The sequence below is a fragment of the Exiguobacterium sp. KRL4 genome (genome assembly GCF_001870785.1).
Lineage (GTDB): Bacteria > Bacillota > Bacilli > Exiguobacteriales > Exiguobacteriaceae > Exiguobacterium_A.
In genome coordinates, this window is the sequence record NZ_MOLV01000019.1 from 1 (window position 1) to 115,343 (window position 115,343).

Genomic DNA, 115,343 nt, shown 5'->3' on the forward strand with positions numbered 1-115,343 from the left:
TTCAGTTTTCAAAGTTCGTCGTGTCGTTTTCAGCGACTTTAATAAGATATCACGAAATAACTTGTGCGTCAATCGTTTTTTCATATTGTTTTTCATCGCGTCCTCGGCATGCGCCTGTCGACATGTATTAATATACTATCTCGAGATAACAACGTCAACTATTTTTCTAAAAAAGAATGAGAAATTTTTTTTCTTCTATATATAGGTTTCCTAATCTTTTCTTTTTTCATTCTGAACAAGTGAAAACCGGTCGATTAGACGACCGGTTCATACGTTACAAGTTCAACGCCTAATCCCTTTGTTCGCTGATAAGAAATTCGAACTAATCCTTTACGGATAAAGAAATCAATCAGACTACCTAAGTCGACTTTTAATTCCTCCAGGCGTTGTTCCTCCATCAATTCATACATCGTCCAAGGACGATCACGTTCTCGCATGACCTCAAATAAGTACTTACCACCTGACAACACTTTCGATTGTAACAAATGCTCTAAACCAATCAACGCAAGATGAATCCGTTGTTCTAACGTCTCTTCACTTAATAATAACTGTTCGTACAACTTATAGACATCCGGATCATCCAAACGTGCCTGTTCCCAGACGACGACTTCCGGATGTGCCCCTTTTTCCAAGACAGATAACCGGGCTAAATGATGTAGGGCATGGTGGACGTGTGTATAGGCATCGTAATAACTTCCACGGCTGAACAAGTTTCTTCCATCTTGAAAACGGCGCAACAATTTCGCGAATGATAACGACATCTGTAAACACCGTTCGGTTTCCGGAAAATTTAATAACTGTTTTTTCAAGTTCGTCAAATAGTCATTTCGTTCAAAGATGATCGAACCTTCTGATATCCAATGGACGGCCCTTCGGTTTGCATTTAAAACCATCCAACGAGACAACACGTCTTCGTGTACGAGTTGTAATGAAACTCGCAATGTATCCAGACGATAATGTTTGACTGTCCATTCAATGGACGGGTCTCGCGTAATCACTAAAAGTAAGACATCAAATTGATCGGTCAACGAGTCCCGCGGCTGTCTTTTTTCAACAGAAATGATTCCTTGTGTGTCCGGATAAGCGGCATATTCTGAATAAATCGTTCGTGTTGCTTGCTCCATTTCCTTCTCACCCTTCTCTACTCCATACTCGACCTGCTGATTTTTGATCGTTCGTCCGTTACCATTTTCGACAAAAAATCAACCGTTCCTGCTTCAGACTCGCTCCAACAATATGCTAGACTGACTACAGGGGGAATTCATGTGAAAAAACAACGCAAAAACAAAATAAATCGCGCCCGTAACTTAGCGATGTTCTTAGTGTTTGGCGGAATGCTCGTCATGTACGGTGGTCTTTTGTTAAAACAATTTGAAATCATCATGGTCATTTTAATGCTCGTCGGATTCGTCATGGTCCTAGCGAGTACAGCTCTCTATTTCTTGATTGGTTTAACTTCGACAAAAGCAGCTGTCGTCACGTGTCCGAACTGCGGGAAAGAAACAAAAGTTCTCGGTCGGGTCGATTTATGTATGCACTGCGACGAACCATTGACGATGGATCGAAATCTTGAAGGAAAAGAATTTGATGAAAAATACAATAAACACAGTAAACGAGCTCCCCGCTAAAGGAAGCTCGTTTTTTAGTGCACGTTCGATTGGCAATCGGGACAAGTCCCGTAGACTTCGAGGCGGTGACGATCTACTTTAAATCCTGTCAAGTGCGCAGCAACTGTCTCCACATCATCTAATACCGGATAATTAAAGTCGACGATTTTTCCACAACCTTCGCAAATCATATGATAATGACGTGTCGTCACAAAATCAAAGCGACTCGAAGCATCTCCATAATTCATTTCTTCTACGATTCCTTTTTCTCGGAAGACCCGTAAGTTATTATAAACTGTCGCCACACTCATATTTGGAAAACGATGTTCGAGCGCACGATAAATTTCATCTGCTGTCGGATGTGTATGTCCCGTCGTTAAATATTCCAAAATCGCATGACGTTGTGGTGTCATCCGAACGCCTGATTCACGTAAAGAGCGTACTGCGTCATCTAGCATTTCGTTCGCCACGTCATCCCCTCATTTCTATCTTTCATTGATTATTAGATTGTAATCTTTATAATTAGTCTACCTACATTCTTTCTTTCCGTCAACGGCTCTGCTCCTCATTTGACAGACATGATACAATCGTATCGTGATATTTTTCACGTATCAACGATTGGAGGAATCCTCATGTCAATTCAAACAAGTCGCAAAACTTCTGAAGCGTTATATGAAGTCGCACAAAAATGTATCGTCGGCGGTGTGAACAGCCCATCCCGTTCTTATAAAGCAGTCGGTGGTGGTGCTCCTGTTTATATGGAACGTGGTGAAGGGGCGTACTTCTTCGATGTCGACGGAAATCGGTACATCGATTACTTAGCAGCTTATGGACCAATCATCACTGGTCACGGTCATCCACATATCACGGAAGCAATCACAAACGCGTCACGAAACGGTTTATTATATGGAACCCCCCATCGTTTAGAAATCGATTTCGCTCACAAGCTCCAGCAAGCAATCCCTTCTTTAGAAAAGGTTCGTTTCACAAACTCCGGAACAGAGGCGGTCATGACGACGATTCGTGTCGCTCGTGCCTACACCGGACGTGAACTGGTCATCAAATTCAGCGGTTGTTACCATGGTCACTCCGACTTGATGCTGATTGCAGCGGGAAGTGGACCGGCGACACTCGGTTCGCCTGACTCGGCGGGTGTCACAAAAGCGACAGCCAAAGAAGTCATTACGACACCGTTCAACGATATTGAGTCGTACCGCCAAATCATGTCAGAGTGGGGCGATCAAGTCGCCTGTGTCCTCGTCGAACCAATCGTCGGGAACTTCGGAATCGTTGAACCGCAACCTGGTTTCCTTCAGGCCATCAACGACATTACGCATGAACATGGTGCCCTCGTCATCTATGATGAAGTCATCACTGCGTTCCGTTTCATGTATGGAAGTGCACAGGAACTGTTAAACATCCGTCCCGATATGACGGCACTCGGAAAAATCATCGGCGGAGGTCTACCGATTGGTGCGTATGGCGGACGTCAAGAGATCATGGAACACGTCGCCCCACTTGGTCCCGCCTATCAAGCAGGAACGATGGCCGGAAATCCGGCTTCGATGGCAGCCGGAATCGCCTGCCTCGAATTACTCAAACAACCCGGAGTTTACGAAGAATTCGACCGACTGGGTGCGAAACTTGAACAAGGGATTCTTGAAGCCGCCAAAACGCATGCTGTCACGATTACGATCAACCGTCTCAAAGGAGCCTTGACAGTCTACTTCACCGATGAGACCGTCGTCGATTATTTAGGAGCTGAGCGTGCTGACAGTGAAATGTTCGGTCGTTTCTTTAAATTAATGCTCGAACAAGGCATCAATCTTGCCCCTTCTAAATATGAAGCGTGGTTCTTGACGACGGCTCATACAGAAGCGGATATCGATGAGACGATTGTTGCCGTGAATCATGCCTTTTCTCAACTATAATCCGATACAAAAAGGCTATTCCGTTTTTTCGGAATAGCCTTTTTTTCATTCGACGAGCTCTAAGTTCTGAATCGCATACAGTTCGAAGTAAGCGCCACGTTTACGCATCAATTCTTCATGGCGTCCCATTTCCGTGATCTGTCCATTTTCGATGACGACGATTTTATCGGCATCGGTGATTGTCGAAAGACGATGAGCCACGGTAAACGTCGTTCGTCCTTTGGCAAGACGTGCCAATGAATCTTGGATCATGGATTCGCTTTCGAGATCAAGCGCACTCGTTGCTTCGTCTAAAATCAAAATCGGTGGATTCTTGAGGAACACGCGAGCAATCGCGAGACGTTGTTTTTGTCCGCCCGATAACTTGACACCACGTTCGCCGACCGGTGTTTTATAGCCATCTTGCAAACGTTCGATGAACTCATGGGCATTGGCGGCTTTGGCTGCAGCAATGACTTGTTCATCTGTCGCCTCCGGATTCCCCATCTTGATATTCATTTCAACCGATTCACTAAACAGAATCGATTCTTGCATGACCATTCCGATTTGGTCGCGGAGACCACGAAGCTTCAAATCTCGAATATCGACACCATCCAACGTAATCCGTCCGGATGAGACATCATAAAAACGGGGAATCAGACTGACGAGTGTCGATTTCCCGCCTCCTGACATGCCGACGAACGCAATCCGTTCACCTGCTTGGACGTCGAGCGTCAGCCGGTTGATCGCCAGTTCGCCCCCTTCTTCATACGAAAAGCTGATATCTTCAAATTGGACGTTTCCTTTGACGGCACCCGGATTTTTAGCTGTCGCTTTTTCTGTAATGTCATACGGTTCATCCAAAAACTCAAACATCCGGTCCATCGAGGCAATCGATTGCGTCAATGTCGTCGATGAGTTGACGAGTCGGCCGAGTGGTGCGTACAGACGATCAATATAGGCGATGAAGGCGACCATCGTCCCAAGGGACTCTTGACCATTCAAGACAAGGAAGGCAGCTGCTCCGAAAATCAAAATCGGTGCAAAGTCGGTAATCGTCGAAACGACGACGTACGTCCGGGCATTCCAGTTCGTTTGCCGTAAAGCGGCATTTAAAAAACCATCATTTTGTTTTTTGAACGCCCGGTTTTCATGTGGTTCGAGGGCAAAACTCCGAATGACGGCCATTCCGTTGACGCGTTCTGTCAAATGTCCTTGCAACTCGGCCAGTGCCGCGGAACGATCACGTGTCAGACTACGAAGCCGCCCATAAAAGAATTTAACGGCAAGTGCGTAAAATGGTAAGGGAATGATGGCAACGAGTGTCAGTTTGGGATCAATCGTCCACATGATGGCGATCGCAATCAAGATCGTGATCATATCGAGCCAGAGGTTCATCAAACCGGTCACGACAAAATCTTTTGTCTGTTCGACGTCATTAATGATCCGCGAGATGACTTCCCCCGTTTTTGAATTTGAATAAAATCGTAAGGATAACTTCTGGACATGATCAAACAATCGATTTCGGACATCAAATAGAATTTTTGACGCGGACCACTGAGCAAGGTATTGACGAATGTATTCCAGTGGTGGTTTGACGACAAGGAAGACGAAGAATCCGGCCCCGATCAAATAGGCCAATTCCTTACTGCGTTCTGCCAATGGAACCGTCGTCGTTTCGTCCAAAAGATTATCGATGATGTATTTATAGAGCAACGGCAACCCTAATGGAATCGAAAACTTGATGATCCCGACAAACACCGTTAAAAGGATTTGTTTTTTATAGGGTTTGACGAATTCCATGTACCGTCGGATCGAACCTTTTTCTTTTGGGTGGACTTGTTTTTTTCTACTCATGTGTTTCCCTTCTTTCAACTAAAAAAAGACGATGGCGAACCATCATCTCCGATATCTTGTTTCGTATTCACGATACCACGTTTCAACGAATGCTGGATTAAACGGACCCTTGCGACTCCGAATCCATTGAATCAAAATCTGGACGTTGTCCTTGAGAATACGATCGATCGCTTTCGGATAATTCATGTCCCGGCGATGTTTCTCATACTCATCCTCATCCAAAATCATGTAAGACATGTCTGGATAAACTTTGATGTCTAAATCATAATCAATGTACTTGACTGCTCGATCCTTTTCATCAAACGTCGAAGGTGACCCTAAGTTACAGTAATAGTAGATTCCGTCTTCGCGAATCATACAAATTACGTTGAACCAAAGTTCTGTCGAAAAATAACAAATCGCGGGTTCTCGTGTCCGCCACTGACGACCATCCGATTCACTGACCATGATCCGGTCATTGAATCCAATCAATTCTTCTTCCGTCGATTTAAGCACGAGCGTTTCTTCCCAAACTCTGTGTAAGCTGCCGTTATGTTTGAAACTTTGAATCTCAATCTTGCTACTTTCTTTTGGGAATCGACTCATGTGCTACTCCTTTCTGAAGCTTTTTATTCAGTTTTTTCTATACTCTCGTGCTTATTATACCCATTTTCAGAACACATGAAAAACGAAAGGCTACTTTTTCAAGAAAATGACTGGTATTTATTTTGAAAAATGATGTAAAATCGCTTGCTTCCGTTGGCGAAACATCGGTCGCAGGATGAGCAGATCGACGAACCATTTCGGCAAATACGATTTATAAATCAAATCATCCACCATATAGACACCGTCCGCCCGCTCCTCGACACGGTGCGTATGGCACCAGGCCGAAAACGGAAACGGAACCTTGACTCCGACGTCGACAAAGACATCTGCCCCGACCATCGGAATGATCGAATCCCACTTTACATAGATCGGCGGAACACCGACTTTCAGCTGAATCGTATTTCCGGCATACGTCCTCGTATCGCCGCTCGTTTGTACTTTCGGGAAAGTCGTCATACCGGTCAATGCTTTCGCATCACTTAAAAATAACCAGGCTTGTTCCTTTGTCGTCGGAACACGGGTCTCCGTCAAAAAATGCTTCATCTTCATTCTCCCTTCAATAATCGATCAATTTTCATTTGCGCGACAGAAATCGGTTGTTTAGCATACGTCGATTCGTCCATCAAAACCGTTTCTGCTGGTTGTGTCGCCACACGGTAAACGGTGATGTCCCAAATCCGGTGTGAAAAGATATGTTTGACACTACCGACAAGCGCTCCCGGTTGGTCGTCCATCGTCTCTACTAAAGGATATTGCCACATACCTGCGAGTAATCCAGTATCCGGACGTTTCATGACGGCCACACGTCCGTCTTCTTCATACACTAATGCATCATATTGAATCGTCTGTGTTTTTCCTTTTTTTGTTTTGACAGGAAGCTCTGCTTGAACAGACCGTTCATAGGCAAAACAGACATCATTGACCGGACAGAGCCCGCACATCGGTGATTTTGGTGTACAAACCATCGCTCCAAGCTCCATCAACCCTTGATTGAAGCTAGATGGATCCATGTGGTCAATCAGTTCATGAACAGCCGCTTCAAATGTTTTCCGTGTTTTTGGTGCGGCGATGTCGTCATAAATTCCTAGAACACGCGATAGCACTCGCATGACGTTCCCGTCGACGGCCGGCTCCGGATGACCATACGCAATGGAAAGGACGGCACCTGTCGTGTAAGGACCCACGCCACGCAAACTTTCAAATTTTTCTTTCTCATCCGGTACGATTCCATCATATTTTTCAACAACTTCTTGAACGGCGATTTGAAGATTCTTAACTCGGGAATAGTACCCTAGACCCTCCCAGTATTTTAAGACTTCACTTTGATCGGCCGATGCTAGATCGTGTGGTGTCGGAAAACGTTCCGTAAAACGATGGTAATAAGGAATTACCGTGTCGACCCGCGTCTGTTGTAACATGATTTCACTGATCCAGATATGGTACGGGTTTTTCGTTTCCCGCCATGGCAATTGTCGTTGCTCACGTAAGAACCATTGAACCAGTTCCGTTGTAAAATGTTGTTTATTGAAGTTTGTGAAATATTCTTTAACGAGAGTCAAAATTCTACCTCTTTTCTGTCTGATACGTTATAGTAAATGCAACTTGCAGGTAACTGATTTTTCAAATTATGAATGAGATTCATTACTTTTTCATTACTTTTTATAGAGGAGCGAATTCGCATTGGATACTGGTACGCATATCGGAATGGGACTTTGCCTCGCCGCCATTTCTACGCTTGAACCTGACGTCGCCTCGAGCGCTACGCTGTTTGCCGCCGTCACAACCACGGCCCTGGTCGGTTCCCATGCCCCGGACTTTGATACTGTATTTAAATTTAAAGGAAACAGTGCCTATCTCAGACAACACCGTGGGAAATCACACGGGTTGATTGCTTTGATTGCTTGGCCGTTATTGTTATCCATCGTCATCGGTGCCTTGTTTGGTGTTCCACCTACTTCATTATGGCTGATGGCACAGATTGCTGTCGCCCTTCATGTCTTCGTCGATCTGTTTAATGCTTACGGGACACAAGCTCTTCATCCGTTTAAGAAAATCTGGATTGGATGGGGCGTCATCAATACGTTTGATCCCTATCTGTTCACGATGTATTATAGCGCGTTTGGCATCTGGTTACTGACCCGGGCGACGATCGTCATCTTCCCAATTCTGATCGCCATCGTTATCATCTACTATGCCGTCCAGTTTAAACTACGGAATGACGCGCTAGCGACGGCAGCCCGTTATTACGGAGGTGCCCACAAATTGTTTATTTCTCCCGGAATGAAATGGGATGAATGGCATGTTGCAGCACGCCTCCGCAACGAATATGCTGTTGTCAAAATCAATTCCGGAAACGTCGTCGAGTGCGGAAACTTCCGCATCAAAGAGGAACCTCATGGGGACGAGTTGTATGAAGTCGTCAAAGAAAACGCCGATTTGCAGGCCTTCCTTGAGTTTTCGAAGATTCATACGTATACCGTTTCACGAAAAGATGGCATCGTCGAATACCGCTTCACGAATTTACGGTATTTCACGAAAGAAGTGTATCCCTTCGTCGCGGTCGTCCGAATTGATGCGACGTCGCATCAAATCGTCAGCTCCTACACGGGCTGGGTCTTCAGCGAACGGACGTTACAAAAAAAACTAGTTGTTCCCGCCTTATGAATAAAGGACTCGCTCTGTTCGGAAAAATCCTTCCGAAGAGCGAGTCCTTTTTTAGTTGAACGACTGGCTGTCGCGCCCAATCATCAGATGTTTGAACTTCTCATTTGTCGTGTTGAAACGATGCAACATCGCACCGTGTTGTTTGATTTGTTGTTGGACGAAACGAACGGCAACCGCTTCGCCTTGGTATTTCTCTCCTGCCCGCGCAAGTGTCGCTTCGAAATCTTCCCAAAGTACTTCAACCCACGTCAAAGCTTCGAGTGGTGTCAACGTCTCGTTGACGTGTTGTAATTCTGCAGCCAGTCCTTTTAGTGCTTCTGAACGATTTTGATCCATCGTCATTCCTCCTCTTCTCGAATCAAGGCGAGTGGAATCGCCACTTCGTTTACTGTCCCTTCAAAATGTCCCCATCCCATGACCCCGTTGACGAAATGCAGCTCGAAACGTGGTTCTTCTCCATCAATCCGGTAAAACCGTCCCGTCTCGAAGCGACTCGCGTCGACGAGATAACTCTGGGCAATGGCAATTTTCCGGATAATGACCTCAACTTCACTCATGTTGCCGTGCTGCTCGGCTTTTCGTTTTTGCTCGTTCAACTTCGTCACGAGCATCTCTAATTCATATTTCGACAGTTGACTCATTCGTGTTTCCATCAAAAAACTCCCCCTCTTCGTCATTAGTATATACGAAAAGAGGAAGTAAAATGGTCCTGTTAGCTCGATTTCAGTTCGAGATTCCGTTTGCTTTGTAAGGCATACATTTTCGCATAAATCTGGTGTTTCCCTAATAACTCTTCGTGTGTCCCACGTTCAGCAATCTGTCCGCGGTCCAGGACGATGATTTCATCCGCGTCTTTGATCGTTGATAGCCGGTGGGCGATGATGAACGTCGTCCGCCCTTTCGTCAATGTCAGCAACGCTTCTTGAATCATCGCTTCCGTCTCGGAATCGACACTCGCCGTTGCTTCATCGAGCACTAAAATTGCCGGGTCGAATGCAAGTGCGCGGGCAAAGCTGATTAACTGCCGTTCTCCCGCCGACAAGGTTGCTCCCTTTTCGATGACCGGTTGATCAAGTCCTTTGGGGAGCCGGTCAATGAACCGATCTGCCCCTACAGCGACGATTGCTTCCCGGATGCGTTCGTCCGAAATCGACGGATTACCGAGCGTGATGTTCGTCCGAATCGTCCCCGTGAATAAAAATGGATCTTGTAAGACGATCCCCATATGATCACGGACAGCTTGTTTAGGCAACGTCGTGACATCTTGTCCATCAATCAGCAGTTGTCCTGCTGACGGATCATAAAAACGCATCAACAGGTTCATGATCGAACTTTTCCCACTGCCGGTATGACCGACCAGAGCAATCGTCGCACCGGGTCGCGCCTCGATCTCAATCTGTTGCAACACCGGGTGACCAGGATCATAACTGAATTCAACTTGTTTGAACTGGACACGACCCGCAAAACGCGGCAAACGTCCTTTTTCGACATCTTCCCCCTTCTCATCCAGCAGTTGGAACATCCGGTCTGCTGAGACAAGGGCTTGTTGAAGTGGGGACAACTGATTCATGATTTGAGTGACCGGTTCAAATAGACGGGAGACATAATCGATGTAGGCATATAAAATACCAAGCGATAAAAACGTTCCGTCCGTCAAACTTTTTCCGGCGACGACCCAAATCAATAAGGCGAGCGTCAAGTTTTTTAAGAAGTATGACAAGTTATGCGACATCAACGCTTCCAGTCGGAGTAATTTCGAGCGTGTCTGATAGTTTTCTTCGTTTTTCTGTTCAAACTCCGCGAGGACTTCTTTTTCCCGGGCATATGCTTGAATGATCGGCATCGTTTGGATATTTTCATTTAATTGACCGTTCATATCGGCGACAAGTGATCGGACCTTGAAGTTGTTTTCCGTCGCTAGTTTTTGGAACAATTGAATCCAGAAGTAGACGATCGGAATGATGACGAGTGAGGCCAACCCTAAACGAACATCAAGGAAAAACATCGCCACGAGGATTCCTGCCATCGTGATCAGGCCGGAAAAGACGCGTGCCAGAACACCGAGGTACAGATCACGAATCGTTTCCGTATCATTGGTCACCCGACTAACGATTTTACCGATTGGCGTCTGATCAAAATACCGGACCGGCAACCGTTGTAAATGTGAAAATACATCCAGCCGCATCCGTTTGACGATTTTATGGGCCGAGCGCTGAAGCAAAATCTGTTGGATCCAGTTTAAGCCTGCTGCAAGCAATAATAAGATGATATAGAACAGCGATAACCATCCGATTGCTTTCAGATCTGAGGCATAAAAATCATACACTTGACCTTGAGTCAGCTTCGTGACACCAGGATAACGATACGTGTCGTTTCCGCGTGTGACTGTCAACGTTCCATCCGTCACACTCCGTTCCCCCCCACTGACGACTTTTTCCGGAACAAAATAATAGCCGTCTTTCGATTGGACGATCGCGATCGGTCGCAGGACCGCTGACGCCGGTACATCTGCCGTCTTCGCAAACTGTCGGTCCCCATACTCGACCGTCCCACCTTCACTCACTTCCACCCAATCTTTTTCGATTGCGACAATATGTTCATCAATGATGACTTTAGCAATATACGGTCCGGTCAGTTCTGCTCCGACCGCCAGAATCAACAAAAACAATCCTAAGAAGATCGCTCGTTTCTCGTGCATCGCATACCGGACGAGCGAGCGGATGGTCGTTTTCCGGCGAACCGGATCTAATACATAAAGTTCTTCTTCATTCATGGTTCACACCTCCTCACTTACGTTTCTTCACTTTGGCGTTCAAACTGTTCAGCGTACCAGCCTTTAAGTGCCATCAATTGTTCATGTGTCCCACGTTCTGTCACTTGACCGTCTTGTAAGACAAGAATCTCGTCCGCATGGGCAACCGCCGATAAACGGTGGGCGACAATCAACGTCGTCGACTGTTCTCGGTTCGTACGGATCGCATCGATGATTTGCGATTCCGTTTTTGCATCCACTGCTGACAGCGAATCGTCGAGTAACAATAACTTCGGTTTTTTTAACATGGCCCGCGCAATCGACAATCGTTGTTTTTGACCTCCCGATAACGTGACCCCGCGCTCCCCGACCAGTGTCTCCAGTCCTTGATCGAGCATCGTGACATCTGTCGTAAACGAAGCAAGACGAATCGCTTCGTGCAGTTCTGCCTCCGTTGCTGTTCCGGCACCAAAGAGAATATTGTCTCGAACTGTTTTTGAAAATAACAGGTGTTCTTGCGAAACATACCCTGTCCAACCTCGGACCGTTTCAAGTGCCACATCTTCATATGGAACCCCGTTGACTTTCAACATCTCTCGTCCGACTGGATATTCACGTAAGAACTGACGAAGGAATGTCGTTTTCCCAGCACCGGTCGGACCGACGATCCCAATCGTCTTCCCTTGTTCAATCGTTACGTTCACGCCCCGTAACGCCGGTTGTTTTGTTTCCGGATACGTAAACGTCAAGTCTGACAGTTCAATCGTTTCCGGGACATCGATGTCGACGCTCGGCGTCGATGTAATCAATGGTTTGACCCGCATCGTCGATTGAAGCCGATCGAGGCTTGCTGTCCCACGCTGAATGACATTGATCAATTCACCAAAGGCGTACATCGGCCAAATCAACATGCCGAGGTAAATATTAAAGGCAACGAGTTGTCCGAGCGTGATGTCGTTCGTGAAGACGAGATATGTCCCGAACGATAAACCAATCAAGTAACTGATCCCGACTAATAATTTGATGATCGGTTCAAACAAGACATCGATTTTCGCGACATGCATATTTTTATCAAAGACATCGGTCGTCACTTGATCGAATTTTTTTACATCGATATCTTCTTGCACAAATGAGCGGATGACCCGTAGACCAGAGATTGATTCCACGACTTGGTCGTTCATCGTCCCGAAGGCATCCTGCGCCGTCATGAAACGCCCATGAATCTGACTGCCAAGTTTGTTCATCGCATAGGCAAGAATCGGCATTGGCAACAGTGCCGCAAGCGTCAGTTTCCAATCAATCGCGACTCCCATCACGACTAACGTAATCGCCGTCATGTTGAGTGAATCGACGAGTGTCAGAACACCAAAACCAGCTGTTCGTTCGACCGCCTTCAAGTCATTGGTCGCGAGCGCCATCAAATCTCCTGTTCGATTCCGTTGGTAAAACGTCGGGGTCAGTTTTAATAAATGCGTAAAAAACTGGCTTCGCAATGTGCGTTCAAGTAAAAAAGCCGTTCCGAATAATTTCGCCAGCCATAAATACGTCAAAATAAAGGACGTGATCGAGATGACAGTGAGACCGATGACGTATTGCATCAGAGTCGTCCGGTCCATAGAACCGGAACGTAATCCGTCAATTACTTTTCCAATCAACCATGGGGGCGTCAAATCGATGAAGCCCGTCACGATCAATAATACGACGGCAATCAAATATGATTTTTTATGTTCCTTCAAAAACCAACTGAGTTGGCGGAATAGTCGCACAATCGTTCCCTCCTTTGTCGTTCATATTGGTGTTACCTAATTTCCAAGCACGCAAAAAAGGCAAACTGATTTCCGGAGCAGTCCGAGAATCAATCTGCCTTTCTAAAGACGATTTGAATCGACGATATGGTCTGCGTGCTCGGGGAACGGATTCCCTGTCAATCGCACACTGAATGAGTGTTTATACGAGTTCGAGAGTCTCCGCCATATTTAGCTGTTTGATCAATGAGATAACAAGTGGCTGTTTCATGTGACGGTTCCTCCTTTTCTTAATCTGAGCGTAGAATAGCATAATTGTCGAACAATTGTCAATTTTGTGTCCAAATTTTTAAATCGGAAACATCTCTTGTCATATTCCTTCTTCTTCTTCCTGTTTCACTTGCTCGATCACTTCTGCGACAAGCGCATACGGGAACCCTTTCCGGACGAGCGCCTGCTGCGTTTTTTGCACACGGGCGAACGGCTCCAAGTTCCGGTATTTCGGATAATATTTTCGAGCTTGGTACAACGCAGCTGATTCTTCCGTTTCCGCTTCGACCTCTTCGAATACAAGTTGAAGTCCTTGTTTTGAGACTTCCGTTGAAAAACCGCGTTGCATCAGTGTTTGTTGTAGTTTTTGTTTCAGCTCACGAACCGACCTTCTCGCCAGTTCTTTTTGTTTTTGCCGTAAAAACTTCAACACTTTTTCGAGTTCTTCCTCTTCTGTAAACTCCGCAAGCGCCTCGTCGATATACGACTTCGGAACCTTCAGGGCTTCCAGATCCCGGCGAATCTTTCCGGGACCTTGCGGCGTCGTCGCCTTTTTCGTCGCCGTATACGCTTGGGCAAATTGTTGATCATTCAAATACTTTTGATCGGTCAACCGTTTGATCGCATGTTTCACCGCATGCTCGGGCGTTTCTTTTTCCATCAAATAGGTTTCGACTTCACTCGTCGCCCGCATCCGGTATGACAGATGGTTAAGCGACAACCGGTAGGCTTTTTGTTGTTCTTCTGCCGTGAGTACTTCCTTGACGAAATCATCTTCTAGCTCTTTGTCGCGCTGTAGATTATATTTGATTAAAATATCGACATCGACGGCAAATGCATATTCTTCTTTGCCTTCGCGCTCAATGTAAATATTAAAACGTTCCGTATTTTTCTTTTGGGTGGAAATTCGTTTGATTTTCATGTCTGTTCCTCCTTTTTCGTCTTCTTCTGCAACGATAACATGTTGAATGAGGTTTGAGTGAAATGGACAAACGGGAACATATGTACAAGTATCAAAATGAGAGGATGACTTGACTGATGAAGATTGCGATTACAGGTGGAACAGGAATGATTGGACAGGCATTAACGAAACGCTTACTTAACGAAGGACACCAGATTAAGATTCTGACACGTTCACCTAAAGCAGCGACCGGACAAATCACGTACGTCGAATGGTTGACGGACGGGGCCTCGCCGGAACAGGAGTTAAACGATATTGATGCATTCATTCACTTAGCCGGTGCCTCCATCAACGATGGACGATGGACGGAGGAACGGAAACGAGTCATTCTTGACAGCCGGATCGACGGGACAAAAGAACTGGTCCGGATCATCCAAGCCCTGGATTCAAAACCAGCTGTCGTTTTATCAGCATCTGCCGTCGGGATTTATGGACAAGACCGCCATCAGACTTTTTCAGAAGATACCTCTCTTCCACCAACTGCCGATTTCTTGAGTCATGTGTGTGTTGCTTGGGAAAACTTAGCAGAACCGATTGCCGAGCTTGGTATCCGCTTAGTCCATCCACGAATCGGTGTCGTCTTAAGCACGGACGGTGGTGCTTATCCATTGATGCGTCTTCCTTACAAACTGTTTGGCGGAGGAACGATGGGCGACGGAAAACAATGGGTCTCCTGGGTCCATATCGATGATCTCGTCGAACTGTTCCTGTTTGCCTTGACGACTGACTCCGTGAACGGTCCACTCAACATCACAGCCCCTCATCCTGAGACGATGCGACGGTTTGGAAAAACAATCGGGAATGTATTACATCGTCCTCACTGGTTACCTGCTCCACGCTTCGCACTTGAACTCGCCCTTGGTGAAAAAAGTGTCATCGTTCTTGAAGGAGCTCGAGTCATTCCGAAAAAAGCACTCGAAAATGGTTACAAATTTCGGTATGCTGAACTAAAGGATGCACTTCAAAATCTGGAGCATACAAACTAATACAGGGGCTGACACATGTTGGATGTTTTAATACGCAATGCACATATCTTCCCGATTACATCAGATAATTTTTATGGAGATATTCGAATCAAAGACGGTAAGATCAATGAAATCAATGAACTATTGGACGCCCGAGAAGATGAGCGGGTCATCGAAGCCGAAGGACGTTTTTTACTCCCCGGGTTCATCGATGCCCATACTCACCTCGGACTTTATGACGAAGGAACCGGGACGGTCGGAAATGATGCCAATGAAACGATTTTCGCGATGACCCCTCATTTACGGGCGATCGATGGCGTCTATCCGTTAGACGAAGGTTTCAAAGAAGCGATCGAACACGGTGTTACGACGGTTCAAGTCATGCCGGGCAGTATGAACATCATCGGTGGCGTCACAAGTGTCATCAAGACACACGGACGGTTCATCGATGATATGATTTTACGGAAATATGCCGGATTAAAAATCGCCCTTGGAGAAAATCCGAAACGGGTCCATAGTGCCGGACGTGCCGGTGAACTGACACGAATGGGAATCATGGGAATGTTGCGCGAAGCTTTCCTCGAAGTAAAAATGCAGCGAACAGCAGATACATTCGCCCATCGGATGATCGAACGGGTCTTGAACAAAGAGATGCCACTTCGTGTCCACGCCCACCGTGCGGATGATATTTTATCTGCTATCCGCTTTGCGGAAGAATTTAATCTCGACGTCCGGATTGAGCATTGTACAGAAGGTCACCTCGTCGCAAAAGAACTCCAACGATTACCGATCGAGCACGTGACGGTCGGTCCGACGTTTACACGAAAATCTAAGATTGAACTTAAAAATAAGACGTGGGAAACGTACCGGGTTCTGCACGAACATGGTTTAGAAGTCTCGATTACGACGGATCACCCTTATACACCTGTCCAGTATTTGAATTTATGTGCCGGTCTTGCTGCCCGTGAAGGATTACCCGTCGACATTGCGCTTCGTGCCATCACGATCAATCCGGCCCGCTCGATCGGTGTCGCCGATCGAGTTGGTTCAATCGAAGTTGGTAAAGATGCCGATCTCGTCTTATGGAGTCACTTCCCGCTCGATTATCTCGCGAAGCCGTTGATGACGATGATTGATGGGAAAGTAATCTTTGAACATACACATCTCACTTCAATGTCTTAAAAAAAGGTCTTTGATTTTAACGGAAAATCGTTAAAATTCAAAGACTTTTTTCGTTATGAAAATGGCTACTTTTTGTTTGCAAAAAATGTCTTATTTTTGTATGTTTTTTCACAAAAATTATTTGCTTGCTTTTTTAAAAAAAGAAGGTAATATTATCTTATCCGACAACTGAAGAAGGCATACCATGCGCGGTTCAAACGAGTCAGACAGGTAGCTTTCGACAATCATTCTAGCGGTCTTAAGAAGGAGGAATGGAAGTATGCTCAAGCAACGGGAGCTGAGCGACTGCGCTGATTTGTTCGAACTGATGCAGCATCAAGACGTATATCCGTACGTCCGCCAAAAAACACGGTACTTTGATGAATTTCTGTTTACTACAAAGCAGGCAATCGAAGAGGAAGAGCGTGGGGAACTGGTCTCACGTACCATCCTAGACGAATTTGACCAACCAATCGGTACAATCAGTTTACTCGATATCGAAGGACAGTATGGGTTTCTCGGTACATGGTTAGGTAAACCGTATCATGGGAAAGGCTACAACAATCTAGCAAAAGAAGCATTTTTTGCGGAACTATTTTTTGATCTTGAATTTGAAAGTGTCTTCATGAAAATCCGGCAGAGTAATGTCCGTTCACAAAAGGCAGCCGAAAAATTGCCGTATGCTTTTTGCGCCGATCAGTTACGACCGGCACTACTCGAACAGTTGAACACAGGGGAAACCCAGTTCACGTTATACGAAGTGTCTAAGTCCAGCTTCCAAATGTATATTCACGGACGCGAATTCGAAACAATCTACGAACAACAACTCGAAGCATGAGAGGAACTTTCCTCTCATGCTTTTTTGTCGTTCTTTTGGTGCGTAACAAAAGCTCCAAATGGTATGATGATAAGGAAAATTCACCTGTCGGAAGAAGCTATCATCTCTTCCTATATGAAATGGAGTGATTACTGATGCCTGAACAATCCTTTAAAATACTTGTCGTCGATGACGAAGCACAAATGCGCGATCTGCTCGTCTCAAACCTACAAAAAGAAAACTACCAGACAACGACAGCCACGAACGGTCAAGAGGCCCTTGATCAAATGCAGCGTGATACATTCCATCTTGTTTTGCTCGATGTCATGATGCCGGAAATGGACGGCTTAACCGCTTGTATGCGGATCCGCGAATTTTCGAATGTCCCGATCATCATGTTGACGGCCCGTTCCGACGAACTCGACCGGATTCACGGTTTGAAAATCGGAGCCGATGATTACATTACGAAACCGTTCAGTCCACGGGAATTATTGGCACGGATCGAAGCGACCCTGCGTCGCTCGCACCGGTTTACGGTGGATCAGTCAGCAACATTGACGATTGGAAAACTGGAGCTCGATACAGAAAGCCGCAGTGTTCATGTCAGCGGAAAACCAATCAGTTTGACACGGAAAGAATTTGATTTACTCCATTTGTTTGTCCAAAACAATGATAAAGTGTTTTCCCGTGAACAATTACTTGATCAAATTTGGGGAGCCGACTACATCGGAAACTTGCGGACAGTCGATACTCACATCAAAACACTCCGTCTGAAGCTTGGTGAAGCCGGCGGCTCGATCCAAACGGTCTGGGGCATCGGATATAAATTCGAGGAAGTATGATTAAGCGGTATACCATTCGCCGCCGGATCTGGATTACGATTTGGTTCACCAGCGTTTTTTCTGCTGTCTTATTTGTTTTATTGACATTTTACCTTTATGACCGCTTTTATTTACAAACGCAAGAAGATCTCCTGCTTAACCGTGGGGAAAAGTTGATTAACATCTATGAATCGGAAGGATTGTCCGGCGCCTTTTACGATGGGATGACCTATACGAACGAATTGACCGAATCGAAAGTTTTCTTCATCGACTTTCTGAAGAAAAATCCGGCTGGTCTACGGTTTTTAACGAATGCCGATATCGAGCAATTACGAAACGGTGAGACCGTCGTCTCGAGCCGAAGCCATCCGATTGAAGGCACGGATATCTTAATGACTGGATTTCCGATCATCGAAAACAACCGTCTTGTCGGTACATTGATTCTTTATCTAGAGCTCGGTCAAATCAGTGAACCTTTCCGACCGCTTCGATTGATGATTTTCTTTATGATCGGTTTGATTGTCCTCAATCTTGTCATCTTCGGTCGACAAATCATCGATACGATCATTCGCCCCTTGATTGACATGAAACGCGCGTCGACGGTTTATGCGCAAGGTGATTTCGATTACCGGATTCCGATTCAGTCCGATGATGAAATTGGTGAACTGGCAGAAACACTTAATAAAATGGCAGAATCGCTTGGTGAAGTCGATGAACAGCGGAAAGAATTTTTAGCCAATGTCAGCCATGAACTCCGAACCCCCTTGTCTTACATCCGCGGATATACGGAAATGATGCAAGATCAAGCCTTGGATGAAAAAACGCGCGAACAATACTATCAAATCATTGAACGCGAAACGGAACGTCTGCAACGACTCGTCAACGATTTACTGGATCTCGCTCAACTGGAACGGGATTCGTATCCGATGACGAAACAACCGCTTGTTTTCAGTCAAGTGCTTGAGGATGTCGTTTACCGGATGGAACCGATCGCTAAAGCCAAAGGTGTCTCGATCGTGACCGATTTTGATCCAAGTCAAATTGTCCTCGGGGATAACGACCGACTTGAACAGGTCATCGGAAATATTCTTGATAACGCGTTACGGTATACCCCAGCCTCCAAGCAGATTTATATTTCGACCATCACAGAAGGTGAACGAACGATCTGTTCGATTCGTGACGAAGGAGAAGGCATCCCGCCTGAACATTTGGAACGGTTGACGAAACGATTTTACCGGGTCGATAAATCGCGGACCCGTAAAGACGGCGGGACCGGTCTTGGACTCGCGATCACAAAACATATCATCGATCGGCATGATGGGACGATTTCATTTGACTCTGCCCTTGGTAAGGGGACGACTGTCGTGATTACGTTACCGTTGTTGCCGGACGAAGAGGACGGTTTTGCTTGAGTGACTGTTGACCAAACCGATCGGATGATATCGGTTTGGTCTTTTCATTTTCTTGAAAGGACGTTTTACTATCGAAGACACCCTCTTACACTGGTTACAACAAGCAGATGCTTTTGCTGTACCCATCAGTCTGTTGATCAGTATACTCATTAGTTTGTCCGGTGTTCTACCAAGTGCTTTCATCACGGCAGCCAATCTCATCTACTTCGGCTTTTGGTACGGTTTATTGTGGTCGTTCTTAGGTGAGGCTCTCGGTGCCTGGGTCGCATTTTATGTCTATCGTCGTGGATTTTATCGTGTCGAATCGAGGAGTGAGTCTCCACGCATGTTGAAATGGACGAAACGGCTCACTCATCAGACGGGATGGCGGGCGTTTTGGCAAATCCTTTTTCTCCGCCTTCTCCCATTCGTCCCCTCCGGTCTCGTCACGTTCTTAAGTGCGACCAGCGGTGTTTCGTCTGTCGTCTTCTTACTGGCGAGTACGATCGGTAAAGGACCTGCCCTCGTACTCGAAGCATTTACTGTAAACCAGTTGATTACGCATGACTCGATCATCCCCTGGGTAATCGTAGGGATTTTCCTGATTTTTCACCTCGTTTATCTACTTGTCAAAAAAAGACGATCAATCGATATGAATTGATGCAACCGTTTTCTTCGTATAGTGTAAAGAGGTACACAAAGGAGGAACTACAATGGAACTACGTTCATTTGGCCAAACGGATATAAAGGTTTCACCACTTGGTTTCGGTGCCGGTCATATCGGTTCGGACACCTTATCAGATCAGGAAGCAAGTTATGTCTTACATCAAGCCTTAGACTTGGGAATCCGTTTGTTTGATACCGCTCGCGGCTATGGATTGTCTGAAAAACGAATCGGTCACTTCTTAAAACAACATCGCCACGACGTCGTATTATCGACGAAAGTTGGTTATGACGTCCCGGGCGCGGACGATTGGAAATTCCAAGCAGTAGCCGGTGGTATCGATCAAGCACTTTTAACGATGCAGACGGACTACATCGACATCGTCCATTTACATTCTTGCAGCAAGGAGATACTTGCTCAGGATGATGTCATCGAGGCGCTTGAACGGGCAAAACAAGCAGGGAAAGTTCGGCTGATTGCTTATTCTGGTGACCGGGATGATTTGGATTACGCCATCACGACCGGACGCTTCGACAGTTTCCAAACGTCGGTCAACCTCTATGATCAACGGGTATTAGCCGATGCCGTCCCAGAGATCCACCGACAACAAAAGGGTATCATCGCCAAACGCCCGATTGCCAACGCGCCTTGGCGGTTTGACACACGACCGACCGGACAATATGTCGAGCCTTACTGGGAGCGGGCAGAGCAACTTGATTTCCAGCTAGACGAAACATCTTGGCTTGAGACAGCCCTTCGTTTTACAGTCTTTGAGCCCGGCATCACAAGTGCCATCATCGGGACCGCCAATCCGGAGCACTTGACGCACAACGTTCGCTTACTCGAGAAAGGTCCTTTACCGGCAGAACGTGTTGCGGATTTGAAACGACGTTTTCAAGAACAAGATCAGAACTGGATCCAACAAACCTAAAAAAATGCCTCGTTCCTTTTAAAGAGGAATGAGGCATTTTCATTAAAATTTCTTCTTTTTCTTTTTCTCCAAGACGACGATTGCTTCGACATGCGCCGTCTGCGGGAACATATCATACGGTTGGATGTAGCTGACTTTATAGTCGGCTTTCATCAAGTGGTCACAATCGCGTGCCAGTGATTGAGGATTACACGAGACATAAATGATTTTTTTCGCTTTGGAAGAAATCATCGCATTTAACAATTGTGTATCACATCCGGCACGTGGTGGATCGACGATGAAGACATCCGGAACCCATCCCTCTTTGACCCAACGTGGAATCCACGTTTCTGCTTTACCGACCACGTATTGAGCATGATTAAATCCATACTGCTTCATGTGTGCCGTTGCATCTTCAACTGCTTCTTCGACGATTTCCATCCCACGGACTTCTTTTGCTCCGCTCGCCACCCAAAGACCGATCGATCCAACACCTGCGTACGCATCAACAACACGCTCTTCACCGGTCAAAGCAGCCGCCTTGACGATTTCTCCATACATCCGCTCTGCCTGCTCCGGATTCAACTGGAAAAAGGCGCGTGGTGAAAGTTGGTATGTGAACTCACCCATCTGTTCCTCGATCCGTTCTACGCCGCGTAAGACTTCCGTGTGTTCGCCGAACACACGGGACGTCAATTTATCATTGATGTTGAGAGCGACCGAAATGACACCTGGAATGTCATAGATGTCACGTGATAAGCCTTCTAGATCCTTGAACCCATCTTTGAAGGCGACTAAGACGACTTGAATCTCACCCGTCTTGATCCCCGTCCGGACGACGATATTGCGGATAACACCATCTTGTTTCGCTGAACTGTAGACCGGAACGTTGTAGTCATTCAACAGTTTGGTTACAGCGTTGTTGACACGTAATGTCTCTTTGTTTTGGACGACACATTCATCGATCGCAACCAAACGGTTCGAGTTCGCAGAATAGAGCCCACTGACGATTTGTGTCCCTTCTTTTCCGACCGCAAACTGGGATTTGTTCCGATATTCCCATTCCGTCGTGCCGATCGTCGGACGAATATCCGCTTTTTCAACATTGAGTTTCGTTGACTTCGTAAAGGCGTTCCGTAACATCTCTTCTTTATAACGAAGCTGTCCTTCGTAACTCATGTGCTGGAGCTGACACCCTCCACACTGGCTGTAGATGGGACATAATGGCGTCACACGATCCGGTGAACGAACATCTCGTTTCAAGATTTTGGCGTTCGCGAAGTTGTTATGAATCTCTGTAATCTCGATTTGAGCCGTTTCACCAACAAGTAAACCCGGTATGAATACGATTTGTCGTTCGAGTGTCGCGATGCCTTCCCCGTTGATCCCCATCCGTAAGCAGGTCACAGAACGTATTTCGCCCTCTTGTAATTTAATTTTAGTTGTCATCTGATTCATCCTTTCCATGATCCAAATCAAAAAGCGGTCGTTATGAACCGCTTTCAGATTCCTCATGTTCCTTCATGTCTTTTGCATAACGAAGCACCTTGGCTTTCAACTGATCCAAGGAGACGGCTAACCGTTCCAAATCCTCAATATCTGATGTTTCATCCAATGAATCAATTGTATGGCATAAAAGCTGCATTCTTGATTTTAGCACATTCATCTGTCCAAGTTTATCAGTTCTTGCTTTTCCCATTATTCTGACTTCCTTTCTTCTTCTTTATTCTATCGTCCATTTAGCATACGATACGTAGTGGAGCACTAAAAGGAGGAATTTTATGATGTCACTTACATCACCCATCACGATTGAAAACGATCCGTGGGAAGCCTATCGTGATTTAGAACAGTACGGACAGTCCCGGCTGACGAACATCGAAGTCACGACGACGACCCTTTGCAACATGCGATGTGAGCATTGTGCCGTCGGATACATGTTATCGAGTAGCGAAACACCTACCATCCCAGTCGAACTACTCATCAAAAGACTGGACGAAATCGAACACCTGCGTGCCTTCTCGATTACTGGCGGTGAACCGATGTTATCAATGAAGTCGGTTCGGGAATATGTCGTCCCTTTACTTAAGTATGCCCACGAACGGGGAGCTAAAACCCAAATCAACTCAAATTTAACACTCCCACTCTCACGGTATGAGTTGATCATCCCCTATCTTGACGTCTTACATATCTCCCATAACTGGGGCACGGCAGACGACTTCATTGATGGTGGATTTGCGATGATGGAACGAAAACCATCACGGGAAGCACGCACTAAATTGTTTGAACAGATGAAAGAAAATGCCCGTATCTTGAATGCGCGTGGTGTCCTCGTCTCTGCGGAAACGATGATCAATAAACGAACGTTACCGCATTTAGAAGCCATCCATCAAGAAATCGTCGATATGGGCTGTGTCCGGCATGAGGTGCATCCTATGTACCCTGCAGATTTTGCGTCGATGATCGAAGCGGCCAGTCTCGATGAGATTCGTGACGGCATTCATCGTTTGCTTGATGCCCGTGATCAAGATGTCTGGATGTTGTTTGGAACACTGCCCTTTTATGCGTGTTCGATGGATGAAGAAGACTTAGTACTCCATCGCCGTCTGCGACAAGAAAAAAATGTCTCTGTCCGAAACGATCCTGATGGACGTTCGCGCCTTAACGTCAACATCTTTGACGGAGAAATCATCGTCACGGATTTCGGCGATGAACTCGCATCGCTTGGAACAATTCATGAGACGTCGTTTAACGAAGCTTACGCAGAGTGGCAACAAACAGAGCTCAATAAAAGCCTGTCCTGCCACTGCCCTGCCGTTCAGTGCCTTGGTCCAAATGCCCTTGTCAAAAATGCCTATTATCCGGAAGTGGATTTTCTCAAACAGACAAGTCGCCTTTAATGGTTTGATTCCTTTCTAAAACGGGAAAAGTCTGTCACAAAGTTGACACAATTTCCTTGTTTGAAGGAGGCTTTCAAATGGAATGGCTCGTTGGGATTGTCACGATTATCGGGATGTTCAGTATGGTGCTTGGGATTATGATGATTGGGATTCGGGTGTCCCATAGTATCGAACACGATGAAGTGTTCGATCAGACGGATTGGGATGAACATTTATTGCATATGCCCCGTCCGACACGCTTTGAACAAAAAGAACAATAAACACGGACATGCCCCGGTATACAAACGTATATCCGGGGCATGTTATGCTTAATGAAAAAAAGAAAGGTAGTTGTTTGTTTTGTCGCGTCGTTTTGCTTTGATTCTTTCAATCGTCTTTATTTCAGGTTTCACCCAAGGATTGCTCATTCCTTTATTATCTATTTTGTTGGAACGCCAAGGAACTCCTGCTTACATAAACGGATTAAGTGCTGCCGTTCTTTACATCGGTGTCATCGTCGCCGCCCCACTAATGGAAAAACCGTTGCGGCGCTACGGTTACGTACCTGTCATCTCGTTTGGACTAGCCTTAGTTGCGATTGCCGTTTTCGCCTTTCCGCTCATACCAAGTGTCCTGGCCTGGATGGTCTTACGGTTTATCGTTGGTTTTGGTGATCAGACGCTCCACTACGGATCACAAGTCTGGGTCACATCAATCACACCGAATCACAAACTCGGTCGGACGATGTCCCTTTACGGAATGGCATTTGGTCTTGGTTTTGCACTTGGTCCACTTGCTGCTCCACTCGTTGATTGGATCAGCTGGCTCCCGTTCGTCTTGACCGGTATACTGACTGTCCTTGTCTTGATTGCCTTGCGACAACTGCCAAACGAAAAGCCATCTGACATCATGCCGGAAGAACTTCAGTCTGCCGCTTCCCGCTATCGCCTCGTCTTGTCGACGGCATGGTTTACGTTATTACCAGGGTTCACTTATGGTTTTTTAGAAGCTACATTAAATGCAAGCTTCCCTGTTTTCGCTACTCGAAATGGTTATGAACTCGCTCAAACGAGTACGCTGATCACGACGTTTGTCGTCAGTTCCCTTTTGATGCAGCTACCACTCGGACGCCTTGCAGATCATTTCGGAAAACGGAGGACGTTGATTTCCGTACTCAGTATCGGAGCCATTGCTTTTTTGACGGCCTGCTTTTTCTTCCAAAGCTATGGAGCCTTGTTTACGATTTTCGCGATCAGCGGGATGGCGCTCGGCTCCACCTATTCGCTTGGCGTCGCTTATATGACGGAACAACTTCCGAATCATTTACTACCGACCGGAAACTTGCTTGCCGGTATTTCCTTTAGCCTGGGATCGATACTCGGCCCCATTTCCGGTAGTCTGTTTGTCGTGTTACCTCCAAGCTTCTATTTCAGCTTGTTTGTCCTGGTCCTTGCGACACTCGCTTATCTTCTTTTTCGATCTAATCCGATATCGCATTGACGCCATACCATACACAAAGAAGGTCGTTCCACGAAAAGGGAACGACCTTCTTTGTCAGGCGACTACGCATCATGTTTTGAAATCTTTACTCTATTTAATGATCCCTTCTTGCCGAAAACTATGCCAGAGCTTATCATCGATCGCATACGGTTGTTCTTTTGCCCGCTTCAACTCTTCCGTTTCCAGCAATACGACGACCTCTCGACCGTTGATTGACCAAACTGAATCATACCCTCTTTCCGCCTCCACGATTTCCACATCGACCTCTCCATGTGTCTCCTTTAATTGTTGACTGACACAGGTTACGACGAACCGAGCAAACTCATCCCGCGGACGACGATTCGCAATGATCTTTCGAACGATCTCATTCCGTTCCATCCCTCTCATCTCCTCTCATTTTTTAGTTGCACTAGCCTTTAAGGCAAGGCCGAATCGGTGGTTTATGACCGTACAGAAAAAGCCGAACAAGTCGGCTTAAGCAACGAACGATTACCCATAAAAGGTTTAATTGAGACTATTTTTGCACGATTCAGAATCTTCGTCAACTCCGCTTTTGAAACCACATGGGCAGATAGGTCGAAACAAGAATTCCAGTGACGACAAACACGAGTCCGACGAAGGCTTGCGGTGGAATCGCTTCTCCGAGAATAAGCGCTGACAATGTCACACCAAAAATCGGCACAAAAAACATGAATAATGACACACGACTGACGGGGTTGTATTTCATCAATAAATTCCATAATGTAAAGCCCGTCGCGGATAAAAATGCGAGATATAAGAGCATCCATCCAGTCGTACTCGTGAAGGCGAATGGGAACCACTCTCCGTTTAGAACTGCTCCGATGATGAACAGACCAATCGATCCAATGACCATTGCCCATCCTGTCATCGGTGCGACGGGATAACTTGCTGAATATTCTTTTGCAACTAAGTTACCGAAAGCTCCAGAAATCATTGCCAGAATCAATAACACTTCACCGACACCAAATGATACTCCAGCTGATCCTTGTGGCCAGTTCGCTAAGATTACACCCGTGAACCCTAAAAAAAGTGCTAGTCCTTTGAATCGGTTCAATCGATCATCTTCATAGCGGAAATGTGCCAGTAACATCTGAAAGAATGAAGTTGATCCTGCGATGATCGATCCTTGGACCCCTGTCGACAAGGACAGACCGATGTAAAAGAATACATACTGGAGAAACGTCAAAAAGAATCCTAAACGGCTATAAGCAAGAGTCCTATTTTTAAGTGTAATCGGTTGTTTGAATATCAAAACACTGAGGATCAACAATAAAACACCCGCAAGGAAAAAACGGTAACTGGCAAATAAAAGTTGTTCTCCGTATTCGTTTGATGTAATCGCGAGTAACGTATAACTTTTTTTGATGAACGGGAAGGCACTTCCCCATAGGAAGGTGGTCACTAAAGCAAGAGCCACCATTCCAAAACGATTGGTCAATATTTTTTTCATGTTTGCTGATTCCTTTCCTGTTCCTTTTGGCTTAAGCATGATATAGTAAAAGTACAGATAATAATGATTATAATCTAGCGACAATGAAACTCATTATCATTGATGAAAAAACGTTGGTAATCAACATTCTCAATGTTTTACTATAATGATTTCATTTCTCATTTAGAACTTGAAAGGAGTTTTGATATGACTACCTCTACTACCACCGATACCCACCAACGCTCAGCTGTCCGTCATGCTTGGGAAGAGCATCACGAATTGATTCTAGCACTCTTTAGTGGAATATTGATTTTAATTGCTTACGCATTCGAAAAAGTAAACGTCCCGGCGACCGCCTACGTCACACTTTACCTATCCGCCTATCTGATTGGTGGTTACGCGAAAGCCAAAGAAGGATTGACGGAAACGTATCACGATAAGACGTTAAACGTCGAGTTATTAATGATTTTAGCTGCGATTGGCGCAGCTGCAATCGGCTACTGGATGGAAGGTGCGATTTTGATTTTCATCTTCGCGTTGTCCGGTGCGCTCGAAACGTACACTATGAATAAAAATGAGCGTGCTCTTCAAAGTTTGATGTCTCTCCAACCAGAAGAAGCAACACGGCTGAATGCTGAAGGAAAAATGGAAGTGGTAAGCCTCGAACGATTATCCGTCGGAGATATCGTGTATGTAAGACCAGGCGAACGGATTCCGGTCGATGGGACAATCATTCGCGGTCAAGCGGCCATTGAAGAAGCATCGATTACCGGTGAATCGATTCCGGTTGAAAAACAAGTAGGCGATACCGTCTACAATTCAACGGTCAACATGAACGGTGTCTTGACGATTGAGATGACAAAAGCCGCCGATGAATCGTTGTTCCAGAAAATCATCCATATGGTGCAAAACGCACAAAGCGAACAGTCACCTTCCGCACAATTCATCGAACGTTTTGAAAGCCGTTATGTCAAAATCGTGTTACTCGTTGTTGCCTTGATGATGGTCGTACCCCATTACCTGGTTGGTTGGTCGTTTGAGACAAGTATTTACCGGGCAATGATTTTACTCGTCGTCGCATCACCCTGTGCCCTCGTCGCTTCGATCACACCGGCTGCTTTATCTGCCATTGCCGCTTCTGCCCGCAACGGTGTGTTGTTTAAAGGTGGTGCGCATATCGAAACGCTTGGCCAAGTCGATACGATCGTCTTTGATAAAACCGGTACCCTGACGACCGGGAAGCCGGTCGTCACAGAAAGTCATTATGCTGACGGGATTGATTCGTTTGCTGTAAAACAAGCAATTGCTTCAATCGAAGCGCAGTCGAACCATCCGTTAGCACAAGCAATCGTGACCCATTTAAAAACGGATCTTTTCGAACCGTCTGCATTCAAGGATGTCACGGGGTTCGGGATTGAGGCCACTGTATCCGGCACCACATATCGGATTGGTAAATACGGATTCCATGATGGATTGACCGATCCTTTCGCATCGATGGAACAATCCTTAAAAGAACAAGGAAATACGATGGTCTACGTCAGCGATGGTCAATCCATCATCGCCCTCTATGCATTACGGGATACCATCCGCCCTGAAGCTAAGGCAGCGATCACATCACTAAACTCACTTGGTATCACGACAATCATGCTGACAGGCGATAATCCAGTGACTGCTGCTGCGATTGCCAAGGAAGCAGGTCTTTCAGATTATGTGGCAGAATGTCTGCCGGAAGATAAAGTCCGCTACATCAAACAGTATCAGACAGAAGGAAAAACGGTTGCGATGGTCGGTGACGGAATCAATGATGCTCCTGCCCTCGCCCTCGCACACGTCGGGATTGCGATGGGTGAAGGAACGGACGCTGCGCTTGAGACAGCAGACGTCGTTCTGATGAAAAACGATTTAGGCCGTCTCGCCTATGCCGTCAACAAAGCACGCAAGATGAACCGTGTCGTCAAACAAAACATCACGCTCGCAATCAGTGTCATCTTATTGCTGATCATCTCGAATTTTTCACAGTTCCTGATCATGCCGTTTGCGGTAGTCGGTCATGAAGGCTCAACGATTCTTGTCATTTTGAACGGACTGCGTCTGTTACAAAAAGATACGCCGGTTCATCACGTCTCCACTCCATTTTCAAAACAAGCTGCAGCTTGATGATCCAAAAAAGCATCTGTGTCGGTAATCCGACGACAGATGCTTTTTCATACATTGCTTAATTACCCAAATGTGTTAATCGGAATCGAATCCAGATCAGCTTGTTCTTTCAAGCGTTTTTCTTCCATTTTTTGTGGATCCGCTTTTTTCATGAATCGATCCCATGATGCGTTTAGTTCAGATCCAAGTAAGATGATCAATCCAGTAAAGTACAACCACAACAAGACGATGACGACACTTCCAAGCGAACCATACGTTTGATTGTAATTCGAGAAATTCGAAACGTAAAAACCAAATCCAACTGATAACAACTGCCAGACGATGACACCAAACACCGCTCCAGGGATTGCCTCTTTAAATGTGATCGGACGTTTCGGCGCGACGCGATAAAAGATAGAAAGGATTACAATCAATAAAACCGTAGAGATGGCATATCGCATTACAGTCAAAAGAATCTTCTGCCCCATATCGATTGGTATCACGAAGTTCGCTAAATACGTAATAATCGGTCCACCCAGTACGTTCAATACAATCAATAACAGCATCCCGATTCCAAGAATCATCGTTAAGATTAAAGCAATTCCGCGTGACGCGACAAAACCGCGTGGCGAAAAATCTCCATAGGCATGATTGGTTGTCGTAATCAGACGATCCACTCCTTTAGAAGCGGACCAGATAGCCAAAATCGCCCCGACAGACAGAAGTCCTCCTTGTGGTTCTTTAATTGCTTCAAAGATAACATCGGTGAACGTATTGACCGATCCACCCGGTGCTAAATCACGAATTTGGGACTCGAGTGTCTGTTGATCGATATCAAAGAAAGATAATACTGAGATAACAAAAATAATGCCGGGAAAAATAGACAGAAACCAATAGTACGCTAACGTCCCTGCGTAGTCTGTGATGTTATGGTCTCCCATTCGTTGCTTTAAATTGCGTGCTAAACCTTTTGGATCACGTGTATGAGCCATCTTCATCTCTCCTTCATAAAAAAGAGGCAGTCTAGGACCACCTCATTGTCTTAATATACTTTTTCCCTGTTTGTTTCAACTAAAACCTCAATTATCTTCTAACTTGATTTCATAAAAACGTTCTGTCATCTTCGTCAGTTCTTGGACAAGTGTCGCCGGTCGGACCGGTAAGTCTGCTAGTTCCTCACGTTTGATCCATAACGGTGTATACCCGGAAGACTGGTCTTCGAACTCTTCACCCGTTCCGGTTCCAAATACACCACCAATCATCCGCGCCCAGTAATAAGGATTGTCTAATCCATTAAAACGGACGATGGCTGCGATTCCTTCCAGCTGAACGTCGACCCCGAGCTCTTCATGGGCTTCACGGATCGCTGTTTCTTCGAGCGTCGCGCCCGCTTCGCGTCCACCGCCAGGAAACACATAATAGGTCTGGCCTGGTTTATCACGACGTATCAAGGCGACTTCGTCTGCTTCATTCATTAAGATGATGGCACTTCGTTGAATCGGCATGGCGTTCCCTCCCCTCACATTACGATCTGAGGACTCACCGGATCGTATCAAGCATTTCTGGAATCAATCCATTTTCCGTCGATGCAATGACGTGTGCAGCAACCTTCATTCCAAGCTTCAACGCATCCTCTGCTTGTTTGGAGTCCGTTAGCTCAGAAAGTACAGCGGAAAAGAATGAATCTCCTGCACCTGTCGAATCCACTACTTTTACTTTTTTCGTTCCAACATGACCAGACGTCGCATTCCGGCGATCGACATAAACGGCACCCAGTTCACTCATCGTGACAATCGTGAGCGGTGCTCCTTTTTTCGCTAATTCGTTCGCTACATGAATCGCATCCTCTACGGTCACAATCGACAAATCGGACAAGATTTCCGCTTCTTCCCGGCTACAAATAAATCCGGTAAATCCTTGTAACAGGTGACGATTCCGTTCAATGATGCTGAGATGACCACAGACACCATACAACGGCAATTCCATTTTGCGGCAGACATGAATCAGACGTTCAAGTACCGTAACAGATACATCCAAATCAATCGCGACTGCATCTACGCCATCGAGTGCATAGACAGATTGACGAAGAATCGCTTCTTCCAACAGTTTCGCATCAGGTTGTTTCGAAATCGAGGTCTGAAGATCTCCTTCGTTATCCATGACGGCGAGCCACATGCCCATGCCATGGTCTTCGAGCATCTCGACATGATCGACGTTCGCACCATATGATTTCAACTCTTCGAGCACACCTACACCGATCTGATCGTTCGTAACCGTCGAGATAAAGCGAACATCATTTCCGAGAACAGCGAGATTTTGTGCTACATTCCGTCCTGTTCCACCGTTCGAGAAACTGATATCCCCGACGTTTTTAGCGTCCTTGTGCAAAGGAGCAAACGAAGTTCCTTTTATATCGACGAATACTTTTCCGATTACCGCAATTTTATTCATTCCTGTTCCACCTCTAAAAAAATTTCATGAACCCTGATGACTTGACGAACGTTTCAGGCACATTGCTTCTATTATAGTAAAATTTCAAAATGGTTACAACCAATCGAACCGGTCACGTCCTGCTTTTAAAAAAACCTTTTTCCGAGTCAGGAAAAAGGTTTTTTGTCTTCATTATAGATTCGCGATTGTTAAGCTGATCGCAAGTAACAACCCAAAAATCGTATTGACCTTCCCGGTTTGTGCCATTCCTGGCATCAGTTCTTGAGGCGGTAAATCTTGCCAGAATAACTTCACGGCCTTGATCATCAGTGGAATGCTGAGTAGTGCAACCAAAGCCCAACCCGTCACGTTAAAGACCAACACGGCCATCAGTAACGAGAGGATTGCGGCACTGAAAAAGGCAATCAAGACGTAAACGGCTCGCCGATGACCCACAAGACAAGCAATCGTCTTTCGTCCATTGACCTTATCGTTATCGAGATCCCGGATGTTATTCGCAAGTAAAATCGAACCGATCAAGATAGCGACCGGAATCGAAATCGCGACTGCTTCTGTCGGGACATACCCAATTTGCAGATAGGCTGAAATCGCAATGATGACATATCCCATGAAGAAACCGGCGACGACTTCCCCGAATGGCGTATAGGCAATCGGTAACGATCCTCCTGTATAAATATAGCCGACGAACATCGAAATAACGCCAATCAACAGCAACCACCACGTGGTTTCCAGACAAAGGTAAATACCGAGTAAGGCGGAGATGGCATAAAGCGACAAAGCGAATGCTAAAATCGTCCCCGGCTTAAATCCGTCCCGAACGATGGATCCTCCAATCCCGACTGACTCTTCCGTGTCAAGCCCACGTTTGTAGTCATAGTATTCATTAAATAAGTTCGTAGCAATCTGAATCAGCATCGACGCGATCAACATCGCAAAAAACAGATCCATCCGCAGTGACTCGATTCGTGGTGCGACGATAGCTGTTCCGACAACGACAGGTACAAAACTCGCTGTCAGTGTATGCGGTCGTGTCATTCGCCAATATACAGCGATTGATTTATTCATATAATAAACCCCTTTCCTGTCTAAGTGTATCGGGTTTCGTTTTTTACTGTCAATGCTCAATCGGAGATAGCTTATTCCTTCTTTTTTTCGGGTAAAAAGTTTACACTTAGAATAAGTGAAACGTATCACAGTATCTATAGACTAGGGGGCAATGAGCGGTATGGCTTACGCTCAACAAGAGCTTAAACAATGTATTGAACAGGCCGTTGGTCATGCAAATGCATACCAACGAGCGATAATCGCCTCATATTCATGGCAAGTCGAGGCACAGGACGTCAGCGCACTGACATTCGGGACACAAGAACGTTTTTATTTTACGACACCGGATCGGTCCATGCGCGCGATTGGTTTTGGCATCGCACAACAATTAAAGACTTCTGGACACGATCGTTTTTTACGGATGCAATCGAAGTGGGCGACCTTGAACCGGGATCATGTCGGGAACGATTTGTTTGCCTTTTGCGGATTTTCGTTCGCTGAACTGAAGCAACCCGACTATCGTTGGTCTGCTTTTGGGGAAGCTTCGATGACGATTCCGAAATATTTATACCTGGAACAAGACGGGCATACGACCGTAACGGTTTTTGCGTTTGTCGAACCGCAGTCTAACGCAGAAAAGATTTTGAATCAATTGGCCGTCGAATATGCGGAGTTGCATACACCGAAATCTAGCCAGTTCGTTACACGCATCCGTCTGACCCGTGACGGAAACGATGCGTTCGAAGCATCTTTCCATCAAGCGACACAACTGTTAAAAACGACCTTAAAAAAGATCGTGTTAGCCCGGGAAGTCGTTTATGAATTAGATCATCCCGTCGATCTGGCTGGACTTGTACAAGAGCTTGAATCATCACAGCCCGGCAGCTATATCTTTTTCTTTCAGCCGACACTAGAGGAAGCCTTCCTTGGAGCCACGCCGGAACGTTTGATTCTAAAAACCGGTCAGGAAATCCAAACGGCTGCTGTTGCCGGTTCAGCCCCACGCCACGAATTGGAGCAAACGGATCACGCGCTTGGACAAACGCTCTTACAGGACGATAAGAACCGGGTAGAGCATGCGATTGTCGTTGATTCCATCGAACAGACGTTGCGTGGACTCTCGACTCGACTTGAAAAACCCGAGCAACCGATGTTACTCAAAAACCGACACATCCAACATCTTTATACACCAATCACCGCGACACTTTTGCCTGAAGTCAGCCTCTTTCAACTGATCGAGAAACTTCACCCGACACCCGCGTTAGGTGGAGAGCCGAAGGAAGCCGCCGTTACCGCCATCCAAGCAATCGAGACGTTCGAACGCGGTTGGTACGGTTCACCGGTCGGTTGGATGGACGGAGAAGAAAACGGTGAGTTTATCGTCGCCATTCGCTCCGGACTATTTACTGATCGTTCCGCTGTACTTTATGCAGGTTGTGGTATCGTCGACGGCTCTCGTCTGCAGAGTGAACTCGAAGAAACCGAAACAAAACTATCACCGATGTTACAAGCTCTTGCACACCTCTGTACGATAGAAAAGGATGATGTTTATGTTGACTAAATGGATGCATACGTTAATCGATAACTTAGTCAAAAGTGGTGTCCGGGATTTCGTCATCAGTCCCGGTTCTCGTTCGACACCCCTTGCGATTGCTGCCTTTCTTCACCCGTCTAGCCGTACCCACGTCCTCGTTGACGAACGGTCGGCTAGTTTTTTTGCCCTCGGCTTGACACGGGCTGAAGAAACGTTACGCCCTGTCGCTCTGATTTGCACGAGCGGGACGGCAGCAACTAACTATTATTCGGCCATCACGGAAGCCAATATTTTTGAACTGCCGTTAATCGTTTTGACTGCGGACCGTCCTCATGAATTACGTGGTGTCGGCGCTCCGCAAGCAATCGATCAGGTCGCTTTGTACGGCAAACAAGTGAGACATGCCTTTGACTTACCGTTGCCGGAAGCAACGGCTCTTCCGTATGTCCAGCACGTGGCTGAACGATCCGTTCTGCTTGCGCTGACGGAACCCGCAGGTCCTGTTCACATCAACATTCCGCTTCGGGAACCTTTGATTCCTGAACTTGATTTGTTGCAGACCGGCTATCCAGTCGGTCGTCCGCTCCGGCATGTTACGGGACACGCTACAGCAGAATTGATTGAAATTTTATCAATTCAACGGCTTTTGATTGTCATTGGACCACAACTTTCAGCAGCTGATACACAAATTATTTTGGAGTATGCCGATCGTTCACGGATTCCAGTTTTGGCCGATCCACTCAGCCAAGGTCGCCAGTCGTCCAATGATACGGTTTTCGCCTATTACGATACGTGGTTAAAGGAAACTACGATTCAGCACCATCTCCGCCCGGACCATATTTTACGGTTTGGCGCGATGCCGACTTCCAAACCCTATCTCCTTTGGTCAAAAGAAATCCCGACGACCGTAGTCGGCCATGCTGGAAACTGGCGTGATCCTCAATTGCAGGCGCACTTTTTAAGTGGTCATCCAAGTCAATTAAAAACGATCCCGCTCACCGAACATGACATCACTTACCTTGAGGCACTGCAACGGGCCGAAAAAACGGTTGAAACTGTCTTTGATTCACTGGATTCTGGACAACTGACGGAATACAATGTTGTCCGGGCTTTAGAAGGCTTAACCGAAGGAAGTCTATTCGTCTCAAACAGTATGCCGATTCGTGACCTGGATACTTTTTTGCCGACGGGTACACCGCTTCGGATTCTTGCTAACCGTGGTGCCAATGGCATTGACGGGATTCTTTCCAGCGCTCTTGGCGCGACGTACGAAGCGGAAAATCGTTATTTACTTGTCGGTGACCTCGCCTTTATCCATGACATCAACGGACTGATGATGGCGCGGACAATTCCCATGACGATTCTTTTGGTCAACAACACAGGGGGCGGCATCTTCAGCTTCCTCCCGCAACATGAGCTCGATCCCGCTTTGTTCGAGCCACTGTTCGGAACGGCGCAAGATCTTGACTTCAGTCATCTTGCCGCTGGTTATGGCATCGCGTATCAACGCATTTCTTCTATCGGAGAGCTCAAGACAACCTTACAGAAAAACACAATGACGACACGGATCTTAGAAATCCGAACGGATCGTCCGGAAAATGTCCGATTGCACCGATTAATCTGGGAACAGACGAATCAGGCGTTACAGGAACAGTTCCGATGAAGCTTCGTCAACAGGAGTATCATATTGAGATTACCGGTGCCGGTCCACCTCTTTTACTGTTGCATGGATTCACCGGAAGCAGCGCGACCTGGTCTGCTCTCAGTGCACGTTTGCAGTCAAATTACACCGTCTATTGCATCGACTTGCTGGGTCATGGTCAGACGCCTGCCGCTCCCTATCAACGAATGCGACTGACGGAGCAGGTCAAGGATTTAGAGTTCTTGCTTGCGACCCGTGCGGAACCTTGGACGGTCCTAGGTTACTCCATGGGCGGACGGATTGCTCTGATGCTTGCCGTGATGTCAACACGCGTTACACAGACGATTGCCGTCAGTACGACACCCGGTATTCGTTCGGCGCTTGAACGGCAACTGCGGCGAAAAGCTGATCGATCTCTTGCTGAACGCTTGTTACGAGATGGGCTGACTGATTTCATCGATTACTGGGAAGCATTACCGTTATTCGCCAGTCAGCACCGACTTCCTTTAGCTGCACAACAGCACATCCGTGAGGGACGTCTCGCACAATCACCTGAAGGACTGGCTGCTTCTCTGATTGCTCAAGGTACGGGAAATATGCCGCCCGTCTGGCATTTGCTTGATAGGACTTCAATCGAATGGATTGTCGGTTCAGAAGATATCAAATTCAAGAAAATAGCGTTCGAGGCCGCTCCACCAGAAAAAATTCATCTAATTCCTGGTGCATCACACGCCCCACATATCGACCAACCGGAAAAGTTTGTTACAATAGTAGAGAAACTACTCTTAACTAATCAAATGGGGGAATTGAAATGAGATACATTCCAGAATGGGCATCTGCCCGTAGTTACGAAGATATCAAATATGAGAAGTGGAATGGGATTGCTAAAATCACGATCAATCGTCCTGAAGTACGCAACGCGTTCCGTCCACAGACAGTAAATGAATTAATCGATGCCTTTTCACGGGCACGTGATGACCAAAACGTTGGTGTCATCGTCTTGACAGGTGAAGGTGATCTTGCATTCTGTTCAGGTGGCGACCAAAAAGTTCGCGGCCATGGTGGATATGTTGGTGAAGATGAAATCCCACGCTTAAATGTCCTTGATTTACAACGTCTGATCCGTGTCATTCCAAAACCGGTCATCGCGATGGTTGCAGGATACGCCATCGGTGGCGGACATGTCCTTCATCTCGTATGTGATTTAACGATTGCAGCAGACAATGCGAAATTCGGACAAACGGGTCCTAAAGTCGGATCATTTGACGCAGGCTACGGCTCTGGTTATCTTGCTCGTGTCGTCGGTCATAAAAAAGCACGTGAAATCTGGTTCCTCTGCCGCCAATACGATGCGCAACAAGCACTTGATATGGGACTCATAAACACCGTTGTTCCACTTGCTGACTTGGAGCAAGAAACAATCCAGTGGTGTTCTGAAATTCTTCAGCATTCACCAACGGCACTTCGTTTCTTAAAAGCAGCCCTTAATGCGGATTCTGATGGTCTTGCGGGTATCCAGCAATTAGCAGGTGACGCAACGTTACTTTATTACACGACTGATGAAGCAAAAGAAGGACGCGACGCATTTAAAGAAAAACGTGATCCTGACTTCGGACAATTCCCGCGATTCCCATAATACAAAAAGGTTCAATGTCGAAAGACGTTTGAACCTTTTTCGTATCACCGACAAGAAAGGAAGTGACGGTCTGTGTATCCTTGGATTTATACCCGTTCAAAAGAACAACCGGACGACCTTGCACTGATCACGGATACGGAACGTTTGACGTGGTCCGCACTTTATAAGAAGGCGCACGAACTAGCAAGCGCTTGGGCACCACTACTTTCGCGCGGCGACAGGATTGCCTTATATGGTCCTTCCAGCACCGCGTACATCATCGCCATTCACGCAGCCCAATTGCTTGAGTTGACAATTGTTCCGATTAACATCCGGCTTAGTCAAAGTGAAGTCAGTGCGCAATTGAAACAGGCGAACGTCAAATATGTCATCTCGGACCGTCTGCTCGATTCTAACGTCAAACGCCTACCGTTCCATGCGCCGAATCAAGCACCTGAGATTCTCGTCCGCCATATGCCAAAACATTATATCCAATCAATGTTATTTACGAGCGGCACGACCGGACAACCTAAAGCAGTCGAACAGACGATGCTCAACCATTTTTCGAGCGCAATGAATGCGGCACGCCATATCGGTTCGTTCCCGGATGATCGGTTCCTCGTCGTTACCCCACTGTTTCATATGAGTGGTTTAGCCGTCGTCTACCGTTCAGTCATCTACGGTGTCCCTTTAGTACTCGAACCACATTTTTCACCAAACAAGACCATTACATGGATCAAAACGGAAGCGGTCACACACATCTCACTTGTTTCCGTCATGTTGGATCGGTTACTCGAAGCTGGACTACATCGTCATGACTTGCGGGTTGTCCTGACCGGAGGAGGACCTGTTCCGTTACCTATCTTGACCCGTGCGTTAGATCGCAATCTCCCTGTCATGCAAACTTACGGCATGACGGAGACAGCATCCCAAATCGCAACACTCTTACCGGAAGATGCCCTTCGAAAGATCGGTTCTGCCGGAAAACCCATCGCACCGACGGAGATTCGAATCACACGTCATCAGGAAATCGAAGTCAAGGGACCAACCGTCATGAACGGTTACTTTAATAACCCGGAAGCGACTACGTCGACCTTTACTGCAGATGGTTATTTGAAAACCGGAGACCTCGGACGAATCGACTCAGACGGTTACTTGTACGTGTTGGACAGACGGAGTGATCTGATCATTTCCGGTGGAGAAAATGTGTATCCGGCTGAAGTCGAAGCTGCTTTGTTATCGATTTCAGGCATCACGGAAGCTGGTGTCGTCGGGCGGTTTGATCCGACATGGGGACAAGTTCCAGTCGCCTTCATCGTCAGTCAGCTGGAAGAGTCCTCCGTCCGGCAACAGATGGAGCAGTTATTGGCAAAATACAAATGCCCAGTCACCTATGTCTATCGTGATACGTTACCACGCAACGCAAACGGTAAGCTGATTCGCCGTCAGTTGAAGGAATCGTTATGACGATCACACTTCGGAGCGCCGAGTTATTTGATGTTCGACTGACCTTTCGTCAACCGATGCATACCGCCATCTCTGTCTTATCCGAACGGCGTACGACGATTCTTCGGCTGACGGATCAAGAAGGCCGTGTCGGTTATGGAGAAGGTGTTGCCTTTGAGACCCCTTGGTATACACCGGAGACACAAAGCTCACTCCGTGCATTGTCCCCCTTACTGTATCAACTGCTGATCGCAGCACCCCTTGAGGGACCGTCAGCCGTTGCTGAACGTTTCCGACCGATTCAAGGCAATCAGATGGCAAAAGCGATGTTTGACGGTGCCGTCTACGAATTGTTCGCACAAGCTGAACAGCAATCACTCGCGACCTACCTCGGTGGAGACGAGAGCCAAGCGATTCGTTGTGGGAAAGCACTTGGTCGATCGTCTGTCCAACAGACGATCGAGCATGTTGGTCTTGCGTTAAGTGATGGGTTCGAACGAATCAAACTGAAGCTGGCGCCAACGGATACGAACATCCTTGAACAGGTTCGTCAAACTTTTCCGGACGCTCCCTTGATGTTTGATGCCAATGGTAGCTTTCATCTGTCTGACCTGCCTCTGCTTCAAGAGTGGGACGAATTTTCATTACTCATGATGGAACAACCCTTTTCAGCAAATGAGTGGTTAAGCCATCAGCATGCCGCCTCCATCCTCAAAACACCACTTTGTCTCGATGAATCGATTCAAACGACACATGATGCCGCCTTGATGCACCAACTCCAAGCGGGGCAGATCATTAATATCAAACCGGCCCGTCTCGGTGGATTGACAGCGGCACTGGATGTCCGAGCGTCGTCGACTTACTGGTTAGGTGGTATGTTCGAAAGTGGCATCGGCCGCCGTCAAACGTTAGCATTTGCTACATTGCCGGGTCTCGCCTATCCGATTGATATGTCCGGCACGAACCATTATTTTATCGAAGATCTACTCGAGCAGGACTACCTCGTCGAAAACGGCTGCATTCGTTATCAGGAACATGCCGTTTCCCTCGAACGTCTTCACCATCTAACCGAATCACGAACGTATCTATAGAAAAAGAGTATCGGCATCCGCTTTTCCAGCGAAACACCGATACTCTTTTTCTCCTATGATTCATACAGGGACGCTGTTAATCCACTTTCGTCAAAATTTCATAACCATCTTTTAAGACGATGACACTATGCTCAAATTGGGAAACCAGACTTTTGTTTGGTGTGTATAACGTCCAGCCATCCTTTTCATCCTCCATACAAAACTCATCCCCTGTTGAAATAAAGGTTTCGACAGCGATGACTTGTCCTTCTTTTAGTAAGTCATTTTCTTCTCGGCTGAAATAATTAGAAATCGATTCCGGTTCCCCGTGAAGTGTTTTCCCTAACCCGTGTCCCGCTAAATTGCGAATGACTGTAAATCCACTTTTACGTGTTTCTGCATAAATCGCTTTTCCGATTTGATTTACTTTCGTTCCAGCTTTGACTTTTTCCAAGCCTTTTTCGAGTGCAGAAAGCGATACTTCCACTAATCGAACGTCTTCCGGACGACGTGCCTGACCCGCAATGACGGTTTTCCCTGTATCGGAATAATATCCATTCTTCACAGCGGAGACATCAACGTTGACGATATCCCCTTCTTGAATCACGTAAGCTCCTGGAATACCGTGTGCTGCCACTTCATTTACACTGATGCACGTTGCTCCCGGAAAATCATACATGACGATTGGCGCTGATTCTGCTCCGTGTTCCTTTAAGATTCGTGCACCTATTTCATCCAACTCTTTTGTTGTGATTCCTGGTTTGACCGCATTCGCCATTTCGTCTCGTGCAATCGCAACAATCCGTCCGATTTCACGTAGTGCCTCATAATCATAATCCAACATCATTCATTTCCTCCCTATTCGCTTAATCGTTCTTGATATAAGTACTCCGCTGAAATATCAGCAAATAAAAACATCCCGTTATTTAGCGGCATACTGAATGTCCGTGTCTGTTCGCCTGAACTGAAGTCGACGTAGCGATCAGATAAGTAACCGGTATGCCGTCGTTCCATCGCCACCGTCGTCCGAATGAAATACGGACGAAAACTCCAATTGTACCCTTGGTAAAAGGAATACCGCTTCCACTCGCCGCTTTTCTTACTGATGTTCGAGGACTGCTGGAACCCGTTGGCATCCGTGATATAAAAACGGATGAATTCCGGTTCCATCTTTTTCGCTAACATCAACAGCCAACTATCCAATTCTTCATCTTGCCTGACTGACTGGCAGTACTCATTAAAACGAATTGTCCAGTCTTGTTCCAGTTGAAACAGTCGGTTCATCTGTTCCCGGTCATATTTATAAAACATCGGAACTTCGTGAAGAAGAATTTCCATCCCCGGACACGTCGTCACCCAGTCTGGTGTCGTTTCTCCTAATAAATTTCCCATATAGTACCGCCCACCATGCTGCCATGCGTATCGTAACTGACCAAGATGACTGATGTTTTTATAAAGCAGAGGCGCACCTAACTGATCACAGAGATGTTCCATGGTTTGTAACAAATGAGGGTAACTGGCAGAGACGGTTTTCTTTTCAATCATCGAGGCCAAATCGACGATCAACATATCCGGTGACATCGAAAAGACCCGTTCTAGACTGGTCGCTTCTGCTCGATCGAGCGCAACTTTCAGACCAGAGTTTTGATAGTAGGCGACGATTCGACCAAGACGGTCAAAGTCATCGACTTGAACATCCGTTAAGGTCACATACAAACGATCTTCCGGAAAATCAATTTGGGCATCACGTAAGATACTTAAAAAATCTTCTCCGCCGTTTTCGAATAACCAGGCCGGCCGACAACGAATCAAGACAAACGAATGGTCATCCGACGGTACTTTCTGAAACGCATGCCGAATGACATGACTCATCACTTCGAGTTGATATTCAATCGGTACATCATCTTCTTGAAAAAATGGTTTTAGCGGTTCTCCACGGAAATGTGACTGAATTTCATACCCTTCCACTTTAAAAGGCGCTGCTCCAACAATCGGCTGAAACCAAGCCTCAATCTGTTCGGGATGAACAATGACATCTAAGGCATCCATTCTTCTCCCTCCTTTTCTCTTGTTCCATCTTAACAAAAAAAGAACCTCCCTGTAATCAGAGAGGTCCTGTCTTTAAAATAAGGTCGTATCTTTTCGAATCGCGATGTACAGATAAACACCAAATGTCGCCGTGAGATAGATGATACTCAGGACCCCGTACTGGATACCGGTCGCCCCACCCTTTCCAATCGCAAGGACAAGAAAGATAATCCCTCCAAATAACAAGGTGGCTAACGGAATATAACGGAAGTGCCCTTTCGTCGTCCGCTCACTAATTCGTTTCGTCGCGACGACAAGCACGATCAGACAAATGAATGCTATAGCGTAGATAGTATACACAAATTTCCGCCCTCTCTATATCTTTCATTGCTCATTTTAGCATGACATTCCATAAAAAAGAACCGACTTGTCTGTGACAAATCGGTTCGACCTTCTTATTTTTCAAAACGTGGTTTGCGTCCGCCACGGTTACGATCACTTTCACTGCGGTTACGACCAGCGTATCCACCTTCACGGCGATCTGATGATGACGAAGACGATGAAGACGCGCTACGGTTTCCTTCAGAAGGACGACCGCCTTCACGACGTTCTCCACTTCCACTGCGTGGGTTGCTGCCACGGTATCCACCACTGCTACGGTTGCTCGAAGAACCAGAACCTGATCCACCTTTGTTACCGTAAGGGCGACGATTACCGCCACTGCCACTACCACCACCGCTACCAAAACGTTTTACACGAATTGGTTCGATTGAAGAAATTTGAACTGGCGTTGCATCCGGCTCTTTCGTCAATCCTTTAAGCGCTGCTGAGATCAATTCAACTGCTTCATACTCTTCAAGAAGTTCTTGAGCGAGTGTTGTATACTCTTGTGAGTTTTTCGCTTCTACACGTTTGATCAATTCTTGTGCAGCAAGCTTCAAGTTACCTTCTAGGATTTCATCAAGCGTCGGTGCATGACGACGTGTCATTTTTTTGTTTGTAACACGTTCGATCGTTTTAATCTGACCAAATTCACGTGGTGTAACAAACGTGATAGCTGATCCTGTTTTACCAGCACGACCAGTACGGCCGATACGGTGAACATAACTTTCTGGGTCTTGCGGGACATCGAAGTTATAGACGTGTGTCACGCCTGTAATATCAAGACCACGTGCCGCTACGTCTGTAGCTACAAGGATATCAATCGTTCCTTTTTTGAAACGACGGATAACTTGGTCACGTTTTGCTTGTGTCAAGTCACCATGTAAACCGTCAGCCGTGTATCCACGTTGGACAAGTCCTTCTGTCATCTCATCCACACGTTTTTTCGTGCGACCAAAGATGATTGAGAGTTCCGGAGAATCTGTATCAATCAAACGGCAAAGAACGTCGAATTTTTGGTTTTCTTTTAATTCGATGAATGATTGGTCGATGTTTTCGACAGTCATTTCTTTTGCTTTTACTTTGATATGTGTCGGAGTCGTCATGAAACGATCTGCGATTTTACGAATTTGTTGTGGCATTGTCGCTGAGAACAAAAGTGTCTGGCGTGACTCCGGAAGAGTCCCCAAGATTTTCTCGATGTCTTCCACGAAGCCCATGTTCAACATTTCATCTGCCTCATCCAAGATAACTGTTTGGACGTGGTCGAGGTTTAATGTTTTACGGTTCATGTGGTCCATCAAACGACCTGGTGTTGCCACGACGATTTGTGGGTTTTTACGAAGTGCACGGATCTGACGGTCGATTTGCTGACCACCATATACTGGCAAGGCATGAACACGTTTCACTTCACCGATACGATTCAATTCTTCCGCTACTTGGATAGCAAGTTCACGTGTTGGTGCAAGCACAAGTGCTTGGATATGACGTGATTTTGCGTCAATGCGTTCAATTGTAGGAATACCGAATGCTGCTGTTTTCCCTGTACCTGTCTGTGCTTGACCGATTAAGTCAACGCCGCTAAGACCGACAGGAATCGTTTCTGCTTGGATTGGTGTTGCTTCTTCAAAGCCCATTTTTAGGACACCTTTGATAAGTGCCTCACTAAGATTTAATTCACGAAATGTTGTCAATGCTAAATACTCTCCTTTGTCATATGAAAAGCGTCTGCCACTAAACAGACGCTACCGTAACGAATACAATCGACTACCTATTATAACAGAAGCTCATCCTAAAAGATAGTAGCTATTTCTATTATAATAATGTTTAGGGAAGTCACCATCATAATCGTTGCCATAAGGGCGAGGGAAAGGCAAAATGCCCGGACCGTCAACGCATCAAGGATACGTCGCTTGCCCCCACTAGTGATGGGGTTCTATTTGGAAATGGTCGCCGGTAAATACCAGCCGCAACCACCAAAATGATGAATTCCTAACTATTTATTCGAAACGTAGGCTCACTTGGTTGATCTTATTTCGTCAACCGAATACCCGTTTCATGTTTTTCTATTTTTTTATCTTTCAACAATCGACCTAAAGCACGTTTGAAGGCAGCCTTACTTAGGCCAAATACCTCATCAATCGTCTCAGGAGGTGTCTTATCACCATACGACATCTGACCGTCATGTTCAAGCAGATGATTCATGATCAAATCCGCATCGATGTCGATTGCCTCGTGAGCACGTGGTCTTGCTGAAAGTAATACTGTACCATCTGGCTTCACATTTGTCACCCGTAATTTCATAACTTCTCCAAGTCGCGGCCAACGTTCCATCTCTTGTTCATGCAGAAAACCAATCGTTTGCTCGTTCACCCAGACGTTTACACCAGGATCGCGTTGCGCAAAGACTAACCCTTCGACATCCATGTTATTCCACTCTTCTGGTGCCGGTTTTGCCTGTAAGTTGAAATACGCATATGGAGCCGGATCACCTAACAGACGAAGTTTTTGATCATGCTTGAGGCGAATATACAGTTGATCGCCCTCTTCCGGCCAAAATGTCCGACGTTGTGGTAAGTCATCGAGCGACACGAGTACATCTTTTTGGATTCCAATATTCGCAAACACACCTGTATTGTAGCGTGTCCCATTAATCGTCGTTTTGACATAGTCTTCAAACGATGCTTCCGGAATCGTCATCGATGAGGCCAATCGTCCTTCATTATCCTGATAAAGGAAGACCTCTACTTCTTCGTCGAGTTCCAGTTTTTTCGTTTGTTCATTATTATGAAGTAAGATGTCTTCTTCCCCGTCACTTAAAAAAACACCAAACTCCGCTTCTCGTTCTACTTTTAATGTGACAACCTGTCCTGCGCGTAATGCCATTTGTGGTCATCTCCCTTCTGTCGTTTCCATCATTTTTTCCCGGTTTTTACGTATCACCTACCATACTATACTCTTTTTCATCCCCTTTCTGACATGAAGCAAAAGAGAACAAATATGACATTTCTGTGAACGGTTCTGATTTGAGTGATTTTTTTGAAAAAAAGAGATATGATAAGACAATAGGAAAAAGAAGGTTTAGTTTAGTTAAATATGGGGGAAAAACATGTTTCATAACATTCAATCGCGTTCTTTTGCAAGACGCTTCACTAAAACATTGGTCTTTGCTTTTTTTGCGTTCCTTGCTACGATCGGAATCGTTTTCGCAGAAGGTTCGAACAGTACCGACTTGTCTCCGAAGACGCCAGCACTCCAACATATCGATACACCTTAAAATCTACACCTCTCGTGTGGATTTTTTTATTTTTCCCGAAGTTTTACTGGGCGATACAGGAAATCGAGTTTTCATCACGAATTCCTTAAAAGATGTATAGCATCTAAACTAAGGAGGGCATGTCATGTGGTTTTATCTTTTCACGACGCTTACGGGTCTCATCAGTACATACTTAAGTTACACGTCGGGTTATTACACAGATTCGATTGGTGTATTCGTCTTTACACTTGCCATCTGTTTATCGCTCTCTTCTTTCAGACAGCTCCTTCGGACGTCTCACCAGTCCTATCATGAATATGTGCAACATCGCCGGGTCAAGAAACAGTACGAACGAATGAAAAAACGGGAACAATCGTATCAACTTTCTTACGAACAACGTGAATCGATCCCTCCTCTTGCATTATCTGCGACAGAACAGCATGATAAATAAAGAATCTGATTTAACTTCTTACTAGGAGGAACCGAGTTACTATGAATGAAATCCCCTTATCCAACGGTTGGACCCTTCGTTATTCTCCCGTCATCGATCTTTGGTTAAAAGAAGACGGTGTCTTGCTTGTCGATCACGAAGACAAGGTCCGCTTAACACTGATCCTTGACGAAGAGTCGATGGAGATCAAACAAATCGATAATACCAACGCTTCTTTTTCGATTGATCCGACCACACGCCGTCTGACGTTTGAGCTTGGTGAAACAGAAGAGGAGTCTGAACCTCGTTATTGGGAATGATGATGAAGACTGGGTGCGATACCCGGTCTTTTTTTGTACAATAATAATGAAACAAGAAAAGGAGTCTGATGCCACTATGTTACGTACAATCATCTGGTTCATTTGCTTTGGACTAGTTCTACCCCTTACATTACCGTTTCTTCCGGGGGCAAAACGTCGAACGCATGCTGCACGGTATGCTTATACACAAAAAGTCGCACACGTCTGGGCAAACTCATTACTTCGCCTTGCGGGTGTCCGCGTCCGCATGACAGGACAAGAGCACATCCCGGCGGATCAACCGGTCGTCTTCATCGCCAACCATCAAGGCAATTTTGATGTCCCGATCCTCCTCGGAAAAATCGATAAGCCAAAAGCTTTTATCTCAAAAATCGAAGTCAACAAGATTCCGATCGTCAATGTCTGGATGAATCTGATGGGATGTGTCATGATTGATCGCAAAGATCGCCGTCAGTCCTTAAAAGCCATCCGTGCTGGAATCGAGACAATCAAAGACGGACAATCGATGATCATCTTCCCGGAAGGTACACGCTCTAAGGGCGGACCTGTCGCTGAATTTAAAGCGGGTAGTTTTACTTTGGCTACTTCAAGTGGTGCGCTCGTCGTTCCGATTGCGATTTCCGGAAGCTACCGGGTCATGGAAGAAACCGGGCGGATCCGTCCCGCGACTGTCGATGTAACGATTTTAAAACCCATCGATCCAGCAACGATGTCTCAAAAGGAATTAGTCGTCCTGGTCGAACAACAAATCAAGGAAATTGTAGAAGGAGCCTGACATGTTACTTAAAGTCGATCAACTAAAAAAAGAATTTGCCGATAAGATTGTTTTCGAAGATGTTACGTTTTCCGTCAGTCCAGGGGACCGGATCGGGATCATCGGTGTCAATGGAACCGGGAAATCAACGTTATTGCATATACTAGCTGGACAAGAAACGGCTGATTCGGGTGAACTTCATCATCCAAATGATTACCGGATTCGCCTCTTGTCACAATCAACCGCCTATCCGGAAGACCAGACTGTCATGCAAGTCTTGTTATCAGGAAATACACCGACGATCAATGCTCTTCGCCACTACGAAGTTGCCCGTCTCGCGCTCGAGCAAGATCCTGCGAATGAAATGTTATTAACGCGGTTCATTAACGCTCAAACAGAACTCGATGCCGCTAATGCCTGGGATACTGAGTCCCGCCTAAAAATGATTTTAAATAAACTCGGTATCATGGATCTCGAAGCGACAATCGGTTCCTTATCCGGTGGCCAACGTAAACGGGTTGGCTTAGCGGAGGCCTTGCTCGACGAAGCGGACTTGTTGTTACTGGATGAGCCAACCAATGAACTTGATGCCGAAACCATCACCTGGCTCGAATCACAAATCAAGGAATACCGTGGTGCGATTTTACTCATCACCCACGATCGCTATTTTTTAAACCGTGTCACGAATCATATGATGGAAATCGCCAACGGAACGGCCTATTTTTATGTCGGCAACTATGAGTCATTTCTGGAAAAACGTGCTGAGCGTCGAGAACGAACCGCTTCGATGGAAGAAAAACGCCAAAACATCCTTCGACGGGAACTCGCCTGGTTACGGCGTGGTGCAAAAGCACGAACTACTAAACAAAAGGCACGGATTCAGCGTGTTGATGCCTTACAAGAGTTATCTTACGAAGAAGATGAAGCGGCACTCGAAGTCCAGGTCGGTTCGACACGACTTGGAAAAAAAGTCATTGAGGCGGTTGGTGTCAGCCATCAATTTGGTGACCGGACATTATTCAGCGACTTCAACTGGTTGTTTGGCCGAAAAGAACGGTACGGGATCGTCGGTCGAAACGGGAGTGGCAAATCCACGTTGTTATCGATTCTCGCGAAACATTTAGAGCCGACCAGTGGCGAAATCATTCATGGGGAAACGGTCAAAGTCGGTTTTTATGGTCAGTTCGCAGAATTTAGCCATCCCGAGCGACGTGTCATCGAAGAAGTCGAACGGATTGCCCAGGTCATCACGACACTTGACGGACAAGAAATCACAGCGAGTCAGATGCTTGAACAGTTTTTATTCAAACCGGAAGCACAATACAAACCAATCGGTAAGTTATCCGGTGGTGAAAAAAGACGGTTAAAATTATTGACGATTTTGATGGACGAACCCAATGTTCTTTTCCTCGATGAGCCGACCAACGATTTAGATACGGAAACGTTATCTGTCTTAGAGGATTATCTAGATTCATTCCCAGGAACCGTCATCACCGTCAGTCATGACCGGTATTTCCTCGACCGGGTCGTGAATCGGTTATTAGCATTTGAAAATGGGGAAATCGTCTCGTATTACGGACAATATACCGATTATTTGGAGCAACGCGAACTCCCGTCAACCGATAACGGACTTGTCATGACTGAACCTGTCCCTGTTGAGACAAAAGTCGTCGAGGTTCCGAAAAAACTCAGTTATCAAGAGCAGCTCGATTGGAAAACGATTGAGTCTCAAATTGAAGAGGCGGAACTTGAACTGGAATCGCTCGAACAACAACTCGCTTCATCCGGGAGTGATCTCGGTCAAGTGAACGACATCTATCAACAAATCGAGCAGGCAAAAACAAAAAGCGACCAATTGATGGAATACTGGACGTATCTCTCTGAAAAAATCGAGGCTTACGAAAACCATAAAAACTAAATTACGGAACTACTGTGAAATCGTCTCTCCCCCCTCTCATTGGGTGTTTAGACGATTTCTTTTTTTTGATTTAAATGAAATTGGGGAAAAGCAGTGTATGATTAAAAAAAATGAAACGATTCGTTTGAACACTTCATGGCAGGAGGTAGTTTGATGCAACAATCCCCCTATTTCATAAAATGGTTTCCACCCTTACTGATTATTTCGACCGTCCTGATCCTTATTTCGTATACACATGACTCGATTTCAAATCTTTTAATCGAACAAGTGTTACAGTACGTGTCGCTTTCCTTATTAGCTTTTTTCATCTTAGTCGCCTACAAAAAAGAGCGGTCTCTGATTGTCCCGCGTCGAAAGTTTTGGTTACTGGCACTCGGTTCACTCAGCTTATCCGCCATCGGTTCGATTCTCGAGACCATTCATTTATTCAGTTCGTTAGGCACTGTGTCCGGCGTCTACAGCTTAGTATTTTTTTCACTCTCACATTACTTATTTTCATTCGCCATCTTTTACCGGATTGCCTCCAAAAAAGGATTTGGGCAACACGTGTTAGCCGGGATGGATGCCTTCATTTTAGTGATTTTCCTGGCACTCGTTGCTTTTCATATCTTGAATGAATTCGTTGATCCGACCGTCAACACGTTTCCGTACTCCTTGATCGTCATCATCAATACATCCCTTGGTCTGTTCGTCTTTTTTTATTTTTCTTTCATCCAAGAGACACACTGGGTCTCCCGGACTACCTTGTTTTTGCTTTTCTTGTCCATCTTCATCCGAGGACTTTATGAGATCTCGTCCGTCTATTTCCCGGGCTTTACGGCAACGTATTTGATTTTTTCACCTATTTTTATCCGCTTAGCTCAAAGTGCAGCTATTTTATGGCACATCGATCATATTGTCGAAGGAACGAGCAAATCATCCATCGTCCAACGCACGTGGCTTCCACTTCTGTCCTTACCATTATTCCTTCACTATCTCATTGAGCAGGAAGATGGCAAGCGTGATGTTTTCGTCATTTTATTTTTACTGATTGTCCGTCAAATTTTAATCACAAGACAACATAGCTCAATCGTCCGCCAATTGGATACTCGAAATGAACAATTGACGACACGCGTCACGCGTAGAACGGAACAGATTAAAGCAAGCGAACAACAAGTCATTCCACTGTTTTTAGGGCACCCTGATCCAATCGTTCGTTTTAATCAAGCAAAAGAACCGATCTATGCGAATCGAGCCGCCCAACGGATTTTTGGACTTTCGAATATGGCCGTCGATCGCGTCACCATCGAATTTCGTCATTTCCAGACCGCCTTGATGCAGAACTCTAATCATTATCGAAATCAATCGAATCAACAATTTGAGCTGATTCCGATTCCCATCATGATTGCCGACACCTTTGTTGGTCAGTTTTTAATTCTTCATGACGTGACGGATCGAATGGAACGGCAGCAACAAATCGAATATTATGCTTATCATGACGGACTGACCCAAATCGGAAATCGTCGTGCTCTCGAACGGACGTTCAATCAAAAATCATCTGCCTTCAATTATTTGGCACTCATTGATTTGGACGGTTTCAAACTCATTAACGATACGTATGGTCATGAAGCCGGCGACTACATCTTAACAGAAGTCGCAAGACGCCTTTCTGCTGAACTAGACGCTGACGAATCCGTTTATCGACTTGGAGGTGATGAATTTGCTTTATTGACGTCCGCGGAAAATGAACTTTCGTTACGACGACGTTGTAAACTTTTTTTGACCCTTTTATGTCATCCCTACGTCCACCATGGACAGACACTGCATGTCTCTGGGAGTATCGGAATAGCACCTCATGTGGACGGAACAAATTTAGAACAGTGGCTGAAACATGCCGATCTTGCGATGTATCGGGTGAAGCATCAAGATAAGAATGGGATTGCCGTCTACCATTCTGAAGAATAAGTGATACTATGGCACGACACAAACGGGATTGACTCATAAGTCAGGCCAAAATCAATCCTTGTGACGGACGGAAGCGCCAATCGCGCTTCATTTCCCCATAGGAGTCGAGGATGAACGTTTCCGTCCCCCATCAATCAAATGGCCGATGATTCCATCTTTTCACGGAATCATCGGCCATTTCTATGCAAATTCTTATTGTTCGCGAAGGAAAAGGGAGGTGGATTTCCGGTGTTTGATCCGGAAATCCACCTCCCTTCATTCATTTTAATCGAGAGACGTCCTCACTTTTGAGTCAGCTCCGTTTGTTATTTTTCCGGACGTGGTGCGATGTTTCCTTCTTCGATGTCGAGCAACAAATCAATCAGCTCGGCACAAAACTCCGGATATTGGCGTAATAACGCGTCTTCTCCGACTTCATCGACAAAATCTGCTAACAAGATACGGACTTCTGGAACAAGTGCTTTGGCGACCTTCATGTACGCAATCGCAAAACGCCATTTTCCTGAGATATAAAGTAACTTCCCGATCAATAAGTCACCCGTCTCGACCTCAATTTCCGCTAAATCCGTTTGGTAGGTCTGTTTTGACATGATGTCGACGACACCTTCTGCTTCGACGAGGAATAAAGAAGGGACTGGGTCAGCCAATCCTCTTAATGCCCGATACAGACTTGGTGACATATTTTCTTTCACCTGTTCCAAAAAGCGACCATGCGGTGTTTTTCCTTGTTCATCCGTTTCATAAAAGATGGCCCAGTCAACAAATAGATCGCGGAACAGTTCAGCATCTTTTAAATACCAACGTCCTTCCGTTGCGATTTCTTCAATGAACGCCACCCAATCCGTACTTCTCGCTGTCGCTGCTTCTTGATACATCGTCTTGAGTGCCGTGTTCATCTCTGCTTCCGATACAGTCGTCGGAAAAGGGATTATCTTTCGTTCACTTTTCATCGTGTCGGTCCTTTCCGGTGTGGGTTCGCCGGTCGTTTGATTGTCTCTGGTTCTGTGATTTCACGTTTCGGAATCACTTCGCCACGATAGATTTCCATTTCTTCCATCTCCACACCCATTTGTTTAGCTAATGTTTTCAGGTGTCTCAAATCGTGATCCGTGACAAGTGCCAGAACCATCCCGGAAGCATTTCCACGTCCCGTACGCCCAGAACGGTGAACAAAATCATCGAGTGACTCAGGCAAATCGTAATGAACGACATGTGTGACCGCCTCGATATCAAGTCCACGGGCAGCAAGACCTGTCGTGACAAGTAACGGAAACTCCCCACGTTTATATGAACGAAGTGTCTCCATCCGTTCCCGTTTTCCTTTTTCGGCGTCAAGAATTCGATATTTTAATGAAAACTTACTTAATTCTCCATTTAATGGTCCGAGGAATGAACGATTATTGATGAAGGTCAATACTTTTGCACCCTGCATGTTCGCCAAACGGCGTAAATACTCTGGTTTCAGACGACGTGACATTTCGATGTACCCAAACTTCACTTGTGTACTGACGACACGTTCGACTTGTACCCGTTCTGGTTCATTCGCAAATAAAGTTTTACCCCATTCTGCTGTTCGTTCCGGTAATGTCGCTGAAATAAACGCTAGTTGACGATCGCGGAGGGCACTGTTCGCGATCCGAGTTGCCGATGCACTCATCCCACTTTCATAAATTTGATCGGCCTCATCGAGTACAATCAATTTTACTTTATGCATCTTCATCTTTTTCGAATCGATCAGTTCCACAAGACGACCGGGTGTCCCGACGATGATTTGTGGTTTTTTCTTCAGACGTTCATGTTGACGTTTTAATTCGACTCCACCGATGAAGGCACCTGATTTAATCCCACTTCCTTGCGCAAACAATTGGATGACTTGATGAATCTGCATGACAAGTTCGCGTGTTGGTGCTGTAATCACGACTTGAATATGGGGTTCATTTTCATCAATCAATTCTAACGCTGGAATGACGTATGCCAATGTTTTTCCCGTCCCGGTCGGTGCTTCGACCAAAACATCTTTTCTTTCACGCAACAACGGAATTGCCTGTTCTTGAACGGGCATCATTTTTTCAAAACGCGCACGTTCCCATGCTTCTGTAATAAAAGGTTTCATAAAGTCCATAACGTGTATTCTCCTACTCTCTTATCCATCATTCTGTGACGTATTCAAATCGATCGGTCGTGTCGTCACGTAAACCACGTAACGTCTGTGTGTATTCATTACCTGCATCGACAAGCCGGATATGATACGTCACTTCATTGTCATTTTTTATTTGTTCCGACAAGATTTCAAACCCTTGACTGACACGATCTTGAAGCTCATTCGCAAGTTTCGTGAAACGACTGAGCACTGGGTAATCTGTTTTGACATCACTTGGACGTCGCACCAGTTGAGCCAAATATTTTTCTTTATACCCGATGAAATCCTCAAAGTCAAAATCATCTTCAAAACGAATCCAGAAACCATCATCTTCAAATTCTGTAATCATTCCAGTTCGTGGTGTTCCTTCAGTTGATACTTTTAGCGTCAGCCAGTCACCTGTTCTGTAATCGGCACGGTCTTCCAAAATCGAAAAATCCATTTTATGCACCTCCACGGTCTATATTCCCTTTTTCATTGTCAACGATACGTCATAAAAATACAAGATAACCTGATGTGACTTTTATCACGTTTCAAACTGTCTCTCTCATTTTTTAAACAAAAGAGTGATACAGTTCCTGAAATATGGCTTCATACTGCCTCTTTTCTGTTTTTCCATTCTAGTCTTCTCAGTGATACACATTTCAAAAAAGCCTGATGTACCAACGTTTCAAGAATCTTCTACGCTTTCACCGGGATGTAAAACTCTTCTTACGAAATGTTTGTTACACTATTCACATAAGGGATGGACCTTGAACTGTTTCCCCTACAAACAAAGGAGTGTTCACGATGTTACTTGAAAAAACACCAGCGTGGCAACAATTCGAAACAGGAGAATGGATCGACAAAATTGATGTAGCCGACTTCATCCGACGAAATCGGACAGAATTTCGAGGGGACGACCAGTTCCTTGTTGGTCCAACAGAAGCTACTGAAACACTTTGGCAACAGATCATGAATCTAACAAGCGAAGAACGGACACGAGGTGGTGTGTATGCCGTCGATGCCGCTACTCCTTCGACGATTCTTTCACACGGACCAGGTTATCTCGATCGTAATCTAGAAAAAGTAGTCGGATTGCAGACAGACGAACCCTTCAAGCGTTCCATTCATCCGAATGGTGGTATCCGGATGGTCAATGATGCACTAGAAGCATACGGATTTGAAGCTGATCCAATCGTCACCCGGACGTTCAGTGAATACCGGAAAACACACAATCAAGGGGTATTCGATGCTTACACCCCTGAAATGCGTGCCGCCCGAAAAGCTGGCATCATTACAGGACTTCCCGATGCTTACGGTCGAGGACGTATCATCGGTGATTACCGTCGTGTTGCCTTATATGGAACAGCTTACTTGATTAAACAACGGAAACAGGATTTGCAGAACCACGGTGGTTTCTTGTCCGAGTCGATGATTCGCGATCGTGAGGAAATGAATGAGCAGCTCCGCGCGTTACAGGAACTGACAGAACTCGGGAAGCGGTATGACTGTGATCTGTCTCGCCCTGCCGAAACGGCTCAAGAAGCTTTCCAGTGGGTCTATCTCGCTTACCTGGCTGCGATCAAGGAACAAAACGGCGCCGCGATGTCTCTCGGACGTGTTTCTACGTTCTTAGATATCTATATCGAACGGGATCTAAAAGCCGGTCGATTAACCGAACAAACGGCTCAGGAACTCGTTGATCATTTTGTGATGAAACTTCGGATCGTCAAATTCCTTCGGACACCGGACTACAACGACCTGTTCTCCGGCGACCCAACGTGGGTCACCGAATCGATTGGCGGTATGAGTGAAGATGGACGGTCGAACGTCACGAAAAGTTCGTTCCGTTTCTTACAGACACTTGTCAATCTTGGACCGGCGCCTGAACCGAACCTGACCGTCCTTTGGTCGACACAGCTCCCCCGTGGTTTTAAAGAATTCTGTGCGAAAATGTCAATTCTCTCAAGTTCGATTCAATATGAGAACGATGACTTGATGTTACCAATCTATGGGGATGATTACGGGATTGCATGTTGTGTCTCCGCAATGCGGATCGGGAAACAGATGCAATTCTTCGGAGCACGGGCGAACCTCGCCAAAGCATTACTTTATACCCTGAACGGTGGGATCGATGAAAAACTTAAAATCCAAGTCGCTCCGGCAACCAACTTGATCTTAGATGACGTGTTGGATTACGAAACGGTCATGGCAGCCTATGATCGTCAACTGGACTGGTTAGCGGAGCTCTATGTCAATACGTTAAATGTGATCCATTTCATGCACGATAAATACAGTTACGAACGAATCGAGATGGCGTTGCACGATCCGGAAATCTTGCGGACGATGGCTTGTGGCATCGCCGGACTATCGGTCGTCGCGGACAGTCTTTCTGCCATTCGTTATGCAAAAGTCTCACCCATTCGTGATGCAGACGGAATCGCTGTTGATTTTAAAATCGAAGGTGACTTCCCGAAATTCGGAAACAACGATGCGCGTGTTGACCAGATAGCCGTCGATCTTGTTAAACTCTTCATGGAAAAAATCCGGCAGCATCCGACTTATCGAAATGCCTTGCCGACCCAATCCGTCTTGACGATTACATCGAATGTCGTCTACGGCAAAAAGACCGGTAATACACCAGACGGTCGACGGGCAGGCGAACCGTTTGCTCCCGGAGCCAATCCGATGCACGGACGGGATACGAAAGGAGCCGTTGCTGCGCTGACATCTGTCGGAAAATTACCGTACGAACATGCGTTAGACGGCATCTCTTATACGTTCTCCATCGTTCCAAAAGCACTTGGTAAAGATGAACAGACACGGATTCAAAATACCGTCGGACTGCTTGATGGGTATATGGGTGGAACCGTCTCAAAAGGACACCACTTGAACGTCAACGTCTTTGATCGGGAAACGTTACTCGATGCAATGGAACACCCAGAGTTGTATCCACAATTGACGATTCGTGTTTCCGGTTACGCCGTCAACTTCATCAAGTTGACACGGGAACAACAAATCGATGTCATCAACCGGACGTTCCATGGTGCACTTTAATTCAGAAAGGACAAGATGAACATGACACACGGAACGATTCATTCTGTTGAATCCTGCGGGACGGTCGATGGACCCGGTATTCGTTTCATCGTTTTTACGCAAGGATGTCCCTTACGCTGTCAGTATTGCCACAATGCAGATACATGGGAATTCGGATGTGGTCGTTCCGTCTCGGCGACAGCCATCATCGAAGAGGCCGAGGGCTACCGTTCCTTTTTTGAAGCGACGGGTGGTGGTATCACGTTTTCCGGCGGCGAACCCCTCGCCCAACCGGAATTTCTAGAAGCTGCATTACGCGAAGCAAAACAAAAAGGTCTTCATACTGTCATTGATACAGCCGGCTCGGTCGTCCCTAAAAATATCGATCAAATTTTAGACCATACGGACCTCGTCTTGCTCGACATCAAGCATATCGATGATGCGACATGCCGGATTCTGACAGGGCGAAGTAATGCGAATACACTTGCTTTTGCGAAACGATTAGCTGATCGAAACATTCCGGTCTGGATTCGCCACGTCCTTGTACCTGGTTTGACGATGACGGAAACGTTTCTGCGTCAGACCGGAGAGTTCATTCGGACACTCGGAAACGTCGAACGGGTCGAAGTGCTTCCTTATCATCAACTAGGTGTCTACAAATGGGAGGCGCTTGGACTCGACTATCCGTTAAAAGACGTCCTTCCTCCGAGTATGGAAGAAGCAACGGCCGCTCAAGCATTGCTTGATTCTTACTTGTCTTGCTGACCACAAGTTGCTACACTGAACACATAGTCTACGAATAGGAGGTACAATACCGAAATGAAGCATACACTCGCTAACGTCTAATGATGAAAAGAATTCATCACTTTCGCAATACGGTTGCGGATGACTGACGCTACGAGTCTGCTCATTTTTGGTATTTCCCTCATCAGGAAGATACCTTCTTTGATTCGCACTCCTGCACACCATCCGCTCGCTTTCGGATGGTGTGTTTTCATTTCATCTGTATTGAAATGAACTCCTAAGGAGCTGAGAATATGCCTACTGAAATCTTATCGATTCATGATTTACGCTTTGATCTCCCTCAACAGACGTTGTTTCAACACATCTCATTTTCCATTCATCCGGGTGAACATGTCGCCCTCGTCGGTGCCAACGGAGTGGGTAAAACGACGTTATTACACGTCATCCTCCAGCAGATCCAGCCGACTTCGGGCGACATCTTCCGCGCCTATACAAATGCCGGTCACGTCGCCCAAAACCGTACTTCTTCCAATGACTCGGCACTCCGACTGGTCGAACAAGCCGATTTGCTTCGTTATCAGGCACGGGAACGGACAATGCAGTCGACGTCACTTGAAGATTACCAAGCTGCGCTCGATCTAGACGCTTTTTCGCTCGAAGCGGACGCAGCACGTGCGTTAAAAGAAGTTCAACTACCCGAACACGTCTGGTCTCACCCCTTTGACACACTCAGCGGCGGCGAACAGACACGCATCCAACTCGCCTGTCTGTTGGTCCAAAAACCAGATTTCATTCTGCTGGATGAGCCGACTAATCACTTGGATACTGACACGTCGGATTGGCTGATCGACTGGATGCATCAGACATCAATCGCGATTCTCTACGTCTCACACGAACGTGCTTTCATCGACGCAACGGCGGATGCCGTCATCGAGCTGACAGCAGATTGCGCAACACGTTATAAAGGGAACTATCAAACGTATCGCCAGCAAAAAGAACAGGAACGCCTGACCCAAGAACGCGAATATGAAAAACAGGAAAAAACACGCAAGGAACTGAAGCGGATGATCAACCAATACCAAAACTGGCATCAACAAGCTGTCGCACACGCAAGTGAACGGGATCCTTATGCAAAGAAAAAAGCTGCAAAACAAGCAAAGAAATTTAAAGCAAAAGAAAAACAACTTGAACAGGTGCTCGACCACCGTGTTACGAAACCGGAAACACCGCCATCCGTTCATGTGGCATTTGAAGCCGCATCATTTTCCGCCAAGCAGTTACTTGCGTTAGAAGCCGTTTCCTTTTCGTATGATGGCCTGATGTTGTTTGAAAAGCTGACCTTTTCCATGCAACAAGGCGACCGGATTGCCGTCATCGGTCGGAACGGTTCCGGGAAAACGACGTTGCTCCGTCTGATTCAAGGTGAACTCGACCCGACTCAAGGAACGATCACACGTCACCCGTCCCTGACAACCGGCTATTTTTCTCAGGCGCTTTCGAATTTGCCGACTTCTGGTTCTCTGCTCAACGCCTTGATGCAGGACACGACGATTTCTGAGACCGATTCGCGGACGCTTCTCGCTTGTTTTCTATTTCGGCGTGACCGAGTCTATCAACCCATTGCCGAAGCGAGTATGGGCGAGAGATGCCGGATTGCCTTCTTACGCCTCTATTTTTCCGGTGCCCGTCTGTTGATTCTCGATGAACCGACCAACTATCTGGATTTAACGACCCGCGAACAAATCGAGGCGGCACTCGATGTCTTCCCGGGAGAACTGTTGTTCGTTTCGCACGATCGTTACTTCAACGACCGTCTCTCGAACCGAACGATCTCGCTCGATCAACATGCGACCGTTCATCCGGTCGGGACAAAACAATTGCGGGAACAGCAGCCTAGCGACATCCACGCCATTCAAAACGATTTGAAACGTCTTGATGATTTGACAGGCACGATTTATTTTGAGCATGATTAAATCCTTTATCTATTGTTTAACAAAACGAACGACGCCTCTCTATCTAACCAGAAGGGCGTCGTTCGTTTGTGATTTTAAATAAAATCAGCGTTTTTGATATTTTAGTTTCGTCCGGGCCTGTGCCTGCTTGTGGATTTTCTTCCACTTCTCTTTTTCCGCTGCTTGCAAGGCGACATTTTGTTTTCGTTCCGCATATGCCATCTCACGTTTTAACTTCAGAAAACTTTCCCACCGTTCGTGCGACAAGCTTTCGTTCGCTAAAGCAGCTTGAACTGCACAGCCTGGTTCCCCTCCGTGCTGGCAGTCTCGGAAGCGACATGATTTTGCGAGCATCTCGATGTCTGAAAAAGTAGACGCTAATCCTTCGCTCCCGTCCCAGAGACCCAGCTCACGCATTCCCGGCGTATCAACAAGTAACAACCCATTGGTTAACCGTTTTAATTCCCGGTGCGTCGTCGTGTGACGTCCCCGTTCGTCGTCTTCTCGGACACCACCCGTTTCCATCAGTTGCTCGCCCGCCAAGGCATTCACGAGCGTTGATTTCCCGACACCAGACGATCCGACAAGGACAATCGTCTCTCGTGGTTGCAAAACATCTTTTAAGGCGTCTAATCCTTCTCCCGTCAACGAGTCCACGGCAAAATAAGGTGTTCCGAAGACAATCTCGTCAATCTCTGAAAGCAAGTCGTCCACATTATCGATTAAACTTTTTTTCGTCAATACGATCAGTGGTTTGACCCCCGCTTCCCAAGCGACCGTCAAATACCGCTCTAAACGGCGAACATTAAAATCATGTCCAAACGCCATGACGAGTAACGCGACGTCGACATTCGCACAGATGATTTGTTCCTCGATTTCCGTCCCCGCTGCTTTTCGAGAAAATTGTGAGGTTCGCGGCAGAATCCGTTCGATGCGTCCTTTTCCCACTTCCCGTTCTGATTGGATGACCCAGTCACCGACCGCCGGAAGTTCTGCTTTCGTCAACGCTTCAAACCGCATCTTTCCCGATAACTCACTTAATGTTTCCCCGTCAGCCGTCATCACACGGTATTGCTTTTGGAAGACCGCCGTGACGTGACCTAACTGTTCATTTGTTCCGACTTCATCTGTCGGTAACTTACCCCATTCGTTCAAATGGTTTCCTCCTCTGATTTAAGGGAGGGAAACCCCTCCCTGTACTCCGGTAAATTGATTCATTACGTGGCTAGTCGCACTCATCAAACACCACTCCTCTCGTTTCTGATAGTCGAATTTTACCATATTATTTAAGTCAGACATAGCAGGCATACTAAAGTCAGACTTTCACTCTCCGCCTCAAGTCGGAGAGAATTACGGTCCGAAGGGCGTCGTGATTCGCCTTCAGCTGCCGTAAGATAAGAGTATCAAGAAAAAGGAGGCTTCATCATGAAGCAATCAAAAGGAAAACAGGTCTTGATGGCACTTGCCGGTCTCGCCCTGCTCGCTGTCGTCATCGGTACATTACCACACATGATCGGACTCGGGCTCGGTGCGCTCCTCGCATTTTATGCCATCAGTAAATTTGTCCAAACATCGAAAGTGTTAGCAAAAATCGGATTCGGATTACTCGCCGCTCTTGGCATCGGTTTAGCTCTGTCTAACATCTGGGCCGTCATCGGGATTGCTGCTGCTCTCGCTCTTTACATCGGATACATGCGAATGAAAATGCAACGTGTTGATTTAAATACTTTATTTGCCCGCCGTCGTTCGACAACTTCGACGCATTTTGAAGCCGATTGGAAGGATCTCGATCAAAAACGCCACTAATCGACCGCTTAACCCCAAACACACAAATGAACTTACATCCAAGGAGGAATTTTTCATGAAAAACGTATTTGACCAATTAAACGAGTTTGCCAATCAAATGATGACTGAAGTCAAAAAAGCAGCCGATCAAGGCGAAGCACCGGCTAAGAAGTTAGTCCGCCATATTCGGACGACTGAATCCGACCTAAAAGAAATCGACCGGTTACTCGAACGCCAACGGACGTTACTCGTCGAGTTGACCTCTAAACAAGACGAAGCCAAGGAATTAGCAGACAAACGATTTACACAAGTCGAGATTGCTAAAGAAGCGGGAGAACAGGAACTCGCCGAGCGTGCTGCAATCGAATCCAAACATTATGGCGAGCAGTTTCGTTTCTTTGAAGAATTGATCGAAGAGACGAAACGGGAACTGAACCAACTAGAACGAGAAGCACTTGAATTAAAACTGAAATTAGAAGATTTACAAAACAAACGGTATGAATGGATGATGCGTGAAAACGTCTCGAATCTAAAATCAAAGATGAACCAGGTGCTAGAACGTGAACCAAATGCTACTATTAAGGAAGAGCAACATCCATTTACAGTTGAAGAAGATGAAACAAAGGTAGAAGAAGCGACCATCGCAGAAGATGACATCGATGCACGGATTGCCGAACTCGAACGTCGTTTCCAAAAATAAGTGTTCTGATGAAGGAGGCATCGTTGCCTCCCTTTGTCATGTCAGGAAGGAGATTGCTCGTGCGACGATTAAGTACAAAACAATTAGTCGGTTACGTGTCGATCCTATTCGCCCTCGGATTATTTTATGATTTGACGACAGGTGCCGGGAATGTGTTATTCGGAGTCCTGTTTCCGTTTTTACTGTACTATGTCGGAATCTATTTCCGTAAAAGAAATCATGAAAAACTCGCCATTTTATTTTATGTCGTGGGTACAATCATCTTAGCCGGTGTCGTTCTGAGTTCGGCCGCTATCGGATTCGTCATTGCAGGGATCCTACTATATCTCGGAATCATTCTCGTCACACGACACTCGGTCAGAGAATTTTTCTTTTCGAAGATTTCTCCTAGTCTGTATGAGGAAGAAGGCATCAAAATTCAACCGGCGTATTCGTTTGCAACACAACAAGAACTTCCCTATGTCTTAAAGGATTTAAGTGAACAATTCATCGTCCGTGATTTAGAGATTGATTTGACCCATGCTTATGTGCCTGAAGGCGAAACATTGATCGTCGTCAGTGGTGTCGTCGGAGACGTCCGGATCTTGTTACCGTCGGGTTACGATTATACGCTCGATACGTCGATCGGATTCGGAAGCGTCAAAACGGATGTCCGACGGATTCCGACATTTTTTAACCGCCGAATCCAGTACCGTGCTCCTGAATATGATGAAGCGACCCGGAAAGTCCGGATTCATGTCATGCTCGGCATCGGGAATGTCGAGGTGACTTCAATATGAAACGTGATCAATTCCCGCTTGGTGTCATCGCCCTCCAAGTCATGACCGGTTTTTTGACTGCCGTGATGACGACGTTATTGTTTTTAAGTACACGCCAAGTTGATTGGCATGTACTTTTCGTCCGTCAACAGGACTTTCCCGTTTTTCTGCTTGTCGTCGGCTTATCGCTCTTATTACCGTTAGCAATCGGGAGTATCCACTACTTCTTTTTGCGCCGTGATTTTAAGAAAGTCACGACTGCCATCATCGAACTGGAGCAAGGAAAAGAAGTAACGATCGTGAATGGTCCTTACTTCCATACGTTGACCCGCTTATCCCGCATCGGCAAACGAATTGATGAGCAGGTCGAAACTGTCCAAAAAATCAGCACCCGTCCGCAACACATTGAGCAAGTCCGCGTTCAGGCCATCACGGAGGAACGAAAACGGCTTGCCCGTGACCTGCATGACTCCGTCTCCCAGCAGCTGTATGCGATTTCGATGATGACGACGGCTGCGAAACAAACGATTCTAACCCAACCTGAAACCGCTGCCAAACAAATTGATCTCGTTGAGACGATGGCCCAGACAGCTCAGTCCGAAATGCGTTCCCTGTTGTTACAGTTACGCCCTGTCGAACTGGAAGGCATGACCCTCCAACAAGGATTAACGCAACTGTTAGAAGAATTATCTAGAAAACAGTCCACCGAATTGAGTTGGAAGCTCGAAGCCATCGAACTCCCCCGTCCGATTGAAAATGAACTGTTCCGGATCGTCCAAGAAGGGTTGACCAACGCGTTACGTCACGCTAAAGCTTCACATATGGATATCGAGTTGCGTCAATTCAATGATACGATCATCTTGAGCATGAACGATGATGGGGTCGGTTTCATCGTGGATGAAAAGAAGCTTGCTTCGTACGGTATCAATTCAATGCGCGAACGAACGGCCGAGATGGGTGGAACGATTCGTCTCGTCAGTGTCCCCGGACAAGGAACACAAATTGAAGTAAAATTGAGAAAAGATCGGATGGTGCAAGTATGATACGTGTGTTATTAGTCGATGATCATGAGATGGTTCGTGCAGGTGTATCTGCCTTTTTGTCCACGCAGGCAGATATCGAAGTTGTGGCAGAAGCATCAGATGGACAGGTCGGAGCTGAACTGGCTTTAAAGCATCGTCCTGATGTGATTTTAATGGATTTAGTCATGGAACCGGTTGACGGCGTTGAAGGAACACGATTGATTCGTAAAGACTGGCCAGAAGCCAAGATTCTTGTTGTCACAAGCTTTCTAGACGATGAAAAAGTCTACCCGGTCATTGAAGCAGGAGCCATGAGTTATGTCTTAAAAACAGCTAGTGCGTTTGAAATCGCGGAGGCCATCCGTAAAACTGCGAGCGGACAGTCCGTCATGGCTGCCCAAGTCACCGGTAAAATGATGGAACGTTTACGAAGACCAACGAGCCATCTGCATGACGATCTGACAGAGCGAGAACAGGAAGTCCTGCAGTTAATGGCACGTGGCATGGCCAACCAAGAAATTGCGGATGAACTGTTCATTTCGTTGAAGACCGTCAAGACGCATGTCTCAAATATCTTATCGAAACTTGATGTCGTCGACCGGACACAAGCGGTAGTTTATGCCTTTAAGCACGGAATTGTGAAATAACCTTTGATTTTTGAACTCTTTTCTTCTTTTTTATACTTAAAAAGTTCGATGTGACAGATTTTTCATTCTAAAAAAACGAACAAGTTCCTCCAAGGTATAGGAGAAACTTGTTCGTTTTTTGTATGGCACAATCTGTCACCACAATTTCCATCCAGGTGCCCCAGGAGGTGCATTCTCAATCATATGCCAAATCGGAACCGTATACGCAAAAGCAATCAACGCAAACGTCACGAAAATCCAAAGTTTCCAATTCTCAAAGAAAAGTGGTGTCTGCATCGCCGCTTCTTCTGTTTCAGCAACCGGAAATTCCTCGATTCCTTTTGGAGCTCGAAAAGCAAGTTGGAACATGGCGAATAAAAACAACAGAATCGAGATGAACAAAATCGTCCCGCCGATTGCCATCGCAGCATGATAGGGAATCCAGTCGGCTACCAACGAATCTTTAAAATAGGCTGCCGGACCGGTCCGTCTTGGGTTCCCGAGTAAGCCTGAGATATGCATCGCGGTTGACATAAAGAGCATACCAACCGTCCACGTTGCTGTTTGAATGAGACCGATGCGATTGATTTGTTTCGTCAGTGTCCGCCCTCTTAACAACGGAACCAGCCAATACGCTGTTCCAAAAAACGTCAAGGCGACGGCTGCTCCGACCGTGATATGAAAATGTCCCGTCACCCACAGCGTATTATGAACAACGATATTTAATTGATGGGAAGCGTTGATGACGCCACCCGCACCAGCCGGAATAAAAAAGAGCATACCGACAAAAGGTGCTAAAAATCGAACATCCCGATACGGCATCTTCTTGATCCATCCAAATAAGCCGGTGGCTCCGTTTCGTCGGCCCGCTAATTCAAATGTTGCAAACATCGAAAATGCCGTCATCAACGATGGAATGATGACAAGAAACGTTAAGACAACTTGAATATATTTCCAAAAAGCTGAAATACCCGGTTCTAATAATTGATGGTGAAAGCCAACAGGGAAAGAAAACAGTAAAAACAATAAAAATGACATCCGGGCTAATGCATCGGAAAAAATCTTTCCTCCAACAATTTTAGGAATCACTGTATACCAAACAATATATGCTGGTAATAACCAAAAATAGACGAGGGGATGACCAAAATACCAAAACAGTGTCCGTGATAGCTCAATTCCAACTTTATCCGTCCACCCAAGCGATAAGGGTAATAGTTGAAACAAAATCGTAGCTGCAACACCTAGCGTCGCAACAACCCATAACAACACGGTCATGATGCTCATGTATGCCTGTAGTGGTGGATGAACACCTGGGTGTTCCCGTTTATAATCAGCGTACATCCGGAACATCGCACCGGAAGAAATCCAAGTGCCGACGACAAAAATAACAAGACCAATATAAAAGACAGGGTGTGCCTTTAATGGCGCATAGAAAGTGTATAAGACCGAGGCTTCACCAGCAAGAACCATCCAGGTGACGAGCACGACTCCAAGCATCATCAACCAAAAACCAACCCATCCCAGTCGTCTCGGAAATTCTTCAAAACGACCAAACGATTGTCCTAAAAATGAGAATAATAATCCAAAGATAAATAATGTCGTAAAAACAATGGCTAACATCAGTCCATGTGCAGTCAACAATTCGTAATAACCGATTCCAGCGATTTCCGGAATGACTCCTGTCCGCACAAGCGTTTGTAACAAACCACATAATCCACCGATCAACAATGCGACGAGCGAAAAACTGACATACGCAAATGCTAGTTTCGCTTCTTTTACCCCTAATTCAGTCGCAGGCATTCCCCGCTCTATCTCAAAATCTTTTAATTTTTTAGAAATGGCATTCATTTAATCCACCACCTTGATTTTTGTCGACATCATATGATGCGCTGTACCACAATATTCATTACAGACAATCAAGTAGTCACCGGCTTTTTCAAATGTATACTCCAGTGAATTGATATGCCCCGGTACGACCATCATGTTGACGTTTGTTTTAACGATTTCAAATCCATGAACCACATCTTTTGATGTGACGAGAAAATTAACGGTTGCCCCTTTTTTAATGACCATGTCTTGAGGGGTGAATTGAAAGGCTTGCGAAACCATGACCGCTTCGTACTTGTTATCATCAATTTTTTTTAGTCCTGGCTTATCGAATGGTTTTGTCTGATCGACTTGCGTTGGATCAATCAGTGTTGCATCAGATGGCGGCTGATTTCCCGATGCAAAGGCAGACACTCCGATGATCAATAAGAAAACAGCTAACATCACGCAACCAAATCCTAACCAGATTTTCTCTAAACGATGAATATGCATTGTCTTTCCTCCTCATCTTGAACTAAATAATAGAAAAATCGATCCCCACATGCCGATGATGACTCCGGCGACGATGAAGACGGCGACCAGTGTTCCATGTAAATTCGATTCCGGTTTGGTACTCATGACGTAAAACCCCTTTCTCATTTCACCTCTGTGACGTACCTTTATTTTAAATAAGACTCGCATGAAGAAACCGTGATAAAAATCACAGTAGTTGTGACAATTTCGCTGTTTCCATTTGAAAAACACACATAAAGTTCACATTTTGCATTGGAACAAATCAAAAAATCCTCCTGTCTCAAAGACAAGAGGATTGATCCTAAAACTATTAAATCCGGCAAACGCCTACCGGACAACCTTCACAGTGACATAGGTCCCTTAGATACTTGGCATCATGAATGATGATTTTAGTAGTTGTTGATGAAATGACCTTGTCCTTTTTCCACTGAGAAAACATCCGATTAACGGTTTCACGTGGTGCACCAATCAATTGTCCGAGTTCACTATCTGACGGTCGTTCCGAAAGTATATAGTCTTCTCCAACTTGTTTGCCGTTCATCGCAATCAAGCGGAGTAAGGTCGAAGCAAGGGCACCTTGTTTTCCGAATAATAAAAGATCTCGTAATTTCGTTTCTGACTGTTTTCGCATGAGCGCTTGCCACCGCATGATTTCTAACGCAAAAACTCCATCACGTTTCATCAGTTCTTCTAACTTACTTTTAGGGATGACACCAAGTACGCTGTCTTCCATCGTTTCGACGCTATACGAACTTGGAAATGCCTCTCCGACATCAAATTCACCAAATAAGTCCCCTTTAAAATACAAAAACATCATTAAAGGACTTCCCTTTTTCGTTAACTTCGACAATTTGACACCGCCTTGCTTCACATAAAACAGCTTATCGTTTAGTTCCCCTTCCCAACAAACGATCGCATCCTTTTTGAAAGTCACCTCGGTCATGAAATCTTCCAGTATCATTCGCGTCTCCGTCGATAAAACAAAGGTATTGGCTTCTGTCGTCCCACAAGCAAGCATGTCGCATTCTCCTTTCCTGGATTCCTTCTGACCTCAGTATAGAACATCACACGAACAAAAGGCGTTTTTTCAAAAGATTGTCAAACATTGTTCACCTTTTCACATTTTAATTTTAAATAAAAAGGGATGGATTCAAAAGTTCTTTCCTTTCAAATCCATCCCTCTAATGAGTCCAGACAATCAATTCGTCGTTTCTGGGTAATAAAATTCAATAATTCGTTGCGTCGCTTGCCCTGGTATTTCGGTATACCAGAACGTCTTAAAATTCTTCATCGCAATCCGACTGTCGTCCAGAGCACGATCCGAACTGATCCAGTTGAATACCGTTTCAATTCGATTAGTAGCTACTACAGGAAGCGGGGCCGGATACGATTCAATAATTCCTGGTAGTTGACGATACGTATCGATATCTGGTGTATAAAGAATCGTCGGAATATCAAGCAGACAACTTTCAAACGGAATGGACGAATAGTCCGTGACGAGAACATCCGTAATGAGTAGATAATCATTGATGGCATATTCGTCCGTTACAAAGTGAACGTGCTTTTTTTGATGCATAAACGTTGAGCGTACGGTCGGATGTAACTTGACAAGGATCGTCCACCCTTGATCCGTCAATCGTTCCAACTGATGAACCGTCTGACCTTCCATTCCATTGTGTTCCCGGTAAGTTGGAGCATACAACATAATCCGTCGTCCGGCCTGTTGATAGGCATTTTGCAGTTGTTCTTTGATTTCCTTATGCTGTTCGTTGAACCAATAGTCTGTCCGTGGCACTCCAAACGACTTAAAGACGGTTTTCGGCAAATCATGTGGAGCCAAAAATTGGGTCGCACATGGTTCTCCTGGCACAACAAAATCACCGTACCGCTGATAAACACGCTTAAACCGTTCGCGTGTCTGTTTAGAAACCATTAAGCTTCTTGACGAAGACAAACCAAATTGTTTTAGTGTCCCTGCAGCATGCCAGAGTTGTACCCGTTGTGTTCCTTTTCGAATCGGCGCGACACTAAACTCACCGATATAATTATCAATAAAGATATGTTTAGATGTTGCTAATAAATAAGCCAATCGAATGAAACGAAGTCGCCGATAAGGCAACCGATATTCTGTTGCCCATAGTTGTGCGCATTTCACAAATTTTCTATCATAAACTAAATAACGTTTTTCTTTCGGGAATGCCGTCAGGAGTGCATCATTAATCGGTTTTACATTATCACCGTATGTGACCCAAAAGAGCGTTACCGGCTTCACGGGTAACAAACAGAAGATACGATAGAAGATCCGAAAAAGTAGCAAATAGATTTGCACGATACTCTCTCTCACGTTAATCCCGTCCTTCCAAGAAGAAAGACCGCACGTGTCGTGTGGTCTTGTTGTTTCTTAACCGTTCCCTAATTCAGTTTTAATTTGGCTTGTCGAAATGCCTTCCGTCCGACTGAGATACACGACTTCACAATACTCTTTCAGGAAGTCAAATTCACCCTTCCAGTCGTCCCCCATGACAAACGTATCGATTTGATGTTCTTGTACATCACTGATTTTTTGATCCCAGTTGTTTTCAGCAATGACTTCGTCCACATACCGAATCGATTCCAAAATCAATTTACGGTTTTCAAAGCTATGGTACGATTCCTTATGTTTTAAGCGGTTAAACTCATCTGTAGAAATCGCCACCACTAAATAATCGCCCATCTCTTTTGCCCGTTTAAGGATATTGATATGTCCCCAGTGTAATAAATCAAATGTTCCATACGTGATGACTTTTTTCATGATGATTCTCCTTTATGCTGATTGCTGACGAGTTGCAGGATTCGGTTGCATGCTTGCCGAGAAGCCGTTCCGTCATCCCATTGACAAAACTTTTTATCGAATGTCGCAAAACGGACGCCGTATCGGCTGTTCCATTCGGACAACCGATTCATTTCTTCAAACAATCGTTCTTCTTGTAATACAAGTGGTCCCGGCGCTTCTTGCTCGAAATCGAAATAAAATCCGCGCAATCGATCCCGGTAATGTTCTAAATCATACGTGTAAAAAATCATCGGTCGTTTCAGATGCGCATAGTCAAACATGACGGAAGAATAATCGGTGATCATCGCATCCGCCGCGATGTACAAATCGGAAATATCCGGATAATCCGATGCATTATGGACAGACGGATAAGCTGACGTATCCACCTGATCCGCCACTAAATAATGCATCCGAATCAACAGCGCGTACTCCGCTCCAAACCGTTTTTCGAACTGTTCGAGCGAAAACGGGAGTGTAAAGGAATAGGACCCTTGTGCCGCGTATTCATTATCCCGCCAAGTCGGCGCATACAGAATAATTTTTTTAGTCCGGTCGATTTGGTAACGGGAATAAACACGTTCAAGGATTTCCGGATGCCGGTCCGTCTGGTAGAACAGATCATTCCGCGGATAACCGATTTCGAGTAACTCTCCTGTAAAATCAAACGCCCGTCTGAAGATTTCACTTGAATACGCATTCGGTGAAATCAACAGGTCCCACTTTGCTGCCTCGCACGCAAAGTCACGTTTGTATCGTTCTGTCGTCGTATTCGCCATCTGAACATCATCCATATCGAGCGCCAATCTCTTCAACGGTGTTCCGTGCCACGTCTGTAAATAGATTGTCCCGCTTCGTTTATATAACCAAGATGGCAACCGACTGTTTGAAACCCAGACCCGTGATGTCGCGAGCAGATAAATCCAACGAATCGTCATCCGATCCACCGTTTGAACTGTGGCATCATCAAACGTACTCCGGCGGTCTTTACTGAACAGCAATTCGAATTCCGGATGTTCCTGTTGGAAGGCTTCATAAATCGCACGTGGATTATCACTGTACTGCTTCCCCAAAAAACTTTCGAAGACTATTCGATGTTGGCGAACGGGCAGACAGGCAAACAACCGCATCACGAGATGTAATATCGCTTCAATTAGTTTGACTTTTTTAACCCACTGACGTAGTTGACGTTTCAAAACGCATACTCCTTATTTCAACAAAATTTACTTATTCTAGAACTTCGTATTTAACAAACCTCAATCATCATAACAAAAAGCGCATCCATTTGGAATCAGTATTTGAACGCATGTAGCGGAAAGGCAAATCGAACTTCGTCGTATTATGGACAAGTCCTTTTCGATGGCTGAACGTCTCAAAACTATATTTGCCATGATAGCCGCCAATCCCGCTTGATCCGACTCCACCAAACGGTAAATTGTGCTGAGCGACATGCATCAACGTATCGTTCACACAACCCCCTCCGAAGGATACCCGGCTCAAGACCCGTTCCTTGACGAATTCGTTTTCTGTGAACAGATAAAGTGCTAGTGGTTTGTCGCGGTCCGTGACAAACGTGATGACGTCTTCGATTTCTTCATATACCAGAACCGGTAAAATCGGACCAAAGATTTCTTCCTGCATCAATTTTGAATCGACTGAAACGTTTGTCATGACGGTTGGCGCCATCTTTCTTGATTCCGGATCGACTTGTCCACCAAATTGAATGTCACCTTGCGCAAGGTAACTCGTCAATCGTTCCAAGTGACCGTCGGAGACGATTTTGACATACGAGCCAACACCAACCCCATTCCCATACTGAGAAAATGCTTCCTCTTCAATTAATCGTAAAAATGTTTCCCGGACGTCTTGATGGACAAATACATAATCTGGCGCGATACACGTTTGCCCGGCGTTTAACCATTTTCCCCAGGCAATCCGTTTTGCAGCCAGTCGCAAGTCTGCATCTTTATGAACGATCGTCGGAGACTTCCCACCCAGTTCAAGCGTGACCGGCGTTAAATGTTTGGCTGCTGCCTGATGAACGATTTTCCCGACACGCGTCGAGCCGGTAAAGAAGATATAGTCAAACTTCTCTTCTAAAACGGCCGCACTCACATCGGCATCACCTTCGATGACTAAACCAAAACGTTGATGGAACGCCGTCTCAAATACTTCGCGTAAGACACGTGAGACATTCGGCGTCAATTCAGATGGTTTCAGGACAACCGTATTCCCGGCTGCAATCGCTCCAATGACTGGGGCAAGTGCCAATTGGAATGGATAGTTCCAAGGTGCGATGACAAGAACGTTTCCGTACGGTTCGAAACGGATTTCACTTTTCGATCCAAAATGGAGCAACGGTGTTCCAACACGGCGTGGTTTGGCGAGTCGCCGCAATTGTTTTTCCATTCGATTCAGTTCGCCATAAACAAATCCAATCTCCGTCGTAAACGCATCTTGCCGTCCTTTATTCAAGTCTACTTTCAACGCTTCATAGATCGCTTCCTCATGCGTTTCAATCGCTTGTTTCAAAAACGTCAACATACTTAATCTGAAGGCGATGCTCCGTGTGGCACCCGTCTTGAAAAATGTTCGTTGTGCGCCGATATGACTTGATAGATCTGATCCAATTACCGTCAATCCCATCGATTGTTCCCCCTTGTCATGTCTTCCAATTCTTCCTTATCATTCTACCATAGCTGTTGAAGCAAACAAAAAAAGCGGAGAGTCTTTTCTCCGCTTTTCCTTTACAGCTGAATCGCTGTCTCTAGTGCTACTTTCATCATATCGTTAAACGTCGTTTGACGTTCTTCCGCTGTCGTTTCTTCGCCGGTCAACAAATGATCGGAAATCGTTAAGATCGTCAAGGCGTTGACTTTATGTTTTGCAGCAAGTGTGTAAAGACCAGCTGCTTCCATCTCGATTGCGAGGCAACCGAAGTCCGCCCATTTTTTAAAATGATGGAAATCATCTTGATAAAATTGATCCGTCGTGAAGATTTGACCGACTTTCGCATCAATCCCGTGTTCTTTCGCTGTGTTGTATGCTTTATGCAACAGATCAAACGATGCCGTAGGTGCATAGTCGAGTCCGTTAAAACGGACACGGTTCTGTGCCATATCGTGTGAAGCACTCATCGCGATGACGACGTCACGGACTTTCACGTCTGGTGTGATTCCACCGGCAGTCCCGACACGAATCAGGTTTTTCGCGCCATACGATTGAATCAATTCATTGGCATAAATCGACATCGATGGCACACCCATGCCCGTCCCTTGAACCGATACTTTTTTCCCTTTGTACGTTCCTGTAAAGCCGTACATCCCACGGACTTCATTATAGAGAACAACATCCTCTAAAAATGTCTCGGCGATGTATTTCGCCCGGAGTGGATCTCCTGGAAGTAAAACCGTTTCTGCAATCTGACCTTCTGTTGCGTTAATGTGTACGCTCATGTACGATTCCTCCTTGAAATGTCGACTAAACAGACAACAACTCTCTGAACTCATTCGGGGTCATCCCAAACTGCTTTTTAAACACTTTCCGAAAATATTTGTCATCGTGATATCCGACTTCAAGCGCAATTTCATAAATCCGGGCGTCTGTCTCCCCGAGCAATTCTTTGGCACGATTCAAACGAATCGTTTGAATGTAATCGGATAAATTAACGGAAAAACGTTGTTTAAACCGTCTTGAAATGTATTCTCGGCTTAAGTAAAAGCGTTCACTCATGAGTTGAAGCGTTAGTTCTTCCGCATAATGTGTCGCAATGTATTTTGCAATCTGATCAATCGCCTCCCCCTGTTCTTGAACAGGACATAGCAATTCCATCGCCCGGGCAAGTGCATCATTTAAAATGTCCGGATCGATTGGTTTTAGTAAGTAATCAAAAGATTGATGTAAAATCGCACGACGCATATACGTATAATCATCATACCCTGTCAGTACGATCGTGACGACCTTTGGATGATGATTTTTTGTCCATTCCAGTAAACTTAAACCGTCTAGTCCAGGCATTTCGACATCCGTTAGCATCAAATCGATTTTTTCCTGATCCAATAATTGTTTTGCCGTAACTCCATTGTCTGCTTCAAAAATACTGGTGACTTTCCATTCATCCCATTCTCCGAGTAATTTAACGGCATCTCGTACATGTTGTTCATCGTCTACAATCAATACATTCATCATAGTTCCTCCTGTTCAACGGGAATACGAATGACGATTCTAAAACCACCTTCTGCCGGAGATTGCAGCACCATGCTTGCTTGGTCCCCATAAAAGATGAGTAAGCGTTCGTAGATATTGTGTAGCCCGATTCCAGACGTTTGCCGATCTTCCGGTCTCCGGTGCATCCGCATCGTTTGATCAATCGTATCAAGCACAGGCGGATCCATGATCACACCGCTGTTTTCAACTTGAATGATCAGCTGGTCACCATCACTTCTGACTTTATAGGCCAAATAATTTTCCGTCGCATCCATTTGCTGATTGAACGCATGTTTGAAGTAATTTTCCGCAAAGGGTTGCAAAATCATTTTCGGGACTTCAATCGAATTCATGTGCCACGGCACATCGACGATATAACGAAAACGATTTGGAAAACGTTGTTGTTGGAGACGCATATAGGATTGCAGATGATCAACTTCTTGTTTTAAGGTGACAATCGTCTGCTCGTTGTTCATCGAATAACGCATCATCTGCGACAAGCCAGTGATGGAACGATAGGCGACTTTACGGTCTCCTTGCAACGTCGTTGTTCCGATCGACTGTAAGGCGTTGAATAAAAAGTGTGGATTCAACTGTGATTGTAGCGCCCGTAATTCATTCGTCCGATTTTCAAGAGCAAGCCGGTACTCACGTTTAATTAATCGATCAATCCGTTGAATCATCCTCTGAAATTGCCGGTTCAGCAATCCAATCTCATCATTCGTCGTCGCAACGAATTGAGCCGATAAATCACCTTGTTCAACACGCCATACGTTTGCCGTCAGCTGTTTGATCGGTTTCGTGATTTCAAGGGCTACGAGACTTGCTGCCATGATCATTAAAATCAAGGAGACGGCACCAATCAAGATTAAAATCAAGGCCGTTTCATTGGCCCCTTTGACGACTGAAGCATAGGGAATCGCCTTTACTAATGTGATCGGGACACCTTGTGTGTTTGTTTTAGCGTAGACGATGAAGGAATCACCGACCCGCATACTGCCGTTCGTCCCCGTAAATCGATCGTTCGTGACAGGGAGTGCTTGTCCCGTTTTCGCGATCAGTTGATTCCCATTCATCAGCCAAAGTGATTCACCCGGGAAATTCTCAAACAACTTTAACTGTTGTTCGAACACACTTGTCGGGATGTCAACTGACAGAAAACCAAGTGGTTCGTCCGTTTCCACCCGGTTGATCCGGTAGCGAAAACTGACGATTTCTTCCTCATCAAGAATCATCGTATGCGTATTATAAGCAGCTATCCGGTGAGCGGGATCAATCAACCATCCATTTTTTTGTTTCATCAACCGAAAATAATCCGTTTCTTGTAACCAATCAAATTTTCCTCTGCTCGAAGTTTTCATATTGTAGACAGAGTACTCGGAGTTGCCTTTTAAGATGACGAAATGAAGCTGCTCGATGTCTTGCCTCGATAAAAAAAGACCTAATAACGCTCGTGAAATCACACCTTCTGATTCGCTCAGTTCAGCATCTGCCCCAACGTTCATGATGTTGATCAACGAACGATTGGCATAAAGGCTCGTCGGTAACCGTCGCACATCTTCCATATAATGACTGATTTGGTTGCTTCCTCTTTTTAAAGCATTCAGGCTCGAACGTTCGGCCTGTTCTACATTTTGGTGACGGACATACAGGTAAGAAGCTGACGTAGCAAGCGTTGTAGGAATCAGAATCGCCAAGACGACAAGTCGAATCAAACGTGTCCGGATGCTCTTCACTGCCGTCTCCCTCCATCCTTTTTCTTCTAGTAAGTAGTATATCATAGCTGTATCCGCTTACATGCATGCCTTTTATTTCTTTCGCTCTCCTTCTTGCTTCATCAGAATTCTCTTCATCAAAAAAGAATACTTGATTCCGAATGAATATTGCTATAACATCGTTAATGTTCGTTTTTAACAAACTTTTGATAGTAAGGTGGTTTCTGACCCATGTTCAAACTTTCTGCACACCATACAACGGCCAAACGTGAAATCCAAGCGGGTTTCATTACCTTCATTACGATGGCTTACATTCTTTTTGTTAACCCCACCATCTTGTCGGAAGCGGGAATCCCTCAAGATCAAGCCTTCTCGGCAACAATCATCGCGACACTTATCGGAACGTTACTGATGGGCTTTTACGCCAATCTTCCGATTGCTGTTGCACCAGGTATGGGGTTAAATGCTTATTTTACGTATACCCTCGTCATCGGTGAAAAAATTCCTTATCAAACGGCTTTATCTGTCGTTTTTGTAGCGGGACTGATTTTTCTCCTTTTGTCCTTGTCGCCTTTACGGACGAAACTCATCGAGGTCATTCCGGCGACACTTAAATTAGCAATCACAGGCGGGATTGGTCTATTCATCGCCTCACTCGGTTTAAAAATGTCTGGCATTCTGATTGCTGATCCGGCATCACTGATCACCATTGGATCATTGACGTCACCGGAAGCACTCATCACGTTGATTGGTCTGCTCGTTGCCGCCATCTTAACGATCAAGCGTGTACCCGGCGGTCTCCTCTACGCGATGTTACTATCCGGAATACTCGCTTTCTTTACGGGAGAGCTGACATTTTCTAAAACGTTGGTAGCTTTACCCACCTTACCGGAAGGCATCCTTGTCGCGAATCCGTTATCCGCTATCCAAGATGTCATCCAGTATGGCTTGTTCAGCGGAGTCCTGTCCTTTGTCCTCGTGACGATGTTTGATACGACCGGTACGATGGTAGCAGTCGGCGAACAAGCTGGTCTGATTGAAAAAGATGGTTCTTTAAAAAACAGTGAACGGGCCCTGTTATCCGATTCGACGGCGATGATTGTCGGATCGATGTTCGGAACCAGTCCAACGACGGCTTACGTCGAATCAGCTTCCGGTGTCGCAGCTGGTGGACGAACCGGTTTAACGTCTGTCACGGTCGGCATCTTATTTGCACTCGCTGCGGTCTTCGGTCCGATCGTTCAGTCGATTTCTAACGTCCCTGCCATCACCGCACCTGCTCTATTGCTGGTCGGCGCCTTGATGCTCCAAAACATCAAACAGATTGACTGGGATGATTTCAGCGAAGCATTTACGGCCTTTATGGTAATCATCATCATGCCTCTTTCTGGCAGCATCGCGACAGGAATCGCTTTTGGATTCATCATCTACCCGATCATGAAGGCCGTTCAAAAACAACGTGTTCACTTCTTGATTTATCTGTTTGCCGTTCTATTTTTCATTCAATTGTTTTTCCTTCATTAAAAAAAGCATGTTGCTTCCAATTTTTGTTGGAAGCAACACGCTTTTTTATTATTTCTTCATTTTTTCCCATGTCTTCGTAAAGTCTTGTAACATCTCTTCCGATGTTTTTTGTTTCCCTACATATGCTTGCATGATGGCACCAAATTCATTGACGGCACCGTCCGGATACTTAAACCAGTTCCATGAGATGGTTTTATCTTCTTTAGAGTACTTGATGATATCGTCAGCGAGTGGTCCAAGATCCGCTGCTTCGATTGATTTGAAAGCAGGAATAAACTTGAACTTATTGACCATATAATCTTTTCCTGTTTCAGATGTCGCCATCCACTCCAAGAATTTTTTACCTTCTTCTTTATTTTTCGAGTTTTTATTGACGACCCAGTTATTCGGAACGCCTACTGGAAGCCGATCCATTTTTTCTTTATCATCATTGATTGGCATCGGGATGAAGCCCATTTCGATATCCGGATTCACGTCCGTAATCAATTGTTGCGCCCAGTTTCCTTGTTGGATCATCGCTGTTTTCCCTTCAGCGAACTGAGAGACTTGTGTATTGTAATCAGTCGTCAACGGATTTTTGTTGCCGTACTCGATCGTTAAGTCAAACAGGTTCATGAACTCTTTGAATTGTTTGTTGTCTTCAAACTTCCCTTTTCCAGCGTTTAAGTCCGCGATGAACTGATCCGGATCATCCTGTTGCGCCATCGGGATGTTCATCAAGTGGTTTCCGAGAATCCACCATTCGCCATATCCGATTGAAAATGGTGTGACACCATCTGCTTTAAGCTTTTTAGATGCTTCTGTCAATTCAGTCAACGTTTTCGGTAATTCGGTAATCCCTGCTTTTTTGAAGATTTCTTTATTATAGATGAATCCATAACCTTCTAAGTTCATCGGCATACCGTACAGTTTTCCATCAATCGTCATCGGCTCTTTCGACAGATCCGTCAAATCACTGACCCATTTTTCATCCGACAAATCTTCTAGCTTGTCCTGCCATGTTTTTGCTTCCGTGAATCCACCGTTATTAAAAACGTCCGGCTCGTTCCCTGAAGCAAACTGTGATTTCAAGGCAGCGCCATAATCCGATCCGCCACCCACCGTTTGAACCACTACTTTTACGCCAGTTTCTTTTTCGTACGCTTTTGCCATTTTCTCCATGTCTTTTGCGATTTCAGCTTTAAATTGGAATACGTTGAGGGTCTTTCCATCCTTGGAAGAGCCACTGTCCTTTGAGTCATCACTATTGAGTGTTCCACCGCCACCACATGCTGCAAGTGCTACGACCATTGCCGTCGCGGCAACCGGTAGTGCTGCCCATTTACGTTTACGCATTCGGATACCTCCCTGATTTTCGAGTTGATAATCGTGCTACGCTTTTACATTAAATGAAAACGCTTGCAATAAAAACGGATAATTTTGTCCGGTGTGGTGGAAAATATTGAACAATCGTTATCCGACAGAAAAACTCGGGATTAGTGTATGATAAAAGTAGATACTACTTTACGAAGGAGTTTGATGCAATGTCCCTACAATTTACGATTTTACTGATTGGTTTACTGTTATTCATAGCCGTCTGGACGACGAAGTTATCCAGTCGTCTCAACATTCCGGCGCTCTTGATTTTTATCGCCCTCGGAATGATTGCCGGAAGCGATATTACCGGATTCATCCGATTCGACGATGCGGAGCTTGCACAATTGCTTGGTACGGTGGCATTAATCATCATTTTATTCGAGGGTGGACTTCAGACTGTTTGGAAAGAAGTCAAAACAGAACTCAGTCCTTCGCTCTCACTTGCTACATTCGGCGTCTTCACTGCTACTACGATCGTCGCAGTCGCTTCCCACTACATTCTTGGTTTCAGTTGGGCCAATGCCTTTTTGTTAGGTGCAATCGTTGGATCGACGGACGCCGCGGCGATTTTTTCGGTCCTTAGCGGGCAATCGGTTCGGCGGAAAATCGGTTCGACCTTAGAACTCGAATCAGGCACAAACGATCCGATGGCTGTTTTCCTGACCGTCTTTTTCCTTGAATTCGTCACGAATCCGAAAGATGCCTCGCTTGTTTCCGGTCTCTCCTCACTTGTTTGGGAAATGGTAGTGGGATTACTGCTCGGACTACTGCTCGGATGGATCGCCTCCACTTTACTTAACCGAATCGACTTAAGCTCATCTAGTTTTTATCCGATTCTCTTGATGTCGTTTGCCTTTCTTTCATTCGGCATTGCCGATACGGTCCATGCGAGTGGTTTTTTAGCCGTTTACGTCACAGCCATCTATATTAGCAACCATGAGTTGGTCTATCGCCAAACGCTTGTCCGCTTCACGATGAGCATGGCACATCTTGCTCAAATCGGGATGTTCATCGTGCTCGGATTACTCGTCTTTCCGAAACAATTACTTGATCCACGCGTGATTTTATCCTCGATTGCGTTAGCATTGATTCTGATCTTCATCGCACGCCCTGTTTCTGTCTGGCTGAGCTTGTTGCCCTTTAAATATTCGTGGCAAGAAAAAGTCTTTATTTCCTTCGCTGGGCTCAAAGGAGCTGTCCCGATCATACTCGCAACCTATCCACTTGTTGCTGGTATTGATAATGCCGGAATGATCTTTAATATCGTCTTTTTCACCGTGCTTCTGTCCACGCTCATTCAAGGAAGTGTCTTAACCTTTTTAGCAGAACGACTGCATTTAAACGAAACCGGTTCTTCGACCATCCAAACGGTCATTGAGTTCATGTCGATTGGTAAACCGAATGCCGAAATCATTGAACTGACGATTCCAACTTCTCATCCATTTGTCGGGAAAGCGATCTCGGAGATTGATCTTCCACAAGAATTTTTAATCACGGCAATTATTCGAGATGATCAAATCGTCACCCCTCGGGGAGATACGATTTTCGAAGGTCGGGATCAATTACTTCTATTAACACCAAAACATCGTATCAAAACGCTGAAACGCTTTTTATTTCCTAAAACTTCATGACAAAGAACAGGGGTAACGGATTTGAAATCCGCTACCCCCGTTCTGTTTAAAGACCAACGCTTGAGTCAGCCCTGATGATAATCATCGTTTTGCTTTTAATCGACGATACAGAATATACCCGGCAATCCCTAAAACGATGATTCCAAGAATCCACCATAACTCTTGTTCTAACCCTTTCAGCATCGATTCTGCTCGCTCAACGCCAAACCGCTCTCCTAACCAGACATAGAACAAGGAAACCGGAAACAGCCCAATACTGGATGCGATTAAGTAACGTTTAAAGGATAAGTTGAACAAACCGCATGGAATTGAGACGACGGAACGAACGACCGGGAAAAAACGACCAAATAACGCGGACCATGAACCGTATTTCGAAACGATTCGCTCACCTTGGACGATTTCACGTTCCTTAATCATCAACCACTTTCCATAACGAATCAATAAAGGCCGACCGGCATAACGCCCAAGAAAATAAAACAACGTCGCTCCCATCAAACTTCCGACAAAGCCGATCAGAACCGCTGCCGTCCATCCTAACGTTCCATTCGAAACGTAGAGACCAAGTAAAGGTAATCCGACTTCAGCCGGAATCAACTCCGTTCCGAGTCCTAAGATCATGATTCCTAAAAACAGCCAGAGATTCGATTCTCCGGCTGAGAATAACCATTCTAACATCCAACCACTCCTCTAAATCAGCCTCGTGCAGGACGAAGAAGATAATAAATGATGACGACGAGCGTCGTCCAGACACCTGTAAAGATTCCGATGATTCCGACGATAAAGAAGCCAAGTGCCATCATCGATCCAGTGCGTTTGTAATCACGCCACATCGTCCGCAACCCTTTGATGTTGAACCAAAGGAAAACTACGAAAAGTAAAGCAAATACTAATCCTGTAATGAGTACCGCTGACATATCTCCACCTCTTTCTTATTAGTTAGTATCCCCATTATAACTTACTTTCACACGTCTTCCCTCCGTCTGAGGTCTCATGAACTTGTTTTATCGACAAAAAAATCGATGTTTCCCGGCATGTATGATATGCCGGGAAACATCGATCGATTGTCTGATCTATAAATCAATCACTCAACTCGCCGTTATAAGAGGTGGACACCTTGCTGACGGTACTCCGTCCGCGTCTCTTCTGACCAAACAGATGCTTGAACTTCACCAATGTGACGCTTTTTCAGCAGGAACATCGCCATCCGAGATTGACCGATTCCTCCACCAATCGTCAGTGGTAAGGTTTCTTCCAACACACCTTGATGGAATGGGAAATCAAGTTTCGCATGTTCGCCTGTCGTTTCGATTTGTGCGAGTAACGTTGACCGGTCGACACGAATACCCATCGACGAAAGTTCGAAGGCGCCGATTTCCGGGTGATGAACCAAGATATCACCGTTGAGCGTCCAGTCATCGTAATCAGCCGCTCGTCCATCATGTTTTTCACCAGATGCCAAGGCACCACCGATTTGCATCAAGAAGACCGCCCCGTGCTCTTTCGTCACTTCCGTCTCCCGTTCCTTGCTTGAGAGGGTCGGATAGGCATCTTCGAGTTCTTGTGTCGTCATGAAATGAATTGTCTCGGGCAAGATGGCCTCGATTCCAAACTGTTCTTCGACTTCACGTTCAACTTGATGAATCGATTGATAAATCGCCCGTACCGTCGTTTGCAGATAATCGATCGTCCGCTCTTCTTTTGAAATGATTCGTTCCCAGTCCCATTGATCGACATGAATCGAATGCGTTGCATCCAACACTTCATCCCGGCGGATGGCGTGCATCAATGTGTATAACCCTTCGCCTTTAGCGAATCCGTAGGTATGAAGTGCTTGGCGTTTCCACTTCGCAAGGGATTGAACGATTTCAAGTTCTGCCTGATGGTCAATCGCATCGAAGCGAATGACACGTTCAATTCCGTTGAGATGATCGTTGACCCCTAATGTGCTTTCAACGAACAATGGGGCTTCGACGCGTGTCAGTCCGAGTTGGGATGAGAATTGCTCCTCAAAGCGTTTTTTTACGAGTGTGATAGCTTCCTGTGTCTGTTTCATCGATACGAGTGTTGTCATGGTATTCTTCCTCCTCAATTGTGTGTTTGAAAAAGAAGCCATAAAAAAGAGCCCTTCTCTCCCAAGAATATGGGACGAAAGACTCGGTTCCGCGGTACCACCCATGTTAACAGCTCAGCTGCTCACTCAAAAGACTGATGATCATGTATCATCTCAATCTTCGGCCATATGATAACGGACAGGCAACTCCGGCTACGCCTACTGACTTTTGTGTTCGGGTAGCGACTCCAGGATGTTCTTCGCAACTTGTGTCCGACTGGGCTTTCACCGTCCCCAGCTCGCTAATCCGGTCTTACAAGATGTTACTCTTCCTTTCAACGTCGTTGTTACAATTGAATTGAGAACATCGTACACCATCCGCAAAGCATTTGAAAAGCCCTTTTTTCAAAAAAAGATAAAATAATCTGACTAATCAGATTAACCAATTCAACTAAAAACGTTCCCGCAGAAGCGAGAACGCGCTTACATCTTATTTGATGGAACCACTCGTAATTCCTTGAATAATTTGTTTTTGCATGGCGAAGAAGAAGAGCAAGAGCGGAATGATACCAAGAATTAATCCAGCTAGTGCCAAGTCCCATTGCTTCGTATACTGACCAAAGAAATAGAACGTCGCGAGCGGAATCGTCCGAAGTTCAACGTCACGTAACATCAATGACGGCAGTAAAAAGTCATTCCAGATCCAAAGTGTATTCAAGATGACGATCGTCACCGTGATCGGTTTGAGTAACGGGAAGACAATTCGCCAGAAAACGCCCCACTGCGAACAGCCATCGATGATTGCAGCTTCTTCGATCTCTTCCGGAATCGACTTCATGAATCCATGATATAAGAAAATCGATAAACCGGAACCGAAGCCAAGATACATCAGGATCAAGCCCCAGTAACTATTTTGGAGACCCAAGTCGCCAGATAACTTCGATAACGGAATCATGATCGACTGGAACGGAATGATCATCGCTGCGACGAATAGGAAAAAGATGATGGTCGATAGACGGGTTTTCGTTCGGACCAACTTCCAAGCAGCCATCGAACAGAAAATGACGATGACGGCATTGGCGCCGACGGTAATGATGACCGAGTTCAAGAACACTTTCCCGAAATTCATCGCTTCCCATGCATCCGTGTAGTTGGACGTAATCCATTCTTTCGGAAGTCCAGAGGTATTCGTGAAAATATCACCCTGCGTCTTAAATGAGTTGGAAATGACGTAATAAAACGGAATCATGTAGAGCAAACCCATCAAGACCGCAGCAATTTCGACGGTACCTAGACGGACTGAATAACGCCCACGCTTTTTCGGTGCCGGCTGTTCCGGCTTCAGTTCTGGTTTCGGTAAAGGTTGTGCGGTACTCATGCTTCCACCTCCCGTTTTTTCGTCAAGTAGACTTGTGTCACGGTAATCGCCGCGACGACAACAAAGAAGATGATCGCTTTGGCGGAACCAAGCCCGAGATTATTGTTTGTAAATGATTCCTTATAAATGTTCAAGGCCAGCATTTCTGTTGATTTAAACGGTCCACCATTTGTCAGGGACAAGTTCGTATCAAACAGTTTGAACGACCATGAAATCGTTAAGAATAGGCAGATTGTAACCGACGGCATGATCAGTGGAATCGTGATGTTCCGTAACGTCGACAAGCGGTTCGCTCCATCGATTTTTGCGGCTTCAATCAGTTCCTGCGGGACATTCTGTAAGGCAGCGATGTAGATGACCATGATGTAGCCACCGCCCTGCCAGACCGAAACGATGACAATTCCCCAAAAACCAGTCTGTGCGTCACCAAGCCAAGGAAGTTCAAATAAACTCCAACCTGTCAGCTCTCCGATCGACGCAAATCCTTTAACATAAATGAACTGCCAAACGAATCCGAGAATCAATCCGCCGATCAAGTTCGGCATAAAGAAGATTGTCCGTAAAAAATTCCGCGTCCGAATATTTTGTGTGAGTAAAAACGCTAAGATGAATCCGACCAAGTTAGTCAAGATGACTGCAACGACGGTGTATCTTGTCGTTAACCAAAACGACTGCTGGAACTGTTCATCGACCGTAAAGAGTCGTACGTAGTTGTCCATGCCGATCCAGTTCAATTCTCCTGTAATCCCGTTCCAGTCCGTGAATGAGTACATGACACCATTAAAAAAAGGTACGAGAACAATCACTGCAAAAACTAAAAAAACCGGTCCGACGAACATCCAGAATTCAAGTCCACGTTTTACTTTTTTCTTATTGCCTACTGCCATCGATCATCCCTCCTCTACCTTTAACAGTACGGAATTCAAAGCAAAATGAAAACGTAACCATTTGACACATTGGGTGGAAAATATTGAACGATTGTTTGGCGTGCTCGTTTCAGATAAGCTACTATAAAGAAATATAGAGAAATTCATCTTGAGAGGAAGAGTATGCCATGGAGAAAACCATTCGTTCTGATCTAGAGATTGCCCAACAAACGACGTTACGACCTATTTCTGAAATCGCTAAGCAAGTCGGGCTGACCGATGCCGATTACGATACGTACGGAAAGTACAAAGCCAAGTTGGCAGACGGATTAGCCGAACGGTTAGCGACGAAAGCCGACGGCAAGTTGATTCTCGTCACAGCCATCAATCCGACGGCTGCCGGTGAAGGAAAATCGACTGTCACGGTCGGACTTGGTCAGGCCTTGCATCGGCTCAATCACAAAACGATGATTTGTTTACGGGAACCGTCACTCGGACCAACGATGGGACTAAAAGGTGGAGCTTGTGGTGGTGGCTACAGCCAAGTCTTACCTATGGAAGAAATCAACCTCCACTTTACAGGAGACATGCATGCTATCACCTCGGCCCATAATACGATCAGCGCCTTACTGGATAATCATCTTCATCAAGGAAACGACTTACGGATTGATCCACGTCGCATCACTTGGAAACGTGTTCTCGATCTGAATGACCGGGCATTACGTAACATCACGATCGGACTCGGTGGAGCGGCTCATGGAATTCCCCGTCAAGATGGTTTTGACATCACGGTAGCCTCGGAAATCATGGCGGTTCTCTGCCTCGCCGATTCCATCGCCGATTTAGAAGAGCGTATTAGCCGAATCGTCGTCGCGTACTCATACGAACAGCAACCGGTTACGGTGAAGGATATCCAGGCTTCTGGTGCTGCGACATTACTTTTAAAAGAGGCATTCCGTCCAAACCTTGTCCAAACCGTCGAAGGAACCCCGGCATTGATTCATGGTGGACCGTTCGCCAACATTGCCCATGGATGTAATTCGCTGATTGCGACGCGAACCGCCCTCAAATTAAGCGATTATGTCGTCACAGAAGCTGGATTCGGAGCGGATCTCGGAGCCGAAAAATTCTTTAATATCAAATCACGAATTGGCAATCTACATCCGGATGCCGTCGTTCTCGTCGCAACTGTCCGTGCGTTAAAAATGCATGGTGGTGTTGCGAAAGATCAATTGTCAGAAGAAAACTTATCTGCCTTAGTCGAGGGACTTGCTTTGCTCGAGAAACATGTTGAGACGATGGATTTGTTTGGTGTTCCTGCAGTCGTCGCACTGAACCGCTTTTCAAGCGATACGGAGATTGAACGCCAAACCGTACTCGATTGGTGCCGGGAACGTAAGATTCGGGTAGCTGAAAGTGAAGTGTTTAGTCAAGGGGGAGCTGGTGGAGAAACACTGGTCGAACAGGTTTTCGAAGCAATCGAAGAAGACAGTCAGTTCACGCCCCTTTATCCAGCAGATTTACCGCTCACACAAAAAATCGAACGGATTGCAAAACGTGTTTACGGTGCTGCCGGCGTCCATTTTGAAGAAAAAGCATTACGTGAACTTGAGCGTTGCACGGAACAAGGACTCGATCATTTACCAATCTGTATGGCGAAAACCCCCTTCTCATTGACGGACGACCCAAGTAAATATGGTCGCGTCGAAGGATTTACAATCACGGTCCGCGAAATCAGACCGGCAATCGGAGCTGGGTTCATTGTCGCTTTGACCGGGAATGTATTAACCATGCCGGGTTTACCTAAAACACCGGCTGCTAATACGATGGGAATTTCTGAAGATGGAACGATATTCGGGCTTTCTTAATCAAGAAAGGATGATAGATGTGACAATCGACCATACACACTGGATTGCATCAGACGGTTATACGACGACGATGCATCTGCTTGAAGCTACGGCGCCGAAGGGTGTTGTTATCGTTTTTCACGGAATGATGGAACACGGAGCACGTTATCAAGAATTTGCTGAATTTCTCTATGCCCATCACTACCACACCATCATTCCGGATTTGCGTTGTTTTGGTACACGTGCAGAACAATTGGATTCGCTTGGGCATTTGGAACCTAATGAAGGGTTTGATCAGTTAGTACAAGATGCTGAAGAATTAGTTTACGACATCAAGGACCGTTATTCAGACTTACCGATTTTTGTATTCGGTCATAGTTTTGGTTCATTGATTTCAAGACGACTCGGTCAAACGCTTGGTCATGAGCTAGCAGGCGTCATCGCAAGTGGTCCTCCTACGGACAGCGGACTTCTCGGAACGCTTAGCAAACAAGTCGTACAACGCTTGATCGAACAAACGTCTTCGCGACACCCAGCGGAAGGTATGAGTAAATTAATTTTCGGTCGGTACAACTTACGGTTTTTCCCAGCGCTCTCTCCGAATGCCTGGTTATCCTCGGACCCCCAATCGGTCTTACGATACGATGAAGACATGTTGTCAGGCCAGACGGTGACGCTTGGATTCTTTTATGAATTGTTGGCGGCAACGAAAGCCGTCAACTCGCTTGCCTATCTGTATCAACATCCCCGTCACTTGCCTTTGTTGCTTACTGCCGGAGAAGATGATCCAGTCGCTTTTGACGGGAAAGGAATTCATACACTGTTTGATGCCTACAATCGCGTTCGCGTTGAAGGGGTTCAACTCACTGTCTATCGTGGTTTACGTCATGAACTATTTCATGAATTTGAACGAATTCGTGTGTTTGCGGATATCGCCGGTTGGCTGAATAAACAAGTCGGCTCGCTTCATCCTTCCTCTGTCCGAAAACAAGGACATCAGTAATCAAAACAAAAAGCGGGGCGTCCTCTAACCTAGAGGGCGCCCCGCTTTTAATCTTAATGAATCCAGCTCAAAGATAAAATCATTGTTTCGATTTCTTCTAGTTCCAATGACTCTCGGTCAGCAGAATATGTCAACAGAACAAGACGTTCGCCATCCGAATAGGCAAAAATTCGGATGAAGACCTCTTCCTCTTTCCCATCAACAGCAAGTAGTGCTTCTTTTGATGAGTTACGACGCGCTTCGAGAGGTCCGGTCAGTTCGATCCCAAACTCTTCTACCAACAAATTGATTTCTTGCTCGGCTGCTTCAAACGGTGTCAGTTCTTCCGTATCCGACTCATAGATGGATAACTGTAACGTCCCCATCGCATTTTCTTCCGTCGAATAAAAACTAACGAACGTTTCCTCTTCCTGATATTCAAACGTTTGTGGATATTGAAGTGTAATCCAATTATCGACCGTGTACTGTTTCATATGATTTCCTCCATTCGATTTATCTCGCCAAAATGTACGCCTGTCACGGCTAGTTGTTCCAAATACCGCGCTAGCGTATTCGAGAGGAAAATACGATTCGTACGTTCATCCCGTAAGATGTGGTGGGGACCAAGCGATTCACTGACGATGCGCTCCGTCATGAAATAGACCTGTCTTTTCCGAATGGTTCGGAAAATCTCCGTCTTATGTAGATGCTCCACCCGTCTTACCGCTAGTATATTGATGAGATAGTAATTGCTTAATCCCGATCGTGTCTTTAGTTGGACGCGAAGACACTGGATAGAAAACGGTGTCAACCGTTCCAGTGTCTGTTTCATCCGTTCAGATACAAGCGGGATATTCAACTCGTTCGGAAGCACGTCCGGTAACATATCCGCATCCTGTTCGATTGAAAAGGCAAGTAAGCTTGCGTTTAGAAACCACTCTCCTGTCGTGAAGCGATAACGATCGATTTGATGATGACATATCGCCATCCATCCTTTTCCCATCGGCTGTTCGCTCCAAACTCGAACTTTGTTCACCAGTCATTCGCTCCTCTTTCCATCCTCAGCCATTTACGCTCGTTACAGGAAGCTCATGTAAACGATTTAGCTATTATTATTGTACACATAAAATCAAAAGAATTACCTTTTTTCATAAAAGTCGTAGAAATAATCGCTTTGCTATGCTACTATATCTCATGTAGCCACTTTTGCGGGTGTAGTTTAGTGGTAAAACCTCAGCCTTCCAAGCTGATGATGAGAGTTCGATTCTCTTCACCCGCTCCAACTTATGACATAACATAGGTCACGACACATAGGTCAACGACCCTAATCCCTCTAGAGGGGAGACGACTCGCAACGATGCGGGTCGTCTTTTTTTTGTATACCCAAGGATACATACCACGTCTTTTGGGGTATAGTTCGTTATAAAAGTTTCCATCGAAGAAAGAGGAGGAATTCCATGATTCAGATGAAGATGCCCGGTGTGACAGTCTACCAAAGCACGTTAATGAAAACGACTTCGACGTTGATTGAAACACCCGACTGTCTGATCGTCGTTGATCCAGGCTGGCTACCGGATGAAATCGCGACGATTCGCCGGGACGTCGAAATCATCCGGCATGATCGTCCTCTTTATATCGTCTATACCCATGCCCACTTCGATCATATTTTGGGGGCATATGCTTTCAAGGATGCCATCGCGATTGCTTCCCGCCGGTTTATCGATGTCGATCAGGCCGGTGCACTCGAAGAGGTGCAACACTTTAATGATGAATACTACATCGAATCCCCTGTCCTATTTCCAAAAATCATGCATGTCATCGAAGAGTCAGAAACCACGTTGACGATCGGTAAAACGAAGTTGATTTTTTTCCTGACGCCCGGTCATGAAGCGACACACCTCTCTTTTGTCGTCATGCCCCTGCACATTCTTGTCTGCGGCGATTATGCATCGGATGTCGAAATCCCATTGATTGAACATGATTCCAGTGAATATTTGACGACGCTCGAACTGCTTGAATCGTTTATTTACGAATACGAAGTCAAGTTACTCATTCCCGGTCACGGACATATTTGTGACGTCCGGACCGAAATGATCGAACGCCTTCACCTCAGTTATGACTATATTTTAGCCTTGCGTGCCGGAAAAGAATCGAACTGGTCTCCGTCTTGGCAACGGACGTCATTCATGAGCCGCTTACACGAAAAAAACAAGCGCCAAATTACAAAAGAACATACGGAGCAACTTGCCCGACGCCAATACGATTAAAAAACGAGACAACGTCTGCCGCTTGTATTAAGCGGCAGACGTTGTCTCGTTTCGTATTAGCCCATTAATTCAATCATCAATGCTTTTTGGGCATGCAGACGATTTTCCGCCTGATCAAAAACAACAGAGTGAGGACCATCAATGACTTCCGCTGTCACTTCTTCCCCGCGATGTGCAGGAAGACAATGTAAGAAAATCACATCATCAACGGCTAACTTTAGTAACGTTTGATTGACTTGATACCCCTCGAAAGCATCCAAACGTTTTGCAGCTTCTTCTTCTTGTCCCATACTCGCAAACACATCGCTGTAAATGATGTCCGCCCCAACAACGGCTTTGTTCGGTTCGGTATATTGCTCGATTTTCCCACCTGTCTTTTTCGCCAGTTGCTTCGCCTGCTCCACAATCGTCTCATCCGGTGCGTAAGCAGCAGGACTACAAATCCGGATCGTCATCCCACTTAAGGCTCCACCGATCAATAGCGAATGTGCCATGTTGTTCCCATCACCAATATAGGTCAATACCTTCCCCGTCCGCTGACCGAAGTGTTCCTCAATCGTCAGTAAATCCGCTAAGACTTGGCATGGATGGTGCATGTCCGTTAAACCATTGATGATCGGGATCGTTCCATGTGTCGCCAGTGTCTCGACCGTTTCATGAGCAAACGTCCGGATCATCAAGGCATCGACATAACGACTCATCACTTGAATCGTGTCACTCAATGACTCGCCTCGCCCGATTTGCATGTCTGATCCGTTCAGTACAACCGGATGTCCCCCTAACTCGATGACACCCACTTCAAACGAAATACGTGTTCGCGTCGAGGCTTTTTCAAACAACAACGCTACCTTTTTTCCGCTAAGTGTGTCTGCATACGTCGTTGGAGCTTGCTTGACCGCTTTTGCCAGTTCTAATAAATCGGTTAATCCTTCCGCCGTCAATTCTTCCAAAGTCAATAAATGTCGTACCTGCTGTTTCGTGTTCGTCACTTGATTTGCTCCTTTCGTGTCATCCATTCCGCCAACGGCTTCACAGGGAGCATGTCAATCTTCTCGATGCTCTCAAAATACTGAGCCAGGTGTTTTTCGGTGATGACGAGAACTCCCTTGGTCAAAGCCAATGCGCGTTGTGCCTGTTCCTCTTCGCTGATCGAGAAGAACACTTGACACCGATCAAAATCAGTCTCGTTGTCTAACGGTACTGCGTCTGCCCATCCTTCCGTTCCTTTACCGGCAATTCGAAGAGTCCGATTCAGCATCATTGTTTTTGTTGTTTCATCATGGGCAAAACGTTCTTTTGCCAAACCGGTTAATGTCCACTGTAATGTTTCGCCGGTCGAACGCATGACGGGTCCCGTCATCGGATCAACATAACGTAATTTCAGCGTCGAAAAAATCGGGGTCTTCACCGCGTGGAACGGTAAACTCATCCGTTGTCCAGGTAACGCACGCACATGTTGCCCACTCGCCGCCTGGACTGCCCATTCGAGTAACGGTTGTCCTGTGACTTTGGCAACAATCGGTAATGTCCGCGATGCACGGGGATTGATTTCCAAGACATAAATATTTTGCTCTTTGACGACGAACTGGATGTTGAACGCTCCTTTGTAAGCAAGTTGTTGTCCGATGGTTTTAGCAATTCCTTCGATTTTGTCTTGTAACGTCAGCGTGGCCGAAACCGGCGGTAAGATCATCGTCGAGTCACCAGAGTGCACACCTGCGGCTTCAATCTGTTCCATAATAATGGGAACGTACGTCGTGATCCCATCAGAGATGCAATCCACTTCGAACTCCTTTCCTTCGATATAAGCATCCACTAAAATCGGAAACGACAGTTCAGGCAACAGCACTTCCAAGTCCGCTGCTGTTTTCAAACGATGCATGCCTTTTCCACCAATGACATAGGAAGGGCGAATCATCAACGGATAACCGAGCTGAGTCACAACGGTCGCTAACTCGACATGACTCGAGACTTCTTGGCCAGGAATATGCGCTATGTCGAGTCGATCTAAAAATTGATAGAAACGGTCCCGGTTTTCCATCTCATCAATCGTATCTGCCGTCGTTCCGAGTAGATGATAACCACGTTGTTCCAGTTCAGCCGCTAAGGCGATTGCCGTCTGTCCGCCAAATTGAACCAAAACCTCTTGGCAGTCTTCCGCCTCGAGCACATGCACTACATCTTCGATTGTCAACGGTTCGACATACAGTCGGTCGGCGACTTCAAAATCCGTTGAAACCGTTTCTGGATTGTTATTGATCATAATCGTTTCGAATCCACTTTGTTGGAGCGCACGAACGGCATGAACCGAACAATAATCGAATTCGATTCCTTGACCGATTCGAATCGGACCTGCCCCAAGAACAGCCACCTTTTTTTGAGTCGATGGCGCGACTTCTGTCTGCCCCGACCAACTGCCATAGAAATAGGGTGTCGGACTTGAAAATTCTGCTGCACACGTATCGATCATTTGAAATGCTGGTCGGATACCAAATTCTTGACGTTTCTGTTGGACGGAATCAACCGGTACTTCTAATACATCCGCGATTTGTTGATCCGTAAATCCGTGGCGTTTCGCTTTTAAAAGTGAATCCTCGGAAGTAAGATCCAATGTCGCCTGAATCGACAACAAGGTTTCGAGCACCGTAATGAACAACGGCTGAATCTGAGTCAGTTCGACGACTTGCTCGAGGGTCGTTTCTTTCCGATCGAGTAACGCTGCTGTCGCGAGCAGACGACGATCCGTGATCTGCTTCACTTCATTCCACAGTTCCGTCGTATCGGCTTGCTTCATCCAACTCGGATAAAGCGGAGCCTGTTCGATTCCCGCACCCCGCCAAGCTTTTTGCAACGCTTCTTCCAGCGTTTTCCCCATCGCCATGCTTTCGCCGGTCGCTTTCATCTGGGTTCCGAGTGCCCGGTCGCTCTCTGGGAATAGATCAAACGGAAAACAAGGGACTTTGGCTGTTATATAGTCCATCGTTGGTTCGAAACTCGCCATCGTCTCTTTCGTTACGGGATTGATACAATCATCTAATCGTTCTCCCAGTGCAAGGCGTGTCGCTAATTTCGCAATCGGATACCCCGTTGCTTTAGAGGCCAGTGCGGAAGACCGGCTGACCCGTGGGTTCACCTCGATGACATAATATTTTTGTTCTGTCGGATGAATCGCAAATTGAATGTTACATCCCCCGACGACGCCGAGCGCAGAGACGATTTCTCGGGCAGCAGTCCGTAACCGTTGATTCATCTGATCAGAAATCGATTGAATCGGTGCAAAAACAACGGAATCGCCCGTATGGACACCGACCGGATCAATATTCTCCATGTTACAGACGATAATCGTCGTATCAAATGCATCCCGCATCACTTCATACTCAACTTCTTTATATCCCGCAATGCTTGCTTCGACCAGACATTGTGAAATCGGACTCGCCTGTAACCCGTTCGCGGCAAGCGCCCGTGCTTCTGCTTTTGTCTCGGCGATGCCGCCTCCCGTTCCCCCTAACGTAAAGGCAGGACGAATGACAAGCGGAACACCTGACGTTTCCATGAATCCTTCTAGTTCAGCCAGTGTCTCGATCGTCTGACTGATCGGGAGCGGCTGACCGAGTTCAAGCATCCGCTGTTTAAAACGTTCACGATCTTCGCCATCGCGAATCGTTTCGAGTGAGGTGCCGAGCAGCTCAACTTGATATTGATCGAGCACACCGGCTTCTTCGAGCGATAGTGCCAGATTCAGGGCCGTTTGTCCGCCGACCGTCGCGAGCAGGTGGGTTGGACGTTCCCGCTTAATGATGGCAGTGGCCTTCTCGAGGGTCATCGCTTCGATATAGATATGGTCCGCCGTCGACGGATCCGTCATGATCGTAGCCGGATTCGAATTCATCAGCATGACCTCGCATCCCGCTTCCCGAAGTGTCTGACAGGCCTGTGTCCCTGAATAGTCAAATTCCGCTGCTTGTCCGATCACGATCGGACCCGATCCGATGACCATGACTTTTTTATGATCTTGCATACGCTACCTCCTGTTTTAAAATACTCGCTACGAATTGATCAAAAATCACCATCGCTTCGACAGGTCCAGGATGGGCTTCCGGATGGAACTGGACGGTCAAAATCGGATAAGCCGGATGGATCAGACCTTCGATTGAACCATCATTGATATGTTGATAAGCAGGAACAAGTTCAGACGCTTCGACACTCGTCGCCTGAACGACATAGCCATGATTTTGTGAAGTCATGAAAACACGTCCTGTCGCGAGTTCCCGAACCGGATGATTCGCCCCGCGGTGACCGTGATGTTGCTTCTCGATTTGACAACCAAAGGCTTTGGCAATGATTTGATGCCCCATACAAATGCCAAGTGTCGGATACGCTACTGCCAACTGTTTGATGTCAGCCGTCAGATGATCGAGTTGCACCGGATCACCCGGTCCGTTTGAAAAGAGTAATCCATCCGGTTTTAATTCATCAATCACGGATTTCGGGGTATCAAACGGAACGACCGTCACTTTCATCCGGCGTGCATTGAGCGCGTCAATCATCGATTTTTTCACACCGTAGTCCAGGCAGACCACGTGTCCGTCCGCTTGATCCGTCTCATGAACCTGATGCGTTTTTGTCGAAACCGTTGCAATCAAATCCGACGGTTGTGAAGACGATTGTTCGTTCAGCCCGATGGAGCCGACTTGATCGCCGTAGGTACGCAGGTGATGGACGAGAGCACGGGTATCAACTTGACTGAGGACAGGAATGTCGGATGCTGCCAACCAGTCGGCCAAATCAGATTCGGTTCCGTTATTCGCAAGCGTCTGAACGACGACACCCGCTACTTGAATCTGTTGACTTTCTGAATCCGCCGCAGAAACACCGTATTGTCCGATCAACGGATAGGTAAAGACGATAATCTGTCCACGATAGGAAGGATCAGTCAACACTTCCTGGTAACCGGTCATGCCGGTAAAAAAGACAACCTCTCCTTGAACCGATGCCGTTCCGGCCAATTCCCCCGGATACACCTGTCCATCTGCCAGTTGTAATGTTCCTACTGTTTTCACATCATGACCTCCTGTTGGCATACTGATTTGATTTTTTCGATCGCCAGATCAAGTTCTGACTCGGTGACGAATAGTGACGGCAACAATCGGAGGACGTTCGGTCCGGCACTGACGACCAATAACCCTATTTGTTGCAGTGCTTGAATCAATGGTGATACATGTTGATGAAACTCAATACCAATCATCAATCCGCGTCCTCTTACTTCACGAATCATGGATGACGGCAACTGTGCCAGCTGCTCCATGAGATACGTGCCTTTGTTCAGAACTTGTTTCATTTGTTCATCCGGTAACAACAAATCGAGTGTCGCTTCCGCTGCCGTCATCGCGAGCGGATTTCCGCCGAACGTCGATCCGTGTGTACCGGGAGTAAAGACTGTAGCAGCAATCGGTGTCGTAATGATTGCTCCGACCGGAAAACCACTTGCGAGTCCTTTAGCGATAGTGATGATATCCGGCTGGAGTGGTGTTTGTTCAAAGGCATAACGTGATCCCGTTCGTCCGATACCGGTCTGGACTTCATCGATGACAATTTTAACGTCATATTTTTTGGCTTGTTCCATCAAGGCCTGCAACCAGTCATTATCAGCTAGGATCACTCCCCCTTCTCCTTGGATGACTTCTAACCAGACAGCAGCCGTTTGTTCCGTAATCCTCTCCAGGCTCTTAAAATCATTGAACATGAGATGCTTAAAATCCGGAACCATTTCTCCAAATCCGGCTTTGATCTTCTCTTGACCCGTCGCTGCCATCATGGCGAATGTTCGACCATGAAACGACTGACTGAATGTCAGGATCTCCGTTTTTTGGGTCCATTTTCGAATCAGCTTAAAAGCTCCTTCGTTTGCCTCCGCCCCACTGTTACAAAAGAAGACATGACTGAGGTGACTATCCTTCGTCAATAATTCCGCAACACGTTCCTGCTTACTGCTGATAAACAAGTTCGATGTATGCCACAATTTTTGAAGCTGTTCTTCCACAGCATGTTGGACATACGGATGACGGTGTCCGGTATTACAAACAGCAATTCCCATCATGAAATCCAGATATTTTTGTCCTTTTGTATCCGTTACAAAGGACCCGTTTCCTTTTACAAGTTCGATGTCATGACGCTGATACGTTGGTAATAATGCGCTCATTTTTCTCCTCCTTCACCTGCGTCCCCGGACTGGTCACATCTTGTCCGAAGCGAATCCGGACATGTTTGATTCCTTGTCGTGCTGCTTCAATGAGTGCCTCCGCCTTCGGAATCATTCCTCCATTGATTTCTGTCGATTCGAGTCCTGCCTGTAAATCAGAAATCGTCACCTCCGACTGATCTAAACCATTTAGCTTGATTCCTGCCACATCGGTTAACAATTCAAATTCATCTACTGTTAATTCCGTGGCTAACGCGACGGCACACGTATCTCCGTTACAGTTCAGCGTGCCCTCGGAACCTGTGATCAATGACGTGACAACAGGAATGAAGCCTGTTTGCATGAGTGTGTGAAATAACTTATCTTCGATTTTCGTGACTTGTCCAACTGCTCCGTACTCCGGTTGTTTTTCACCCCGGATGCTCGCTCCATCAATCCCCGTTATACCAACCGCTGGTAACTTGTATTGATTTAACGTATAGACGATTTTTGATTGCACTTCACCGCCAAGAACACGTTCTGCCCCAAGCAATACTTCAGCCGTCGTCACTCGGACTCCCGCTTGGAATATGGAATCAATTTGGAGTTCTCGACAGTAAGCAGATAATGCCGGTCCACCACCATGCATGAAAATCAATTCATTTTTTGCAGCTAACCACTCGGACCACTCCTCGTAATAGCGAGGATCCAATTGTTCGAACACACTTCCACCCAGTTTGATTAATTTTCGTTTCTTCATGTGCGGTAACTCGCGTTGATTTTGATATAGTCATACGTCAAGTCACACCCGAAGGCATGTCCACTTTTCGTCCCTTGATTCAAGTTCACTTCAATCTCGACCACGTCTGCCGCTAACTCATTCGACGCTACCGTCTCGTCAAACAAGACCGGCATACTTTGACAAAGCACCGTTTGAGACCCGATCCGGATGTCGATTTGACTGACATCAATCGGTTCATCGATACTCCCGATCGCAGCCACGATACGTCCCCAATTGGCATCTTCTCCAAAAATCGCAGTCTTCACGAGCGATGAGCCTACGATTTGTTTCGCAATCTTTCGACCAAGCAACTCGTCTTTTGTACCATTTACTTTGACTTCAATCAGTTTCGTAGCCCCTTCTCCATCGCGCGCAATTTGTTTCGCTAGATCCTGACAGACTTGGTCAACGGCTTGTTGGAACTGATCCGCCTCTGTTGTTCCCTGTTCAATCGATTCTGTTTGCGCAGCACCACTCGCCAGGATCATTACCATATCGTTCGTCGAACTGTCTCCATCGACCGTAATACAGTTAAATGTCCGATTCACGGCCGTTTTTAGAATATCTTGGAGAAAAACAGCATCAATTGAAGCATCCGTCGTTAAAAACCCAAGCATCGTCGCCATGTTCGGATGAATCATGCCAGAACCTTTAGCGGCTCCGCAAACCGAGACGACCTTGCCATTTAGTAGCACTTGTCGCCCAGCCGTCTTAGTCCCCGTATCGGTCGTTAAGATCGCTGTCGCAAAGTCTTCCGCCTGTGTTTCCTCGATATCCGGTTTCAACTGTTCGATTCCTTGTAATAACGTATCAATCGCCATCGGCTGACCAATGATACCCGTTGAGGCAATGACGACATGTTCAGGCGCTAATTGAAACTGTTCCGCAACGGCGTGTTGCGAGGCATAGGCATGCTCGAGTCCGCGTTGTCCTGTACACGCATTGGCATTCCCACTGTTAACCAAAACAGCATGTACTTTTCCCCCTGAAGTTGCCATCGCTTGTTTCGTCACCGTGATGGGTGCCGCCTGAACTTGATTTGTCGTATAGACGGCTGCTGCTTCAGCGCCCCCTTCACATAATAAAAGCGCTAAATCTTTACGTTTTCGTCTAAGTCCGACATGGATTCCTGTTGCTTTAAACCCTTTTGGTGTCGTTACGGTCAACGGTGATGTCAGTTGTGCATTTAACATAGTCATGATCCCCTCTATATAAAGAATGGCTGTTGTGTCAGACCTAGTGTCTCTGGATATCCACATACGACATTGGCGTTTTGAATGGCTTGTCCCGCTGCACCTTTTTGCATATTGTCGATGACAGACACGACCGTCAATCTTCCGGTTCTCGGATCGACATACACGGACAAGTCACAATAATTACTACCGGCTGCCGATTTGATTTCCGGTTCTGCTTGTCCAATCCGGATGAACGGTTCATTTTCATACTTTTCACTGAACCACGCCCGCCATGCTGCTTCTGTTTTCTCGACAAGTGGTTGTAGCGTCATCGTCGCCATGATTCCCCGATTGAGGGGGACTAAATAAGTAGCCAGCGATATCATGATTTTTTGGCCGGTGATATCTTCGGCGATGGATTCGATTTCCGGAATATGCTGGTGACGGTTCATTTTGTATAATCGAACGTTTTCACTCGACCGAACGTGATGGGTCTGTTCCGTCAATGTTTTTCCTGCACCGGATAATCCGGAGCTCGCATGAACGATGATCTGCGCCGGATCAATCATTTCTTCCGCAAGCAGCGGCAACAATCCGAGTAAAATCGCCGTCGCATAACAGCCTGGATTCGCGATGAGCCGGCTTTGCTTGATTTGATCTCGTTTCCATTCAGTTAATCCATATGTCGCCTTTCTTTGGATCAAACGGTCAACTCCTTCATGGCCATACCATTTTTCATACACTGTTTTTTCCAGACGTAAATCACCACTTAAGTCGATCACTGTCCCCTTCCAATTGCCTAACTGTTTCACATAGTTCATCGAAATACCGCTTGGTGTCGCTAAAAATAGAATGTCCGTCTCGACCTCTTCAATATGTTCCACCGAAAACCTAGCCAAACGTGAATAGTTGTTTTTATTCATAAAACTGTATAAATGATTAATGTCTTGGTCTGTCATCGAGTCGCTGACCAATGAAACGATTTCTAGATAAGGATGTAGTTCAATCATTCGTATCAATTCAATCGCAGCGTATCCCGTTGCTCCAACAATCGTACACTTCATCTTCGAAACTCCTTCGTAATAAATGATAACTCGATTTAAACATATGAATATTTATACTGTCAATTGTATTTTTATTTATTTTAAGACACAGAAAAAGGCTTTGATCAATGACATCTCACTCGATGTAACTGATCAAAGCCTTTTTTACGTTTTTTCATTTATCTTTTTTCTGCTCGTTGTGCGACTAGATGATCGATCCCAAAAACACTAACGCCCATTAAAGCAATGACGACGACAAAAATTGCAGTAAACATATGTAATCCCTCCTGTTCACAAAATAGACATCTCTTATTTCCTATTGTGCAAGATTTCTTTAAAAAAAGAAAGCGTTTACGACAAAAAATCGTCACATTTTGATTTATTTTGTCGTTTTCCAGCAAAATCTAGATAGTTGACGAATACTCTCATATCCGATAACATAACAACTGTTCTTTACTTTCGTACGTAAAAGCAAACAAGCATAAACGCAACATAGAATTAAGGAGGTGGAAGCATGCGCATATCCTTTCGTGAGTCCGCAGCTATCCTAGGAATCAGTATCATCATCTTATTATCTGTATTATTCGGTGCCAAAGCCGAACCGCATCTTGCCATTTTATCGAGTTTGATTTTCATCACAGGTTATGCCGCTTTCCGTGGTTTTGGATACGAACAGCTTGAACAACATATGATCAGCGGGATTCGTGAAGCCATCAAACCAATTTTAATCATGTTACTCGTCGGGATGACGATTGCCGTCTGGATGATGAGTGGTGCCGTTCCGACACTTCTCCATTTTGGACTTGAAACGCTGTCTGCTACCTGGTTTGCTCCAAGTGCTTTGATCATCACAATGATTGTGTCAACGTTTACCGGTAGTTCGTTTACGACGATCGGGACCGTAGGTGTCGCTTTAATGGGGATTGCCGTTGCACTTGGTGTCAACCCGGCACTTGCCGCCGGTGCCATCATCAGTGGAGCTTGTTTTGGCGACAAGATGTCTCCATTGTCGGATACGACAAATTTTGCACCAGGTATCGTCAATGTTTCGGTGTTTGATCACATCCGTTTCATGATGGGTACGACCATTCCAGCGATTACCATCACTTTTATTTTGTTCTTTATTTTCGGACGAGGTGACGGTTCGATTGATTCAGAAACGATCGGCTCGACCCAACAAGAACTAGCTCGGTTGTTTGATTTATCACCGTGGACACTGCTGTCACCGCTTCTTGTGATGATCCTCGCTTTACGTAAGACACCTGTCGTCCCAACACTAATCGTTGGTGTGTTGAGTGGACTGCTGTTAACCGGGCTGACACAAGGAAATTGGAATATCGGACAATGGATGAGTGTCATTCAAAATGGTTTGAAGTTAGAAACTGAAAATCAGACCGTTTCTAATATCATCAGTAAAGGTGGTCTTCAATCGATGATGTGGTCCGTCTCTCTTGTCATGTTAGCTTTGGCTTTCGGTGGTGTTCTTCGCGGGATCGGTGTCATCGATGTCATCATCGAACACACTGTTTCTAGACTGAAACGCGACGGGAGCATCATCTCATCTGCTGCTCTCGCTTCCATTGGTGTCAATTTCATGGCGGGGGAACAGTACTTGTCCATCTTGTTGCCAGGACAAGCATTCAAAAAGATTTTTGAAGACCGTTCGATTGATCTACGCTTCTTGTCACGCGCCCTAGAAGATGGTGGGACGCTCGTCAATCCATTGATTCCTTGGGGCGTATCCGGCGCATTTTTCGCATCGACACTTGGTGTCCCGGTCACAGCGTACGTGCCGTTTGCGTTTTTCTTGCTGCTTTCACCATTCTTTACATTCGTGTTTGCTTTCACCCGTCCCACTAAAAAACCTGCACAGGATTTGGCCGCTTAATTCGCGCCTTCACCTCATAATTTTTCCGAGTAGAACTGTTTATTCAGTTCTACTTTTTTTGAGAAAAAACGTATTTGACTCTTCTTCACTTTCGATTTGTTTGGCAAAAACTGTACAGAATTCATCAATCACAAATAAAGATGTGTAGATCTAAAGGGAAATGGGAATATACCAAACATAAGATTAAAAAATTACAACGAATTATAAAGAGAGAAATTTGCACCCGACTTTTGGGATGCCTTCGGTGTAATTTTGTAGGAGGAGTTCGATTATGATCAAACGTGGCACACTGGAACGGCTTGATGGAAAATATGCTGTTCTTCTCTGGGAGAACGGTTCAAGTTTCATCCCACGCCGCTATCTGCCGACTGAGGCAAGGCTTGGTGATACAATATTATTCGATGGTTCAAGTTACTCAATTGATGCATCTAGTTCTACGCAGTCTTCCTTTCAAACATTTTCGTTTCGGCAAATGGGTTGACACATAAAAAGCCTTCTGTCCGTGAGAATTGACCAATAGACAATCTGTCTCTTGTTAGTCCTTTCTTGCATACAGATGGCTTTTTTTGGTGTTTACCGGACATGGAGCGTTTGTTCACAACAGTTCGGACAAGGGGTCTGCGCGACATCATCCAACGATAGTCGCGTTAATACGGATCCATCCCGTTCACATTGATGTGTCGGTTCGATAATTTCTTTTTCCAGCAATAAGGCACACCAAAAGCGGGTCGAGATCTCATGACAAGTCGGACATTGGAATAAATCATATTGATGGGGGACCCACCCTTCTTCAATCTCATCAATATGCGCATGATACGCGCGAATGAGATCGGCCCGGATTCGGTCATCAATCTGCTGACGGCTGACTAACGGTTCCTGATAAGGCGGTACGAATAAAAACGGCAAGGCGGAAGTAGAATGTTCGATCCCATATGTCAACATGGACGGAAAAGACTTCCATTCTTCTTTTTGTCCCACTTCAATGCTTTGGTGATACGTACAGACACCACAGTACAGTTCCATGCTTTTATCCTCCGATCTTCTGCACCATTTCCTGTAACATCTTTTCCGTAACCGGTCCTACATGCTTGCCGACAATCGTTCCTGTCCGATCAATGATATAGGTCGCAGGCATCGCAACTAAGCGGTAATCTTTTTCAGACTGTCCCTTCGTATCATAAAGGACAGAGTAGGTGATGGGTGTTTGCTTTAGAAACTGTTCGACGTCCGTCAATCGCCTTTCTGCAGTCGTCACGTTAATCCCATATACAGGAATGTTCGTAGATTCAGAAAACCGATTTAACTCTGGTATTTCCTGCCGGCACTGAGGACACCAGGTTGCCCAGAAATTAATGATGATGAGTTGATCCGTCAAGTCGGTTAAACGGACGGGTTGACCATTTTGTTCTAATTCGAGGTCAGGTGCTTTCATTCCTGTTTCAAGTCCCCCTTCCGCCTGTTGCTTCGCTTGAATTTGTTGCTGATCTTGTTTGGTTTCGTATGTGCTATAACTGGTGTAGACGACACCTGAAACGACAACTGTCATCAGAAGATACAATACATATTTTTTCACTGATTTCTCCACTCCTCTATTCCTCTAGTTTAGCAGAATCGTTCCCTATATTTGCGACAAAAAAAGTGTCCAAATTCCTAATCGGAATCGGACACTCTATTTGTGAACCCTATAGAACTTCATGAATTTTATCTTGAATGACTATTAGTTGTAACGTGGTAATTGTTTTTTCACTTGTCGGTTATCCTTGACACTACCTACTGCTTCATCTCCACCAAGTGCTTCGTTTAACGCTGTTTTGCCTTGTTTGACCTCCAGGCGGCGATTGAACACAGCCCGGTTATCGACAGAAGCGACAAGAATTGAAGCGACGTCCGTTTCCGAAATCGTTGCTTCTTTGACATCCTTTAAGTCTTCATCTGCTTCAATCAATCCGCGGCCTTCTCCATCGACGATATCGACTGGACAGATGATGGTATAAGTCAGGCCACTATGCTCGACCTGCTCTTCAGCCGCATTTTTCGCAGCATAGAACGGATACATTTCTTTTTTAAACTGATTTGGACGATCAGCGCCATAGGCACTGAGGAGGACGAAATGACGAACACGCGCCTTTTTCGCAGCATCAATCGTTTTCAAGGCCACCGTCCGGTCGAGCAACTCGATTTCCGTCGCTTCTCCGTCGACACCGGCCGTTGCCGCACAAATGACAGCATCTTGTCCGGAAACGCCATGTTCGATGACTTTTTCGAGTTCTGTTTCGATGTCGACATAGTGCGCCTTGACACCCAGTTTCTCAAATCGTTCGACTAAATGTTGATGCCGTACGATGACAGTGACCTGATGACCTTTTGCTAGCGACTTGACGACACGAGCTCCGATTGTACCTGATGCACCTACAACTAATACTTTCATATGATAGGTCCCTCCTCGATAGATTAGTCACCTTTAGTAATTTCCACTGTTCGAGAAAGAACAAACCCCTTTTGAAAAATTAATCATTTTTTAGCGTCCCGTAAAATGTCGTATCGAGTTTCGCACGCAGTTCTTTCAGTTCTTTTTCCTTTGGGAAATCATAGAAGATACCATTCATCCGTTCGCTGACACCTTCGACTTCAAGGTGTTCACGCTCCGACAACAAGGCAAGTGACAAGCCAGCCGTCATCATTTGACGAACACTGACGTCTAGATTCATCTCTTCTTTCATATAGCGGTTTGCATCAGGAATACTTGACCAACCTGTCGGCTTCATCAAATCTGTCGCTACGGCTTGGATGACTTCAGATTGACGATTCGCGCGGGCAACGTCGGTATCTGATTTCCGGTGTCTGGAATAGGCCAGTGCCATCGCTCCGTCCATATGATATTCTTTTCCTTTTTGGAACGTATACTGATTGGCTTTTCCACTGGCATCTTGTTCGGAGAATGTTCCTGTCGATACAAGGTCGATCCCACCAATCTCATCGATCAAACCGATAAAACTATCAAAGGAAATGACGATTTTACTATCGATGTCTTGATCGAGCAGTTCACTGACGGCACTACTTGTACAGTCTTCACCTCCGTAGGCGAACGCGTGTGTAATCTTATCTTTTTTCCCGTCTTCACAAGCAATTGGTGTATACGTATCTCGCGGAATCGACGTCAGTTGAATCGTCCGTGATAAGGGAACGAACTGCATGACGGACAACGAGTCTGACCGCGATCCCCGTAACGATTCTCCTGGTCGTGCATCACTACCAATCAGCAGGAATGTAAATGGTTGTGAACCGAAAACGATGAGTCCGATTAAGATAAGCATGATGAGACCAATCAGTTTCCCTTTAAAACGTCGTTTCTTTTTTGCGGCCGGCTGCTTTTTTAAAGCACGATCGGACGAACGAGAAGCACTTGGTTCGTCCGTCCGGCGGTTACGTGACGAACGTCGTTGATTCAATCGGTTTTTGACCACAACCGCAAACCGGTTTCCCGAGCGAAACACTGTGCCGAATCCCGTCCGAAGGCGCCGTTGACCTGCTGTTTGTCGGGCACCTGCCGTCTGCTTTTTCCGTTCAATGGGCGGATTATCTAAATAACGCTGACTAGCAGATTGTTCCTGCCTCGGACCAGCCTCGTTCGGTTCCTGTTCTTGCTCTCCATGAGGATGCTCTTCTGACTCACGTAACCCTTCTTGACGTTTTCGTTCTAACCGGGAACGTCCCGAGTGAAATTCTTCCATAAGCTACCTCCGTTTTAATCGCGCGATAAGTGTTTTTCCTGTAAGAAATGACGGAGATACGTCCGTTTTGGTTCCTTCATTGAAGCTGCCATCTGATAGACCCAGCCTTCCGTCCGTCGCCCGTCGGTCCGGTCTCCGTAATAAGCAGATGTCTCTTCTTCATATTGAGTCAACAACTGACGCATCGTCTCGTCATTAGTATACGTATTCCGGTGGAAGACCGCATCCATCGGAAGGCGGGGTTTTTTACCCGGCTCTTGGTCCGGTACACCAACCGCGACACCAAACAACGGGACGACATGATCTGGTAAAGCCAGCAGTTCACTTACTTTCGCCGCATCATTTCGCAGTGATCCGATGTAAACCGTACCGTACCCTAACGACTCTGCTGCCACGACCAGGTTTTGTGCTGCAAGTCCTGCGTCGACTGCTCCGACAATCAGTGCTTCCGTTGTCTCGACGGTCCGATCGACTGCCCCTGATGCCAGATTAGCTGCTAAGACATGTTTGTGATAATCGATACAGAAGACAAAGAAATATCCATTTTCCGCGACATATGTTTGACCACTCGCTACTTCGACTAGTCGTTGTTTGATGGTGTCGTCTTCGACTCCAATGATGGCATAAGCCTGTTGATAGGAAGATGTCGATGCTGCCTGCGCCGAACGGACTAGAATATTGATTGTCTCCTGGTCCAATTGGTCGGTCTTGAATTTCCGAATCGACCGATGATTAAGTAAATGTTGAATAGTTTCGTTCATGAATAATCGCCCCTTTGAATTAATGATTCTCTTAACGATAGGCAAACATGAACTCAAAGTGCAAATGAAAGATGTTCGATTTATAAAAAAATCGGGAAAGGGATAAAAGAAGTATTGTGTCTTTTTGTCGAAGGAGGGCGATCATGAGAATTCGTAAACTACGTCTTTTACTCGAACAATATGGCGATACGACCCTTCGCGACATCATCGTAGAAATCTATCGCCAACTCCCCAAACAAGTCATCGAAGAAAAAGAACTCGATTTGATGTTATCTCAGTTCGCTAAGTATAAAGGATTGCAGAAGGAACAAGAACAACCGACCGTCGAGCAGACGATTGAACAAACGGAACAATTTATTCAACTTGCTTATGATTTTCATTATCTGGAGGCAAACGAACTCGTTTCGCTTCGTGAACAAAAAAATTGGTATGTGACAGCCAAACGTTTACTCAAACATTTACGGCATTACATCGGTCGAAAAAACGGGACACGTGTCGCCTTTGAGGAATTCTTTTTTTTACTCTCCTCTGCAGCTGGAGAAGAGCCCCTCTTTTTGAGTAACGATCCGTTTCGACTGATTAAAGTCACACAAGTCGAATTGTTCGAAGAGCTTGTCGGCTACTATAAGCTCGAAGCACCCGATCAGACGTGGATGCAACGCGCCATCTATACGGCCGTCAAGGTGCCGATCGATGTGGATACAGAACGGAGCGACCTGTTCCTCGCCGTCCTCACACACTGTACGAATAGCTCAGAACGCGAATCCTATGTCTCGTTATTGAATAACCATGCTAAAAAATTACAGATGAAAGTTCGTGTGGATGCTGACATGTTATTGCTGTATCAAGAAATCCGCTTCGCCGAACTGCACGCCTTGATTGCTCTACGTGAACTAGAACGGGCCGAGGCCATGTTATTCACAGAATACATCCCTTATTTTTCACATCGTTCGACGCCATTTCGTTATTATCTCGACCTGCTTGAACAAGCTGGATTAGAGGAGGAGCATGAACGAATCGAGCGCGTCGGTCGAAGAAAACACATTCATTTTTGATAAATAATCAACTAAAAGACGCAGGACTCTGCATATCGTAGAGAGGTCTGCGTCTTTTTCTAGCATTAGTCTGTTGCGTTGACAATTCCTAATCCAACCGTCGCAAGTAATGCGATACAGGCAAACAAAAAAGCCATGTCATTGGGTGAATCAAAACCGTCATACGTCGGTTCCTTTTGATCGGTGATGATTTCATCCATCGTCCCGTAACTTCCGTACGTCGTCGATTCTCGGACACTCGGTTCGTTTTTTTCGATTTCCTGTGCTTGTATCGGAATCGCTAAAATGATCCAAAAGAAGCTTAATGCAATCCATGTTTTTTTCATCTCTTCACCACCTAAATATTTACCTTAAATTTCAAAATAAAACCATTTAATAAACATTTATTTGTATACTATACGTACTGGCTTTCATTTTCTTTGAAAGGGCGTCTAGGATATGAATATTTTGTCTTACCGACAATTGTCCCATCAGCAGCGTCGTTTAGTGCATCGGTTGCTCCACAACAATCGTTTTTTCCCTTTATCGTTATCCTGTCAACCGACTGAACAGCACCAATGGACCGTTTGGAAAGAGGATCACGTCTCGGCTACACTTGGTTTCCATGTCCTCGAACACTCCATCCAGATTTTGAATGCAGCTTATACCGATCTACATGCATTTCGCTATCTCGCACGACATGTACACTCCGAAGCGATCTCCCTCTCCCCTCAACACATCGATGTACAAATCATACCTCCACATGACTTCGGATTCGTCTCCACTTGGGCATCGTTAGGTTACCAGTTATCCAGTGAACAGTTTCGTTTAATCGGTCTCACCCATGATCGGGTTCCTTCTGTCCAGTTCAAACCACTCACACTACGTAATCGTCAGTTATTCTTGACCATCCGGAACGATGCGACTTGTGACTCCGAGTTCCTGTTTCCTTACGACACTTTACATCTCGATTACTTAATCGATCAAGGTGCTTTACCCTATCTCGTTTATGATGACAAAACCATCGTCGGAACGATCCTGATTGAAAAACATAAACAAACCGTTCGGCTTCTGGAAATCACCTGTCTACCTCAACTCAAACACCAAGGATATGGACGGCGTATCTTAGACACGTTCCAGACAAAACTACACAAAAAGAATATCTCTTCTTTTGAAGTGTATTGCTTTTCGACTCACCAAGATGCTCTTCGCCTTTATCAGCCCGATGCTTTTTGTGATATTCAAGTCTTTTCAAATTGGCATCGTTATTCGTGCGAAGGTTCCCTCTTAACCACGTAATCGTTGCACGATGTCGAAATACTCCGCTAACACGTATTGATCGTCTACTGCATTAAAATCAACATGGCCTCGCGACTTCAATTGATTCCCGATTTCAAATAAGTTTTCATAATAGGCCTCCCCTAAACTCACTGCAAGACCTGGTTGATAATTATGAAAGGCGAGTAAGGCATCCTTGATGATTTCTTGGTGATTTGGATCCTTCAATGCGTCTTCCAACATTTTGGGGAACCGCTCCGTCTGACGACCAACGACGGCATAAAACAATGGGAAATGTTTGGCGTAGCGGAAAGAGACCCCGTAATTGGTGTCCTCAATAATCGATTGCAAACTTTTAGACGTTGAACGGTGTAATCGTTCGACCAAGCCTACTGTCGTCGAATGCTCGAACAAGTGGAGACTCTTTTCGTCCAGTTCCTCTTCATGTGTCAGTAACAATACGATGTCGAGCGTATTGATTTCATCGGTCTCTAGAAAACGATCGCTCCGCTGTAATGTCGTCGTATACGTAAGATCTAATCCGGCTTCGAGAGCTATCGTAAATAACTCATGATTGTAGACTGTATATAAGCCTACCGGGAAAGAGAGCGGCTGCCTGACAAGCGAACGATGTCCGTCAATCGTCACCAGTTGATTAAGATCTAAGCCATTCGCAAGTAACTGTCGAAATAGAGAGACCCTTTGATCCACTTGGGTTAATTCGACCAGAAGACGATCTAAGTCCATCATCGGCTGCTTTGTTTCAAGTGCCAAAGCGAGGTGTTCACTGGATTGCAGAGAGATCGCTCGCCCGATAAAGTTCAGTGCGCGGCGTTCTTCTGGTGTTAATTGCTGATTGTATGTATGAAAGTCCGTACGCTCGAGCGTCCGAAAGGCGTGGATCGCAGGGGCGATTGCTTCGTTTTTTATAAATCTTCTCATAATAAGTTTCCTCCTGAATGATGTCTCTCTTCGTAGTGTACGCAATATCGATTCTTCTTGAAAGACTCAAAAAAAATCTTGGTGCTTCTCTGCTTCGAGAATAGCACCAAGATTTTTTATTTTCCACTCACTTTCAAGTGCGAATTTCGAAAGGCTTCATCCTGCTGTCCAACCTTTTCGACACTTGTTCCAACCGAACCGACATACTCAAGTTGTCGTTTAGGTTGAATGAATTCATAGGTAACGGCGGGTTCACCACGTAAACGGACCTGAATCACTTGCCGATGTCGAAATGAAAACGAGGCCTTCACTTCTAACAATGATGTCTGATCGATGCCATGCCGGGTTTGTAACATCTTAGCCAGTTGCTTTTCCGAACTACGTTGGCTACTTTGAAGTTCAGCATATGAGATACCGACAGCAAACGATAACACTCCGATCAGACTTAACGCGAGAATGACCAGTACTTTTTTCAATGACTGACTCACCTCCAGATAGAGTTCTTCCTGCTATCATCATCGGTTCGTCCGCCCTATTCCTGAAGTCTTTTTGGAACTTCCCTTAACTGCATCTGCATATCCAGATGCGGGATACCGTCTTCTAGATAAATCTCTGATTTCTCTTCAAATCCAAATGAACCATAAAACTCTTTCAGGTGCGCCTGCGCCTGAAGATCAATCAAGACCTCACCTTGCTCTTGAAGATACGCAATCGCTTCGTTTAACAGTCTTCTTGCTATTCCATGCGATCGGTAATCGACTTGCACGGCAACACGTCCGATCGCAACTGCTCCGGACGACTTCCTCGGTAAAATCCGCAAGCAACCAATTAACTTCTCTCCCTCATAAGCAAGACCATGTAACGCGTCTTGATCACGATTGTCGAGCTCGGGATACGGGCAGTCTTGTTCAACGACGAAGATATCGGTTCGTAACTTCAGTAACTGATATAAGCTTGAGACAGTTAACTCATTAAATGTGATCAACGTGGTCTGGTACATGAATGACTTCGCTCCTCTACCATTTCATAGCTCATCCTCTAAACAGCCGGGATAAGCGACAAGAATAGATGACGACTGGAATTCCATTGAAAACTGTTTCCTTTTCCCATTGTAACCCATTCGCCCGCGCGACATTTTGGGAAGATTTATTTTCTGGATGAATAATTGAAATCAAACGATCGTGCCCTCTTTCAAACGCTTCGCGCATCAACCGGTTCGCTGCTTCTCGACCATATCCGACCTTCCAATGAATCGGTGTCAGCCAATATCCAACCTCTAATTCCTCGACACCATCCACTTCTTGAAGAATGAGTCCGGCAAAACCGACCGGTTCGCGTGTTTCTTTTTTTTCCAACAATAAAAAACCAGTTTGCCGGTCGTCTTCATATCGTTCGAATTGTCGTTCGAACCAACTTCGTGCTTCCGTCTCTTCTAGTGCCGTCCCGCCATTGATGTACCGCATGACGCGTTCATTTTGGACAAGTGTTTTATAAAAGGTAAAATCTTCTTCTGAAAATGGTCGCATCTCTAACCGTTCACTCTCCATCTGAAATCCCCCTTTTTAAATACCAAGCCTTTGTCTTATTTTTCCCCTTTTTTCTTTTATTCATTCATGATCATATTATTTTTATTTTAAAGAAAATCACCATACTTTGAAGAGAATTCAATCCTATTTCTAAAGTACAGCTTGCTTTTTATCTGTCAAGTCTGTATTTTGGGGACAGTATGCTAAACATCAATCATAGAATTAGTGTAAAATATATTTTGAGCGTTTTTTGCTGAATGGAATTTATGAAAAAGGACTGAGACATGATGACTGAGCAATTATTAGCTGGATTATATGAAGGTATCGCAAAAGAAGCCGTTTTGATTAATGAACCCTTAAAAAACCATACGTACACTAAAATGGGTGGGCTGGCGGATTTGTTCCTCATTCCGTCGACGTATGAAGAAACAGCATTTGCTGTTCGTTATGCCTATGAACACGAACTCCCTCTGACGATGCTCGGAAACGGTTCGAATCTTGTCGTTCGTGACGGTGGTATTCGTGGAATCGTCTTATCTTTCGAAAAACTAACCGATATTTCTGTTGAAGGACATGAACTCGTTGCCCAAAGTGGCGCTGCAATCATCCAAGCATCACGTGTTGCGTATGACCATGCTTTGAGTGGACTTGAGTTCGCCTGTGGTATTCCCGGTACGATTGGCGGAGCTTTAATCATGAATGCTGGAGCTTACGGTGGCGAAGTAAAGGACTGCCTCCACAGCGCGACGGTCTTGACACGTAAAGGCGAACTGTTGAACATCTCCCACGAGGAACTTGAGCTCGGGTATCGATCAAGCTGTTTTTCGAAAAAGGAGTACATCATTTTAGAAGGACGCTTTTCACTCACAGAAGGTGATCCTGACTTGATCAAAGAAATGATGGATGACTTGACGCATAAACGTGAGACGAAACAACCACTTGAATATCCGTCTTGCGGGAGTGTCTTCAAACGTCCGGAAGGTTATTTTGCCGGTAAATTGATTCAAGACAGCGGTTTACAAGGCGCACGGATCGGTGGTGCTGAAGTTTCTCAAAAACATGCCGGATTCATCGTCAATATTAAAGATGCGACAGCAACAGACTATATTTCGCTCATCCGACACGTGCAGGAAACCGTTCAAGAAAAATTCGGAATCTTACTGGAACCGGAAGTAAAAATCATTGGCGAAGAATTACACAGTTGAATCAAAAAAAGGGAGTAGGCCAACACGATTAACGTGTCCGCCTACTCCCTTTTTAGAATGGATTAGATTGCCCAGTTTCCGTCGCGCATCAATGGTTCACGAGTCCCATCCACTAGTTCTCCATCGATCGACATCTGACCTGAACCTATCATGAAGTCGACGTGTGTCATCGAGTCGTTGGCACCTTGATCAGCCAATTCCTCATTCGATAAGCTTGGTCCGTTTTCAAGGCAGGTCGAATAGGCACGGCCGATCGCCAAGTGACACGATGCATTTTCGTCAAACAACGTGTTATAGAATAAAATCCCAGAGTCTGAAATCGGTGAATGATGTGGAACGAGCGCTACTTCGCCGAGGTAACGTGCACCTTCGTCCAGTGAAATCAATTCGTTCAGTGCTGCTTGTCCTTGTTTTGCCTCTGCTTTAACGATTTTTCCGTCTTCGAACCATAACGTGAACCCATCAATCAGATTCCCGCTGTAGCTGAGCGGTTTCGTACTCGAAACATGACCGTTCACACCTGTCTTTTTCGGTAATGTGAAGACTTCTTCCGTCGGCAGATTCGCGATGAAATCAACTCCATCGGCATTTGGTCCACCACCGCCAAGCCAGACGTGACGCTCTGGTAATTCAATCGTCAATGCTGTACCCGGTGCTGCATAATGTAATTTTTTATATTTTTTTTCAGTTAGGAACGTCGCTTTTGTCCGCAAGTTCGTGTCATGTTGCTCCCACGCTGCGACTGGATCGGCTTGATCAACGCGTGTCGCCTTCAGGATAGCATCCCACAGGTCCTCCACAGCGTGTTCAGAGTCCGGGAATACCTTAGCCGCCCAAGCATCCGAAGGCGCTGCGATGACACACCAGCTTACGTTATCGCTCATGACGAATTTACGCCAGTTGGCTAATGCAACACCTGCTGCTTTGTTGGCACGGGCAATCCGGCTCGATTCGACTCCGTTCAATAGGTCAGGATCTTCACTGACAACAGATAAAAATGCTGTTTTCTCCTCTGCCAACTGATCGAATCGTGCTGTTAACCAATCCGGGAAGGCGTCAAACGAATCTTCCGGTGCGTCGAAGTAACGAATTTTCGTCATTTCGTCATCAGACCACTGCACATATACGTTAGAAGCTCCCACTTCATACGCAACACGCGTAATTTCACGTACGAGCGGTGCATTTTCGATTCCGGCACGAACTTCCAATTGTTGACCTGCTTGTAGGTTGATTCCTGTTCGTACGGCAAGTGCGGCATACTTTTTTAACTGTTCTTGAGTCGGCATTATGTAATCCCCTTTCAACTATTACTCTTATTTTCACGAAATAGTTGCAATTTTGCAAGAAATAAGGTGAAACTAGAGATACAGAAGGAGTGTTGATGATGGAATTTACACCAGGCGATTTTAAATCTGCGTACACCTATTTTCACCGACAAGCATTAACAGCTGTCGGAAATACGAAAGCACAGGAAGACTTATTGATTCAAGGCGAACTCGGATTGGCGCGACTCACAACGGATATCGCGTCAGAAGATGGTTCGGATATCGAACGTGAAGCGGAACTTGTCCTTTACTTCCAACTCAAACAATTACTTGAAATGTTACGGGCGCTGTATACGAAACGCTTTGAGATGCAACCTGAGCAAGAACAATTGTTATTGACAGCCGTTCTATATTTCACGTCTCCGGTTGATGCCTTACCGGATGAAAACATCTTAGGATTATTCGACGATGCACAAATCGTCGAAGCCATCTATGAAGACCTGGCGGCAGATGTCGATCGTTTTCAGCATCTGGAGTAACCGAATCAGATCATGTCCTACACCCATTCATAACAAAGAAGGATCCGATTTTTTCATCGGATCCTTCTTTGTGTATGGTCAAGCCCATCGAACCCGGGCCATTTTTTAAGCTTTTTGTTTTGAAGCGATATTGATCGTTGCTGCTTCTTGATCCGATTGATCGACTTCTAATTTTGATTTATTGAGCCATGTGTAGATCATTCCCATGAAAAGTGCTCCGCCGATGATGTTTCCAAACAAGGCAGGAATCAGATTGTGGATTGCTCCAGCAAACGAAATCGCTTCTGGGTGCGGTACGACTAAAGCAAGTGAGAACAATGCCATGTTAGCAATGACATGATCAAATCCAGAGGCAAAGAAAACAGCCACGAGGATCATCATCATCATGATTTGTGCTAACTCATTTTTCATGTTTTTTGGAATGAAAATCGCTAGACAGACCATCCAGTTGCAAAAAATCGCTCGGGTAAAGATTTCCCATGTCGTATGGTGAATCTTCGTCTCCGATACGGCAAACAACCAGTTGTCCATCCCGAGTTCCTGAATGATTCCCGTTTGTGAAAACAGTAAAGCAAATGCCAATCCGCCGAGTCCGTTTCCGATAAAACAAAGCGTCCATACTTTAAACGTATCCATTTTCGATGTATAACCACGCATCGTCGATGTCGTAAAGTACATCGTGTTTCCGGTGAACAATTCTGCTCCGCCATAAACAATCAAGACGAGCGCAACACCAAACGTCAATCCACCGACAAGTGTCGTGACAGGTGATTCATTTAAATAAAAACCGTTGATTGATTTAAGTGTAAATATGATTGCAAAACCAATGAAAACGCCAGCCAGCATCGCTCGAACCAAATATTCTAGTGGACGCAGCTGTAACATTTGCGTCGATTTGACGGCTTTTTTTCTTAATCCTTCTAATGCTTCTACCTCGTTCATCGTAGAAACCTCGCTTTCTTTTGTTCAAAACTTCACAATGTCTGTTCACTTATTATCATACTTCCATCTTATAAGATGTTCAAGTGATGAATAGACCTTATTTAGCGTTTTGTCAAAAGAACAAGGTGAAAACGATATCATTGTGTCAAGTTTGTGAAAAATGCCTTTTCATTGTTAGATACAACTAGTTTTCAGGTGTGATGCGGAGCGCATCGACAAACTTTTCGAAAAATGCGGCTCGCCTTGAATCAACGAGAATATAGTCTTCCACGACGACACGATTAAACCGATCTGCGGAAGAACTGGCTCGGTCGATATCTTTCGGCGTATACTCTTCAAACTTCGAACGGTCCACGTCAAATACCACTTCAGTGAACGGATCATTGTACTCGATCCGGAGTTCGGAGAGATCCGATACACTCAAAAAAAGACCTAACGTATGGTGCATGATGAGCTTTGGCAAACGACTTTCTAAGAAAGACGGGCTTCCACGTTTAATATCCTCCGTATCGCTCCCTGTCCACGCTACTCGTTCTTTCCCCGTCACGCGATACGTCATCCGTACGGTTGTCCCTGTAATTGAAACGTCGTCTAAGGACTCGGAGAACGGAAACTGCTTGACCAATTCTTCGATGGCTGCCGTATTTGAAATGGACGTGCCGACATGACGGGTAATCACATGACCGTCTTTCCAACTTTCTTCTTCCGGTTGTTTTTGCTGCTGTAGCACTACCCATGAACCGGTCGATAACCCGATTCCGACACAGAAAATGATCAGTATGATTTTTTTCAAAAAATGGTCTCCTTTCTCAAAAAACTCGTCGTTTTGTTAACATTTTTCAAATCAGGGGTTGAATTAATTCTGATATCAGCGTACTCTTGCAGGCAGATACTTTTACAGAGGAGGAGCATGAGATTTCTCATCAATCACCATGAAAATTAAACGACCCACAAAGAAAAAGCGAACAGAAAAAATTGGTTTCCTCTTAATTGGTACATTGTTGTACTCGTTGTATATCAGCCTTCTCTTATCACCTAACGATATCGGATCCGGTGGTATCATGGGGATTACGCTCATTGCGCAAGAATTGTTTCATACACCCATCGGCTTGACACAACTTGTCTTAAACATCCCACTTTTTTTACTAGGATTTCGTTTTTTACCCAAACGATTTATGTTTTTATCGGGTATCATCGTCCTGGTCTCTTCTTTTTTGATCGACTGGATTCCAACACAAATCGTACCTGAGTCTTTAAATGATCCTCTCGTCGCTTCTATTTTTGCCGGTCTTGTTTCTGGTTTAGCGATGGCCTTGATTTTCTTTGGCGGCGCCTCAACAGGCGGTCTCGATATTCTCGGGAAATTTTTCTATGCGCGCTTTCATAATTGGCCGCTCCCACGTATTTTTTTGATGCAAGACTTAGTGATTTATGTACTCGTCTGGTTTGTATTTGATTTGAAACACGTCATGTATGCACTAATCATGAGTTTTGTTCGTGCGAAAGCACTCCAGACCGTCTACAGTTTTTATTCCGCTTCTAAACAATGTATCATCATTTGTGAAAAAGCAGATGAAATCAATGAGGTCATTACAAAGGAACTTGGACGTGGTGTGACGATTCTTGATGCGCGCGGCGGGTATTCGAACCGAACGAAAAAGATGGTGTATGTAGTCGTCCAAAACAATGAGATCCTTAAATTACAAGAAATCGTTTCCTCTGTCGAATCCAATGCCTTTGTCACATTTTCCGAGATTCATACGGTTTTCGGAAATTATAAAGAACACTCGTATTCTTTTTAATCTTCGTGAAGTACCTCCACTGCTGCATATATCCTATGTAGCGGTTTTTTTGTGTACAATACGCAAGATCAGAGAAAATGTTCCATGTTTTTTTGCAGAATCCTTCACTTTTTGGGAAATAGTGGTTAAGCTAATGACATTACGTTTTATTGAAAAAGGATGAATTGTATGAATCAGCTGTGGCGTCACCGTATCATTCTCATTCTGATTGTCAGTCTGTTCGCTTCAATTCCATTGCTTTATGCCTTGAATGGATACCGAGCCATTTCTAAACTGACGGAAGAAATGCATAGACAAGATATTCCAATGATTAAACAAGTCGATCAGTTAATAGAACATAATCGCGACCGGGCGAATGCCGTCCGTGGATTATTGTTATACGAAGATGAACGTTACATCGAACAGTATTATTTTTCTACTTCAAATGTCCATGATTTACGACGCTTACTGAATGCATCCAATCAGACGCCAGGTGCAATCAAAGATTTATTGCTACGTAACAGCGCTTGGGAAGAGGAAATCGAGGAAGTGTTTACCGTCTATGAAACGGATAACCCACAGAGTGCCAAAAAATTAGCTAAGCAAACGACTCAAACCACTCAAACGATTCTCGAGGACCTCTCACAAATCAAAGAGAAGTTGTATCGTGAATTGGAACAAAA

General features: G+C 45.6%; 114 protein-coding genes, 1 tRNA gene and 1 other annotated feature (1 of these 116 running past the window's edge). Of the genes, 48 read left to right on the forward strand and 67 right to left on the reverse strand.

Annotated features, from left to right (window positions below):
• Positions 1-254: 254 nt before the first annotated feature.
• Positions 255-1,124, reverse strand: coding sequence for a nucleotidyltransferase-like protein (locus BLD48_RS11485; protein ID WP_071500326.1), 870 nt, complete (start codon positions 1,122-1,124; stop codon positions 255-257).
• Between the two features lie 141 nt (positions 1,125-1,265).
• Between BLD48_RS11485 and BLD48_RS11490 the strand changes: the two genes are divergently transcribed.
• Entirely contained in the window at positions 1,266-1,628 is a 363-nt protein-coding gene (locus tag BLD48_RS11490; RefSeq protein WP_012369565.1) for a DUF2614 family zinc ribbon-containing protein, read from the forward strand.
• A 14-nt stretch (positions 1,629-1,642) separates the two neighbouring features.
• Here BLD48_RS11490 and perR read toward each other — a convergent pair whose 3' ends face one another.
• Positions 1,643-2,065: a peroxide-responsive transcriptional repressor PerR gene (gene perR, locus BLD48_RS11495; RefSeq protein ID WP_251027441.1), complete on the reverse strand. Its 423-nt coding sequence runs from the start codon at positions 2,063-2,065 to the stop codon at positions 1,643-1,645.
• A gap of 174 nt (positions 2,066-2,239) precedes the next feature.
• Here perR and BLD48_RS11500 point away from each other — a divergent pair, with 174 nt between their 5' ends.
• On the forward strand, positions 2,240-3,538 hold the full coding sequence (locus BLD48_RS11500) for a glutamate-1-semialdehyde 2,1-aminomutase (RefSeq protein ID WP_071500327.1): 1,299 nt from the start codon (positions 2,240-2,242) through the stop codon (positions 3,536-3,538).
• 45 nt (positions 3,539-3,583) lie between these two features.
• Here the strand turns inward: BLD48_RS11500 and BLD48_RS11505 are convergent, their stop codons facing one another.
• From BLD48_RS11505 to mutY, 4 genes are all read right to left on the reverse strand, one after another.
• Positions 3,584-5,374 carry an ABC transporter ATP-binding protein gene (locus tag BLD48_RS11505; RefSeq protein ID WP_071500328.1) on the reverse strand — a complete coding sequence of 597 codons (1,791 nt, stop codon included), beginning with the start codon at positions 5,372-5,374 and terminating at the stop codon, positions 3,584-3,586.
• Between the two features lie 42 nt (positions 5,375-5,416).
• Positions 5,417-5,959 (reverse strand): nucleoside tri-diphosphate phosphatase, encoded by a 543-nt coding sequence (ntdP, locus tag BLD48_RS11510; RefSeq protein ID WP_014969653.1) that lies wholly within the window; start codon positions 5,957-5,959, stop codon positions 5,417-5,419.
• A gap of 117 nt (positions 5,960-6,076) precedes the next feature.
• Positions 6,077-6,502 (reverse strand): SRPBCC family protein, encoded by a 426-nt coding sequence (locus BLD48_RS11515; RefSeq protein ID WP_071500329.1) that lies wholly within the window; start codon positions 6,500-6,502, stop codon positions 6,077-6,079.
• Between the two features lie 2 nt (positions 6,503-6,504).
• Entirely contained in the window at positions 6,505-7,518 is a 1,014-nt protein-coding gene (mutY, locus tag BLD48_RS11520; RefSeq protein ID WP_071500330.1) for an A/G-specific adenine glycosylase, read from the reverse strand.
• 121 nt (positions 7,519-7,639) lie between these two features.
• Between mutY and BLD48_RS11525 the strand changes: the two genes are divergently transcribed.
• Positions 7,640-8,623 carry a metal-dependent hydrolase gene (locus BLD48_RS11525; RefSeq protein WP_071500331.1) on the forward strand — a complete coding sequence of 328 codons (984 nt, stop codon included), beginning with the start codon at positions 7,640-7,642 and terminating at the stop codon, positions 8,621-8,623.
• A gap of 51 nt (positions 8,624-8,674) precedes the next feature.
• Here the strand turns inward: BLD48_RS11525 and BLD48_RS11530 are convergent, their stop codons facing one another.
• The 5 genes from BLD48_RS11530 to BLD48_RS11550 all read right to left on the reverse strand — a co-directional run bounded on the left by BLD48_RS11530 (position 8,675) and on the right by BLD48_RS11550 (position 14,312).
• On the reverse strand, positions 8,675-8,959 hold the full coding sequence (locus tag BLD48_RS11530; RefSeq protein ID WP_071500332.1) for a YfhJ family protein: 285 nt from the start codon (positions 8,957-8,959) through the stop codon (positions 8,675-8,677).
• Positions 8,960-8,961: 2 nt separating this feature from the next.
• Entirely contained in the window at positions 8,962-9,276 is a 315-nt protein-coding gene (locus BLD48_RS11535) for a DUF1811 family protein (protein WP_071500333.1), read from the reverse strand.
• Positions 9,277-9,335: 59 nt separating this feature from the next.
• Positions 9,336-11,396: an ABC transporter ATP-binding protein gene (locus BLD48_RS11540; protein WP_071500334.1), complete on the reverse strand. Its 2,061-nt coding sequence runs from the start codon at positions 11,394-11,396 to the stop codon at positions 9,336-9,338.
• 17 nt (positions 11,397-11,413) lie between these two features.
• Positions 11,414-13,141 (reverse strand): ABC transporter ATP-binding protein, encoded by a 1,728-nt coding sequence (locus BLD48_RS11545; RefSeq protein ID WP_071500335.1) that lies wholly within the window; start codon positions 13,139-13,141, stop codon positions 11,414-11,416.
• Positions 13,142-13,490: 349 nt separating this feature from the next.
• Positions 13,491-14,312 (reverse strand): RecX family transcriptional regulator, encoded by an 822-nt coding sequence (locus BLD48_RS11550; RefSeq protein WP_071500336.1) that lies wholly within the window; start codon positions 14,310-14,312, stop codon positions 13,491-13,493.
• A 116-nt stretch (positions 14,313-14,428) separates the two neighbouring features.
• On the opposite strand from BLD48_RS11550, the gene BLD48_RS11555 reads away from it, so the two are divergent.
• From BLD48_RS11555 to BLD48_RS11585, 7 genes are all read left to right on the forward strand, one after another.
• Positions 14,429-15,337 carry a TIGR01777 family oxidoreductase gene (locus tag BLD48_RS11555; RefSeq protein ID WP_071500337.1) on the forward strand — a complete coding sequence of 303 codons (909 nt, stop codon included), beginning with the start codon at positions 14,429-14,431 and terminating at the stop codon, positions 15,335-15,337.
• Between the two features lie 15 nt (positions 15,338-15,352).
• Positions 15,353-16,498, forward strand: a complete 1,146-nt coding sequence (locus BLD48_RS11560) for an amidohydrolase (protein WP_014969643.1) — start codon at positions 15,353-15,355, stop codon at positions 16,496-16,498.
• Between the two features lie 259 nt (positions 16,499-16,757).
• On the forward strand, positions 16,758-17,315 hold the full coding sequence (locus BLD48_RS11565; protein WP_071500338.1) for a GNAT family N-acetyltransferase: 558 nt from the start codon (positions 16,758-16,760) through the stop codon (positions 17,313-17,315).
• 134 nt (positions 17,316-17,449) lie between these two features.
• Entirely contained in the window at positions 17,450-18,136 is a 687-nt protein-coding gene (locus BLD48_RS11570) for a response regulator transcription factor (protein ID WP_014969641.1), read from the forward strand.
• Positions 18,133-19,527, forward strand: coding sequence for a sensor histidine kinase (locus BLD48_RS11575; RefSeq protein WP_083412315.1), 1,395 nt, complete (start codon positions 18,133-18,135; stop codon positions 19,525-19,527). The genes BLD48_RS11570 and BLD48_RS11575 overlap by 4 nt, the downstream gene beginning before the upstream one ends.
• Before the next feature lie 52 nt (positions 19,528-19,579).
• Positions 19,580-20,167, forward strand: a complete 588-nt coding sequence (locus tag BLD48_RS11580; protein ID WP_083412316.1) for a TVP38/TMEM64 family protein — start codon at positions 19,580-19,582, stop codon at positions 20,165-20,167.
• Positions 20,168-20,219: 52 nt separating this feature from the next.
• Positions 20,220-21,101 carry an aldo/keto reductase gene (locus tag BLD48_RS11585; protein WP_071500339.1) on the forward strand — a complete coding sequence of 294 codons (882 nt, stop codon included), beginning with the start codon at positions 20,220-20,222 and terminating at the stop codon, positions 21,099-21,101.
• A gap of 42 nt (positions 21,102-21,143) precedes the next feature.
• Here BLD48_RS11585 and rlmD read toward each other — a convergent pair whose 3' ends face one another.
• Together rlmD and BLD48_RS11595 are read right to left on the reverse strand one after the other, a co-directional pair.
• On the reverse strand, positions 21,144-22,529 hold the full coding sequence (rlmD, locus tag BLD48_RS11590; RefSeq protein ID WP_071500340.1) for a 23S rRNA (uracil(1939)-C(5))-methyltransferase RlmD: 1,386 nt from the start codon (positions 22,527-22,529) through the stop codon (positions 21,144-21,146).
• A 40-nt stretch (positions 22,530-22,569) separates the two neighbouring features.
• Positions 22,570-22,779, reverse strand: coding sequence for an SE1561 family protein (locus BLD48_RS11595; protein WP_014969637.1), 210 nt, complete (start codon positions 22,777-22,779; stop codon positions 22,570-22,572).
• 85 nt (positions 22,780-22,864) lie between these two features.
• Here BLD48_RS11595 and yfkAB point away from each other — a divergent pair, with 85 nt between their 5' ends.
• The 3 genes from yfkAB (at position 22,865) to BLD48_RS11610 (ending at position 25,456) form a co-directional block, all read left to right on the forward strand.
• Positions 22,865-23,977 carry a radical SAM/CxCxxxxC motif protein YfkAB gene (gene yfkAB, locus BLD48_RS11600; RefSeq protein WP_071500341.1) on the forward strand — a complete coding sequence of 371 codons (1,113 nt, stop codon included), beginning with the start codon at positions 22,865-22,867 and terminating at the stop codon, positions 23,975-23,977.
• A gap of 77 nt (positions 23,978-24,054) precedes the next feature.
• Positions 24,055-24,237: a hypothetical protein gene (locus tag BLD48_RS11605; RefSeq protein ID WP_071500342.1), complete on the forward strand. Its 183-nt coding sequence runs from the start codon at positions 24,055-24,057 to the stop codon at positions 24,235-24,237.
• 97 nt (positions 24,238-24,334) lie between these two features.
• Positions 24,335-25,456: an MFS transporter gene (locus BLD48_RS11610; RefSeq protein WP_236630007.1), complete on the forward strand. Its 1,122-nt coding sequence runs from the start codon at positions 24,335-24,337 to the stop codon at positions 25,454-25,456.
• A gap of 90 nt (positions 25,457-25,546) precedes the next feature.
• Here the strand turns inward: BLD48_RS11610 and BLD48_RS11615 are convergent, their stop codons facing one another.
• Positions 25,547-25,834 carry a hypothetical protein gene (locus tag BLD48_RS11615; RefSeq protein WP_071500344.1) on the reverse strand — a complete coding sequence of 96 codons (288 nt, stop codon included), beginning with the start codon at positions 25,832-25,834 and terminating at the stop codon, positions 25,547-25,549.
• Between the two features lie 163 nt (positions 25,835-25,997).
• Complete coding sequence (locus BLD48_RS11620; protein ID WP_071500345.1) at positions 25,998-26,927, reverse strand: DMT family transporter; 930 nt, start codon at positions 26,925-26,927, stop codon at positions 25,998-26,000.
• Between the two features lie 186 nt (positions 26,928-27,113).
• Here BLD48_RS11620 and BLD48_RS11625 point away from each other — a divergent pair, with 186 nt between their 5' ends.
• Entirely contained in the window at positions 27,114-29,063 is a 1,950-nt protein-coding gene (locus BLD48_RS11625) for a heavy metal translocating P-type ATPase (RefSeq protein WP_071500346.1), read from the forward strand.
• Between the two features lie 62 nt (positions 29,064-29,125).
• On the opposite strand, the gene BLD48_RS11630 is transcribed toward BLD48_RS11625, so the two are convergent.
• The 4 genes from BLD48_RS11630 to BLD48_RS11645 all read right to left on the reverse strand — a co-directional run bounded on the left by BLD48_RS11630 (position 29,126) and on the right by BLD48_RS11645 (position 32,558).
• Positions 29,126-30,034, reverse strand: coding sequence for a YihY/virulence factor BrkB family protein (locus BLD48_RS11630; protein WP_071500347.1), 909 nt, complete (start codon positions 30,032-30,034; stop codon positions 29,126-29,128).
• An 87-nt stretch (positions 30,035-30,121) separates the two neighbouring features.
• The gene (locus BLD48_RS11635; protein ID WP_071500348.1) at positions 30,122-30,547 is read right to left on the reverse strand and encodes an NUDIX hydrolase; all 426 of its coding nucleotides are present in this window, start codon (positions 30,545-30,547) and stop codon (positions 30,122-30,124) included.
• 34 nt (positions 30,548-30,581) lie between these two features.
• On the reverse strand, positions 30,582-31,493 hold the full coding sequence (locus tag BLD48_RS11640) for a guanosine-inosine kinase (protein WP_071500349.1): 912 nt from the start codon (positions 31,491-31,493) through the stop codon (positions 30,582-30,584).
• Between the two features lie 171 nt (positions 31,494-31,664).
• Entirely contained in the window at positions 31,665-32,558 is an 894-nt protein-coding gene (locus BLD48_RS11645) for a 1,4-dihydroxy-2-naphthoate polyprenyltransferase (RefSeq protein WP_071500350.1), read from the reverse strand.
• A gap of 160 nt (positions 32,559-32,718) precedes the next feature.
• Between BLD48_RS11645 and BLD48_RS11650 the strand changes: the two genes are divergently transcribed.
• The 6 genes from BLD48_RS11650 (at position 32,719) to menC (ending at position 39,865) form a co-directional block, all read left to right on the forward strand.
• Complete coding sequence (locus BLD48_RS11650; protein WP_071500351.1) at positions 32,719-34,098, forward strand: isochorismate synthase; 1,380 nt, start codon at positions 32,719-32,721, stop codon at positions 34,096-34,098.
• Positions 34,088-35,734: a 2-succinyl-5-enolpyruvyl-6-hydroxy-3-cyclohexene-1-carboxylic-acid synthase gene (menD, locus tag BLD48_RS11655; protein WP_083412317.1), complete on the forward strand. Its 1,647-nt coding sequence runs from the start codon at positions 34,088-34,090 to the stop codon at positions 35,732-35,734. Before BLD48_RS11650 ends, menD begins: the two co-directional genes overlap by 11 nt.
• Positions 35,731-36,528, forward strand: coding sequence for a 2-succinyl-6-hydroxy-2,4-cyclohexadiene-1-carboxylate synthase (gene menH / locus BLD48_RS11660; RefSeq protein ID WP_071500353.1), 798 nt, complete (start codon positions 35,731-35,733; stop codon positions 36,526-36,528). Before menD ends, menH begins: the two co-directional genes overlap by 4 nt.
• Positions 36,525-37,349: a 1,4-dihydroxy-2-naphthoyl-CoA synthase gene (gene menB, locus BLD48_RS11665; RefSeq protein WP_014969624.1), complete on the forward strand. Its 825-nt coding sequence runs from the start codon at positions 36,525-36,527 to the stop codon at positions 37,347-37,349. Before menH ends, menB begins: the two co-directional genes overlap by 4 nt.
• 72 nt (positions 37,350-37,421) lie before the next feature.
• The gene (gene menE, locus BLD48_RS11670) at positions 37,422-38,795 is read left to right on the forward strand and encodes an o-succinylbenzoate--CoA ligase (RefSeq protein WP_071500354.1); all 1,374 of its coding nucleotides are present in this window, start codon (positions 37,422-37,424) and stop codon (positions 38,793-38,795) included.
• Positions 38,792-39,865 (forward strand): o-succinylbenzoate synthase, encoded by a 1,074-nt coding sequence (menC, locus tag BLD48_RS11675; RefSeq protein WP_071500355.1) that lies wholly within the window; start codon positions 38,792-38,794, stop codon positions 39,863-39,865. Before menE ends, menC begins: the two co-directional genes overlap by 4 nt.
• A gap of 76 nt (positions 39,866-39,941) precedes the next feature.
• On the opposite strand, the gene map is transcribed toward menC, so the two are convergent.
• From map to BLD48_RS11700, 5 genes are all read right to left on the reverse strand, one after another.
• Positions 39,942-40,688, reverse strand: coding sequence for a type I methionyl aminopeptidase (gene map / locus BLD48_RS11680; RefSeq protein ID WP_014969620.1), 747 nt, complete (start codon positions 40,686-40,688; stop codon positions 39,942-39,944).
• A gap of 14 nt (positions 40,689-40,702) precedes the next feature.
• Positions 40,703-41,893, reverse strand: coding sequence for an EAL-associated domain-containing protein (locus tag BLD48_RS11685; protein WP_071500357.1), 1,191 nt, complete (start codon positions 41,891-41,893; stop codon positions 40,703-40,705).
• 72 nt (positions 41,894-41,965) lie between these two features.
• Positions 41,966-42,232 (reverse strand): hypothetical protein, encoded by a 267-nt coding sequence (locus BLD48_RS11690; RefSeq protein WP_026830928.1) that lies wholly within the window; start codon positions 42,230-42,232, stop codon positions 41,966-41,968.
• 95 nt (positions 42,233-42,327) lie between these two features.
• On the reverse strand, positions 42,328-43,947 hold the full coding sequence (cshA, locus tag BLD48_RS11695) for a degradosome RNA helicase CshA (protein ID WP_071500358.1): 1,620 nt from the start codon (positions 43,945-43,947) through the stop codon (positions 42,328-42,330).
• Between the two features lie 337 nt (positions 43,948-44,284).
• Positions 44,285-45,139, reverse strand: coding sequence for a S1-like domain-containing RNA-binding protein (locus tag BLD48_RS11700; RefSeq protein WP_071500359.1), 855 nt, complete (start codon positions 45,137-45,139; stop codon positions 44,285-44,287).
• A 223-nt stretch (positions 45,140-45,362) separates the two neighbouring features.
• On the opposite strand from BLD48_RS11700, the gene BLD48_RS16405 reads away from it, so the two are divergent.
• From BLD48_RS16405 to BLD48_RS11725, 6 genes are all read left to right on the forward strand, one after another.
• Positions 45,363-45,530 (forward strand): hypothetical protein, encoded by a 168-nt coding sequence (locus BLD48_RS16405; RefSeq protein WP_012369521.1) that lies wholly within the window; start codon positions 45,363-45,365, stop codon positions 45,528-45,530.
• A gap of 124 nt (positions 45,531-45,654) precedes the next feature.
• On the forward strand, positions 45,655-45,960 hold the full coding sequence (locus BLD48_RS11705) for a hypothetical protein (protein ID WP_071500360.1): 306 nt from the start codon (positions 45,655-45,657) through the stop codon (positions 45,958-45,960).
• Between the two features lie 41 nt (positions 45,961-46,001).
• Positions 46,002-46,259, forward strand: coding sequence for a hypothetical protein (locus BLD48_RS11710; RefSeq protein ID WP_012369519.1), 258 nt, complete (start codon positions 46,002-46,004; stop codon positions 46,257-46,259).
• Positions 46,260-46,335: 76 nt separating this feature from the next.
• Positions 46,336-47,034, forward strand: coding sequence for a lysophospholipid acyltransferase family protein (locus BLD48_RS11715; RefSeq protein WP_071500361.1), 699 nt, complete (start codon positions 46,336-46,338; stop codon positions 47,032-47,034).
• Position 47,035: 1 nt separating this feature from the next.
• A complete protein-coding gene (locus BLD48_RS11720) occupies positions 47,036-48,931 on the forward strand; it encodes an ABC-F family ATP-binding cassette domain-containing protein (protein WP_071500362.1) in 1,896 nt (631 codons plus the stop codon).
• A 153-nt stretch (positions 48,932-49,084) separates the two neighbouring features.
• Positions 49,085-50,875, forward strand: coding sequence for a GGDEF domain-containing protein (locus BLD48_RS11725; RefSeq protein ID WP_071500363.1), 1,791 nt, complete (start codon positions 49,085-49,087; stop codon positions 50,873-50,875).
• A 305-nt stretch (positions 50,876-51,180) separates the two neighbouring features.
• On the opposite strand, the gene BLD48_RS11730 is transcribed toward BLD48_RS11725, so the two are convergent.
• From BLD48_RS11730 to BLD48_RS11740, 3 genes are read right to left on the reverse strand one after another with little or no spacing between them, the layout of a single operon-like run.
• Positions 51,181-51,825 carry a hypothetical protein gene (locus tag BLD48_RS11730; protein ID WP_026830925.1) on the reverse strand — a complete coding sequence of 215 codons (645 nt, stop codon included), beginning with the start codon at positions 51,823-51,825 and terminating at the stop codon, positions 51,181-51,183.
• Entirely contained in the window at positions 51,822-52,997 is a 1,176-nt protein-coding gene (locus BLD48_RS11735; RefSeq protein ID WP_071500364.1) for a DEAD/DEAH box helicase, read from the reverse strand. Before BLD48_RS11735 ends, BLD48_RS11730 begins: the two co-directional genes overlap by 4 nt.
• Positions 52,998-53,025: 28 nt before the next feature.
• Positions 53,026-53,457, reverse strand: coding sequence for a hypothetical protein (locus tag BLD48_RS11740; RefSeq protein WP_071500365.1), 432 nt, complete (start codon positions 53,455-53,457; stop codon positions 53,026-53,028).
• Positions 53,458-53,804: 347 nt separating this feature from the next.
• On the opposite strand from BLD48_RS11740, the gene pflB reads away from it, so the two are divergent.
• The 3 genes from pflB to abc-f all read left to right on the forward strand — a co-directional run bounded on the left by pflB (position 53,805) and on the right by abc-f (position 58,750).
• Entirely contained in the window at positions 53,805-56,054 is a 2,250-nt protein-coding gene (pflB, locus tag BLD48_RS11745; RefSeq protein WP_071500366.1) for a formate C-acetyltransferase, read from the forward strand.
• A 21-nt stretch (positions 56,055-56,075) separates the two neighbouring features.
• Positions 56,076-56,798: a pyruvate formate-lyase-activating protein gene (gene pflA / locus BLD48_RS11750; RefSeq protein ID WP_071500434.1), complete on the forward strand. Its 723-nt coding sequence runs from the start codon at positions 56,076-56,078 to the stop codon at positions 56,796-56,798.
• A gap of 272 nt (positions 56,799-57,070) precedes the next feature.
• Positions 57,071-58,750, forward strand: a complete 1,680-nt coding sequence (gene abc-f, locus BLD48_RS11755) for a ribosomal protection-like ABC-F family protein (protein ID WP_071500367.1) — start codon at positions 57,071-57,073, stop codon at positions 58,748-58,750.
• 84 nt (positions 58,751-58,834) lie between these two features.
• Here abc-f and rsgA read toward each other — a convergent pair whose 3' ends face one another.
• A complete protein-coding gene (rsgA, locus tag BLD48_RS11760) occupies positions 58,835-59,884 on the reverse strand; it encodes a ribosome small subunit-dependent GTPase A (protein ID WP_083412318.1) in 1,050 nt (349 codons plus the stop codon).
• Positions 59,885-60,154: 270 nt separating this feature from the next.
• Here rsgA and BLD48_RS11765 point away from each other — a divergent pair, with 270 nt between their 5' ends.
• Genes BLD48_RS11765 through BLD48_RS11785 form a run of 5 tightly spaced genes read left to right on the forward strand, consistent with a single transcriptional unit; the run spans position 60,155 to position 63,641 of the window.
• Positions 60,155-60,535, forward strand: a complete 381-nt coding sequence (locus BLD48_RS11765; RefSeq protein WP_071500369.1) for a lmo0954 family membrane protein — start codon at positions 60,155-60,157, stop codon at positions 60,533-60,535.
• A gap of 55 nt (positions 60,536-60,590) precedes the next feature.
• Entirely contained in the window at positions 60,591-61,214 is a 624-nt protein-coding gene (locus BLD48_RS11770) for a PspA/IM30 family protein (protein ID WP_071500370.1), read from the forward strand.
• 59 nt (positions 61,215-61,273) lie between these two features.
• Entirely contained in the window at positions 61,274-61,993 is a 720-nt protein-coding gene (gene liaF / locus BLD48_RS11775) for a cell wall-active antibiotics response protein LiaF (protein ID WP_071500371.1), read from the forward strand.
• On the forward strand, positions 61,990-63,015 hold the full coding sequence (locus BLD48_RS11780; protein ID WP_071500372.1) for a sensor histidine kinase: 1,026 nt from the start codon (positions 61,990-61,992) through the stop codon (positions 63,013-63,015). Before liaF ends, BLD48_RS11780 begins: the two co-directional genes overlap by 4 nt.
• Positions 63,012-63,641, forward strand: a complete 630-nt coding sequence (locus BLD48_RS11785; RefSeq protein ID WP_014969599.1) for a response regulator — start codon at positions 63,012-63,014, stop codon at positions 63,639-63,641. Before BLD48_RS11780 ends, BLD48_RS11785 begins: the two co-directional genes overlap by 4 nt.
• A 135-nt stretch (positions 63,642-63,776) precedes the next feature.
• On the opposite strand, the gene BLD48_RS11790 is transcribed toward BLD48_RS11785, so the two are convergent.
• From BLD48_RS11790 to BLD48_RS11835, 11 genes are all read right to left on the reverse strand, one after another.
• Positions 63,777-65,468 (reverse strand): b(o/a)3-type cytochrome-c oxidase subunit 1, encoded by a 1,692-nt coding sequence (locus BLD48_RS11790; protein ID WP_071500373.1) that lies wholly within the window; start codon positions 65,466-65,468, stop codon positions 63,777-63,779.
• On the reverse strand, positions 65,469-65,939 hold the full coding sequence (locus BLD48_RS11795; protein WP_071500374.1) for a cytochrome c oxidase subunit II: 471 nt from the start codon (positions 65,937-65,939) through the stop codon (positions 65,469-65,471).
• A gap of 12 nt (positions 65,940-65,951) precedes the next feature.
• Complete coding sequence (locus BLD48_RS16220; RefSeq protein ID WP_236624399.1) at positions 65,952-66,065, reverse strand: cytochrome C oxidase subunit II; 114 nt, start codon at positions 66,063-66,065, stop codon at positions 65,952-65,954.
• 205 nt (positions 66,066-66,270) lie between these two features.
• Complete coding sequence (locus tag BLD48_RS11800; protein WP_071500375.1) at positions 66,271-66,978, reverse strand: Crp/Fnr family transcriptional regulator; 708 nt, start codon at positions 66,976-66,978, stop codon at positions 66,271-66,273.
• Between the two features lie 180 nt (positions 66,979-67,158).
• The gene (locus BLD48_RS11805) at positions 67,159-68,304 is read right to left on the reverse strand and encodes a CDP-glycerol glycerophosphotransferase family protein (RefSeq protein WP_071500376.1); all 1,146 of its coding nucleotides are present in this window, start codon (positions 68,302-68,304) and stop codon (positions 67,159-67,161) included.
• Between the two features lie 57 nt (positions 68,305-68,361).
• Positions 68,362-68,751 carry a glycerol-3-phosphate cytidylyltransferase gene (gene tagD, locus BLD48_RS11810; RefSeq protein ID WP_028106910.1) on the reverse strand — a complete coding sequence of 130 codons (390 nt, stop codon included), beginning with the start codon at positions 68,749-68,751 and terminating at the stop codon, positions 68,362-68,364.
• Positions 68,748-69,965: a CDP-glycerol glycerophosphotransferase family protein gene (locus BLD48_RS11815; protein WP_083412319.1), complete on the reverse strand. Its 1,218-nt coding sequence runs from the start codon at positions 69,963-69,965 to the stop codon at positions 68,748-68,750. The genes tagD and BLD48_RS11815 overlap by 4 nt, the downstream gene beginning before the upstream one ends.
• A 67-nt stretch (positions 69,966-70,032) precedes the next feature.
• Entirely contained in the window at positions 70,033-71,415 is a 1,383-nt protein-coding gene (locus tag BLD48_RS11820) for an aldehyde dehydrogenase (protein WP_071500377.1), read from the reverse strand.
• A 101-nt stretch (positions 71,416-71,516) separates the two neighbouring features.
• A complete protein-coding gene (gene deoD / locus BLD48_RS11825; RefSeq protein ID WP_071500378.1) occupies positions 71,517-72,224 on the reverse strand; it encodes a purine-nucleoside phosphorylase in 708 nt (235 codons plus the stop codon).
• A 25-nt stretch (positions 72,225-72,249) separates the two neighbouring features.
• On the reverse strand, positions 72,250-72,954 hold the full coding sequence (locus BLD48_RS11830) for a response regulator transcription factor (protein ID WP_071500379.1): 705 nt from the start codon (positions 72,952-72,954) through the stop codon (positions 72,250-72,252).
• Positions 72,954-74,711 carry a cache domain-containing sensor histidine kinase gene (locus BLD48_RS11835; RefSeq protein ID WP_236630009.1) on the reverse strand — a complete coding sequence of 586 codons (1,758 nt, stop codon included), beginning with the start codon at positions 74,709-74,711 and terminating at the stop codon, positions 72,954-72,956. The genes BLD48_RS11830 and BLD48_RS11835 overlap by 1 nt, the downstream gene beginning before the upstream one ends.
• Positions 74,712-74,921: 210 nt before the next feature.
• Here BLD48_RS11835 and BLD48_RS11840 point away from each other — a divergent pair, with 210 nt between their 5' ends.
• Positions 74,922-76,214 (forward strand): NCS2 family permease, encoded by a 1,293-nt coding sequence (locus BLD48_RS11840; protein ID WP_071500381.1) that lies wholly within the window; start codon positions 74,922-74,924, stop codon positions 76,212-76,214.
• Positions 76,215-76,262: 48 nt separating this feature from the next.
• On the opposite strand, the gene BLD48_RS11845 is transcribed toward BLD48_RS11840, so the two are convergent.
• Entirely contained in the window at positions 76,263-77,549 is a 1,287-nt protein-coding gene (locus tag BLD48_RS11845) for an ABC transporter substrate-binding protein (RefSeq protein WP_071500382.1), read from the reverse strand.
• 188 nt (positions 77,550-77,737) lie between these two features.
• On the opposite strand from BLD48_RS11845, the gene BLD48_RS11850 reads away from it, so the two are divergent.
• Positions 77,738-79,201, forward strand: coding sequence for a potassium/proton antiporter (locus BLD48_RS11850; protein ID WP_071500383.1), 1,464 nt, complete (start codon positions 77,738-77,740; stop codon positions 79,199-79,201).
• A gap of 81 nt (positions 79,202-79,282) precedes the next feature.
• Here BLD48_RS11850 and BLD48_RS11855 read toward each other — a convergent pair whose 3' ends face one another.
• From BLD48_RS11855 to BLD48_RS11875, 5 genes are all read right to left on the reverse strand, one after another.
• Positions 79,283-79,876 (reverse strand): DedA family protein, encoded by a 594-nt coding sequence (locus BLD48_RS11855; RefSeq protein ID WP_071500384.1) that lies wholly within the window; start codon positions 79,874-79,876, stop codon positions 79,283-79,285.
• A 17-nt stretch (positions 79,877-79,893) separates the two neighbouring features.
• The gene (locus tag BLD48_RS11860; RefSeq protein ID WP_071500385.1) at positions 79,894-80,115 is read right to left on the reverse strand and encodes a hypothetical protein; all 222 of its coding nucleotides are present in this window, start codon (positions 80,113-80,115) and stop codon (positions 79,894-79,896) included.
• Between the two features lie 182 nt (positions 80,116-80,297).
• On the reverse strand, positions 80,298-81,272 hold the full coding sequence (gene asnA, locus BLD48_RS11865; RefSeq protein WP_071500386.1) for an aspartate--ammonia ligase: 975 nt from the start codon (positions 81,270-81,272) through the stop codon (positions 80,298-80,300).
• 67 nt (positions 81,273-81,339) lie between these two features.
• Positions 81,340-81,599 (reverse strand) — a binding site (T-box leader).
• A 142-nt stretch (positions 81,600-81,741) separates the two neighbouring features.
• Positions 81,742-82,629 carry a carbohydrate ABC transporter permease gene (locus BLD48_RS11870; RefSeq protein ID WP_071500387.1) on the reverse strand — a complete coding sequence of 296 codons (888 nt, stop codon included), beginning with the start codon at positions 82,627-82,629 and terminating at the stop codon, positions 81,742-81,744.
• Positions 82,626-83,516: a carbohydrate ABC transporter permease gene (locus BLD48_RS11875; RefSeq protein WP_071500388.1), complete on the reverse strand. Its 891-nt coding sequence runs from the start codon at positions 83,514-83,516 to the stop codon at positions 82,626-82,628. Before BLD48_RS11875 ends, BLD48_RS11870 begins: the two co-directional genes overlap by 4 nt.
• A 167-nt stretch (positions 83,517-83,683) precedes the next feature.
• On the opposite strand from BLD48_RS11875, the gene BLD48_RS11880 reads away from it, so the two are divergent.
• Both BLD48_RS11880 and BLD48_RS11885 read left to right on the forward strand, forming a co-directional pair.
• Complete coding sequence (locus tag BLD48_RS11880) at positions 83,684-85,363, forward strand: formate--tetrahydrofolate ligase (RefSeq protein ID WP_071500389.1); 1,680 nt, start codon at positions 83,684-83,686, stop codon at positions 85,361-85,363.
• Positions 85,364-85,373: 10 nt separating this feature from the next.
• Entirely contained in the window at positions 85,374-86,345 is a 972-nt protein-coding gene (locus tag BLD48_RS11885) for an alpha/beta fold hydrolase (RefSeq protein WP_071500436.1), read from the forward strand.
• A gap of 53 nt (positions 86,346-86,398) precedes the next feature.
• Here BLD48_RS11885 and BLD48_RS11890 read toward each other — a convergent pair whose 3' ends face one another.
• Entirely contained in the window at positions 86,399-86,818 is a 420-nt protein-coding gene (locus BLD48_RS11890; RefSeq protein ID WP_071500390.1) for a hypothetical protein, read from the reverse strand.
• A complete protein-coding gene (locus BLD48_RS11895; protein ID WP_236630010.1) occupies positions 86,815-87,360 on the reverse strand; it encodes an imm11 family protein in 546 nt (181 codons plus the stop codon). The genes BLD48_RS11890 and BLD48_RS11895 overlap by 4 nt, the downstream gene beginning before the upstream one ends.
• A gap of 172 nt (positions 87,361-87,532) precedes the next feature.
• Between BLD48_RS11895 and BLD48_RS11900 the strand changes: the two genes are divergently transcribed.
• A tRNA-Gly gene (locus BLD48_RS11900) sits at positions 87,533-87,606 on the forward strand.
• Positions 87,607-87,781: 175 nt separating this feature from the next.
• A complete protein-coding gene (locus BLD48_RS11905) occupies positions 87,782-88,591 on the forward strand; it encodes an MBL fold metallo-hydrolase (RefSeq protein WP_071500392.1) in 810 nt (269 codons plus the stop codon).
• 56 nt (positions 88,592-88,647) lie between these two features.
• Here the strand turns inward: BLD48_RS11905 and argF are convergent, their stop codons facing one another.
• The 7 genes from argF to argC are packed head-to-tail and all read right to left on the reverse strand — an operon-like array spanning position 88,648 to position 97,789.
• Complete coding sequence (gene argF / locus BLD48_RS11910; protein WP_071500393.1) at positions 88,648-89,607, reverse strand: ornithine carbamoyltransferase; 960 nt, start codon at positions 89,605-89,607, stop codon at positions 88,648-88,650.
• Positions 89,577-92,609 (reverse strand): carbamoyl-phosphate synthase (glutamine-hydrolyzing) large subunit, encoded by a 3,033-nt coding sequence (gene carB, locus BLD48_RS11915; protein WP_071500394.1) that lies wholly within the window; start codon positions 92,607-92,609, stop codon positions 89,577-89,579. The genes argF and carB overlap by 31 nt, the downstream gene beginning before the upstream one ends.
• Complete coding sequence (locus BLD48_RS11920) at positions 92,596-93,651, reverse strand: carbamoyl phosphate synthase small subunit (protein ID WP_083412321.1); 1,056 nt, start codon at positions 93,649-93,651, stop codon at positions 92,596-92,598. Before BLD48_RS11920 ends, carB begins: the two co-directional genes overlap by 14 nt.
• Entirely contained in the window at positions 93,648-94,790 is a 1,143-nt protein-coding gene (locus tag BLD48_RS11925) for an acetylornithine transaminase (RefSeq protein ID WP_071500396.1), read from the reverse strand. Before BLD48_RS11925 ends, BLD48_RS11920 begins: the two co-directional genes overlap by 4 nt.
• On the reverse strand, positions 94,756-95,529 hold the full coding sequence (gene argB, locus BLD48_RS11930) for an acetylglutamate kinase (RefSeq protein ID WP_071500397.1): 774 nt from the start codon (positions 95,527-95,529) through the stop codon (positions 94,756-94,758). The genes BLD48_RS11925 and argB overlap by 35 nt, the downstream gene beginning before the upstream one ends.
• Positions 95,526-96,743: a bifunctional glutamate N-acetyltransferase/amino-acid acetyltransferase ArgJ gene (argJ, locus tag BLD48_RS11935; protein ID WP_083412322.1), complete on the reverse strand. Its 1,218-nt coding sequence runs from the start codon at positions 96,741-96,743 to the stop codon at positions 95,526-95,528. Before argJ ends, argB begins: the two co-directional genes overlap by 4 nt.
• Before the next feature lie 14 nt (positions 96,744-96,757).
• On the reverse strand, positions 96,758-97,789 hold the full coding sequence (gene argC / locus BLD48_RS11940) for an N-acetyl-gamma-glutamyl-phosphate reductase (RefSeq protein WP_071500399.1): 1,032 nt from the start codon (positions 97,787-97,789) through the stop codon (positions 96,758-96,760).
• Between the two features lie 493 nt (positions 97,790-98,282).
• Between argC and nhaC the strand changes: the two genes are divergently transcribed.
• Together nhaC and BLD48_RS11950 are read left to right on the forward strand one after the other, a co-directional pair.
• Positions 98,283-99,656, forward strand: a complete 1,374-nt coding sequence (gene nhaC, locus BLD48_RS11945) for a Na+/H+ antiporter NhaC (RefSeq protein WP_071500400.1) — start codon at positions 98,283-98,285, stop codon at positions 99,654-99,656.
• A gap of 271 nt (positions 99,657-99,927) precedes the next feature.
• Complete coding sequence (locus tag BLD48_RS11950) at positions 99,928-100,137, forward strand: DUF3006 family protein (RefSeq protein WP_071500401.1); 210 nt, start codon at positions 99,928-99,930, stop codon at positions 100,135-100,137.
• A gap of 92 nt (positions 100,138-100,229) precedes the next feature.
• On the opposite strand, the gene BLD48_RS11955 is transcribed toward BLD48_RS11950, so the two are convergent.
• From BLD48_RS11955 to nfsA, 5 genes are all read right to left on the reverse strand, one after another.
• A complete protein-coding gene (locus BLD48_RS11955) occupies positions 100,230-100,679 on the reverse strand; it encodes a hypothetical protein (RefSeq protein WP_071500402.1) in 450 nt (149 codons plus the stop codon).
• 4 nt (positions 100,680-100,683) lie between these two features.
• The gene (locus tag BLD48_RS11960) at positions 100,684-101,229 is read right to left on the reverse strand and encodes a TlpA family protein disulfide reductase (RefSeq protein ID WP_071500403.1); all 546 of its coding nucleotides are present in this window, start codon (positions 101,227-101,229) and stop codon (positions 100,684-100,686) included.
• A 144-nt stretch (positions 101,230-101,373) separates the two neighbouring features.
• On the reverse strand, positions 101,374-102,084 hold the full coding sequence (locus BLD48_RS11965) for an NAD(P)H-binding protein (protein ID WP_014969566.1): 711 nt from the start codon (positions 102,082-102,084) through the stop codon (positions 101,374-101,376).
• A 79-nt stretch (positions 102,085-102,163) separates the two neighbouring features.
• Positions 102,164-103,387, reverse strand: a complete 1,224-nt coding sequence (locus BLD48_RS11970; protein ID WP_071500404.1) for an LCP family protein — start codon at positions 103,385-103,387, stop codon at positions 102,164-102,166.
• A 14-nt stretch (positions 103,388-103,401) separates the two neighbouring features.
• Positions 103,402-104,148 carry an oxygen-insensitive NADPH nitroreductase gene (gene nfsA / locus BLD48_RS11975; RefSeq protein WP_071500405.1) on the reverse strand — a complete coding sequence of 249 codons (747 nt, stop codon included), beginning with the start codon at positions 104,146-104,148 and terminating at the stop codon, positions 103,402-103,404.
• 143 nt (positions 104,149-104,291) lie between these two features.
• Between nfsA and BLD48_RS11980 the strand changes: the two genes are divergently transcribed.
• The gene (locus tag BLD48_RS11980; protein ID WP_071500406.1) at positions 104,292-105,203 is read left to right on the forward strand and encodes a hypothetical protein; all 912 of its coding nucleotides are present in this window, start codon (positions 104,292-104,294) and stop codon (positions 105,201-105,203) included.
• Positions 105,204-105,268: 65 nt separating this feature from the next.
• Here BLD48_RS11980 and BLD48_RS11985 read toward each other — a convergent pair whose 3' ends face one another.
• Entirely contained in the window at positions 105,269-105,529 is a 261-nt protein-coding gene (locus BLD48_RS11985) for a hypothetical protein (protein ID WP_071500407.1), read from the reverse strand.
• Positions 105,530-105,641: 112 nt separating this feature from the next.
• Here BLD48_RS11985 and BLD48_RS11990 point away from each other — a divergent pair, with 112 nt between their 5' ends.
• Entirely contained in the window at positions 105,642-106,481 is an 840-nt protein-coding gene (locus tag BLD48_RS11990) for a GNAT family N-acetyltransferase (protein ID WP_071500408.1), read from the forward strand.
• Here the strand turns inward: BLD48_RS11990 and BLD48_RS11995 are convergent.
• The 4 genes from BLD48_RS11995 to BLD48_RS12010 form a co-directional block, all read right to left on the reverse strand.
• The gene (locus BLD48_RS11995) at positions 106,470-107,402 is read right to left on the reverse strand and encodes a hypothetical protein (RefSeq protein WP_071500409.1); all 933 of its coding nucleotides are present in this window, start codon (positions 107,400-107,402) and stop codon (positions 106,470-106,472) included. The two genes, BLD48_RS11990 and BLD48_RS11995, sit on opposite strands and share 12 nt — an antisense overlap.
• Before the next feature lie 116 nt (positions 107,403-107,518).
• A complete protein-coding gene (locus BLD48_RS12000; RefSeq protein WP_071500410.1) occupies positions 107,519-107,878 on the reverse strand; it encodes a hypothetical protein in 360 nt (119 codons plus the stop codon).
• A 56-nt stretch (positions 107,879-107,934) separates the two neighbouring features.
• On the reverse strand, positions 107,935-108,402 hold the full coding sequence (locus BLD48_RS12005; protein ID WP_071500411.1) for a GNAT family N-acetyltransferase: 468 nt from the start codon (positions 108,400-108,402) through the stop codon (positions 107,935-107,937).
• Positions 108,403-108,433: 31 nt separating this feature from the next.
• A complete protein-coding gene (locus BLD48_RS12010) occupies positions 108,434-108,949 on the reverse strand; it encodes a GNAT family N-acetyltransferase (RefSeq protein WP_071500412.1) in 516 nt (171 codons plus the stop codon).
• A 263-nt stretch (positions 108,950-109,212) separates the two neighbouring features.
• Here BLD48_RS12010 and murB point away from each other — a divergent pair, with 263 nt between their 5' ends.
• The gene (gene murB / locus BLD48_RS12015) at positions 109,213-110,133 is read left to right on the forward strand and encodes a UDP-N-acetylmuramate dehydrogenase (RefSeq protein WP_071500413.1); all 921 of its coding nucleotides are present in this window, start codon (positions 109,213-109,215) and stop codon (positions 110,131-110,133) included.
• 62 nt (positions 110,134-110,195) lie between these two features.
• Here the strand turns inward: murB and BLD48_RS12020 are convergent, their stop codons facing one another.
• Positions 110,196-111,419, reverse strand: coding sequence for an aminopeptidase (locus tag BLD48_RS12020; protein WP_071500414.1), 1,224 nt, complete (start codon positions 111,417-111,419; stop codon positions 110,196-110,198).
• Between the two features lie 98 nt (positions 111,420-111,517).
• Between BLD48_RS12020 and BLD48_RS12025 the strand changes: the two genes are divergently transcribed.
• Complete coding sequence (locus BLD48_RS12025; protein ID WP_236630012.1) at positions 111,518-111,937, forward strand: DUF1232 domain-containing protein; 420 nt, start codon at positions 111,518-111,520, stop codon at positions 111,935-111,937.
• Between the two features lie 105 nt (positions 111,938-112,042).
• On the opposite strand, the gene BLD48_RS12030 is transcribed toward BLD48_RS12025, so the two are convergent.
• Together BLD48_RS12030 and BLD48_RS12035 are read right to left on the reverse strand one after the other, a co-directional pair.
• Positions 112,043-112,879, reverse strand: coding sequence for a formate/nitrite transporter family protein (locus BLD48_RS12030; protein WP_014969553.1), 837 nt, complete (start codon positions 112,877-112,879; stop codon positions 112,043-112,045).
• Positions 112,880-113,063: 184 nt separating this feature from the next.
• Positions 113,064-113,672, reverse strand: coding sequence for a hypothetical protein (locus BLD48_RS12035; protein ID WP_071500416.1), 609 nt, complete (start codon positions 113,670-113,672; stop codon positions 113,064-113,066).
• A 139-nt stretch (positions 113,673-113,811) separates the two neighbouring features.
• Here BLD48_RS12035 and BLD48_RS12040 point away from each other — a divergent pair, with 139 nt between their 5' ends.
• Positions 113,812-114,681, forward strand: coding sequence for a YitT family protein (locus tag BLD48_RS12040; protein WP_071500417.1), 870 nt, complete (start codon positions 113,812-113,814; stop codon positions 114,679-114,681).
• Positions 114,682-114,849: 168 nt separating this feature from the next.
• Positions 114,850-115,343: the 5' portion of a CHASE3 domain-containing protein gene (locus BLD48_RS12045; RefSeq protein ID WP_071500418.1), read on the forward strand. Its footprint extends 124 nt past the window's final position; 494 of the gene's 618 nt are visible here — the first part of the coding sequence; its start codon is at positions 114,850-114,852; its stop codon lies off the right edge, out of view.

What these genes read in the sequence shown, in the direction of transcription:
- menC (WP_071500355.1), top strand. Translation starts at nt 38,792, where the DNA reads ATGACGATCACACTTCGGAGCGCCGAGTTATTTGATGTTCGACTGACC.
- BLD48_RS11990 (WP_071500408.1), top strand. Translation starts at nt 105,642, where the DNA reads ATGAATATTTTGTCTTACCGACAATTGTCCCATCAGCAGCGTCGTTTA.
- BLD48_RS12020 (WP_071500414.1), bottom strand. Translation starts at nt 111,419, where the DNA reads ATGCCGACTCAAGAACAGTTAAAAAAGTATGCCGCACTTGCCGTACGA.
- BLD48_RS11785 (WP_014969599.1), top strand. Translation starts at nt 63,012, where the DNA reads ATGATACGTGTGTTATTAGTCGATGATCATGAGATGGTTCGTGCAGGT.
- BLD48_RS11770 (WP_071500370.1), top strand. Translation starts at nt 60,591, where the DNA reads ATGAAAAACGTATTTGACCAATTAAACGAGTTTGCCAATCAAATGATG.
- menD (WP_083412317.1), top strand. Translation starts at nt 34,088, where the DNA reads ATGTTGACTAAATGGATGCATACGTTAATCGATAACTTAGTCAAAAGT.
- BLD48_RS11880 (WP_071500389.1), top strand. Translation starts at nt 83,684, where the DNA reads ATGGAGAAAACCATTCGTTCTGATCTAGAGATTGCCCAACAAACGACG.
- BLD48_RS11560 (WP_014969643.1), top strand. Translation starts at nt 15,353, where the DNA reads ATGTTGGATGTTTTAATACGCAATGCACATATCTTCCCGATTACATCA.
- BLD48_RS11535 (WP_071500333.1), bottom strand. Translation starts at nt 9,276, where the DNA reads ATGGAAACACGAATGAGTCAACTGTCGAAATATGAATTAGAGATGCTC.
- BLD48_RS11515 (WP_071500329.1), bottom strand. Translation starts at nt 6,502, where the DNA reads ATGAAGCATTTTTTGACGGAGACCCGTGTTCCGACGACAAAGGAACAA.
- BLD48_RS11720 (WP_071500362.1), top strand. Translation starts at nt 47,036, where the DNA reads ATGTTACTTAAAGTCGATCAACTAAAAAAAGAATTTGCCGATAAGATT.
- BLD48_RS11630 (WP_071500347.1), bottom strand. Translation starts at nt 30,034, where the DNA reads ATGGCTCATACACGTGATCCAAAAGGTTTAGCACGCAATTTAAAGCAA.
- BLD48_RS11625 (WP_071500346.1), top strand. Translation starts at nt 27,114, where the DNA reads ATGACTACCTCTACTACCACCGATACCCACCAACGCTCAGCTGTCCGT.
- BLD48_RS11565 (WP_071500338.1), top strand. Translation starts at nt 16,758, where the DNA reads ATGCTCAAGCAACGGGAGCTGAGCGACTGCGCTGATTTGTTCGAACTG.
- BLD48_RS11765 (WP_071500369.1), top strand. Translation starts at nt 60,155, where the DNA reads ATGAAGCAATCAAAAGGAAAACAGGTCTTGATGGCACTTGCCGGTCTC.
- BLD48_RS11710 (WP_012369519.1), top strand. Translation starts at nt 46,002, where the DNA reads ATGAATGAAATCCCCTTATCCAACGGTTGGACCCTTCGTTATTCTCCC.
- BLD48_RS12040 (WP_071500417.1), top strand. Translation starts at nt 113,812, where the DNA reads ATGAAAATTAAACGACCCACAAAGAAAAAGCGAACAGAAAAAATTGGT.
- pflA (WP_071500434.1), top strand. Translation starts at nt 56,076, where the DNA reads ATGACACACGGAACGATTCATTCTGTTGAATCCTGCGGGACGGTCGAT.
- pflB (WP_071500366.1), top strand. Translation starts at nt 53,805, where the DNA reads ATGTTACTTGAAAAAACACCAGCGTGGCAACAATTCGAAACAGGAGAA.
- map (WP_014969620.1), bottom strand. Translation starts at nt 40,688, where the DNA reads ATGTTGGATTATGATTATGAGGCACTACGTGAAATCGGACGGATTGTT.
- BLD48_RS11685 (WP_071500357.1), bottom strand. Translation starts at nt 41,893, where the DNA reads ATGGATGCCTTAGATGTCATTGTTCATCCCGAACAGATTGAGGCTTGG.
- BLD48_RS11585 (WP_071500339.1), top strand. Translation starts at nt 20,220, where the DNA reads ATGGAACTACGTTCATTTGGCCAAACGGATATAAAGGTTTCACCACTT.
- BLD48_RS11985 (WP_071500407.1), bottom strand. Translation starts at nt 105,529, where the DNA reads ATGAAAAAAACATGGATTGCATTAAGCTTCTTTTGGATCATTTTAGCG.
- BLD48_RS11595 (WP_014969637.1), bottom strand. Translation starts at nt 22,779, where the DNA reads ATGGGAAAAGCAAGAACTGATAAACTTGGACAGATGAATGTGCTAAAA.
- BLD48_RS11980 (WP_071500406.1), top strand. Translation starts at nt 104,292, where the DNA reads ATGAGAATTCGTAAACTACGTCTTTTACTCGAACAATATGGCGATACG.
- BLD48_RS11795 (WP_071500374.1), bottom strand. Translation starts at nt 65,939, where the DNA reads ATGCATATTCATCGTTTAGAGAAAATCTGGTTAGGATTTGGTTGCGTG.
- BLD48_RS11730 (WP_026830925.1), bottom strand. Translation starts at nt 51,825, where the DNA reads ATGAAAAGTGAACGAAAGATAATCCCTTTTCCGACGACTGTATCGGAA.
- nhaC (WP_071500400.1), top strand. Translation starts at nt 98,283, where the DNA reads ATGCGCATATCCTTTCGTGAGTCCGCAGCTATCCTAGGAATCAGTATC.
- menB (WP_014969624.1), top strand. Translation starts at nt 36,525, where the DNA reads ATGAGATACATTCCAGAATGGGCATCTGCCCGTAGTTACGAAGATATC.
- BLD48_RS11705 (WP_071500360.1), top strand. Translation starts at nt 45,655, where the DNA reads ATGTGGTTTTATCTTTTCACGACGCTTACGGGTCTCATCAGTACATAC.
- BLD48_RS11645 (WP_071500350.1), bottom strand. Translation starts at nt 32,558, where the DNA reads ATGAATAAATCAATCGCTGTATATTGGCGAATGACACGACCGCATACA.
- BLD48_RS12030 (WP_014969553.1), bottom strand. Translation starts at nt 112,879, where the DNA reads ATGAACGAGGTAGAAGCATTAGAAGGATTAAGAAAAAAAGCCGTCAAA.
- argB (WP_071500397.1), bottom strand. Translation starts at nt 95,529, where the DNA reads ATGAAGAAACGAAAATTAATCAAACTGGGTGGAAGTGTGTTCGAACAA.
- ntdP (WP_014969653.1), bottom strand. Translation starts at nt 5,959, where the DNA reads ATGAGTCGATTCCCAAAAGAAAGTAGCAAGATTGAGATTCAAAGTTTC.
- BLD48_RS11965 (WP_014969566.1), bottom strand. Translation starts at nt 102,084, where the DNA reads ATGAAAGTATTAGTTGTAGGTGCATCAGGTACAATCGGAGCTCGTGTC.
- BLD48_RS11950 (WP_071500401.1), top strand. Translation starts at nt 99,928, where the DNA reads ATGATCAAACGTGGCACACTGGAACGGCTTGATGGAAAATATGCTGTT.
- BLD48_RS11970 (WP_071500404.1), bottom strand. Translation starts at nt 103,387, where the DNA reads ATGGAAGAATTTCACTCGGGACGTTCCCGGTTAGAACGAAAACGTCAA.
- BLD48_RS11820 (WP_071500377.1), bottom strand. Translation starts at nt 71,415, where the DNA reads ATGGGATTGACGGTAATTGGATCAGATCTATCAAGTCATATCGGCGCA.
- BLD48_RS11715 (WP_071500361.1), top strand. Translation starts at nt 46,336, where the DNA reads ATGTTACGTACAATCATCTGGTTCATTTGCTTTGGACTAGTTCTACCC.
- carB (WP_071500394.1), bottom strand. Translation starts at nt 92,609, where the DNA reads ATGCAAGATCATAAAAAAGTCATGGTCATCGGATCGGGTCCGATCGTG.
- BLD48_RS11550 (WP_071500336.1), bottom strand. Translation starts at nt 14,312, where the DNA reads ATGAAAATCAAACGAATTTCCACCCAAAAGAAAAATACGGAACGTTTT.
- BLD48_RS11500 (WP_071500327.1), top strand. Translation starts at nt 2,240, where the DNA reads ATGTCAATTCAAACAAGTCGCAAAACTTCTGAAGCGTTATATGAAGTC.
- BLD48_RS11850 (WP_071500383.1), top strand. Translation starts at nt 77,738, where the DNA reads ATGTCCCTACAATTTACGATTTTACTGATTGGTTTACTGTTATTCATA.
- BLD48_RS11570 (WP_014969641.1), top strand. Translation starts at nt 17,450, where the DNA reads ATGCCTGAACAATCCTTTAAAATACTTGTCGTCGATGACGAAGCACAA.
- nfsA (WP_071500405.1), bottom strand. Translation starts at nt 104,148, where the DNA reads ATGAACGAAACTATTCAACATTTACTTAATCATCGGTCGATTCGGAAA.
- BLD48_RS11735 (WP_071500364.1), bottom strand. Translation starts at nt 52,997, where the DNA reads ATGGACTTTATGAAACCTTTTATTACAGAAGCATGGGAACGTGCGCGT.
- yfkAB (WP_071500341.1), top strand. Translation starts at nt 22,865, where the DNA reads ATGTCACTTACATCACCCATCACGATTGAAAACGATCCGTGGGAAGCC.
- BLD48_RS11725 (WP_071500363.1), top strand. Translation starts at nt 49,085, where the DNA reads ATGCAACAATCCCCCTATTTCATAAAATGGTTTCCACCCTTACTGATT.
- BLD48_RS11530 (WP_071500332.1), bottom strand. Translation starts at nt 8,959, where the DNA reads ATGGATCAAAATCGTTCAGAAGCACTAAAAGGACTGGCTGCAGAATTA.
- BLD48_RS12025 (WP_236630012.1), top strand. Translation starts at nt 111,518, where the DNA reads ATGGAATTTACACCAGGCGATTTTAAATCTGCGTACACCTATTTTCAC.
- menH (WP_071500353.1), top strand. Translation starts at nt 35,731, where the DNA reads ATGAAGCTTCGTCAACAGGAGTATCATATTGAGATTACCGGTGCCGGT.
- BLD48_RS11845 (WP_071500382.1), bottom strand. Translation starts at nt 77,549, where the DNA reads ATGCGTAAACGTAAATGGGCAGCACTACCGGTTGCCGCGACGGCAATG.
- rlmD (WP_071500340.1), bottom strand. Translation starts at nt 22,529, where the DNA reads ATGACAACTAAAATTAAATTACAAGAGGGCGAAATACGTTCTGTGACC.
- tagD (WP_028106910.1), bottom strand. Translation starts at nt 68,751, where the DNA reads ATGAAAAAAGTCATCACGTATGGAACATTTGATTTATTACACTGGGGA.
- BLD48_RS11740 (WP_071500365.1), bottom strand. Translation starts at nt 53,457, where the DNA reads ATGGATTTTTCGATTTTGGAAGACCGTGCCGATTACAGAACAGGTGAC.
- BLD48_RS11885 (WP_071500436.1), top strand. Translation starts at nt 85,374, where the DNA reads ATGATAGATGTGACAATCGACCATACACACTGGATTGCATCAGACGGT.
- BLD48_RS11615 (WP_071500344.1), bottom strand. Translation starts at nt 25,834, where the DNA reads ATGGAACGGAATGAGATCGTTCGAAAGATCATTGCGAATCGTCGTCCG.
- BLD48_RS11605 (WP_071500342.1), top strand. Translation starts at nt 24,055, where the DNA reads ATGGAATGGCTCGTTGGGATTGTCACGATTATCGGGATGTTCAGTATG.
- BLD48_RS11640 (WP_071500349.1), bottom strand. Translation starts at nt 31,493, where the DNA reads ATGAATAAAATTGCGGTAATCGGAAAAGTATTCGTCGATATAAAAGGA.
- BLD48_RS11925 (WP_071500396.1), bottom strand. Translation starts at nt 94,790, where the DNA reads ATGAGCGCATTATTACCAACGTATCAGCGTCATGACATCGAACTTGTA.
- argF (WP_071500393.1), bottom strand. Translation starts at nt 89,607, where the DNA reads ATGGATGACACGAAAGGAGCAAATCAAGTGACGAACACGAAACAGCAG.
- perR (WP_251027441.1), bottom strand. Translation starts at nt 2,065, where the DNA reads ATGCTAGATGACGCAGTACGCTCTTTACGTGAATCAGGCGTTCGGATG.
- asnA (WP_071500386.1), bottom strand. Translation starts at nt 81,272, where the DNA reads ATGACAACACTCGTATCGATGAAACAGACACAGGAAGCTATCACACTC.
- argC (WP_071500399.1), bottom strand. Translation starts at nt 97,789, where the DNA reads ATGAAGTGTACGATTGTTGGAGCAACGGGATACGCTGCGATTGAATTG.
- BLD48_RS12010 (WP_071500412.1), bottom strand. Translation starts at nt 108,949, where the DNA reads ATGGAGAGTGAACGGTTAGAGATGCGACCATTTTCAGAAGAAGATTTT.
- BLD48_RS11540 (WP_071500334.1), bottom strand. Translation starts at nt 11,396, where the DNA reads ATGAATGAAGAAGAACTTTATGTATTAGATCCGGTTCGCCGGAAAACG.
- BLD48_RS11830 (WP_071500379.1), bottom strand. Translation starts at nt 72,954, where the DNA reads ATGAATGTATTGATTGTAGACGATGAACAACATGTACGAGATGCCGTT.
- BLD48_RS11955 (WP_071500402.1), bottom strand. Translation starts at nt 100,679, where the DNA reads ATGGAACTGTACTGTGGTGTCTGTACGTATCACCAAAGCATTGAAGTG.
- BLD48_RS11890 (WP_071500390.1), bottom strand. Translation starts at nt 86,818, where the DNA reads ATGAAACAGTACACGGTCGATAATTGGATTACACTTCAATATCCACAA.
- murB (WP_071500413.1), top strand. Translation starts at nt 109,213, where the DNA reads ATGATGACTGAGCAATTATTAGCTGGATTATATGAAGGTATCGCAAAA.
- BLD48_RS11620 (WP_071500345.1), bottom strand. Translation starts at nt 26,927, where the DNA reads ATGAAAAAAATATTGACCAATCGTTTTGGAATGGTGGCTCTTGCTTTA.
- BLD48_RS16220 (WP_236624399.1), bottom strand. Translation starts at nt 66,065, where the DNA reads ATGAGTACCAAACCGGAATCGAATTTACATGGAACACTGGTCGCCGTC.
- BLD48_RS11780 (WP_071500372.1), top strand. Translation starts at nt 61,990, where the DNA reads ATGAAACGTGATCAATTCCCGCTTGGTGTCATCGCCCTCCAAGTCATG.
- BLD48_RS11485 (WP_071500326.1), bottom strand. Translation starts at nt 1,124, where the DNA reads ATGGAGCAAGCAACACGAACGATTTATTCAGAATATGCCGCTTATCCG.
- BLD48_RS11790 (WP_071500373.1), bottom strand. Translation starts at nt 65,468, where the DNA reads ATGAATGCCATTTCTAAAAAATTAAAAGATTTTGAGATAGAGCGGGGA.
- BLD48_RS12005 (WP_071500411.1), bottom strand. Translation starts at nt 108,402, where the DNA reads ATGTACCAGACCACGTTGATCACATTTAATGAGTTAACTGTCTCAAGC.
- BLD48_RS11650 (WP_071500351.1), top strand. Translation starts at nt 32,719, where the DNA reads ATGGCTTACGCTCAACAAGAGCTTAAACAATGTATTGAACAGGCCGTT.
- BLD48_RS16405 (WP_012369521.1), top strand. Translation starts at nt 45,363, where the DNA reads ATGTTTCATAACATTCAATCGCGTTCTTTTGCAAGACGCTTCACTAAA.
- BLD48_RS11700 (WP_071500359.1), bottom strand. Translation starts at nt 45,139, where the DNA reads ATGGCATTACGCGCAGGACAGGTTGTCACATTAAAAGTAGAACGAGAA.
- argJ (WP_083412322.1), bottom strand. Translation starts at nt 96,743, where the DNA reads ATGTTAAATGCACAACTGACATCACCGTTGACCGTAACGACACCAAAA.
- BLD48_RS11575 (WP_083412315.1), top strand. Translation starts at nt 18,133, where the DNA reads ATGATTAAGCGGTATACCATTCGCCGCCGGATCTGGATTACGATTTGG.
- BLD48_RS11870 (WP_071500387.1), bottom strand. Translation starts at nt 82,629, where the DNA reads ATGAGTACCGCACAACCTTTACCGAAACCAGAACTGAAGCCGGAACAG.
- deoD (WP_071500378.1), bottom strand. Translation starts at nt 72,224, where the DNA reads ATGAGCGTACACATTAACGCAACAGAAGGTCAGATTGCAGAAACGGTT.
- BLD48_RS11875 (WP_071500388.1), bottom strand. Translation starts at nt 83,516, where the DNA reads ATGGCAGTAGGCAATAAGAAAAAAGTAAAACGTGGACTTGAATTCTGG.
- BLD48_RS11555 (WP_071500337.1), top strand. Translation starts at nt 14,429, where the DNA reads ATGAAGATTGCGATTACAGGTGGAACAGGAATGATTGGACAGGCATTA.
- abc-f (WP_071500367.1), top strand. Translation starts at nt 57,071, where the DNA reads ATGCCTACTGAAATCTTATCGATTCATGATTTACGCTTTGATCTCCCT.
- BLD48_RS11800 (WP_071500375.1), bottom strand. Translation starts at nt 66,978, where the DNA reads ATGCTTGCTTGTGGGACGACAGAAGCCAATACCTTTGTTTTATCGACG.
- BLD48_RS11995 (WP_071500409.1), bottom strand. Translation starts at nt 107,402, where the DNA reads ATGAGAAGATTTATAAAAAACGAAGCAATCGCCCCTGCGATCCACGCC.
- BLD48_RS11840 (WP_071500381.1), top strand. Translation starts at nt 74,922, where the DNA reads ATGTTCAAACTTTCTGCACACCATACAACGGCCAAACGTGAAATCCAA.
- BLD48_RS11905 (WP_071500392.1), top strand. Translation starts at nt 87,782, where the DNA reads ATGATTCAGATGAAGATGCCCGGTGTGACAGTCTACCAAAGCACGTTA.
- BLD48_RS11505 (WP_071500328.1), bottom strand. Translation starts at nt 5,374, where the DNA reads ATGAGTAGAAAAAAACAAGTCCACCCAAAAGAAAAAGGTTCGATCCGA.
- BLD48_RS11860 (WP_071500385.1), bottom strand. Translation starts at nt 80,115, where the DNA reads ATGTCAGCGGTACTCATTACAGGATTAGTATTTGCTTTACTTTTCGTA.
- BLD48_RS11855 (WP_071500384.1), bottom strand. Translation starts at nt 79,876, where the DNA reads ATGTTAGAATGGTTATTCTCAGCCGGAGAATCGAATCTCTGGCTGTTT.
- BLD48_RS11635 (WP_071500348.1), bottom strand. Translation starts at nt 30,547, where the DNA reads ATGCCGATTCAACGAAGTGCCATCATCTTAATGAATGAAGCAGACGAA.